This is a genomic window from Bacillus sp. 01N42_2 (assembly GCF_056399565.1).
Window position 1 is genome coordinate 571488 of record NZ_JBFTRO010000001.1, and the last position, 115343, is coordinate 686830.

General features: G+C 46.0%; 102 protein-coding genes, 4 pseudogenes and 3 riboswitches (2 of these 109 cut by a window edge). Of the genes and pseudogenes, 40 read left to right on the forward strand and 66 right to left on the reverse strand.

What is annotated here, in order from left to right:
• From AC1DN5_RS03010 to AC1DN5_RS03020, 3 genes are all read right to left on the reverse strand, one after another.
• On the reverse strand, positions 1-609 hold the 5' portion of the coding sequence (locus AC1DN5_RS03010) for a glycosyltransferase family 8 protein (RefSeq protein ID WP_064779130.1). Its footprint begins 252 nt before the window's first position; the window shows 609 of its 861 coding nt (coding positions 1-609); it begins with the start codon at positions 607-609; the stop codon falls past the left edge of the window.
• Positions 610-887: 278 nt separating this feature from the next.
• Positions 888-1520, reverse strand: coding sequence for a GTP pyrophosphokinase YwaC (gene ywaC / locus AC1DN5_RS03015; protein WP_007407732.1), 633 nt, complete (start codon positions 1518-1520; stop codon positions 888-890).
• Positions 1521-1641: 121 nt separating this feature from the next.
• Positions 1642-2583, reverse strand: coding sequence for a 1,4-dihydroxy-2-naphthoate polyprenyltransferase (locus AC1DN5_RS03020; RefSeq protein WP_016937498.1), 942 nt, complete (start codon positions 2581-2583; stop codon positions 1642-1644).
• Between the two features lie 443 nt (positions 2584-3026).
• Here AC1DN5_RS03020 and AC1DN5_RS03025 point away from each other — a divergent pair, with 443 nt between their 5' ends.
• From AC1DN5_RS03025 to AC1DN5_RS03050, 6 genes are all read left to right on the forward strand, one after another.
• On the forward strand, positions 3027-3176 hold the full coding sequence (locus AC1DN5_RS03025) for a teichoic acid D-Ala incorporation-associated protein DltX (RefSeq protein WP_013354059.1): 150 nt from the start codon (positions 3027-3029) through the stop codon (positions 3174-3176).
• Between the two features lie 15 nt (positions 3177-3191).
• Positions 3192-4703: a D-alanine--poly(phosphoribitol) ligase subunit DltA gene (dltA, locus tag AC1DN5_RS03030; protein WP_269774092.1), complete on the forward strand. Its 1512-nt coding sequence runs from the start codon at positions 3192-3194 to the stop codon at positions 4701-4703.
• Complete coding sequence (gene dltB, locus AC1DN5_RS03035) at positions 4700-5881, forward strand: D-alanyl-lipoteichoic acid biosynthesis protein DltB (protein WP_016937495.1); 1182 nt, start codon at positions 4700-4702, stop codon at positions 5879-5881. The genes dltA and dltB overlap by 4 nt, the downstream gene beginning before the upstream one ends.
• 16 nt (positions 5882-5897) lie before the next feature.
• Positions 5898-6134, forward strand: coding sequence for a D-alanine--poly(phosphoribitol) ligase subunit 2 (dltC, locus tag AC1DN5_RS03040; RefSeq protein WP_003150875.1), 237 nt, complete (start codon positions 5898-5900; stop codon positions 6132-6134).
• Positions 6135-7313: a D-alanyl-lipoteichoic acid biosynthesis protein DltD gene (gene dltD / locus AC1DN5_RS03045; protein ID WP_016937494.1), complete on the forward strand. Its 1179-nt coding sequence runs from the start codon at positions 6135-6137 to the stop codon at positions 7311-7313.
• A 184-nt stretch (positions 7314-7497) separates the two neighbouring features.
• Positions 7498-8589: a branched-chain amino acid aminotransferase gene (locus AC1DN5_RS03050; RefSeq protein ID WP_029575286.1), complete on the forward strand. Its 1092-nt coding sequence runs from the start codon at positions 7498-7500 to the stop codon at positions 8587-8589.
• 40 nt (positions 8590-8629) lie between these two features.
• On the opposite strand, the gene licH is transcribed toward AC1DN5_RS03050, so the two are convergent.
• The 7 genes from licH to AC1DN5_RS03085 form a co-directional block, all read right to left on the reverse strand.
• Positions 8630-9958: a 6-phospho-beta-glucosidase LicH gene (gene licH / locus AC1DN5_RS03055; protein WP_047475960.1), complete on the reverse strand. Its 1329-nt coding sequence runs from the start codon at positions 9956-9958 to the stop codon at positions 8630-8632.
• Complete coding sequence (gene licA / locus AC1DN5_RS03060) at positions 9955-10287, reverse strand: PTS lichenan transporter subunit IIA (RefSeq protein WP_016937491.1); 333 nt, start codon at positions 10285-10287, stop codon at positions 9955-9957. The genes licH and licA overlap by 4 nt, the downstream gene beginning before the upstream one ends.
• Before the next feature lie 18 nt (positions 10288-10305).
• A complete protein-coding gene (gene licC, locus AC1DN5_RS03065; protein ID WP_016937490.1) occupies positions 10306-11664 on the reverse strand; it encodes a PTS lichenan transporter subunit IIC in 1359 nt (452 codons plus the stop codon).
• Between the two features lie 15 nt (positions 11665-11679).
• The gene (licB, locus tag AC1DN5_RS03070) at positions 11680-11988 is read right to left on the reverse strand and encodes a PTS lichenan transporter subunit IIB (RefSeq protein ID WP_366969884.1); all 309 of its coding nucleotides are present in this window, start codon (positions 11986-11988) and stop codon (positions 11680-11682) included.
• A 98-nt stretch (positions 11989-12086) separates the two neighbouring features.
• On the reverse strand, positions 12087-14042 hold the full coding sequence (licR, locus tag AC1DN5_RS03075) for a transcriptional regulator LicR (RefSeq protein WP_064779134.1): 1956 nt from the start codon (positions 14040-14042) through the stop codon (positions 12087-12089).
• Positions 14043-14188: 146 nt separating this feature from the next.
• Positions 14189-14314 (reverse strand): hypothetical protein, encoded by a 126-nt coding sequence (locus tag AC1DN5_RS03080; protein ID WP_255034120.1) that lies wholly within the window; start codon positions 14312-14314, stop codon positions 14189-14191.
• 60 nt (positions 14315-14374) lie between these two features.
• A complete protein-coding gene (locus AC1DN5_RS03085; protein WP_366969885.1) occupies positions 14375-14965 on the reverse strand; it encodes a DNA-3-methyladenine glycosylase in 591 nt (196 codons plus the stop codon).
• Between the two features lie 242 nt (positions 14966-15207).
• Here AC1DN5_RS03085 and AC1DN5_RS03090 point away from each other — a divergent pair, with 242 nt between their 5' ends.
• The 6 genes from AC1DN5_RS03090 to katX all read left to right on the forward strand — a co-directional run bounded on the left by AC1DN5_RS03090 (position 15208) and on the right by katX (position 21628).
• Complete coding sequence (locus tag AC1DN5_RS03090; RefSeq protein WP_045925630.1) at positions 15208-16206, forward strand: FecCD family ABC transporter permease; 999 nt, start codon at positions 15208-15210, stop codon at positions 16204-16206.
• Positions 16207-17220, forward strand: coding sequence for a FecCD family ABC transporter permease (locus tag AC1DN5_RS03095; protein ID WP_060963944.1), 1014 nt, complete (start codon positions 16207-16209; stop codon positions 17218-17220). It begins immediately after the preceding gene.
• A gap of 16 nt (positions 17221-17236) precedes the next feature.
• Positions 17237-18133 (forward strand): ABC transporter substrate-binding protein, encoded by an 897-nt coding sequence (locus AC1DN5_RS03100; protein WP_045925518.1) that lies wholly within the window; start codon positions 17237-17239, stop codon positions 18131-18133.
• A gap of 102 nt (positions 18134-18235) precedes the next feature.
• On the forward strand, positions 18236-18586 hold the full coding sequence (locus AC1DN5_RS03105; RefSeq protein ID WP_064779136.1) for an ArsR/SmtB family transcription factor: 351 nt from the start codon (positions 18236-18238) through the stop codon (positions 18584-18586).
• 13 nt (positions 18587-18599) lie between these two features.
• A complete protein-coding gene (locus tag AC1DN5_RS03110; protein ID WP_366969886.1) occupies positions 18600-19898 on the forward strand; it encodes an arsenic transporter in 1299 nt (432 codons plus the stop codon).
• Positions 19899-20014: 116 nt separating this feature from the next.
• A complete protein-coding gene (gene katX, locus AC1DN5_RS03115; protein ID WP_064779138.1) occupies positions 20015-21628 on the forward strand; it encodes a catalase KatX in 1614 nt (537 codons plus the stop codon).
• 38 nt (positions 21629-21666) lie between these two features.
• On the opposite strand, the gene AC1DN5_RS03120 is transcribed toward katX, so the two are convergent.
• Positions 21667-22653, reverse strand: a complete 987-nt coding sequence (locus AC1DN5_RS03120) for a choloylglycine hydrolase family protein (RefSeq protein ID WP_327814862.1) — start codon at positions 22651-22653, stop codon at positions 21667-21669.
• A gap of 315 nt (positions 22654-22968) precedes the next feature.
• On the opposite strand from AC1DN5_RS03120, the gene AC1DN5_RS03125 reads away from it, so the two are divergent.
• Positions 22969-24327, forward strand: coding sequence for a purine-cytosine permease family protein (locus AC1DN5_RS03125; RefSeq protein WP_366969887.1), 1359 nt, complete (start codon positions 22969-22971; stop codon positions 24325-24327).
• A gap of 13 nt (positions 24328-24340) precedes the next feature.
• On the opposite strand, the gene AC1DN5_RS03130 is transcribed toward AC1DN5_RS03125, so the two are convergent.
• The 5 genes from AC1DN5_RS03130 to AC1DN5_RS03150 all read right to left on the reverse strand — a co-directional run bounded on the left by AC1DN5_RS03130 (position 24341) and on the right by AC1DN5_RS03150 (position 31098).
• Positions 24341-25171 (reverse strand): NAD(P)H-hydrate dehydratase, encoded by an 831-nt coding sequence (locus AC1DN5_RS03130; protein ID WP_366969888.1) that lies wholly within the window; start codon positions 25169-25171, stop codon positions 24341-24343.
• 90 nt (positions 25172-25261) lie between these two features.
• Positions 25262-26992 (reverse strand): thiol reductant ABC exporter subunit CydC, encoded by a 1731-nt coding sequence (gene cydC, locus AC1DN5_RS03135; protein ID WP_366969889.1) that lies wholly within the window; start codon positions 26990-26992, stop codon positions 25262-25264.
• On the reverse strand, positions 26989-28692 hold the full coding sequence (cydD, locus tag AC1DN5_RS03140; RefSeq protein WP_095241139.1) for a thiol reductant ABC exporter subunit CydD: 1704 nt from the start codon (positions 28690-28692) through the stop codon (positions 26989-26991). Before cydD ends, cydC begins: the two co-directional genes overlap by 4 nt.
• Complete coding sequence (cydB, locus tag AC1DN5_RS03145; protein WP_016937475.1) at positions 28692-29708, reverse strand: cytochrome d ubiquinol oxidase subunit II; 1017 nt, start codon at positions 29706-29708, stop codon at positions 28692-28694. Before cydB ends, cydD begins: the two co-directional genes overlap by 1 nt.
• Complete coding sequence (locus tag AC1DN5_RS03150; protein ID WP_016937474.1) at positions 29692-31098, reverse strand: cytochrome ubiquinol oxidase subunit I; 1407 nt, start codon at positions 31096-31098, stop codon at positions 29692-29694. The genes cydB and AC1DN5_RS03150 overlap by 17 nt, the downstream gene beginning before the upstream one ends.
• Before the next feature lie 502 nt (positions 31099-31600).
• Between AC1DN5_RS03150 and cimH the strand changes: the two genes are divergently transcribed.
• Positions 31601-32944 carry a citrate/malate transporter CimH gene (cimH, locus tag AC1DN5_RS03155; RefSeq protein ID WP_366969890.1) on the forward strand — a complete coding sequence of 448 codons (1344 nt, stop codon included), beginning with the start codon at positions 31601-31603 and terminating at the stop codon, positions 32942-32944.
• Between the two features lie 35 nt (positions 32945-32979).
• On the opposite strand, the gene AC1DN5_RS03160 is transcribed toward cimH, so the two are convergent.
• The 4 genes from AC1DN5_RS03160 to AC1DN5_RS03175 form a co-directional block, all read right to left on the reverse strand.
• Positions 32980-33816, reverse strand: coding sequence for a polysaccharide deacetylase family protein (locus AC1DN5_RS03160; protein WP_366969891.1), 837 nt, complete (start codon positions 33814-33816; stop codon positions 32980-32982).
• A gap of 99 nt (positions 33817-33915) precedes the next feature.
• Positions 33916-35016, reverse strand: coding sequence for an ABC transporter ATP-binding protein (locus AC1DN5_RS03165; protein WP_047475985.1), 1101 nt, complete (start codon positions 35014-35016; stop codon positions 33916-33918).
• Between the two features lie 117 nt (positions 35017-35133).
• The gene (locus AC1DN5_RS03170) at positions 35134-36027 is read right to left on the reverse strand and encodes a PucR family transcriptional regulator (RefSeq protein ID WP_366969892.1); all 894 of its coding nucleotides are present in this window, start codon (positions 36025-36027) and stop codon (positions 35134-35136) included.
• A gap of 165 nt (positions 36028-36192) precedes the next feature.
• Entirely contained in the window at positions 36193-37029 is an 837-nt protein-coding gene (locus AC1DN5_RS03175) for a YitT family protein (RefSeq protein ID WP_016937469.1), read from the reverse strand.
• A gap of 65 nt (positions 37030-37094) precedes the next feature.
• A riboswitch (guanidine-I (ykkC/yxkD leader) is annotated at positions 37095-37196 on the reverse strand.
• 346 nt (positions 37197-37542) lie between these two features.
• Here AC1DN5_RS03175 and AC1DN5_RS03180 point away from each other — a divergent pair.
• Positions 37543-38082, forward strand: a complete 540-nt coding sequence (locus tag AC1DN5_RS03180; RefSeq protein WP_141228469.1) for a DUF4352 domain-containing protein — start codon at positions 37543-37545, stop codon at positions 38080-38082.
• 46 nt (positions 38083-38128) lie between these two features.
• Here AC1DN5_RS03180 and galE read toward each other — a convergent pair whose 3' ends face one another.
• Complete coding sequence (gene galE / locus AC1DN5_RS03185; RefSeq protein ID WP_366969893.1) at positions 38129-39145, reverse strand: UDP-glucose 4-epimerase GalE; 1017 nt, start codon at positions 39143-39145, stop codon at positions 38129-38131.
• A 193-nt stretch (positions 39146-39338) separates the two neighbouring features.
• Here galE and pepT point away from each other — a divergent pair, with 193 nt between their 5' ends.
• From pepT to AC1DN5_RS03205, 4 genes are all read left to right on the forward strand, one after another.
• The gene (gene pepT / locus AC1DN5_RS03190) at positions 39339-40571 is read left to right on the forward strand and encodes a peptidase T (RefSeq protein ID WP_045925533.1); all 1233 of its coding nucleotides are present in this window, start codon (positions 39339-39341) and stop codon (positions 40569-40571) included.
• A gap of 578 nt (positions 40572-41149) precedes the next feature.
• Complete coding sequence (locus tag AC1DN5_RS03195; RefSeq protein WP_003150808.1) at positions 41150-41317, forward strand: hypothetical protein; 168 nt, start codon at positions 41150-41152, stop codon at positions 41315-41317.
• 102 nt (positions 41318-41419) lie between these two features.
• Positions 41420-41896, forward strand: coding sequence for an LURP-one-related/scramblase family protein (locus AC1DN5_RS03200; protein WP_047475994.1), 477 nt, complete (start codon positions 41420-41422; stop codon positions 41894-41896).
• Between the two features lie 84 nt (positions 41897-41980).
• A riboswitch (SAM riboswitch) is annotated at positions 41981-42067 on the forward strand.
• Positions 42068-42145: 78 nt separating this feature from the next.
• Complete coding sequence (locus AC1DN5_RS03205) at positions 42146-43282, forward strand: 5-methyltetrahydropteroyltriglutamate--homocysteine S-methyltransferase (RefSeq protein WP_366969894.1); 1137 nt, start codon at positions 42146-42148, stop codon at positions 43280-43282.
• A gap of 34 nt (positions 43283-43316) precedes the next feature.
• On the opposite strand, the gene AC1DN5_RS03210 is transcribed toward AC1DN5_RS03205, so the two are convergent.
• Positions 43317-44198, reverse strand: a complete 882-nt coding sequence (locus AC1DN5_RS03210) for a putative RNA methyltransferase (protein ID WP_366969895.1) — start codon at positions 44196-44198, stop codon at positions 43317-43319.
• A gap of 362 nt (positions 44199-44560) precedes the next feature.
• Positions 44561-44661: riboswitch (purine riboswitch) on the forward strand.
• A 139-nt stretch (positions 44662-44800) separates the two neighbouring features.
• Here AC1DN5_RS03210 and AC1DN5_RS03215 point away from each other — a divergent pair.
• Positions 44801-45994 carry a NupC/NupG family nucleoside CNT transporter gene (locus AC1DN5_RS03215; RefSeq protein ID WP_045925537.1) on the forward strand — a complete coding sequence of 398 codons (1194 nt, stop codon included), beginning with the start codon at positions 44801-44803 and terminating at the stop codon, positions 45992-45994.
• Between the two features lie 48 nt (positions 45995-46042).
• Here AC1DN5_RS03215 and AC1DN5_RS03220 read toward each other — a convergent pair whose 3' ends face one another.
• The 3 genes from AC1DN5_RS03220 to AC1DN5_RS03230 all read right to left on the reverse strand — a co-directional run bounded on the left by AC1DN5_RS03220 (position 46043) and on the right by AC1DN5_RS03230 (position 49424).
• Positions 46043-46717, reverse strand: coding sequence for a DUF3298 and DUF4163 domain-containing protein (locus AC1DN5_RS03220; protein WP_366969896.1), 675 nt, complete (start codon positions 46715-46717; stop codon positions 46043-46045).
• Between the two features lie 141 nt (positions 46718-46858).
• Positions 46859-47167, reverse strand: coding sequence for a hypothetical protein (locus tag AC1DN5_RS03225; RefSeq protein WP_016937459.1), 309 nt, complete (start codon positions 47165-47167; stop codon positions 46859-46861).
• Between the two features lie 205 nt (positions 47168-47372).
• A complete protein-coding gene (locus AC1DN5_RS03230; RefSeq protein ID WP_366969897.1) occupies positions 47373-49424 on the reverse strand; it encodes a catalase in 2052 nt (683 codons plus the stop codon).
• 200 nt (positions 49425-49624) lie between these two features.
• Here AC1DN5_RS03230 and citH point away from each other — a divergent pair, with 200 nt between their 5' ends.
• Complete coding sequence (gene citH / locus AC1DN5_RS03235) at positions 49625-50905, forward strand: citrate transporter CitH (RefSeq protein ID WP_366969898.1); 1281 nt, start codon at positions 49625-49627, stop codon at positions 50903-50905.
• Positions 50906-50946: 41 nt separating this feature from the next.
• Here the strand turns inward: citH and bglS are convergent, their stop codons facing one another.
• Both bglS and licT read right to left on the reverse strand, forming a co-directional pair.
• Complete coding sequence (bglS, locus tag AC1DN5_RS03240; RefSeq protein ID WP_366969899.1) at positions 50947-51678, reverse strand: beta-glucanase; 732 nt, start codon at positions 51676-51678, stop codon at positions 50947-50949.
• Positions 51679-51872: 194 nt separating this feature from the next.
• Positions 51873-52706: a BglG family transcription antiterminator LicT gene (gene licT, locus AC1DN5_RS03245; protein ID WP_049627652.1), complete on the reverse strand. Its 834-nt coding sequence runs from the start codon at positions 52704-52706 to the stop codon at positions 51873-51875.
• Between the two features lie 171 nt (positions 52707-52877).
• On the opposite strand from licT, the gene AC1DN5_RS03250 reads away from it, so the two are divergent.
• Positions 52878-54164 (forward strand): MFS transporter, encoded by a 1287-nt coding sequence (locus AC1DN5_RS03250; RefSeq protein WP_366969900.1) that lies wholly within the window; start codon positions 52878-52880, stop codon positions 54162-54164.
• An 18-nt stretch (positions 54165-54182) separates the two neighbouring features.
• Here the strand turns inward: AC1DN5_RS03250 and AC1DN5_RS03255 are convergent, their stop codons facing one another.
• From AC1DN5_RS03255 to AC1DN5_RS03280, 6 genes are all read right to left on the reverse strand, one after another.
• Positions 54183-55622 carry a DEAD/DEAH box helicase gene (locus AC1DN5_RS03255; RefSeq protein ID WP_366969901.1) on the reverse strand — a complete coding sequence of 480 codons (1440 nt, stop codon included), beginning with the start codon at positions 55620-55622 and terminating at the stop codon, positions 54183-54185.
• 243 nt (positions 55623-55865) lie between these two features.
• Positions 55866-56930: a polysaccharide lyase family 1 protein gene (locus AC1DN5_RS03260; protein WP_366969902.1), complete on the reverse strand. Its 1065-nt coding sequence runs from the start codon at positions 56928-56930 to the stop codon at positions 55866-55868.
• 141 nt (positions 56931-57071) lie between these two features.
• Positions 57072-58001 carry a DMT family transporter gene (locus AC1DN5_RS03265; RefSeq protein WP_366969903.1) on the reverse strand — a complete coding sequence of 310 codons (930 nt, stop codon included), beginning with the start codon at positions 57999-58001 and terminating at the stop codon, positions 57072-57074.
• Between the two features lie 130 nt (positions 58002-58131).
• The gene (locus AC1DN5_RS03270; protein ID WP_016937450.1) at positions 58132-58578 is read right to left on the reverse strand and encodes a universal stress protein; all 447 of its coding nucleotides are present in this window, start codon (positions 58576-58578) and stop codon (positions 58132-58134) included.
• 81 nt (positions 58579-58659) lie between these two features.
• On the reverse strand, positions 58660-60057 hold the full coding sequence (locus tag AC1DN5_RS03275; protein WP_342007234.1) for an aryl-phospho-beta-d-glucosidase: 1398 nt from the start codon (positions 60055-60057) through the stop codon (positions 58660-58662).
• Positions 60058-60075: 18 nt separating this feature from the next.
• Positions 60076-61911, reverse strand: a complete 1836-nt coding sequence (locus tag AC1DN5_RS03280; RefSeq protein WP_366969904.1) for a beta-glucoside-specific PTS transporter subunit IIABC — start codon at positions 61909-61911, stop codon at positions 60076-60078.
• A gap of 442 nt (positions 61912-62353) precedes the next feature.
• Between AC1DN5_RS03280 and AC1DN5_RS03285 the strand changes: the two genes are divergently transcribed.
• On the forward strand, positions 62354-65485 hold the full coding sequence (locus AC1DN5_RS03285) for a DUF3427 domain-containing protein (RefSeq protein ID WP_366969962.1): 3132 nt from the start codon (positions 62354-62356) through the stop codon (positions 65483-65485).
• Here AC1DN5_RS03285 and AC1DN5_RS03290 read toward each other — a convergent pair.
• Both AC1DN5_RS03290 and AC1DN5_RS03295 read right to left on the reverse strand, forming a co-directional pair.
• Positions 65474-65863 (reverse strand): (deoxy)nucleoside triphosphate pyrophosphohydrolase, encoded by a 390-nt coding sequence (locus AC1DN5_RS03290; protein ID WP_264819397.1) that lies wholly within the window; start codon positions 65861-65863, stop codon positions 65474-65476. The two genes, AC1DN5_RS03285 and AC1DN5_RS03290, sit on opposite strands and share 12 nt — an antisense overlap.
• A gap of 182 nt (positions 65864-66045) precedes the next feature.
• Positions 66046-66376, reverse strand: a pseudogene (locus AC1DN5_RS03295) (lipocalin-like domain-containing protein); the annotation flags it as partial.
• On the opposite strand from AC1DN5_RS03295, the pseudogene AC1DN5_RS03300 reads away from it, so the two are divergent.
• Positions 66366-66509: pseudogene (locus tag AC1DN5_RS03300) on the forward strand (amino acid permease); the annotation flags it as partial. The pseudogenes AC1DN5_RS03295 and AC1DN5_RS03300 overlap by 11 nt on opposite strands.
• A gap of 73 nt (positions 66510-66582) precedes the next feature.
• Here AC1DN5_RS03300 and AC1DN5_RS03305 read toward each other — a convergent pair.
• The 7 genes from AC1DN5_RS03305 to AC1DN5_RS03335 form a co-directional block, all read right to left on the reverse strand.
• Positions 66583-67884 (reverse strand): pyrimidine-nucleoside phosphorylase, encoded by a 1302-nt coding sequence (locus AC1DN5_RS03305; RefSeq protein ID WP_016937442.1) that lies wholly within the window; start codon positions 67882-67884, stop codon positions 66583-66585.
• 27 nt (positions 67885-67911) lie between these two features.
• Positions 67912-69093: a NupC/NupG family nucleoside CNT transporter gene (locus AC1DN5_RS03310; RefSeq protein ID WP_045925564.1), complete on the reverse strand. Its 1182-nt coding sequence runs from the start codon at positions 69091-69093 to the stop codon at positions 67912-67914.
• A gap of 92 nt (positions 69094-69185) precedes the next feature.
• The gene (gene deoC / locus AC1DN5_RS03315; RefSeq protein WP_016937441.1) at positions 69186-69854 is read right to left on the reverse strand and encodes a deoxyribose-phosphate aldolase; all 669 of its coding nucleotides are present in this window, start codon (positions 69852-69854) and stop codon (positions 69186-69188) included.
• A gap of 90 nt (positions 69855-69944) precedes the next feature.
• Positions 69945-70886, reverse strand: a complete 942-nt coding sequence (locus AC1DN5_RS03320) for a sugar-binding transcriptional regulator (RefSeq protein ID WP_327814899.1) — start codon at positions 70884-70886, stop codon at positions 69945-69947.
• Positions 70887-70956: 70 nt separating this feature from the next.
• Positions 70957-71769, reverse strand: a complete 813-nt coding sequence (gene yidA, locus AC1DN5_RS03325; protein ID WP_016937439.1) for a sugar-phosphatase — start codon at positions 71767-71769, stop codon at positions 70957-70959.
• Positions 71770-71837: 68 nt separating this feature from the next.
• Positions 71838-72362 (reverse strand): hypothetical protein, encoded by a 525-nt coding sequence (locus AC1DN5_RS03330; protein ID WP_188154256.1) that lies wholly within the window; start codon positions 72360-72362, stop codon positions 71838-71840.
• Positions 72352-72771, reverse strand: a complete 420-nt coding sequence (locus AC1DN5_RS03335; RefSeq protein ID WP_366969905.1) for a lipocalin family protein — start codon at positions 72769-72771, stop codon at positions 72352-72354. The genes AC1DN5_RS03330 and AC1DN5_RS03335 overlap by 11 nt, the downstream gene beginning before the upstream one ends.
• 111 nt (positions 72772-72882) lie before the next feature.
• On the opposite strand from AC1DN5_RS03335, the gene AC1DN5_RS03340 reads away from it, so the two are divergent.
• The gene (locus AC1DN5_RS03340) at positions 72883-73263 is read left to right on the forward strand and encodes a hypothetical protein (protein ID WP_016937436.1); all 381 of its coding nucleotides are present in this window, start codon (positions 72883-72885) and stop codon (positions 73261-73263) included.
• A gap of 161 nt (positions 73264-73424) precedes the next feature.
• Positions 73425-73787 carry a hypothetical protein gene (locus AC1DN5_RS03345; protein ID WP_016937435.1) on the forward strand — a complete coding sequence of 121 codons (363 nt, stop codon included), beginning with the start codon at positions 73425-73427 and terminating at the stop codon, positions 73785-73787.
• A gap of 51 nt (positions 73788-73838) precedes the next feature.
• Here AC1DN5_RS03345 and AC1DN5_RS03350 read toward each other — a convergent pair whose 3' ends face one another.
• On the reverse strand, positions 73839-74231 hold the full coding sequence (locus AC1DN5_RS03350; RefSeq protein WP_366969906.1) for a hypothetical protein: 393 nt from the start codon (positions 74229-74231) through the stop codon (positions 73839-73841).
• Positions 74232-74359: 128 nt separating this feature from the next.
• On the opposite strand from AC1DN5_RS03350, the gene AC1DN5_RS03355 reads away from it, so the two are divergent.
• Positions 74360-75322 carry an iron-hydroxamate ABC transporter substrate-binding protein gene (locus tag AC1DN5_RS03355; RefSeq protein ID WP_366969907.1) on the forward strand — a complete coding sequence of 321 codons (963 nt, stop codon included), beginning with the start codon at positions 74360-74362 and terminating at the stop codon, positions 75320-75322.
• Positions 75323-75361: 39 nt separating this feature from the next.
• Here the strand turns inward: AC1DN5_RS03355 and AC1DN5_RS03360 are convergent, their stop codons facing one another.
• The 7 genes from AC1DN5_RS03360 to AC1DN5_RS03390 all read right to left on the reverse strand — a co-directional run bounded on the left by AC1DN5_RS03360 (position 75362) and on the right by AC1DN5_RS03390 (position 82454).
• Entirely contained in the window at positions 75362-75709 is a 348-nt protein-coding gene (locus AC1DN5_RS03360) for a YxeA family protein (RefSeq protein WP_016937432.1), read from the reverse strand.
• Positions 75710-75722: 13 nt separating this feature from the next.
• Positions 75723-77591, reverse strand: a complete 1869-nt coding sequence (gene yxdM / locus AC1DN5_RS03365; protein ID WP_366969908.1) for an ABC transporter permease YxdM — start codon at positions 77589-77591, stop codon at positions 75723-75725.
• Positions 77566-78339, reverse strand: a complete 774-nt coding sequence (gene yxdL, locus AC1DN5_RS03370; RefSeq protein ID WP_366969909.1) for an ABC transporter ATP-binding protein YxdL — start codon at positions 78337-78339, stop codon at positions 77566-77568. Before yxdL ends, yxdM begins: the two co-directional genes overlap by 26 nt.
• A 144-nt stretch (positions 78340-78483) precedes the next feature.
• A complete protein-coding gene (gene yxdK / locus AC1DN5_RS03375) occupies positions 78484-79461 on the reverse strand; it encodes a two-component system sensor histidine kinase YxdK (RefSeq protein WP_366969910.1) in 978 nt (325 codons plus the stop codon).
• Positions 79458-80147 carry a two-component system response regulator YxdJ gene (gene yxdJ, locus AC1DN5_RS03380; RefSeq protein WP_047477471.1) on the reverse strand — a complete coding sequence of 230 codons (690 nt, stop codon included), beginning with the start codon at positions 80145-80147 and terminating at the stop codon, positions 79458-79460. Before yxdJ ends, yxdK begins: the two co-directional genes overlap by 4 nt.
• 148 nt (positions 80148-80295) lie before the next feature.
• A complete protein-coding gene (locus tag AC1DN5_RS03385; RefSeq protein ID WP_327814902.1) occupies positions 80296-81735 on the reverse strand; it encodes a sensor histidine kinase in 1440 nt (479 codons plus the stop codon).
• Entirely contained in the window at positions 81732-82454 is a 723-nt protein-coding gene (locus AC1DN5_RS03390; protein ID WP_047477465.1) for a response regulator transcription factor, read from the reverse strand. The genes AC1DN5_RS03385 and AC1DN5_RS03390 overlap by 4 nt, the downstream gene beginning before the upstream one ends.
• A 240-nt stretch (positions 82455-82694) precedes the next feature.
• On the opposite strand from AC1DN5_RS03390, the gene AC1DN5_RS03395 reads away from it, so the two are divergent.
• From AC1DN5_RS03395 to AC1DN5_RS03415, 5 genes are all read left to right on the forward strand, one after another.
• Positions 82695-83606 carry an ABC transporter ATP-binding protein gene (locus tag AC1DN5_RS03395; protein ID WP_042635632.1) on the forward strand — a complete coding sequence of 304 codons (912 nt, stop codon included), beginning with the start codon at positions 82695-82697 and terminating at the stop codon, positions 83604-83606.
• A complete protein-coding gene (locus AC1DN5_RS03400) occupies positions 83603-84361 on the forward strand; it encodes an ABC transporter permease (protein WP_007614844.1) in 759 nt (252 codons plus the stop codon). The genes AC1DN5_RS03395 and AC1DN5_RS03400 overlap by 4 nt, the downstream gene beginning before the upstream one ends.
• A 16-nt stretch (positions 84362-84377) precedes the next feature.
• On the forward strand, positions 84378-85112 hold the full coding sequence (locus AC1DN5_RS03405) for an ABC transporter permease (protein ID WP_232904829.1): 735 nt from the start codon (positions 84378-84380) through the stop codon (positions 85110-85112).
• Positions 85113-85409: 297 nt separating this feature from the next.
• Entirely contained in the window at positions 85410-85616 is a 207-nt protein-coding gene (locus AC1DN5_RS03410) for a plantaricin C family lantibiotic (protein ID WP_029325769.1), read from the forward strand.
• A gap of 94 nt (positions 85617-85710) precedes the next feature.
• Positions 85711-86352 (forward strand): response regulator transcription factor, encoded by a 642-nt coding sequence (locus AC1DN5_RS03415; protein ID WP_366969911.1) that lies wholly within the window; start codon positions 85711-85713, stop codon positions 86350-86352.
• A gap of 47 nt (positions 86353-86399) precedes the next feature.
• Here AC1DN5_RS03415 and AC1DN5_RS03420 read toward each other — a convergent pair whose 3' ends face one another.
• On the reverse strand, positions 86400-86984 hold the full coding sequence (locus AC1DN5_RS03420; protein ID WP_327814906.1) for a flavoprotein: 585 nt from the start codon (positions 86982-86984) through the stop codon (positions 86400-86402).
• A gap of 210 nt (positions 86985-87194) precedes the next feature.
• Here AC1DN5_RS03420 and AC1DN5_RS03425 point away from each other — a divergent pair, with 210 nt between their 5' ends.
• The 3 genes and pseudogenes from AC1DN5_RS03425 to AC1DN5_RS03435 form a co-directional block, all read left to right on the forward strand.
• Entirely contained in the window at positions 87195-90386 is a 3192-nt protein-coding gene (locus AC1DN5_RS03425; RefSeq protein ID WP_366969912.1) for a type 2 lanthipeptide synthetase LanM family protein, read from the forward strand.
• Between the two features lie 51 nt (positions 90387-90437).
• A complete protein-coding gene (locus tag AC1DN5_RS03430) occupies positions 90438-92630 on the forward strand; it encodes a peptidase domain-containing ABC transporter (protein WP_327814908.1) in 2193 nt (730 codons plus the stop codon).
• Between the two features lie 113 nt (positions 92631-92743).
• Positions 92744-93076: pseudogene (locus AC1DN5_RS03435) on the forward strand (hypothetical protein); the annotation flags it as partial.
• On the opposite strand, the gene iolJ reads toward AC1DN5_RS03435, so the two are convergent.
• The 10 genes and pseudogenes from iolJ to iolA all read right to left on the reverse strand — a co-directional run bounded on the left by iolJ (position 93057) and on the right by iolA (position 103205).
• Positions 93057-93929 (reverse strand): 6-phospho-5-dehydro-2-deoxy-D-gluconate aldolase, encoded by an 873-nt coding sequence (gene iolJ, locus AC1DN5_RS03440; RefSeq protein ID WP_049627678.1) that lies wholly within the window; start codon positions 93927-93929, stop codon positions 93057-93059. The pseudogene AC1DN5_RS03435 and the gene iolJ overlap by 20 nt on opposite strands.
• Positions 93930-93931: 2 nt before the next feature.
• Entirely contained in the window at positions 93932-94774 is an 843-nt protein-coding gene (iolI, locus tag AC1DN5_RS03445) for a 2-keto-myo-inositol isomerase (protein WP_327814909.1), read from the reverse strand.
• A gap of 65 nt (positions 94775-94839) precedes the next feature.
• Complete coding sequence (locus tag AC1DN5_RS03450) at positions 94840-95709, reverse strand: sugar phosphate isomerase/epimerase family protein (protein WP_016937425.1); 870 nt, start codon at positions 95707-95709, stop codon at positions 94840-94842.
• 19 nt (positions 95710-95728) lie between these two features.
• Positions 95729-96763, reverse strand: a complete 1035-nt coding sequence (iolG, locus tag AC1DN5_RS03455) for a bifunctional inositol 2-dehydrogenase/D-chiro-inositol 1-dehydrogenase (RefSeq protein ID WP_366969913.1) — start codon at positions 96761-96763, stop codon at positions 95729-95731.
• A gap of 22 nt (positions 96764-96785) precedes the next feature.
• A pseudogene (locus AC1DN5_RS03460) lies at positions 96786-96938 on the reverse strand (MFS transporter); the annotation flags it as partial.
• Between the two features lie 53 nt (positions 96939-96991).
• Positions 96992-97888 carry a myo-inosose-2 dehydratase gene (gene iolE, locus AC1DN5_RS03465; protein ID WP_366969914.1) on the reverse strand — a complete coding sequence of 299 codons (897 nt, stop codon included), beginning with the start codon at positions 97886-97888 and terminating at the stop codon, positions 96992-96994.
• Positions 97889-97903: 15 nt separating this feature from the next.
• Positions 97904-99817 (reverse strand): 3D-(3,5/4)-trihydroxycyclohexane-1,2-dione acylhydrolase (decyclizing), encoded by a 1914-nt coding sequence (gene iolD, locus AC1DN5_RS03470; protein WP_366969915.1) that lies wholly within the window; start codon positions 99815-99817, stop codon positions 97904-97906.
• 24 nt (positions 99818-99841) lie between these two features.
• Complete coding sequence (gene iolC, locus AC1DN5_RS03475; protein ID WP_327814913.1) at positions 99842-100834, reverse strand: 5-dehydro-2-deoxygluconokinase; 993 nt, start codon at positions 100832-100834, stop codon at positions 99842-99844.
• A gap of 23 nt (positions 100835-100857) precedes the next feature.
• Complete coding sequence (iolB, locus tag AC1DN5_RS03480) at positions 100858-101673, reverse strand: 5-deoxy-glucuronate isomerase (protein ID WP_366969916.1); 816 nt, start codon at positions 101671-101673, stop codon at positions 100858-100860.
• A gap of 68 nt (positions 101674-101741) precedes the next feature.
• A complete protein-coding gene (gene iolA / locus AC1DN5_RS03485) occupies positions 101742-103205 on the reverse strand; it encodes a methylmalonate-semialdehyde dehydrogenase (RefSeq protein WP_366969917.1) in 1464 nt (487 codons plus the stop codon).
• A 443-nt stretch (positions 103206-103648) separates the two neighbouring features.
• Here iolA and AC1DN5_RS03490 point away from each other — a divergent pair, with 443 nt between their 5' ends.
• The 3 genes from AC1DN5_RS03490 to AC1DN5_RS03500 all read left to right on the forward strand — a co-directional run bounded on the left by AC1DN5_RS03490 (position 103649) and on the right by AC1DN5_RS03500 (position 106935).
• A complete protein-coding gene (locus tag AC1DN5_RS03490) occupies positions 103649-104404 on the forward strand; it encodes a DeoR/GlpR family DNA-binding transcription regulator (RefSeq protein ID WP_188154246.1) in 756 nt (251 codons plus the stop codon).
• 84 nt (positions 104405-104488) lie between these two features.
• Positions 104489-105421: an aldo/keto reductase gene (locus tag AC1DN5_RS03495; RefSeq protein ID WP_188154245.1), complete on the forward strand. Its 933-nt coding sequence runs from the start codon at positions 104489-104491 to the stop codon at positions 105419-105421.
• 125 nt (positions 105422-105546) lie between these two features.
• Positions 105547-106935 carry a sugar porter family MFS transporter gene (locus AC1DN5_RS03500; protein WP_366969918.1) on the forward strand — a complete coding sequence of 463 codons (1389 nt, stop codon included), beginning with the start codon at positions 105547-105549 and terminating at the stop codon, positions 106933-106935.
• Between the two features lie 43 nt (positions 106936-106978).
• On the opposite strand, the gene htpG is transcribed toward AC1DN5_RS03500, so the two are convergent.
• Positions 106979-108859, reverse strand: a complete 1881-nt coding sequence (gene htpG, locus AC1DN5_RS03505) for a molecular chaperone HtpG (RefSeq protein WP_016937414.1) — start codon at positions 108857-108859, stop codon at positions 106979-106981.
• A 547-nt stretch (positions 108860-109406) separates the two neighbouring features.
• Between htpG and AC1DN5_RS03510 the strand changes: the two genes are divergently transcribed.
• Positions 109407-110228 carry an SDR family oxidoreductase gene (locus tag AC1DN5_RS03510; RefSeq protein WP_045925586.1) on the forward strand — a complete coding sequence of 274 codons (822 nt, stop codon included), beginning with the start codon at positions 109407-109409 and terminating at the stop codon, positions 110226-110228.
• Between the two features lie 52 nt (positions 110229-110280).
• Here AC1DN5_RS03510 and AC1DN5_RS03515 read toward each other — a convergent pair whose 3' ends face one another.
• The 4 genes from AC1DN5_RS03515 to AC1DN5_RS03530 all read right to left on the reverse strand — a co-directional run bounded on the left by AC1DN5_RS03515 (position 110281) and on the right by AC1DN5_RS03530 (position 114559).
• A complete protein-coding gene (locus AC1DN5_RS03515) occupies positions 110281-110880 on the reverse strand; it encodes a response regulator transcription factor (RefSeq protein ID WP_016937411.1) in 600 nt (199 codons plus the stop codon).
• The gene (locus AC1DN5_RS03520; RefSeq protein ID WP_064779183.1) at positions 110877-112013 is read right to left on the reverse strand and encodes a sensor histidine kinase; all 1137 of its coding nucleotides are present in this window, start codon (positions 112011-112013) and stop codon (positions 110877-110879) included. Before AC1DN5_RS03520 ends, AC1DN5_RS03515 begins: the two co-directional genes overlap by 4 nt.
• Positions 112014-112131: 118 nt before the next feature.
• Positions 112132-113181, reverse strand: coding sequence for a Delta(5) desaturase DesA (desA, locus tag AC1DN5_RS03525; protein WP_016937409.1), 1050 nt, complete (start codon positions 113179-113181; stop codon positions 112132-112134).
• A gap of 220 nt (positions 113182-113401) precedes the next feature.
• The gene (locus tag AC1DN5_RS03530; RefSeq protein WP_366969919.1) at positions 113402-114559 is read right to left on the reverse strand and encodes a TetR/AcrR family transcriptional regulator; all 1158 of its coding nucleotides are present in this window, start codon (positions 114557-114559) and stop codon (positions 113402-113404) included.
• A gap of 141 nt (positions 114560-114700) precedes the next feature.
• On the opposite strand from AC1DN5_RS03530, the gene AC1DN5_RS03535 reads away from it, so the two are divergent.
• Positions 114701-115343 carry the start of an aldehyde dehydrogenase family protein gene (locus tag AC1DN5_RS03535; protein WP_366969920.1) on the forward strand. The gene runs 695 nt beyond the window's last position, so 643 of the gene's 1338 nt are visible here — the first part of the coding sequence; it begins with the start codon at positions 114701-114703; the stop codon falls past the right edge of the window.

The window sequence follows — 115343 nt, forward strand, 5'->3', positions numbered from 1 at the left end:
TAAGACCGCGTTAAGCGCGTCCTGATCATGAAACACGAGAAAATCCTCCGAACTGTTTTCATTGATAAAATCAATCACTTTTTTGGAAATATTCTGTTTTCTCCAAGGTTCAAAATCTATAATCATAATGCCGGAATTGAAATACTTGGCCGTGTCGCTGATATTCATTTTTTTCAGTCTTTCATGCTGTCCGGCATCTTCTACTGCCGCAACTATTGCCGGGGAAATATCCAAATCCCATAAAACCGAAATATCTTCCATCACAATTGCATCGCAATCAATATAAATCATCCGCTTTACCGACTCATCCTTAATTAAATCAGGAATGGAAATGCGGTAATAAGCCGCTTTTGTAATGTGGCTGCTTTCGACCGCATGTTTGTATTGATCAGCATCCACTTCTAAAAATTTAAGCGGCGTTCCGAATGACATCGCAGTCTGTTCAAGCTTGTCCTTGTTTTCGGCAGTAATTCCGCCGTCTATCACATATAATTTGGCATTCCTTGTTTTATCCATATTCATCAATAAAGAAGCGAACATCCCACCCAAATGACGAGCATAATTATCATCGGCACATGATACGATATGCATTGTTTCATTCTTTCCCACTGATATTCATCTCCCTTTTTGTTGTATCATTTTCTTTCCCTTTTTTTCAAAAGTAAACCTCGATCTCACACATTTTTTCTGCGGGAATGTGCTGTTGACGAGTTGATATCTTTCTTCTTTGTTTGGAGTGAGGAAAGAAAATGATCTTAGCGGCGAGGTCTATGTGAACGGCGGCAAGCCCATCAAGGCCGACAGCGAAAAACGGTGAGCGTCATTGGATAAACAAACAGCCGGACCGCTTTTATTTGCAGTCCGGCTGTTTATGATGCGCCAATCGGTTAATCGACTTCTTTCTTAATCCCAAGCATCTTTTCGTCTAAATAATGGGCGATGTCCGCCGCTTCCTTCAGCTCGTCAGTCAGATGCTTCGGGACTTCGTTATTTAATTTGTAATAAATTTTATGTTCAAGACTCGCCCAAAAATCCATGGCGATGGTGCGGATTTGGATCTCCGCCTTCACATATTCCACCCGATTCGTCAAATAGACGGGAATCTCAATAATCAAATGCAGGCTGCGGTAGCCGTTCGGCTTCGGATGTTTGATATAATCCTTCACCTTCACGATCTTCAGGTCCTTATGCTGTTTCAAAACCTCAGCGACATTATAAATATCTGATATAAAAGAACAGATGATCCTGACACCTGCGATATCATGAATATGCTCTTTCATTTCTTGCGTCGTCACATCGCAGCCTTTGCGCATCAGTTTATTGACGATACTCTCGAAACTTTTAACGCGTGATTTTGTATGCTCGATCGGGTTATGCCCGTGAATCAGATTATATTCCTGACTGATGATAGAAAACTTCGTATCCAGCTCATCTAAAGCGAATTTATAAACTAATAATTCATTTTTCCAATCTTCCATGACCGTTTTTAAATCATCCATATGGGCTGTTGACAAGTCCATTTTTTTCATCTCCTTGCTTTGCTGTCCACATATCAGACGGTTCGGTCGGCAGTCAGGTTCTTTACAAAATCGTGAAGATTATGTCATAAAAAAAGCAAATGCCGTTATGGCATTTGCCTTGTCATTTGATCAGGAAATAATTGATCAGGAGTCCGATGGAAAGCAGGAATCCGAAGAATGTATTGGTTTGCGCCGTTGATTTCATCGCAATAATCATGTTCATCGGCATTTCGTTTTTCACGAAGCCTTTCACGGCCTGAACGGGTTTCGGCACGCTCAAAAAGACCAGGAACAGCCACGGGCTTGTATATCCCATGATAACAAGACCGACGATCCAGATGTAAGCGATGGCAAAGGACGCGGCCAGTATCATGACGGCTCCCCTATGCCCCATTAAAATCGCCAGCGTTTTACGTCCGCCCTTTTTATCTTCTTCAATATCACGGATATTATTGGACAGGTTAATCGCGCCGACCAAGATGGCGATCGGGATGGAAATCAAAATGCTCTGTTCATTAATTCCGCCAGTCTGAATGAAGAAAGAAATAAGGACAAACACAGAGCCCATGCAAATGCCGGAGAACAGTTCACCGAACGGTGTATACGCAATCGGCAGCGGGCCGCCCGTATACAGGTAGCCGATCAGCATGCCGGCAAGGCCGATTGCCGCAAGCCACCAGCTGCTGCTCATGCAGATATAAACACCGAGCACGAGGGCAATCGCATAAGAGCCGAGCGCCAGCTGCAGAATCGTTTTCGGCTTCATGCCGTGGCGCACGATCGCTCCGCCGATACCGACAGAATCCTCCGTATCTAAACCGCGTTTAAAATCGTAATATTCATTGAATAAGTTCGTGGCGATCTGGATCCAAAGGCAGGAAAACAGCATGGCCAAAAACAGCAGGAAATCAACCTTTACGTAAAACATCGCCAATACGGTGCCGAGAAGTACGGGCACAAACGATGCCGTCAATGTATGAGGGCGGGTTAACTGCCATAAAATGCGGCCCATGCTTTCTTTTTCAGGCGTCTTTTGGCTGCCTCCCATATTGTTTTGATTCATTTTCCTCTTCCTTTCTATTAAAAGGCTTTCACAGTCAGCCGATAACAGTAGTGTTGAATTGGGGTTTTTATGTTTTCTGCTACCTTATCTATCATAATAATTTCTTCCCCATTTCACAAGATGCGGCGCTCCGTCAGCTTTGCTGCCGAAAACGGCTTTCCGCCCTTCCCCATTGGGGTTCGGCACAAGCCTGCGTAAGAAAAAGCCGCCGAAATTTTTTTACCTCATTTATATTTACGATAAGTTAAAAATCCCGCCTGAACATGCGCTTTTTTAGTATGATCATTTGCCAATTTATACATGCGTATTTTCCATCCTTTTGTTTCTCATTCATTTTTAAGGAAATTTTAAGCTTAGGATATTAGACATATTTTGAAACTTTTTGTTAATCTAATCGTCATATACTGGTGTAATTATTGAATACGCGGGGAAGGAATTTTAACATGATGCAAAAATTAAAACGTGCTTATGAAAATACATTGGTTAAATGGACGTTTCATACGGGCTTTTATTTTCTGATATTAGTATTGCTCTTTTGGATGTATGGATTTCATACAGCCAATACCGGCACTTATATTTACAACGATTTCTAATCGGGGAGGATAACTATGAAACTACTTGATGCTATAAAAACATATGCAGACGCCAAGCCTCAGGCCGAAGCGTTTCGTTCCTTAGATCATTCCCTCACTTACGGGGAATTATGGGATTTGTCGGAGCGGGTTGCGTCCGGCATTCAAAAACATACGGCTGACGGTTCGAAAACACCTGTCCTGGTTTACGGACATATGGAGCCGAATATGATCGTTTCTTTCTTAGGAAGCGTCAAAGCGGGCCGCCCTTACATCCCTGTCGATGTGTCCATTCCGGCAGAGCGGATCGTCAAAATCATTGAAAGCTCAGGCGCAGAGCTGCTCATCAGCGTATCGGGCGATGCAGTCGATACGGGGAGCAATCTGATTAAAACCGTTACACCCGAAGAGCTTGCAGCTGACGGAGATGCAGACCTCAGCCGTGAGAACTGGGTAAAAGATCAGGACACGTTTTACATTATTTACACGTCCGGCAGCACGGGAAATCCGAAGGGCGTGCAGATATCAGCTGATAACCTGCAAAGCTTCACAGACTGGATCTGCAGGGATTTTCCTGTGGGCGAAGGCAAGACATTCTTAAATCAAGCTCCGTTTTCTTTTGATTTATCTGTCATGGACATTTTCCCGTCGCTTCAAACGGGAGGTACGCTGCACTGTGTAACAAAAGACAAAATCAATAAACCGAAAGTACTATTTGAAGAGCTAGAGAAATCCAAATTGAACGTCTGGACATCGACGCCGTCTTTCGTTCAAATGTGTCTGATGGACCCCGGCTTTACGCAGGAGCTCCTGCCTGACGCAGAAGTATTTATGTTTTGCGGAGAAGCGCTTCCGGCTGCCGTGGCACAGGAACTGTTAAACCGTTTTCCGAAGGCCCGCGTATTCAATACATACGGCCCGACCGAAACAACGGTTGCCGTCACCTCCGTGGAAATTACGCAGCAGGTCATCGATGAAAATGAATCTCTGCCCGTCGGATTTGCAAAACCCGATATGAATATCTTCATCATGGATGAAAACGGGAATAGGCTTCCGGACGGAGAAAAAGGGGAAATCATCATTGCCGGCCCGAGCGTAAGCAAAGGGTATCTCGGCGAGCCGTCTCTGACGGAAAAAGCGTTTTTCTCTGTTGACGGACAGTGGGCATATCATACGGGTGATGCCGGTTATGCTCAAGAAGGTCAGATTTTCTGCCAAGGACGCCTGGATTTCCAGATAAAGCTTCACGGCTACCGAATGGAGCTTGAGGAAATCGAAGTGCATGTAAGGCAGTCTCAATATGTACGCTCAGCGGTTGTCATCCCGTATCAGCCTAACGGACCTGTCGAATATCTAATTGCCGCCATCGTGCCTGAAAAACATGATTTCGAAAAAGAATTCCAGCTGACAAGCGCTATTAAGAAAGAGCTGGCCGCTTCGCTTCCGGCTTACATGATTCCGAGAAAATTCATTTATCAGGATCACATTCAAATGACTGCGAACGGAAAAATCGACCGTAAACGCATTGGCGAAGAGGTTCTTGTATGACGCCTTACAGCTCGTTTTTCTTCTTTATCTTACTTGGAATCCTTCTCTTGCCGACGATTATTTTAGGGCTGAACGGCAAGAGATTCCAAGGATACAACATGTTTATATCCATCATCGTATTGGCTTTGATTTTCTCGCATGATCTGCACGGCGTCATTGCATTATGTATCTTTACGCTGTGGCAGGTGCTGTTAATCAGGGGGTATCTCGCTTACAGACTGAAAGCCAACAGCGGCTTTGTCTTCAGCATGGCCGTGATCGCGTCCATTTTACCCCTGTTTTTATCTAAATTATGGCCGTTTTTCTTTCCGCCGGTGCCTCATCATCCGGTTCATAACCTGATCAGTTTCTTAGGAATTTCTTATTTGACATTTAAAGGCGTCCAGCTGATCATGGAAACGAGAGACGGGCTGATTAAAGAAAAAATGCCGCTTCACCGCCTTTTGTACTTTATTATGTTTTTCCCGACCATTTCTTCCGGTCCGATCGACAGATACCGCAGATTTGCCAAGGACGAACAGAAAGTATGGACAAAGGGAGAATATGCTGATTTACTGTATACCGGCATTCATAAAATTTTTATCGGTTTCTTGTACAAATTCATTATCGGATATGCGATTAACACGTATTTCATTATGAATCTGTCTCATATCACCCACAGCAAACTGTGGAGCAATGTGCTGTACATGTACGGATACAGCTTGTACCTGTTTTTCGACTTTGCGGGCTACACGATGTTTGCCGTCGGTGTCAGCTACATTATGGGTATCAAATCTCCGGAAAACTTTAATAAGCCGTTTATCAGCAGAAACATTAAAGACTTCTGGAACCGCTGGCACATGTCCTTATCCTTTTGGTTCAGAGACTACGTATTTATGCGCTTTGTTTTCTGGATGACAAAGAAAAAATGGATAAAGAACCGGATGGCCGTCTCGAACATCGGGTATTTCCTGCTGTTCATGCTGATGGGCGTCTGGCACGGACTCGCCCTGCAATATATTGTATACGGCCTGTACCACGCCGTATTAATGACCGGGTATAACTTTTTTGAGAAATGGAATAAGAAATACAAGTGGCTGCCCGCCAATCGTTTTACGGCGTTTTTAGCCATCGTCATCACATTCCATTTCGTATGTTTCGGATTTTATATTTTCTCAGGAAAACCATTTCATCACTAAAGGAGATTGAAAACACATGGAATTTAAACAGGAAGTATTAGACGTATTAGCTGAAGTTTGTCAGGAGGACGCTGTGAAAGAAAATCCTGATATTGAAATCTTTGAAGAAGGACTGCTTGATTCTTTCGGAACTGTAGAGCTGCTTGTTGCCATTGAAAACCGCTTCGGCATTACAGTGCCGATCACTGAGTTTGACCGTGACGAGTGGAATACGCCAAACAACATTGTAAACAAACTGACTGAGTTGAAGTAAATGAAAAAGCGTTTCTTTGGACCAATTATTTTAGCGTTTGTCCTGTTTGTCGGAGCTATCGCAGTTCCGGCTTCATGGCTTACGCGCTTCATTCCTGAAAAACGTGTCGAAGAGTCGGCAGCGGCCTTAAACCCGAATATGTTCCAAGGGCTCTATCTGCAAAACAAAATGTTCGAAGACTCGAAGTATCTGCCGATTTTCGGTTCTTCCGAGCTTTCAAGATTAGATGAGTTTCACCCGTCCAACTATTTTCAAGTGAACAACCAAGGCTTTACGCCTTATCTTGTCGGAAAAGGCGGGGATCAATCCCTGATACACGCCGTAAACTTTGCGGCGCATTACCAGCAGCTGAAAGGCAAAAAACTGGTATTTATTGTTTCTCCTCAATGGTTTATTAAAAAAGGTTCTGATGAACAGCACTTTGCACCGAATTTTTCATCACTTCAGGCATTGGATTTAGCATTTAATGACCAGATTGATCCCGCGGTCAAAAAGAACATGATGAAACGCATGCTTCGTTTTAAAGTCGTTCAGCATGATGCCGTCCTTTCTGAATTGTACAAAGGAATGGTCAACGGCCAATCATGGAAAGTGAAAACGGTCATGCCGGCCGCCAAGGCTTACTATTCTCTGCTTGAGAAAAAAGATCTTTATTATTCAATGGGAGAAACCAAGGGTCCTGAGCGGACGATCTCTGAAAACCTAAAAGGAAAATCGTGGTCAGAGTTAAAAACAGCCGCCGCGCAATTAGGAAAACGGAGTTCCAAGTCCAATCCTTTCTATATCGATGACACTTCTTATAAAAAAATTAAGCCGAAGTTAAAGAGAGTGAAAGGAATCAACAAAGGAAGAACATACGCCAAATCAGTCGAATATCACGACTTTGAGGATATGCTGGACATTCTGAAAGATGCCGGCGCTGAACCGATGTTCGTGGTTATTCCGGTCAACGGAAAATGGTATGACTACACCGGCTTCCCGAAAAAAGGCCGGACTGATTACTACAAAAAAGTCACAAAGCAAATTAAAGCGAAGGGCTTTCAGGTTGCCGACTTATCCGGGCACGAATATGATCCGTACTTTATGAAAGACACCATCCATATCGCCTGGAAGGGCTGGGTGTACGTCGATAAAGCGATGGAGCAGTTTTACAAAACCGGCAAAGTGACGGTTCACTGAGCACGGTGATGACCGAATACAGAAAAAACGAACACGCAGGGGGCATTCTTTCCCCTGCTTTTTGTGTGATTTGATTTTTTCACAAATTTGAGGAAAACTATTGCGAATATTTGTTGAAGGTATACAATAGAATATAAATTATTTTCAAATAAGTTTGACAATAACACCAATAGGGAGACAGAACATTATGAAACAAGACATTCGTGTTGAATTGACTTCAGCCAAAAAACCTAAACCGGACCCCCATAACCTTGCGTTCGGCCGAATTTTCACCGACCATATGTTTGTTATGGATTACGATGCGGATCAAGGCTGGTACGATCCGAGAATTATCCCTTATCAGCCCTTCTCAATGGATCCTGCGGCTATGGTCTATCATTACGGCCAAACCGTCTTTGAAGGGCTTAAAGCGTATGTAACGAAGGATCAGGAGGTGCTTCTGTTCAGACCGGAGAAAAATATGGAGCGCCTGAATCAGTCAAATGACCGTCTTTGCATCCCGCTCATTGATGAAGAGCTTGTTCTTGAAGGCCTGAAACAGCTCGTAGCCATCGACAAAGACTGGATTCCGAAAGCGGAAGGCACTTCCCTTTATATCCGTCCGTTTATCATTGCGACCGAGCCTTTCCTCGGTGTAGCGGCATCCCATACGTACAAGCTTTTTATCATTCTGTCACCGGTCGGCTCTTATTACAAAGAGGGCATTAAACCGGTGAAAATCGCCGTGGAAAACGAGTTCGTGCGCGCCGTCAAAGGCGGTACGGGAAACGCGAAAACGGCCGGCAACTACGCTTCAAGCCTGAAGGCGCAGCAGGTTGCAGAGGAGAAGGGCTTTTCCCAAGTGCTATGGCTTGACGGCATTGAGAAAAAATACATCGAAGAAGTCGGCAGCATGAACATCTTTTTCAAAATCAGCGGCGAGATTGTGACGCCCGAGCTGAACGGAAGCATTCTTGAAGGAATTACGAGAAATTCCGTCATCACCCTGCTCAAACATTGGGGATTGACTGTGTCTGAGCGGAAAATTTCGATCGATGAAGTCATTCAGGCGCATCGTGACGGCCGATTGGAAGAAACGTTCGGAACCGGTACGGCGGCGGTCATTTCTCCGGTCGGCGAACTGATCTGGAATGATGAAAGTCTTGTCATCGGCAGCGGTGAAACCGGAGAGATCTCGAAGAAACTGTATGATACCATTACAGGCATTCAAAAAGGCGCAGAAGCCGACGTGTTCGGCTGGACGACGGAAGTCGCCTCATTAAGCGAATCAAAATAAACAAAAAACCCGGAATCGCTTCCGGGTTTTTTTGGTGCTTTTATGCTTCAATTGACTTAAAGAAATGAGGCAGATGTTCCTTGTGCGCTTCAAGCATTTCATCCAGAATAGCCTTTGCCACGGAGTCTGACGGGACGAGAGGATTGATCGTCATCGCAAGGAGCGCCGTTTGATAATCTCCCGTGACGGCTGCTTCAGCGGCCACGCGTTCAAATGATTTGATTTGCTGGACGAGCCCGCGGACGGATACCGGCAGATCACCGACGGCGATCGGTTTCGGTCCGTCTTTCGTTATGACACAGTTCACTTCGACTGCTGAGTCATTCGGGATGCTGGCGATCGCGCTGTTGTTTATCGTATTGACGGGCTGGATATCATGTTTGTCGTTATAGATGGAGCTGATCAGGTTGCAGGCCGCGTCACTGTAGTACGCTCCGCCCCGTTTCTCAAGCTGCGGCGGTTTGATAGCGAGATTCGGGTCTTTATACAGTTCGAACAGTTCTTTCTCAACCTTCTGCACGACTTCGGCGCGTGTGCCCTCCGTCTGTGACGCTTCTATTTCATGCTCGAGCATTTCTTTCGTTTTGAAATAATAGCGGTGGTAGCCGCAAGGAATCAGATCGAGCGCCTTCAGGAATTCAGGCTCCCATTCCGCTCCGGAAATGTTCTTCATCGTCATGGCGTTTTCCGGGTCTCCCATGGCTTCGATGACTTTATCCTTCACGCTGACGCCGTCTAAGAAAACATCTAATCCGAAGACCATGTGATTCAGCCCGGCAAATTGCACCTCGATCCGGCTGACATCGACATCCAATGCTTTTGCGACGCCCATTTTAATGCCGATCGGCACATTGCAGAGGCCGACGACTTTTGTAAGATTCGAGTAGCGGAGCAAGGCCTCGGTAACCATGCCGGCAGGGTTTGTAAAATTCACGAGCCATGCATTCGGACAAAGCTCTTCGATGTCTTTCGCGATTTCCAGAATAACCGGAATGGTGCGCAGCCCTTTGAATAAACCGCCCGGACCGTTTGTCTCCTGTCCGATCACGCCGTATTTTAACGGAATCCGTTCATCTTTGGCGCGGGCCTCAAGAAGACCGACGCGGAATTGAGTTGTTACGAAATCTGCATCCTTCAAGGCTTCTCTCCGGTCAAGCGTCAGGTGAACCTCTATCGGAACCCCCGCTTTTTCGACCATGCGTTTTGCAAGCGTGCCGACGATATTGAGCTTTTTCTCGCCTTCAGGAATGTCGACGAGCCATAATTCTCTGACAGGCAGTTCATCATAGCGCTTAATGATGCCTTCCACAAGCTCCGGTGTATAGCTTGAACCTCCGCCGATCGTTACAATTTTAATTCCTTTTGTCATATTTTTGCTCCCCCTTGCAGACTCACTTTTTCATAAATCTCGACTAACTCTGCGGCCAAGTCTTTCACGGTCATGGCATTCATTAAATGGTCTTGCGCATGTACCATCAAAAGCGTCATGTCTGTTTTTTCTCCGCCGGCTTCATTTTGGATCAGTTCGGTCTGATAATGATGGGCTTCAGTCAGTTCCCTTGCGGCTTCCTGAAGCTTTTCTTCCGCCAGGGCTCTGTCTCCCCGCTTTGCGGCGGCAATGGCCTCCATTGATGCGCTTCTGCCATTGCCGCCATGCAGGATGATCTGAAAAATGGTCTGTTCCATTTTCTCATTCATATCTTTCACTCCCTTTCTCTAAAGCACGGCTTTTTCGTCTCCCTGTACGGCTGGCGCCTGCGATTGTTCAAGTTCGTTTTCTTCTTTCAGCTTTTGCGAATCCCACATTCTGAAGAATGGATAGTACACGATAAAGGCTGCGATGATATTAATCGCCTGCATGACAGCCCCTGATATTTTTCCGCCTGTGGCCAGATAGCCGGAGAAAATCGGCGGCATCGTCCACGGGACGGCAATGCCGGCAGGTTTGGCGACGAGGCCTGTGCTCATGCCGATATAGGTAAGAGTCAGTGTGACAAGCGGTGTGATGATAAACGGGATGAGAAGCATCGGGTTCATGACGATCGGCATTCCGAAAATAATCGGCTCATTAATATTAAAGACGGCCGGCCCGATGGCGAGTTTCCCAAGCTGCTTCATCTGCTTGCTTCGCGCACGGAGAAACATGGTAACCACGAGCGCCAGTGTCGCGCCGCTTCCGCCGATGTTGATCCAGATTTCAAAGAACTGCTGGGTGAAAATATTCGGCAGCGCATCGCCCGCCTGAAATGCAATCCGGTTGGCATCCATCGCTCCGAACCAGATCGGCGCCATGACGCCGCCGACAATGTTCGCCCCGTGTAATCCGCACGCCCACAAGAGCATTTGAACCGCTTCGGCTACCAGGCTTCCGCCGAGACTTCCGCCAAGAATCGAAAGCGGTGTCCCCAGTACAACGCTTACAATATTATGAAGGCTTTCAAACGGCGTCGCTTCGACGATTAAACGCGCACCCCAGATGAGAAAGACGACGGCAAAACCGGGAATTAAAGCGACAAACGATTTGCTGACCGCCGGAGGCACGCCGTCCGGCATTTTGAAGACGAAATTCCGCTGGATGATCAAGCGGTAGATTTCCGTCGACAGCATGGCGATGATCATCGCGACAAACAGCCCTTTGCTTCCCATGAGAGAAAGCGGAATGCCGCCGCCGACCATGATTTCCTCTTTTGCGCCGGACGGCAGAAACGGAACTTTGTACGGCGTTGCCAAAAGAAACGCCGCCAAAGATATCGCACCGGCCGATAAAGCGTCCACCCCGTATTTTTCGGCCAGACGGTAGGCGATTCCAAAAGCGGCGACAAGGCCCATGATTTCAAAGGTCGCATCAACCGGATATTGCAGTTTTTGAGACCACGCGCTTCCGAACGTCTTTGCCATGAAATCCGCGTATCCCGGAATCGGCAGGTTGCCGATGATCAGAAAAAACGAACCGATGATGATAAGCGGCATGGTGAGGATGATCCCGTCACGCAATGCTTGCAGATGCCGCTGGGAAGCAATTTTCCCGGCAATGGGCATGACTTTCTCTTCTAAAAACTGATTCACCTTATTCACACGGCCCGCCCCTTTCTACGATGCGTTTCCGAGCAGTTCTGCTGATTTCAGAACCTCCGCTCCGTTGCATGTGCCGTAATGGACGGTATTAATGACTTCAACCGGCACTCCTTTTGATTCACCCAATTTTTTCAGCTGCGGAAGCAAATAACGGACTTGAGGCCCAAGCAGCAATACGTCCGCTTTATCTATATGCTGGTTGACTGAATCGCCTGACACAGCCCAGATTTTATATTCTTTTCCTTGTTCCTGCGCGCTTTTTTCCATCTTGGTGACGAGTAAGCTTGTTGACATCCCTGCTGCACAAACGAGTAATATATTCATGTAAAAGACCTCCTGAAAGTTTGATATTTTGTATGTCTCGGTGTTAGTACCATCATATTATGAAATCGCTTTCATAACTACTCAGGCTTTTTCCGCTGCTAACGGAAAAAAGGTGTATCCCGGTCTTTCTCTGATCGTTTGTCTCTGAATACTTGTAAAACCTCGTGATAGGCTGTGCATTTTAAGAGACGGCTTACCGCAGCCGGATCATCTAGCATGCCCCCTAGCCATTTGTACATATGCTGGAGGTCGGCTTTGCTTTCTTTCTCGACGCAGAGCAGGCAGACAAATTGGACACGCTTATCCGCCCAGTCAATCGGTTTCTTCAGCGTGCACACCGCCCAAAACGTCGTGTCTGTCTGCGGAACGAGCGGATGCGGAATCGCCGTGAGATTGCCGAAACTCGTGGGAGAAATCGCTTCCCTTTCAAAAATAGAATCGGTCAGAGTATCAGAAGCGAGGCCGGCTTTTGCAACCTGATGTCCGAGAAAACGGATGACGTCCTCCTTCGTCTCCAGATCCTGCTGCAAAAATACCAGCTCCGGTTTCAGAAAGTTCAATTGTTCCCGCTTTTCTTCCAGCATAGCGTCAATTTTTGTAAAATCCCCGCCGCCCAACAGTGTATGAACCTTTAATACGGGAACGGGCAGGTCTTTTTTGATCGGCACTGTGCTGACCACAAAATCAATCGACTCAAAAGAAAGCTGGTCAAGGCTGCAGTAATCAGCTGTTCCGACGATTTCAAGGCGCTTTGCGAACCGTGAACGGAGCTTTTCTCTTAAAAGCTGCGCGCTGCCGGCGCCGGACGCACAGACAATCAAGCAGCGCTTAGGCGGCCGTTCTGTCTTTCTCCTTTCGATGGCCGCTCCGAAATGAAGCGCCAAATACCCGATCTCATTTTCATGAATATCAATGCCGGTTTGCTCCTTAATCACGATTCCCGCAATCACTCCCGCTTCAAATGCTAGCGGGTAATTTTCCTTTATGGCGGAAAGCATCGGGTTTCTCAGGTTCATTCCGTACCGGTTTCGGTTAATCGCCGGCTTGATATGGAGCGCAAGACCTGCTTTCAGCTCATTGTCGTCCGTGATTCCGAGCTTCAGCTCCCGCTCAATGGCTTCAATCATCGCCTCTGTCAAACGGCTGGTCTCCCCGTCTATCAGCCTTGTAAGCTCTTTTCCTTCCATTTGTGACTGGGTCATGCGTTTTGTCCCGAGCAGGTGAATGGCGATATAGGCGGTTTCCTGTTCGGGAAAGGTGACGGATAGCGCCGATTCAAGCTCTTTGACGATGGCTTCCGCTGACTGATATTCTGTTTCAAGCTTAATATCATGAAGATCCTCCGGAATGAGAGATACATAGTTTTCTGTCCGGATTCGTTTGCAGGCAATGGCGATATGGATGATGAGATTGTTCAGGCCGAAGAAAGAAAGCGGGATCTTATGGTTTCGAACCTGCTTCATAATGGCTGATCGGATCACTTGAATGTCGTCTTTCGGCAGAATACCGGCCTTCTCACTCAGGAGATCAGGCTCAGGCTCGCGGTCGTCCACTAAGTATTCCGCCATACAATAACGGAGACGGAGCTCTTCGCCGCGCAGCTTAAAGCCGTAGTTCGGCCTTGTTTCCAAAATGATGTCATAGGGGCGGAGCCGTTTTTTTACTTCTTTCAGATCGGATTGAAGCGTGGATTTACTGATGAATAATTCTTCTGCCAAGTCATCCAGCTTGAGGTAGCCGTCGGTCAGAAGCAGTCTTTTCATCAGATAATTTATCCGTTCTTCGGGAAAAATCGGCACGGCGCTGTTCTGCTGGAAATTGTCCTGAAGCCAGTTTTTAAACGGCTGCTCATCCCGGATCAGCAGCTTATAGCCGCTCCCTCTGACAGATTGAATGGAAGCGCCGTGTTTTTCGACAATGGTTTGCAGTTCCTTTATGTCATTGCGGACCGTCCGCGTCGTTACCTTTACTTTTGCAGCGATGACTGAGCTTGTAACCGGTGTTTCAGCAGCTAAAAGCAAGCGCAGAAGTTCACGAAGCCGCCCATGAAGCATGAGAAAAACCTCCTATCAGATCAGATGCAGACGTAAAAAATAGGCAAAAAGGATGAAAAAGGGGTAAATGTATGTAAATTCTATAATGAGGAGGTTTTCAAGTCAATGCAGCAGCCTGAGGAAAAGCCCGTAAAAAAACAGCCGGATCAGCCGGCTGTTCGGGAAGCGGACATGCGGTTTCGCTTAGATGACTTCCGTTCTTTTACGATTTTTCTGATGATCGGATAGATGACGGGCGCCCATTTGATAATTGTTTTGAAAAGTTTTTTCAATGTTTGAATCCCCTTTCTTTTACCTTGTCTTTCCCCTGTTATCAGCGGCTGTAAACATGGTCAGCGTGAGACATACCGGTTCCCCGTCACCCAATAGCGCCACGGATAATCCCGGGCTTCTCCGCTGTTGTCAATCCCGATTCTCGGGCCTGTTGATATATGCTCCGGTGTAAAGCCTTCCGTAATATACAGCGGCTGTTCCGTGATCATGCCGCCGTAGTCGTTCATTGAAATGCCCATCGCCTTCGTCAGCTTCCCCGGGCCGTTTGTCCACTCTCTCGGGGGTCTGCCCGGTCTCCTGCGCTCCATCAGGAACTGACCTTCATGGGGCTCTGCCGCCCTGATTAACACGGCCTGCGGAATGCCGATGTCAGCGGCGACGACGTTCATTAATGTATGGGTGTGCATGACGTATGTATAAATGCGGCCCGCCTCGTGGAACATAATTTCCGTCCGTTTCGTGCGCCGGTTGCCGAAGCTGTGCGCCGCCCGGTCATCCGCTCCCATATAAGCTTCCGTTTCCACGATAAAGGCTGAAGCCGTTCCCTCATCCGTCTCTTTTACTAAGAGACAGCCGAGCAATAAAGGAGCAAGCTCTACTGATGGCCTTTGGTAAAATTCAATCGGCAAAGGCTTTCGTTCTCCCGCCATTTGTCTCCCCCCTTTCTGATTATATTCAATTCCCTCTTTCACGTTTTTCACTTCTTTTTTACAATATAAACATGAAAGAAAAAAGGGCATCATTGTTGAACACTCTATTGCGTTTTGAAAATCGGCTGGTTATAATATGATGGTTCAAATGAAAATGATTCTCATGTTCAATAAATACCGGACAATGATCATAAAAGTAGGTGAATTGATTTTTGAGCGATTCTGTCACGTCCGCAAGCCGTCTGATCAGCATCTTAAAAAACGGGGTTTTCTTCCTGATCGCGGTAATCGGACTGCTTGTGTCTATTTTTTTCGCCGTCTCATTCGGCGCGAAAGACATTACTTTACATACGGTGTGGTCGGCGATTGCTGATTACAATCCAAACATGACGGGCCAGCAGATCATTCATGAATTGCGTCTTCCGAGAGTGCTCGGCGCGGCCGTTACAGGAGCCGCCTTTGCAGCAGCCGGCGCCCTCATGCAAGGTGTCACGAGAAACCCGCTTGCCGATTCGGGTGTCTTAGGCGTAAATGCAGGAGCCATGTTTGTTGTTGCGCTCAGCTTTGCTTTTTTCCCTCATTTATCATACGCCCTGCTGATGGTGATGTCGTTTTTGGGCGCACTGGCAAGCACAGGCTTGATTTTCTTTATCAGCGCGGCGGGAAAAAGCAGCATGACACCTTTAAAAGTGACGCTTGCCGGGGCGGTTGTAGCCGCTCTATTACATTCACTCAGCACAGGTGTGGCGATTTATTACGATTTAAGCCAGGATTTGGCCTTCTGGTACGCCGGCGGGGTCTCAGGAATCAAGTGGGCTCATTTACAAGTCCTTGCTCCCGTGATTGCGGTCTTCATCATTCTCGCGACATTCATGGGCCGGTCCGTCACCCTTCTCTCAATGGGAAATGACGTTGCGGCGAATTTAGGGGTGAACACCGCTCTGACGCGAGCCGCGGGATTAATGATCGCCGTCGTTCTTGCCGGTGTGTCTGTTTCCGCTGCCGGTGCAATCGGCTTCGTCGGGCTGGTCATCCCCCATATCGCCCGCAAGATCGTCGGCGTTACGTACAGGCTGATTATTCCGATGTCCGCGTTGCTTGGGGCGATTCTTTTGATTTTGGCCGACTTGGCCTCGCGCACGGTCAGTCCCCCGAGAGAATTGGCAATAGGCATCATGGTCGCACTTGTCGGTGTCCCTTTCTTTCTTTATATTGCCCGCAAGGAAGGGAGAGAATTATAAATGAAGGTGCAGAAGGAAACCAAAAAAGCGGCGGCGGCAGGCCTCATTCTGCTGATCATCGCCGTTTGCATTATTCTGATCGGGCTGCATACGGGCTCATTCCGGCTTTCTCCCTTTACAGTGGGAAAAACGCTGTTCGGATACGGCACGTTTCAAAGTACAACCGTTTTATTCGATTACCGGCTCCCCCGGATACTGGTGACGATGCTGGCCGGTATCGGCTTAGGCGTGTCGGGCGCTATTTTGCAGGGCGTGTCCCGGAATCCGCTTGCCGATCCGGGTATCCTTGGGCTTCATGCCGGGGCTTCGTTCGGTCTGATGATGTATATCACGTTCTTTCATTCACTCGAGGCGCAGGCGTCAATGTTCATCCCGTTATTTACGTTTGCGGGCGGAACCCTCGCCGCTCTGCTGATCGTAGTGCTCACGTACGACAGGCTGAACGGCTTTTTAACGATCCGCATGCTGTTAGTCGGGATCGCCGTTTCCGCAGGCTTCAGCGCCGTTACATTGTTTATGTCGCTGCGTCTGAATGAAGAAACCTATACCTTCGCTTCCCGCTGGCTGGTGGGGAACGTTTGGGGCAGGGACTGGATTCACGTGTGGTCTCTATTGCCCTGGATCGGCATTCTCGCACCGCTTGCATGGCTTAACGCCCGGTCTTTGAACATTTTAATGCTCGGTGACCAGGCCGCCGCGGGACTTGGCGCACACGTGCAGAGAAAAAGGATCATGCTGATCGCCATAGCAGTCGGCCTGTCCTGCGCGAGTGTGGCGATGGCCGGCGGAATCGGCTTTATCGGCTTTGCCGCCCCTCACTTGGCGAGACGGCTCGTCGGCACCATGCATCAGCACATCATCCCGATTGCGGGGTTAATCGGCCTCGTCATTCTTGTCGCGGCAGATACCATCGGCCGCTCTTTGTTTCAGCCGAACGCCATTCCGGCCGGGGTGGTTGCGGCAGCCATCGGCGCGCCGTATTTTCTCTATCTGGTTATGAAAATCAAAACATAAAACAAGGAGTCTTCTCATGAAAAAAATAATTGCCCTCGTCAGTTTCATGTGTATTTTCTTATTGGCTGCCTGCCAATCCGATTCAACACAGCCGGAGACAAAAAAGGCAACCGGTGATCATAAAATCGCTTCGATGTCCATTCACCTGACAAATGACCTGCTGGCTCTCGGCATTACACCGGCCGGTTCCGTCGTGGGCGGAGAATTAAAAGATTTTCTCCCTCATGTAAAAAATCAGCTGAAAGACACGAAAAAACTCGGCCCTGCCTCAGATCCGGATATGGAAGCGTTACTCGAACTGAACCCTGACAACATTTATCTTGATAAAGAATTTGCAGGAAAAGATGTGTCAAAATACAAGAAAATCGGAAACACACACGTTTTCGACCTTGATAAAGGCACTTGGCGCGATCATTTAAAAGACATCGGAAAAATCGTCAACCGTGAAAAAGAAGCGAAAACCTTTATTCAAGATTACGAAGATGAAACAAAACAAGTCAAATCTATGATCGATAAGGAATTAGGGAAAAACGCCAAAGTCATGGCGATCCGCGTGAATGCAAAAGAACTTCGCGTCTTCAGCACACGCCGCCCGATGGGTCCGATTCTGTTTGATGACCTGAAACTGAAGCCTGCTGACGGCATTAAAGACATGAACACCTCCCGCCCTTATGAGGTCATTTCTCAAGAAGTGCTGCCGGATTACAACGCAGATGCGATTTTCGTGGTCGTTAACAGAGACGACAAGTCACAGCAAGCTTTTAAAGAATTGCAAAAAAGCGCTGTATGGAAAGGGCTGAAGGCCGTGAAAGCAAACCACGTCTATAAGATTGCCGATCAGCCTTGGCTTGATTATTCGGCACTGGGAAATAAATTAGCAATGGATGAAGCGAAAAAGCTGTTCCAAAAATAAACATGAGCCGGTTTTGCAAAACGTGCAAAGCCGGCTTTTTTATATTGTTATTTACTTATATAAACAGATGCTTATATAATGATGTAAAAAAGGAGTGAGAGCATGCAACGACAGCATAACGCCTTAAGTTCCGAAGGGGTCAGCCAATGCCTCAAGCTTCTCAGCGACACGACAAGGCTTTTGATGCTGAAGTTTCTGAAGGAGAAGGAATACTGTGTCTGTGAGCTGACGGCCATTTTTGGTATGAGTCAGCCCGGCATCAGCCAGCACTTGCGGAAATTAAAGAACGCCGGGCTTGTGCGGGAAAGGCGGGAAGGCCAGTGGCGGTACTATGCCATTCATCCGTCCGGTCCGGAATACGCGCTGGTCCGCTCCATTCTGCAGCAGATAGACGAAAAGGACGGCGTTTTACAGACATTGCGGCAAAAAGAAGTCGCTGTTTCATGCCGATAAGGAGGATATATTCTTGGGAATTGCGGTTTTATCAGCGCTGATTTTTGTGCTGACACTTGTATTTGTCATTTGGCAGCCGAAAAACATATCAATCGGCTGGTCTGCCTGCGGCGGAGCGGTCCTCGCTTTGATTGCGGGGGCAGTCAGCCTGCATGATATTGCGGAAGTGACGGGAATCGTCTGGAATGCGACACTTGCCTTTATCGCCATTATTATCATTTCATTGATTCTTGACAGCATCGGGTTTTTTGAATGGGCCGCGCTGCATATGGCCACGGCGGCCAAAGGCAGCGGGCTGCGGATGTTTCTGTATGTTTCCGTCTTAGGGGCTGTGGTCTCCGCCCTGTTTGCCAATGACGGAGCGGCGCTCATTTTGACGCCGATCGTACTGGCGATGGTGCGGGCTTTGGATTTACCTGAAAAGCTGATTTTACCGTTTATTATCGCCGGAGGGTTCATCGCCGACACCACCTCGCTCCCGCTCGTGGTCAGCAATTTGGTCAATATCGTATCCGCGGATTACTTTCATATCGGATACATTCAATATGCATCACGCATGCTGGTGCCCAACCTCTTTTCTTTGGCGGCAAGCATTTTGGTGCTGTATCTCTATTTCAGAAAAAACATTCCGAAACGGTTTGACACCGGCCTTGTGAAACATCCTGCATCCGCCATTAAGGATGAGCGCCTTTTCCGGTTATCATGGGGTGTCCTGGCCGTTTTATTGATCGGGTATTTCGTCAGCGCGCTGCTGTCGATCCCTGTGTCCTTCGTTGCCGGCTCCATCGCGGTTGTTTTTCTCATTCTGGCGCAGCGAAGCCCCGCCGTCCCTGCAAAACAAGTCATCAGGGACGCCCCGTGGGCCATCGTGTTTTTTTCTGTCGGCATGTATGTTGTCGTGTACGGCTTGCGGAATGCCGGACTGACGGATCTTCTTTCTCAGCTTATTCAGAAAGCGGCGGATCACGGACTGTTTGCGGGGACACTCGGAATGGGTTTTATCGCTGCGGTTCTGTCCTCCGTTATGAATAACCTGCCGACGGTGATGATTGACGCCATAGCCATCAGCGGAACGGACGCTCACGGGCTGATGAGAGAAGCATTGATTTACGCGAATGTTATCGGTTCGGACCTCGGGCCGAAAATCACGCCGATCGGGTCGCTGGCGACATTGTTATGGCTCCATGTGCTGAGCCGGAAAAACGTGAAAATTTCCTGGGGAATGTATTTCAAAACAGGTCTGATATTAACCGTTCCGACGTTATTCATCACCCTGATCGGGCTTTATTTATGGCTGTTATGGCTGGCCTGATTATAGAACGGCGGATCTTTAACGCCGATTGCGGAATAACCTCTTCTTTTGAAAACCGGTTTTAAAAAATGGCTCTGCTGGGCATATTGATACCGTTCAAAAAGGAGGGTTCAGCAATGGAAAATAACAAAGACAGCGAAGAAGCGCTTTCCAGTAAGACGACCGGTAAAGGCGAGTCAGAAGACACGCTGACAAACCGGCAGGGCCATCCGGTCACTGACAACCAGAATGTCAGGACAGTCGGCAATAGAGGGCCGACGACATTGGAGAATTATGATTTTTTGGAGAAAATCAGCCACTTTGACCGTGAACGGATTCCGGAGCGCGTCGTTCACGCGCGCGGCGCCGGTGCACACGGATACTTTGAGGCGTACGGAAGTTTTGGAGACGAGGAGATTTCAAAATACACAAGGGCGAAGGTGTTCCAAAAGAAAGGAACGAAAACACCGGCGTTTGTTCGCTTCTCAACCGTCAATCACGGAAAGCACTCGCCGGAAACACTGCGTGATCCCCGGGGTTTTGCCGTTAAGCTTTATACGGAAGACGGCAACTGGGATCTGGTCGGCAATAACTTGAAAATCTTTTTTATCCGTGATCCGTTGAAGTTTCCGGATCTTGTTCACGCATTTCAGCCTGATCCGGTTACGAACATACAGGACGGTGAGCGTATTTTCGACTTCATCTCCCAATCACCGGAAGCGACTCATATGATCACTTTCTTGTTTTCGCCGTGGGGCATCCCGGCCAACTACCGGCAGATGCAGGGCTCAGGCGTCCATGCGTACAAATGGGTCAATGAAGAAGGAAAAGCCGTGCTCGTCAAATATCACTTTGAACCGAAACAGGGCATCCGCAACCTGACACAGAAGGAAGCGGAAGAGATTCAGGGGAAAAACTTTAACCATGCGACACAGGATTTGTATGACGCGATTGAAAAAGGCGATTATCCGGAGTGGGAAGTGTATGCCCAAATCATGACTGATGACGAGCATCCCGAACTGGATTTTGATCCGCTTGACCCGACAAAGCTGTGGTATAAAGACGATTTTCCTTGGAAGCCGATCGGCAAATTGGTGCTCAATAAAAATCCGGAAAACTACCATGCCGAGGTGGAACAAGCCTCATTCGGAACGGGCGTGCTGGTGGACGGGCTTGATTTTTCAGATGATAAATTGCTTCAAGGGCGGACATTCGCCTATTCAGATACCCAGCGGTACCGCGTCGGCGCAAATTACCTGCAGCTTCCGATCAACTCGCCGAAAAAGCATGTCGCCACCAACCAGGAAGGCGGGCAAATGCAGTATCGGGTCGATCGGGCAGAAGGGCAAAACCCGCACGTCAACTATGAGCCGTCTATTATGGGCGGACTGAAAGAAGCGAAGCAGGATGGGAAAGACCATACGCCTCATGTCGAAGGCGATGTGAAGCGGGAAGCGATCGACCGGTCGAATAACTTCGGCCAAGCCGGAGAAACGTACCGCCGCTTTTCGGAATTTGAACGGAACGAATTGATCACAAACTTGGTCAATACGCTCTCTTCCTGCCGGAAAGACATTCAGGACCAAATGATTGAGAATTTCACAAAAGCAGATCCGGACTACGGAAAACGCGTGGCTGAAGGGCTGAAAAAAGCCTCCGAAAGCAACAGCGGCGGACCGATCGGCACTACGGATGCGGCAAAGGCGGCAAAGCAGGCTGAACGGGAAAGCCATCCGTCAGATCCGTATTAAACAAAAAAACAGGACAATCGCGTCCTGTTTTTTTTGAGCTAATTAAGCTCCTGTATATTCTGCTCCGCCACAGCCGCAAATACTTTCGGCTCCGGACGGTCAAGATCTTCATGGAATAAACTTACTTTATGGATCTGCCGGTTGTCGTACAGATGAAAGTAATAGCTCCCCGTGTCACAGCACATGACGGACGTATACTGTGTATAATCAATTTCATTCTCCTCGGTGATCACGGCGCCTTTTGGAATATTCATATTGGACAGCACGTGAAAAGCGGCCGTAACGCCATCTGTTTCTTGAGCGGCAGGCTCTAAATGCTCTTTCAGATAAGCGGCCCTGATGAATCGGGATGGCGGCGTGTAGTCACCGGGAAGCCCGATCGTTCCAGATCCTTGGCCGAATGCGGTTAATGCCATTCCGCCCAATGTTTTGCTTTCTGACTGCTGCGGCCTGATTCCGATATAATGGCGCAGATTGGTCACATGCCAAGGAAATTCAGGACTGTTGGTCATCACTCCGGGTTTGTTGTCATAGACTTTCATACCTTCCGGCGTCGGCTCGATCACAATACAGCTCCCCGTGCGGTCTGATAAAATCCAATGAAGGGGCAGCACCGTATCCAATAACATTAACTTCTTCTCTACAATTGTCAGTGAAGCGAGCTTTTCCTTTACGTCTTCAAGAGATTCACAGTTTGATAAGGTCCATGTGACGAACTCATGAGGAGCGATGTGGCACGTGCCCTCCCGTTCCGCTTTCTCGTATCCCGCAAAGCCCGGAAAATACAGCGTCGCACAAGACAGCCCTTTTTCATTCACGCCGTCGGCAAACAGAATATTGCCGAGATTTCTCCCCATGCCGATAAATGCGTATTTCGTCTTATGCAGCCTGCCGTCAGCTTCGCTTTTCCAGCTGTACTGACGAGGGTACAGCATGACGTCGGTGTCGAGCTGAAAAGCAAAATCCATCGTTCGCGCCAATAGGTGATTACCATCTGCCGTTTTCAATGTAAGACTTGTACACATATCATCAATCCCCTTTTCATTTATGAAATTTACACAAAGTAAACTATTCTTAAAGCTTAGCGAATAATGATTCCATTCGTCAAAAGATTGACACATTTCTCCTTCATACATATTAGTCCGTAAGCATATCCATGCCTCTTAAACCCCGGTAAATCGTTTTGGCGGCAGTGTCTGTTCAGTTTCACAAAAAATCTCAGAACGGCTGTCAGCGAGGCTTTACAATGTTTTTCCTGTGTACTGGAATTTGTAAACGGTAAGTCAATCTGTTAAGCTATGACTTTATGTTAAAAGAAGACATACGGAGGAGATTATCTATTGAAAGTAGAAAGGCGAACGATTGAACATATTCCGCATCACGAAAGACACGGAAAGGCCAAAGATTTATTCCCCGTTTGGTTCGGGGCGAATATGCATATAACGACGTTAGTCACAGGCACACTGCCCGTTACAATGGGACTCGATCTCTTTTGGAGTATCGCCGCCATTATGATCGGAACCTTTATCGGCGCAATCTTTATGGCGTCTCATTCCGCACAAGGACCTCAGCTCGGAATTCCGCAAATGATTCAAAGCCGCGCGCAATTCGGCGTGATCGGAGCGATTCTGCCCCTCTTTTTGGTCATGTTTATCTACCTGGGCTTCTTTGCGAGCAGTACGATTCTCGCAGCCGGTACACTGAGCAGCTTTGTACCGATTCCGGCTTCATGGTGTATTATCGGCTTAAGCGCCATCTGTTTTTTACTCACGATCTACGGTCATGATCTGATTCACAAAATGCAGAAAATCCTCTCTTGGACCTCCTTTGCCGTTTTTTTTGCTGCAACGATTCTTATTTTTCAACTGCCGATTCCCTCAGGAAGCTGGGCGCCCGGCTCATTAGATCTGCCTGTTTTCTTAGTGGCGGTCAGCGCGGTGGCCACATGGCAGCTGGCATACGCGCCATATGTCGCAGATTATTCCCGTTATCTTCCGGTCAAAACACCGGCATCGCATACCTTTTGGTACAGCTACGCAGGTACGTCAGTCAGTTCTATCTGGATGATGCTTCTCGGCGCTATTTTGACGACGGCGCTCCCGGGATTCACTGCTAATGCCGGAAATGAAATTGTCCGATTGTTCGGCCCGTTTTCCTTTATTATGCTGATCATCGTCCTGTTCGGACAAATGGCGATCAACGTCTTTAATTTATACGGAGCCTTTATGTCAACCACGACCACCTTGGAGCCGTTTTTAAAACTGAAGGTGACGCCGAAAACGAGAGTGGTAATGATCCTTTATGTGACGGCAGCGGGTACTGTGTTAAGTCTTCTAGGCCAAAACAATTTCATGGAACTGTTTTTAAATTTCATCTTTTTTATCAGTTATTTCTTAATTCCATGGACAGCGATCAACCTCGTGGATTACTATTTTGTCCGCCGCGGAAAATACCACGTCAAATCAATGTTTGACGTCAACGGACAATACGGCAGGGTCAACTGGATTACAGCGGCCGCCTTCGTTTTGTCGATCATATTAGAAATCCCATTCATCAATACATCCTTTTACATCGGACCGCTCGCAGAAATATTCGGCGGAGGCGACATTGCCTGGGTCGTCGGGCTGGCCGTTCCGTCGCTGTTGTATTATGTTCTGATGAAATCAAGGTTAAAACAAAAAGAGGCGCCTTCCCTATGAAGACGCCTTTTCTTTATTCATATTTCTTCCATACACGCGGCAGCAGTCCGGAAAGTTCGTGCGCCAATAAGGTATGTGCGGAGCGCTCTTCCGTCCATAACTCCGCACATTCGCCGTGAAGGCGGACGGCGTTCAATACGGCATGTTTCGGGTCTTGATGACAGCACAGCATACCGAGAATCATTCCCGTCAGCGTGTCGCCCGTCCCGCCTTTTGCAAGCGCGCCGTTTCCGGTTGTATTCCGACGGCACTCCCCGTCAGGAAAAGCGATAATGGTTTCGTTTCCTTTCAGGACAATCGTGACATGAAGCCGCTCCGCCCATTCCGCGGCATATGCCGCTCTATTCTGTTGAATCTCTTGAATCGGAAGGCCGGTCATTCTTGAAAATTCGCCGGGGTGAGGCGTCAAGATCACCGGGGCTTTCCTTTCCGGATAGGTTCTTTTCGTTATGGCGCCTGCATCCAGTATGACGGGATAATCGGCAGAAAGCAGCTGGTCAGCCGCCTGCTGCACTTCGTCCGTTTGGGGAAGCCCCGGCCCGATGGCCGCGGCCCGGATGGTTTCTTCCGGCTGACCTGCCGCGGCTTTTTGCCACCCGTCCCGCCAGTACGTCGCTTCCGGCAGCACCGGGACAATGAGCGGGATGACGCCTGCCGATGTACCGATGACGAGCTTGCCGACACCGCTTCTCATCGCGCCCAAACCTGCAAGAAGGGCGGCTCCCGGCATGTCATCGCTTCCGGCCAGCAATAACGCCGTCCCGAACGTCCCCTTATGGCTGTCTGCCTCACGCTTTGGCAATGTATCTTTCACATCCCGTTCCGTCCAGTCCAGTATGTTCATCTCTGTACCTCCTCTTCTGTCTCTTATTTATATTCCAAACAAGAAGAGATTTTAAACCGCACAAAAAAACAGCCGCACATTTGCGGCTGTTTATGTTCTGATCGGAACATCAAGACGGTAAAGCTTCCGGTACCGTTCGTTTTCTGCAAGCAGCTCTTGATGGGTTCCTTCCATTTCTGCTTTTCCATTTTCTAAAAAGACAATCTTATCAGCTGTTTCCACACCTGCTAGATGGTGTGTAATCCAGAGAATCGTTTTCTCTTTAAAGACGTCAAAAATCGTATCAAGCAATTCGCGTTCAGTAATTGCATCAAGGCCGACCGTCGGTTCATCAAGAATAATGACCGGCGTGTCTTGGAGCAGAATGCGGGCAAGCGCGATCCGCTGCCGCTCCCCGCCTGAGAAACGAATCCCCGTCTCCTCCACGGACGTTTCATACCCGTCAGGCAATGATTCAATATAGTCGTGCAGCTTCACTTGCCGCGCCGCACGCTTAACATCTTCATCACTCGCCTTGCCGTTTCCGAGCCGGATATTGTTCATAATGCTCGTATTAAAGAGATGAGGCTTCTGATTCAAAACGGCTACCGCTGAGGAAATCTGATCCTGCACGGCCGCAGTTTCCAGCCCGTTCAGTGTCACTTTGCCTGAATCGGGAACTAAGGCGCCTTCAATTAAAGCGAGAGAGGTCGACTTACCGGACCCGCTCCTGCCGAGCAGCGCCATTTTTTCACCCTGGCGGAGAGTGAAGGAAAAGCGGTCAAGCACATGACTGTGCTGATCATAAGAAAATGACACGTTATCAAACATCAGTGTCACATCAGTGACATCCAGTTTCTCATCTGACTGCTTCACCTCACGCCCCCGCAGCTCCGGAGCAGCCTTACTCATTCTTCTGATCGAATCCTGATAAGAAGGCACTTCCGTCAGCGCATCCGAAAGGGGCAAAAACGCCTCCGTCAATGGAAATACAACAAGCACAAAGGCCGCGATCATCGTGTTGGCGATGCTGCCGTCCGCATACTGACCCGCCGTCCAGAACAGCATGATCAATATGAAGCCGCCGACAAGGCATTGTGCGGCGAGATCGCGCAGCCTCGTAAATCGCTGGCGTTTGCTCTCAAGGTCAAACCATGCCTTTTCTTTCTCTTCATAAGAGGAAATAAAGGCGGCCTGACGTCCCGAGAACATCCAGTCGCTCACGCCGAGTACGGCATCGGTCAGCCGGCTGTAGAGCGTATTCCGTCCGCTTTTCAGCTTCATGTTTTTCGCTCTCGTCACAAGAAGCGACACAACCGGAAATAAGACAACCAATACAAACAGGTAAATCGCCGCAAGAGCGGCAAACGGCCAGGAAAAAAAGCCGAGCCCGATAACGGATGCCGCATAGAGCAGCAAAGCGGAAACCCCGGGGAAAATCGTTTTTAAAAACGCATCCTGCAAATGCTCAATATCCTCAGCCAAAATGCCGAGCATGTCGCCCGTTCGGAAACGGGAAGAGAGCATGAGAGAGGCCGGCTCCAGCAGATTGTAAAGCCGCACCCGCATGTCGGACACGATTTTCAAAATGATGTGATGCCCCGTCAGACGCTCGGCATACCGGGAGACTGAACGGGCGATCCCGAAGGTGCGCACGGCCACAATCGGAACGTACACCAGCAGGATATTCTCAGGCCTTGTCGCCGACTTTGAGATCAAAAAACCGGAAGTAAACATGAGAAAGGCCGCCGAAAAAATCGTCACCGCGCCTAAAAAAATCACAAGAACAAACAAACGGGCATTTTGCTTAATATACGGCAGAATCCATTCTTCTTTCCTCATGTTCTTTCCCCCAGTTGCGCCTCTACAAGTTTGGCGTATACGCCTTGTTTCGCCATCAATTCGTCGTGGGTGCCGATTTCCGCCACCGCGCCGTCATCAAGCACGATAATTTCGTCCATTTCAAGCATCCAGTGAAGACGATGAGTGGCCAGAAAAACAAGCTTATTTTCAAACAGGTCTTTCATCGTTTCTTTTATTTCATACTCTGTTTCAATATCAAGGTGAGCGGTCGGCTCATCCAAAAGGAGAATCGGACGGTTTCCTAAAAAGGCTCTGGCCAGCGCGACACGCTGAGCCTGCCCTCCGCTGAGCGCCCGTCCGCCCTCGCCGATCCGGCCGTCAAGACCGCCGGGCAGATCACGAATCAGTTCGGAAAGACCCGCCGAAGCAGCGGCCTGCGCCGTTTCCTCACGGGAAGCATCAGGATGATAAAACCGGATATTATTCAAAAGCGTGTCATCAAAAATGTACGGATGCTGCGGAATATAGAGCAGCTGCTTCTGCCAGCCGTCCGACTGCAGATGCGAGCGGGATTCACCGTTTACCTTGATCTCACCGGACGCAGGCTCTAAAAAGCCGCCCAGCACATCAATGAGAGTCGATTTTCCCGCGCCGCTTTCCCCGATAATCCCGATTTTTCTCTTCCCTTTAAAGGACAGATTAAATTCAGACATCGATTCACGGACGGACAAACGCGTAAGCTGTAATTCATCTCCGTCAGTCCACGTATCAAGCTCGAGCGGCTTTTCTTCTTTAAAACCGGGCTGCGTCAAAATCGCCTGAATGGTTTTTCCCGCTTCCTGCCCGTTTAATGTCGCGTGGTAATCATTTCCCACCTCGCGGACCGGGAGAAAGTATTCAGGCGCGAGAATCAGCGCGGTCAATGCCGGAGCGAGAAGAATCTGTCCGTCTATCAGCCGCAAGCCGAGGAACACCGCCACTGTCGCCACCGACAGCATCGTGAAGAAATCAAGGGCGAATGATGATAAAAACGCGACCCGGAGTGTGCTCATCGTCGCCTTGCGGTATCTCTCACTGACATGAAAAATATTTTTGCTGTGTGATTTGCTTAATCCTAAAAACCGCAATGTCTCCAGTCCGCGGAGCGAATCCACGAAATGATTGGAAAGCGTCTGATAGGACTTCCATTGGCGATCAGCTTTTTTCTGTGCGACAAGTCCGAGCAGGATCATAAATACAATCAAAATCGGAAGCGCAAGAATCAGAATCAAAGCCGATGTTTTATCCTGAAAAAACACATAAATGACAACGGCAGCCGGCACGATCGCCATGCTGACCATTTTCGGCAGAAACAGCTCTAAGTAGCGGCGGAACTGGCTGATGCCTTCCATCGCCAGCGTCACCATCCGGCCTGTCCCCTCTTTTTTCGCAAAGCGGGGGCCGAGACGGAACAATTGCTCAAGAAATCTTTTTCTTAAGTCTGCGCCGGTTTGCGCGGCATATTGGTACACGATTTTCTGCCGGACCGTTGTCACCGCATGCCGGACGAAAAACGCAAGCAAGAAAAAGCCGATAACCGGATAAAGAGAAGCAATCCGCTTCCCGTTAAATAATCCGGTTACCGCCTGGCTCAGCCATTCCGCCTGCAAGATAATGGCGGCCGTTTGTATGATCGTTAATCCCGTAATGATCGCAAGAATCCGCTTCATTCCTTTATAAAGAAACAGGTCTTTTCCCATTAATAAGTCATAGGCTCCTTATGGCTGACGCGTTTCCGGAAGACATAATAGCTCCAGATCTGACTGCCGATGACAAACGGCAGCAAAGTCAGTGCAACAATTGTCATGACTTTAAGTGAATAATCACCGGAAGACGCGTTAGCTACTGTTAAGTCATACGCGCTTTTCAGCGAGCTGACCATGACGCGCGGGAACAGGGAGATAAAAATCATCGCGACTGTCAAAGCGAGACCCGCGCCGGTCATACCGAATGCCCAGCCGTCTTTTTTCTTGCTCATGAACACAATGGCAAGAACGTTGCAGATGACAATCAGCACGAATATTGGAATCGTGATGTTTGCCCGGCGTGTAAACATATCCGTATCGTATGCAGACATCGCAAAGAAAGCAAGTACAACAAGAAAGATAACACCGATTACGCGTTTTGCCATTTTTCTCGCACGCTCTTGTAAATCACCGATCGTGCGCAAGGTGATAAACATTAAACCGTGCAGGAATGAAAGAAGGGTGACGGCTGCTCCGCCAAGAACGGAATACACGTTCACAATATCTGAAAAACCTGCGTGAATGTTCATGTGTCCGTCAATCGGCACACCGCGGAACAAGCTTGTAAAGATAAGGCCGAATAAAAACGGCGGGATAAGGCTTCCGAAGAAAATCACCCAGTCCCATGTTTTGACCCATTTCAGATTGTTCACTTGTCCGCGGAATTCAAATGCCACGCCGCGGCCCATCAAGGCAAGAAGAATGATGATAAACGGAATGTAATATCCGCTGAGCATCGTTGCATACCAGTTCGGGAATGCCGCGAAAATCGCTCCCGTACCTGTGATCAGCCACACCTCATTCGCATCCCAGAACGGGCCGATGGTGTTAACCAGCACTCTGCGTTCTAATTCATTATGGCCAAGAAATCGGGTCGAAATGCCGACACCGAAATCAAAACCTTCTAAAAAGAAAAATCCGACAAACAAAATCGAAACGAGTATAAACCAAAGATCATGAAGTGACCCCATGGTAGACCTCCTGACTGAACGGATCTGTTGATACAGGAACATCCTTGTGATCATCATGGTCCGCACCTTTTTTAATTTCACGAACGAATAGGAAAACAAGCAGCGCGCCTAAAATCAAGTACATGACGCCGAAGCTGATAATTGAAAACAGCAGAGATCCCGTCGTTACGTTAGGCGAAACGGATTGTGCGGTCGTCAATTGCCCCATGACCGTCCACGGCTGGCGTCCGATTTCAGTCATAATCCATCCGGCAGAGTTCGCAATGAACGGGAATGCGATCAGTGCGATCATGCCCCGTAAATACCACTTGCTCGTATGAAGCTTTTTGCGGCGGTTCAGAATAAAGCCGGCAATCGCGGCAAAAATCATAAGCGCGCCTGCACCCGCCATAATGCGGAAGCTCCAGAACGTCGTTTTAACAGGCGGGATATAATCGCCTTTTCCGTACGTTTTTTCGTATTCTTTTTGAAGAGTTTTCATCCCTTTAACACTGCCGCTGAACTTCTGATAAGCCAAGTAGCTGAGTGCGTAAGGAATTGAAATTTCTGATGTGTTTTTTTCTTTATTCGTATCAATGTTCGCAAAAGCCGTCCACGCGGCAGGATCACCGCTGTCATCCCAAAGCGCTTCACTGGCGGCCATTTTCATCGGCTGCGATTCCATTAAATGCTCAGCCTGCATATGTCCGCTGAACGCAACGCCGATACCGGCGATCAGACCGACAATCATAGAAAGCTTGAAAGATTTATGGAAGAAAGGCACTTCTTTTTTCTTCAATAATTTATATGCGCTGACACCGGCGATAAAGAAAGCACCAGTTGCAAGCGCCCCGAAAATGACGTGAGGGAATTCAACCCAAAGCTGAGGGTTTGTCAAAAGCGCCCCGAAATCATTCATTTCCGCGCGGCCGTTTTTAATCGCAAAGCCGACCGGCTCCTGCATGAATGAGTTTGCCGTCAAAATCCAGAAAGATGACATAATCGTCCCGAAGGATACAAGCCAAATGCAAAGCAAATGCACTTTTTTAGATAGTCGGTCCCAGCCGAAAATCCATAATCCGATAAAAATAGATTCCATAAAAAACGCCAAAAGCGCTTCAACCGCAAGCGGAGCTCCAAATACGTCTCCGACAAAACGGGAATAATCAGACCAGTTCAATCCAAACTGGAATTCCTGAAGAATCCCTGTGACGACGCCGACAGCAAAGTTAATTAAAAAGAGATGTCCCCAAAATTTAGCCATTTTGAGATAGGTCTCTTGTTTTTTGACAACATAAAGCGTCTCCATCAAAGCAACCATAAACACAAGCCCGATAGACATAGGCACAAACAGGAAGTGAAACAATGTTGTAGATGCAAATTGTATGCGGGCTAAAACCAACTCACTCATGATGTTTTTCCTCCAATCTGGTAAATTGCTCAACATTTCACAAACACGACAAAACCATTGCTCGGTATTTCACAAGAAATGATATATTTGCTCAATGTTTCACAAATTTGTCAAAACTAATGAATTATCAGCCTGCACTCCCTGGGGGGCAGCCGGCTGTCATAGAAATGATTCAATATCATTACTTTACAACGATTCCGCCTAAAAAAAAAGATCGATATACCTAAAAATAGGCTGAAATTGTGACCGATTAATGTCGAATTTGTAGAGATTTTATGTCGGCATCTAGGATTTTTGTCCCTTCCATATCGTACCTCTTTTTTATTCGTGTGGCGAACAAAATGCTTTATTCAGCGGGAAAGGCCGCCAAATCGCCTTTTTAAGAAAGAAAATGAGGTGAAAGTATGTTTTCTAGTAAATTCATAATATATGAACAATTTAAATTTTTTAGTATACTTTAAATGGGGATATTTTTCACTACATAAAGACTGGGGGAACAAGCATGGGAGAACTTCAACCAAATTTGCAAACGGATTCAATTCCAAAACAGCAACGGACTGATAATTGGTTTGCCAGAGCAATGAATATTAGAATCGGCATTATTCCTCTTCCTATCTATATCCTGCTCTTCTTGCTTATTACGGTGTTTGTCATGAAACACGATGTAAAAAGCGACATCCTGACATCGATTGCCGTCATGAGTTTTTTCGGATTTACCTTCGGCCAGATCGGAAAATCCATTCCGATCGTGCGTTCCATCGGCGGCCCCGCGATCCTCGCAACCTTTATTCCGTCCGCTGTCGTCTACTACCACCTGCTTCCGAAAGACATTATTACATCAACAACAGAATTCACGGAAAACTCTAACTTTCTCTATCTATTTATTGCCGGTATCGTCGTCGGCAGTATTCTCGGGATGAAAAGAGAGACTCTCGTCAAAGCTTTCGTCAAGATTTTCATTCCGCTGATTGCCGGTTCGATCGCGGCCGCCATCGTCGGCTTATGCGTCGGGACGCTGCTCGGGCTCGGTTTTCAGCACACACTGCTTTATATTATCGTCCCGATTATGGCGGGAGGTGTCGGCGAGGGCGCGATTCCTTTATCCATCGGCTACTCCGATATTATGCCGATGTCCCAGGGAGACGCCTTTGCGCTTGTGCTGCCGTCCATCATGCTCGGCAGCCTGTGCGCCATTATGTTATCGGGTTTGCTGAACGTCATCGGGAAACGCAAGCCGGAATGGACGGGCAATGGGAAGGTTGATAAGTCTGATCAATCCGCTCCTGCATTGGAACAGCCGGCCAATGACAATGCGTTTAATCTGTCTTTTTTCGCTTCGGGGGGGATTTTAGCGGTTTCCCTGTATTTAGTCGGCATGCTGGCGCATGATTTCTTTCAGCTTCCGGCTCCTGTCGTGATGCTCGTCCTTGCCGTGCTTATTAAGCTGTTCAGGCTGGCGCCGGCCTCGATTGAAAACGGAGCTTTCGGCGTTTCGCGTTTTTTCTCGACAGCCGTGACCTATCCGCTCTTATTTGCGATCGGCGTTTCAATGACACCGTGGGACAAACTGATTGCAGCGTTTAATATCAGCAATATCATTACCATTTTATCCATCGTCATTACGATGATAGCCGTCGGTTTTCTGACCGGTAAATGGCTGAACCTGTACCCGATTGAGACGGCGGTCATCAATGCCTGCCATTCCGGTCAGGGCGGCACAGGCGACGTCGCGATCTTAAGCGCCGCTGAACGGCTTGAGCTTATGCCGTTTGCCCAAGTGTCGACCAGAATCGGCGGGGCGATTACCGTGAGCGTCACCCTCCTGTTGCTTCATCAATTCTATTAAACGGAAAAAAGCCTCCGCCATATGCGGAGGCTCTGTTATTTCATCACATTTTGGATATAAGAGCCGAATGCCGTACCGGACATGCCCGGCGACACACGGACACGGTGAAGCGCATAAAGCCCCTGATCTCTCGATGCCGCTCCCGGCTCCGTCGTGACCGCCATACGGTAGCCTGCAGCAGATGCGGCTTTTAATGTTTCCTTATTATATCGTCCGACAGGGTAACTGATTACAGACGTCCGCTGCCCGAACATTTGATCAAATAAACGCTTAGAGTCCGCCATTTCGCGTTGCTGCTGCTGAGGCGCGAGCCCGTTCAATTCGAGATGGTTCATCGTATGGCTTTGAATGGAAATGCCGTGTGCGGCCATCTCCTTCATCTGCTTCTTAGTCAGGTGATTTTTATGTCCGATAAAGTTACCGATCATGAAGATGGTCGCTTTCATCTTATATTTCTTTAAAATAGGATACGCCGCTTTCACATTGTCGGTATAGCCGTCATCAAATGTGATCAGAACGCATTTTTCACGCGGCTCTCTATCCTCCGTCAGCATCAGATAGGCTTCTTCCGGAGTCATCGTATAATAGCCGTGATCATGCAGCCACTTCATATGCTGCTGGAATTCTTCCTTCGGCACACGCAGGCTGTTTCCCTCAGAAATGCTGTGGTACATCAGAATCGGCAGCCTCGCCGTTCCCTTCGTTTTAACCCAGGCGGACGTATCCGGCTCCTTTTTGATTTGGCGCTTTACAGACTTTTGGTGCGCTTCTGCCTTCGGAATGCTCTCTTCGGCACTTGCCTCATGGTCCGAACAGGCGGCAAGCGTTAACAGAGCAGCCAAAAGGCACATGCACGTGATTATGCGTTTCATGGTTTTCCTGCTTTCTGTCTGCTATTTACTTTTTATATCGGTCGACGGGCAAAAATTGTTACATCAAAAAAGCCGGACATCCAGCTGTCCGGCTTTTCGTTATGAGCGGATTCTGATTTCTGTTTCACTGTCGAAAAAATGAGCTTTATTCATGTCGAAAGCGACAGTCAATTCCTCACCGGCATGAATGTCGTGGCGGGCATCAATCCGGGCGATAAAATCCTGATCCCCGATCCGGGAATAAACCATAATTTCTGACCCGAGCAATTCCGCGACATTGATTTTAGCTGTGATGGATGAATTCTTATAGGATTCTACCACAATCAGCTCATCATGTATGTCTTCCGGGCGGATGCCGAAGATCACATCTTTGCCGGCATACCCTTTTTCCCGGAGCATTTTCATTTTCCCTTCCGGCACGCTGAGAGCGGCTGAACCGATCTGAATGGCGCCGTCTGTCAGCTTTCCTTTAAAAAAGTTCATCGCGGGGGAGCCGATGAACCCGCCGACAAAAACGTTTTCCGGATGTTCATAGACTTCTTTCGGTGTGCCGATTTGCTGAATCTTCCCATCCTTCATGACTACAATGCGTGTCGCCATCGTCAACGCCTCTGTTTGATCGTGCGTCACATAGATCGTAGTTGTTTGCAGCCTTTGATGGAGCTTAATAATTTCAGCCCGCATCTGCACCCGAAGCTTTGCGTCCAGATTTGACAGCGGCTCATCCATTAAAAACACTTTGGCGTCCCTGACGATCGCCCGTCCTAATGCAACACGCTGCCGCTGCCCGCCGGAGAGCGCCTTCGGTTTGCGGTGCAGATACTCTGTGAGCCCCAGCATTTTCGCTGCTTCTTCGACCCGTTTTTTAATCTCCGGTTTCGGCATCTTCCTCAGCTTCAGACCGAAAGCGATATTATCATAGACCGTCATATGCGGATACAGCGCATAGTTTTGGAACACCATGGCGATATCCCTGTCTTTAGGAGCGATATCATTCACTCTCGTGTCTCCGATATAAAAATCGCCCTTCGAGATGTCTTCCAGCCCGGCAACCATCCGCAATGTTGTCGACTTCCCGCATCCCGACGGACCGACAAACACGATAAACTCTTTATCTTTAATATGAAGGTTAAAATCATCGACAGCCGCTTCTTTCTGATCGTAATACTTATAAATATGCTCGAGCCGAAGTTCTGCCATGTATATCCCCCTTTATTTGTAAACGCTTTCTTAAATAGGATTGTAACAGCGTCCGGCGGCGGCGTGTATAGGCAATGTTCATAAAAAAAGCCAGCAGCCTTCGTGCACATTTCCCATTTACTGTGATTTTTCATACTGCAGGCAAATGAAATAAGCCAGCAGGGCGCCCCGATATGTCTTAATATCAATACCTGAGCGTTCCGCAAATTTATCAATCCGATATTGAAGACTGTTGCGGTGCAAATGCAGTTTTTTCGATGTGAGCGACATGTTTGAGTTATGTTCAATAAAAGTCTGAATCGTATGCTTCAGCTCCGGTTCTTTCTGAAACAGCAACACCGCCTCTTCGTGAAGCAATGCAGAGAGCTTTTCTCTGCTTTCTTCCGAGAGCATGGCCGGAAATACTGTTTCCGCGGTCAGCGTGCTCAGCTGAGGGAGATGACGCCTTCCAATCTGAAAATATTGCTGTTCTCTCCGGTAATGAAGGCGCAGACGTTCCCCGGCACCGTAATACCTACCGATGAAGAAACGGACACTGAAATAAAAATCACATTCAGAAACCTTCACAAAAGATGCGATATCACCCGGATCAGGGGCTTCAAGCTTTTCTTCCTCTACAATCACACCCTGATCCCTTCCCGTCCGGACAACCGTATACGGCATCGGCCAGAAATGACGCAACGCTTCCGTAAACGCCCCCCAGTTCCGTTCCACCATTAAGTCATAATGAATAAAACGGACACGAGACTCTTTGACGTCAGGAACCAGTCCCTCTTCCAGCAGAAAACGCCGCCACCTCTTTGCTTCCGCCGTCTCCGCAAAAAAAACGCCTTTCTCTTCAGCAGGTGTCAAAAACGATTCCAGAAGCAGTTTCTCCTTCGGGGTGATATCCTCCTTCGGAATGGCGACATAGACCCGCCTCGTCTCATCATAAAAACAAAAGACATCCTCTGCCGTACAGCACGTATCAGACAGCACAGCCCTCGGGTAAATTGCCAATAACGGGTTCATATGCGCTCCTCTCTATCGCTCTATTATATTTTCAGTATAAAACGTCCGGCGGGTTGTATCTACTTCATTTTAGAAACAGCTTTCCGGCTATTTCCCGGGAAACGGATCATTACCGTTTCTCCCCGGCATATAAAAAAACCCTCCGCACCGGCAGAGGGATTTATTTTATTTAGAGATATCGACGAAGCCTTCACCAAAGACGTCACGCACATCGTGAACAATGACAAATGCCTTTGTATCACAGCTTTTAATAATTTTCTTGAGCATGGAGAGCTCTTGTTTCTGGATGACGATGTATAAAATTTCTTTCGACTGCCCCGTGTAATTCCCTTTACCCGACAGCAGCGTCACCCCTCTGTCCATAAGCGTGTTGACCTGCTCAGCGATTTCGTGCTTATGCTCAGATATGATCGTCACCGCTTTTTTCGTATTCAGCCCTTCAATGATAAAGTCCATCACCTTCGTTCCAATGTACAGCATCACAATGGTAAACATCATTTTTTCCGCACCGATGATGAAATAAGAACTGAAGACGACAATCAGATCAAAGAACAAAAGCGCATAGCTGATATTCCAATCGAGATATTTGTTCGCAATCCTCGCCAAAATGGCAGATCCCGCAGTCGTGCCTCCGACTCGGATAATGATTCCGATTCCGACACCGGCAAACACACCCGCAAAAATAGTATTAATAATGAGTTCATGTGACGGCGAGTGCCAGTCATGCGTCAGATGCAGAAACAGCGAGTTGGCGACAACGGTAATGATCGTATAAAGCGTTGTTTTACCGTCTAAAAACTTATATCCGATGATCAATAAGATCCCGTTCAAAATGATATTCGTCACCCCGGGCGACCATTCAAACACATAATACAAGATCAAGGTAATCCCCGTTACCCCGCCCTCTCCAAGATCATTCGGAATGGCGAATAAATTAACGGCCAATGCGAAGATAAAAGCCCCAATCATCAGCATCAGCACATCCAGCAACCTCTTTTTCATCCCAGACACTCCCTTTTTATAAAATCAAAAAAGCCCGGGAGAGCACTCTTCATCAAAAGAGCAGAAACTCCCGGGCTTTTATCCCACCGTGTCACAGCAAAAAACCTGCTGTGTGTTTTCTCTCGGTCCAGACCAATTCACATTGCGGAACCCTAGAAAACCACTGTTTTTTATGTTCAGTTTTTATATTTCTTTCAAGATTATACGGGAAATCACGAACATGTTCAACCACTCTTTTTTCCATAAACCTATGAAAAATTCGAACGGCCTGCCGATACTAATAAAGGCCCTTAAAATATATGACTAAAAAATCATTAAAATACTATTTTTCTCAAAATTGTATTGACTATAGGTTATTTTACAGGCATTATAGTATGTAGTTTTTAAGAAATAGTTTACATAGGAGGAAATATTATGGCAGGCAACTTAGTGTCTTGTAAGGCATGCGGCAAAGAAATCGCTAAAGGCGTTAAAAAATGCCCAAACTGCGGTAAAGATCAGAGAAACTTTTTTATGAGACATAAAATCATCACATTGCTTCTGGCAGTAGTGGTTATTATCATTCTCGTAAATATCGGCGGCGGAGGCGGATCTTCATCATCTAAAACTGCGTCCTCAAAAGCTGCGGAGTCCAAGGAAAAACTGTATAACATCGGTGATACTGTTAAGACAGAAAAAACAGAAGTGACTGTGACGAAAGTGGAAAAAAGAGATTCAGTAGGCTCTCAATTTGTCGAGAAAAAAGCGTCTGACGGCGGCGTTATCGTAGCTGTTCAATACACAGTTAAAAATGTGTCAGACAAGCCGTTAAGCTCTTTCTCCATTCCAAGAGCGAAATTAGTAGATTCTAAAGGAACATCTTATGATTCAGATATTGATGCTTCTTCAAGCTATGCAACAGAAACAAAAGTAGACAACAGTAAAATTTTAAGTGACTTGAACCCGAACATTAAAGTTACTGACGTAAAAGCTTTTGAAGTTGATAAAAACGCATACTCTAAAGGCACTTGGAAATTAAAATTCAGCAACGATGTTGAAGTAAAAGTTAAATAATGATCATAGCAAAAGAGACCTTCATCATTTGAAGGTCTCTTTTCTTTTATACCTTTTGGTACCCGTTCACATTGGAGGACTGCCACTTCCAAGAGTCGGCGCACATTTCTTCAAGGCCGCGCTTTGCTTCCCAGCCTAGTTCTGCCTTCGCTTTTGCCGGGTCTGCGAAGCATGCGGCAATGTCTCCCGGGCGCCGGTCGGCAAAACGGTACGGCACTTCTTTTCCTGATACTTTTTCAAACGCCTTGACCATTTCAAGAACGCTGTACCCTCTTCCCGTGCCGAGATTATAGGCGTCGGCGCCCGTTGTGTCCAGCACCTTTTCAAGCGCTCTGACGTGGCCCTCGGCAAGATCAACGACATGGATGTAATCCCGCACGCCGGTGCCGTCCTTTGTCGGATAATCATTACCGAACACCTGCAATTGCTCAAGCTTGCCGACAGCCACTTGGGCGACGTATGGCATTAAATTATTCGGGATGCCGTTCGGGTCTTCTCCGATCCGGCCGCTCGGATGCGCGCCGAACGGATTAAAGTAGCGGAGCAGCGCAATGCTCCATTCAGGGTCCGCCTTATGCAGATCGCGCAAAATCTGTTCCAGCATCAGCTTGGTCTGCCCGTAAGGATTGGTCGCGCTTAACGGAAAATCTTCGGTGATCGGCGTTGTTTCCGGAACGCCGTAAACCGTCGCTGATGAGCTGAAGACGATTTTTTTCACACCGTGTGCCTGCATGGCTTCACATAAAATAAACGTCCCCGTCAGATTATTATGATAATAACGGAGCGGAACAGCCACAGACTCACCGACTGCTTTTAAACCCGCAAAATGAATGACGGCTTCAATCTCATTTGCAGCAAACACCCGGTGAACGGCATCACGGTCAAGGAGATCCGCTTCGTAAAACACAAGCCCTTTTCCGGTAATGTCTTTCACACGCTCCAATGCTTCCGGTGAACTATTTGACAGATTATCCAGAACCACGATGTCATAGCCGCCGTTTAACAGCTCGACACATGTGTGGCTTCCGATATAACCCGCTCCGCCTGTCACTAAAATCGCCATGAAGAAAGCCTCCCTATTGAATGAATTGACCATATTATATAGGTTTTTTCTTCCTCAATCATCCATTTTCAGAAAGTTTAATCGTTTAGTCATCGTTTCTTCATATTTTGTTTTCATTCGCGTAATTCAAACGGGTTGTGAAATAGAAATCCCTCCCCCGCACATGGTAAGATAAGACAAAGGAGATGACGGTATGAAAAACGAAATCATTGAACGCTTTACTTCTTATGTAAAAGTCGATACACAGTCTGACGAAAACAATGAAAACTGTCCATCCACCCCCGGACAGCTGACATTGGCCAACATGCTGGCAGATGAATTAAAGTCGATCGGCATGAAAGAAATCACAGTCGATGACAATGGATACGTCATGGCGACTCTTCCGGCAAATACGGATAAAGACGTGCCGACGATCGGTTTTCTGGCCCACGTAGATACAGCGACTGATTTCACCGGAAAAAATGTGAATCCTCAGATTATTGAAAGCTATGACGGACATGATATCGTTCTGAATGACAAACTCAACGTCGTCCTGTCGCCTGAGCAATTCCCGGAGCTTTCCCGCTATAAAGGCCAGACGCTGATTACAACCGACGGCACGACGCTGCTCGGAGCCGACAACAAAGCGGGCATTGCCGAAATCATGACGGCAATGGCGTACTTGATCAAACATCCGGACATCAAACACGGGACGATCCGGGTCGCATTCACGCCGGATGAAGAAATCGGCAGAGGGCCTCACAAATTTGATGTCGGCCGCTTCAACGCCGCATTCGCCTACACGGTAGACGGAGGCCCCCTCGGCGAACTGCAATATGAAAGCTTTAACGCAGCCTCCGCAAAGCTTACTTGTTACGGAAAAAGCGTTCACCCCGGAACGGCGAAAAACAAAATGGTCAACGCTTCAAAAATCGCGATGGAATTTCATCACGCGCTGCCGAAAGAAGAAGCGCCGGAATATACGGAAGGGTATGAAGGCTTCTATCACTTAAATTCAATGAACGGAGACGTTTCTGAAGCCGCCCTGTCGTACATCATCAGAGACTTTGACAGAGACCGCTTTACAGAACGAAAAGAATTTATGCAGAAAACCGCCGACGCGCTTGCGGCTAAATACGGCAAGGAAAGCATCAAGCTTGAACTGCATGATCAATATTACAACATGAGAGAAAAAATCGAACCGGTCAAAGAAATTGTCGACATCGCCTATCAAGCCATGAAAAACCTCGGCATCGAACCGATTATCGAACCGATCCGGGGCGGAACTGACGGATCACAGCTCTCTTACATGGGACTGCCGACACCGAACATCTTCACGGGCGGCGAAAACTTCCACGGAAAATATGAATACATTTCCGTCGACCATATGGAAAAGGCGGTAAACGTCATTATTGAGATCGCCAGACTGTTTGAAGAACGCGCGTGAAACCAAAGCTCCCTGCTTTGGTTTTTTTCTTTCACATGAAACCTTTCCTTCTTTCTTTCCGTATATAAGGTATGAATTGGAAGGAAGGAGTGAAGACTATGGCAAGAGGCACTGTAGCAAGAGAATTGAAAAAAACCTTAAAAGACCCCCGCGTTCTGGAGACGAAATCGAACCCTTTTAAAAAGCTGCGAAAAATGTTCAGACGATTTTTTGTAAGATAACATCTCGTTTTCTTACAAAAAATAAGGAAAGCGCTATCAAATCATAATCTTCCGTTAGAAGCAGTTATTTTGCATATCGCAAGGTTTTTTAGGGTACTGAATAACACAAGGCAAACGAAAACAATGTATTAGTTAATTCGACACTGTCAAAAAATAGTGAAAAAGTTATATAAACGATAATCACTCAGCAGCCGATACAATCTATAGAACCACAACAAGAGCAAAATCAATCGCAGATCATAGTCATTTTTACGGAAAATGTCTTTATTTTTTAAAAAAGTGACAATTGTTTGAATACTTTTCGTTTGTTTTTTCGTACAATAATAATACCAAAACTTTTTTTGGGAGGTATGTAAAATGATGCTACTTATTTTTGCTGCTTTGACAGGATACCTGGTTTTCTCTTTCAGTAAGGACAACCGCCGGAAAACGCCAAAGACAAGCCCGCTGGTGACAGCTGCCGACACGAATAACATCATTGATTTAAATGCGATCCGTCAGAAACGCCGGATGCCGCTATCATAAAAACGACAGCTGCCGCAAAATCGGCAGCCTTTTTTTGTGCACCCCTCGAATATGAAACCATCCGTCTCCTTTTTACGTACAACATAAAAAAGGAGTTTTTTTATGTATCATTTTTATATCAAAGAGCGGATGTTTACGTTTAAGAATCGGTTTCAAGTGTTTCTTGAAAGCGGTAAAGAAGTCTTCAATGTGGAGGGAAAGCTGTTTTCTTTCGGTGACGAACTGAAGCTGTCTGATTTGGACGGCCGCACGCTCGCCAGTGTCAGTCAGAAACTGATGTCGCTCGTTCCCCGTTACGAAATTTCCGTCGGCGGCAAGCCTGTATGCCAAGTCATCAAGAAAATGACGTTTTTCAAACCGAAATTTGAAATTTCCGGAGTCGGCTGGGATATTACCGGCGATGTGTGGGGACGGAATTTTCAAGTGACAGACGGGAAATCAAACCGGATGACCGTCACCAAATCATGGATGAGCTGGGGCGATTCTTATCATTTGGAGATTGAAAATGAAGAAGATATTGTTCTTTGTCTTGCGATCGCAATCGTAATAGATATGATTCTATTTGAGGGTGATAAATAAAAATATTTATCGAAATATATTGACAATATAAGATAATATACTAAGATTAAGAGTATTACAGTTTATTCTGAAAAATAGCATATTTCCTTATCAAGAGAGGTGGAGGGACTGGCCCTATGATACCCGGCAACCGCTGTTCAGCAGAATGGTGCTAAATCCTGAAGATAAGGTTGAGATTTGCGGACGCAAGCTCTTCCCTATCCAAGGGAAGAGCTTTTTATATTTCATTGAGGAAAGAAGGAATCGTTCATGTCACAGCAAAACACAGAACAATCATTGCATACTCTTCTTAGAAAAAACCCGCCGTTTCGCGCGGATCAGGTCGGAAGCCTGCTCCGGCCGGCGGCTGTGAAGCAAGCCCGCCTGCAAAGAGCGGCGGGTGAGATTTCGGCAGAACAGCTGCGCGAAATCGAAAACAAAGAAATCATCCGCAGCGTGAAAAAGCAGAAAGAAACCGGCCTCAATGTCGTGACTGACGGCGAATTCCGCCGGGCCTGGTGGCATTTTGATTTTCTCGAAAACTTAGACGGCGTCGAAGCGTTTACGCCAGATAGCGGCATTCAGTTTCACAATGTACAGACGAAAGCGCGCGGCATTAAAGTAACGGGAGATATTGATTTTTCTCAGCATCCGATGCTCGAAGATTATAAATTTCTTCACAGCATTGCTGGCGATGCTGTTCCAAAAATGACGATTCCAAGCCCGAATATGCTGTTTTTCCGCGGAAAATTGGAAAAAGCGGCATATCAGAATGATTACAAACAATTTCAGCATGATGTATCAAAGGCGTATAAAAAAGCGATTCAAGCTTTCTATGACGCCGGGTGCCGCTATCTTCAGCTCGATGACACCGCATGGGCCGTTTTCTTATCTGAAGCGGGGCTTCGTCAGATTGAAGCATTCGGAACGACGCCGGATGAGCTGCGCGGGCTGTTCGCAGCTTCTATTAATGACGCCATCAAAGACCGTCCTGCCGACTTGAAGGTTACGATGCATATCTGCCGCGGCAACTTCCAGTCCACATGGACGGCTGAAGGCGGATATGATGCGGCGGCGGAAACGATTTTTGACGGGCTTGACCTTGACGGATTGTTCCTGGAATATGATGATTCCCGCTCCGGCGGCTTTGAACCGCTCCGTTATGTCAAACGCTCCGATCTTCAGCTTGTGCTCGGTTTGATTACGTCGAAACACGGCGATCTCGAAGACAAGGACGCGGTTAAACGCCGGATTGAAGAAGCTTCTCAATATGTTAGCCTGGATCAGCTTTGCCTCAGCCCGCAATGTGGATTCGCTTCCACTGAGGAAGGAAATCTGATCACAGAAGAACAGCAATGGGCAAAACTGCGCCATGTCGTCGATATTGCCGGTGAAGTCTGGAAATAAAAAAAAGACACGCTAATCGCGTGTCTTTTCCGTTTTACAGCGGATCGGTCCCGATTAAAATTTCAATATCTATCGTGATATCAGCCGCTTTCCGGCCGATAAACCGCTGAATGCTTTCTTCAGTGCATTTCCATGTTAGGGGCGTCATTTTCACAAGCCGTTCAAGATCAGGCTGCGATAACGTCTTCGTGTAACGCAGCCGTTTACGATCAAAGGTTTGAAAGCCCGCTTGGAAACGGCAGGCCGCTGAATCGGCGGTGTCATTCCGCCGGGGACTGTCTCCGAAAAAGAATTCCCTTACTTCCTTCAAATAATCACGCCGCGGCACCGCTTTAATGACTGTGCCGCCCTTTCGTAAAAGCCTGCTGCATTCCTTGTAATTCCAAGGCGATAAAACAGACATCACGACATCAAAACAGCTGTCGGCAAACGGCGCACCCGCCACATCAGCGACGGCAAAAACCATTTGTTCCCCGAAGGCCTTTGCCGCATGCAGCACACCTTCTTTCGAGATATCAATGCCGATTCCCGTCACAGAAAAAGCGGGCTGCAGCAATCGGCATACTGCGGCTAAATGGGAGCCCTCTCCGCATCCCGCATCCAATACCGCCGCCTGTTTTTGCGGAGATTGAGTGCGGCTGATGATGGCGGCGATCTCTTTTTGAACCGGCGCAAAAAACTCCCGGCTGTCAAAAAGCTCGCGTCTCGCTTTGAACAGATGCCTGTCATAGCGTGTGTTGACCGCTTTATTGAGGAAATTCACATATCCTTGTTTTGATATATCAAATGTATGCCCGTTTCCGCATATCAAGCTTTGATTTTGTGAGACCGCCATGGCCGTGCGGCATAGCGGACACCTGAATACGGACTGGCACGATTGCAGTAATTCCGCGCGTTTTCTTTTTATAGACGCCAAAAAAACACCTCATTCATTCGTTATTCCGATGAAATGAAAAAGGCATAGACAAATAAACCTCGCAAAATTGGAAGTTTAACCTATTTATCTATACCTCTCATTATCTGTAACGAATGAACTGAATGATCACGAAAATGACCCCTTTTCTGCCGCCTTTTGAAGGCTGTGCCCTCAGATCCATTTTACCAGCTGCATCCAGTCTTTACAATGAACCGGACCGATTTTTTAGGGACATGTTATACCTTTATTATCCAATTACTTTTACATATCCTTTATTTTCTTTATTTATAATATAAATTTATTATTTTGAAAATATCTAAAAAGGTTGATTTTCAAAAATTGAAACGATAAAATACTGCTATCTCATGTAATATCGTTATTCTTGTATATGATCAGTAATATGGTCTGATTGTTTCTACCTAGTGCCGTAAAAGACTAGACTACAAGAAAGTTTGCATAAATTTGAACGAGTGAAAAGCATATGATGCTGTCAGTCTATTCTTTTCTTTTGGCTCTTATTTATCACACTTTCTGGCTTTCAGGAATTTGTGACGAATAAGAGCTTTTTTTATTTCCATAATACCCTTATAGGAGTTGCTCACATGTACTTTTTATTGAACATTGTCGGTCTCATTGTTGTCATGGCTGTTGTTTTCTTATGCTCTCCCAACAAGAAGAAGATTAAATGGCGTCCGATTGTCATGCTCCTCGTCTTTGAGTTTCTGATTACTTGGTTTATGTTAGGGACAAAAGTCGGCGGCTTTGTCATCGGGAAGATCGGCGCGTTCTTTACATGGCTGATTTCCTGCGCCAGTCAAGGGATTGCGTTCGCTTTTCCGTCTGTCATGGCCAATCCGACGGTTGATTTTTTCTTCAGCGCATTGCTGCCGATTATCTTCGTCGTGACCTTCTTTGATATGCTGTCGTATTTCGGTATTCTGCCGTGGCTCATTGATAAAATCGGCTGGCTGATTTCTAAAATATCCCGTCTGCCGAAGCTGGAGAGCTTTTTCTCCATTCAGATGATGTTTTTAGGAAATACGGAAGCCCTAGCCGTCATCCGCCAGCAGCTTGCCGCCGTCAACAACAATCGGCTTCTGACATTCGGGCTGATGAGTATGAGCAGCATCAGCGGCTCGATCATCGGATCGTACTTGACGATGGTTCCGTCCACTTACGTGTTTACAGCCATCCCGCTGAATTGCTTAAACGCGCTTTTAATCGCAAATATGCTGAATCCCGTTGACGTTTCTAAAGAGGACGATATCATTTACGTACCTTCAAAAGCGGAGAAAAAGGACTTCTTCTCCACGATTTCTAACAGTATGCTTGTCGGCATGAACATGGTCATTGTCATCTTAGCAATGGTGATCGGATATGTGGCGTTAACCGCCGCATTAAACGGCGTGCTCGGACTGTTCGTGCACGGTTTGACCATTCAAAAGATTTTCTCATACATCTTCAGTCCGTTTGCCTTCCTTCTCGGATTAGGCGTACATGACGCGATGTATGTCGCACAGCTGATGGGCATCAAGCTCGCGACGAACGAGTTTGTGGCAATGGCCGATCTGAAAGGGCAGCTGAAATCACTTCCGCCGCACACGATTGCCGTGGCGACGACATTCCTGACATCATTCGCAAACTTCAGCACCATCGGTATGATCTACGGATCTTATCAATCTCTGCTTGATGGTGAAAAATCAGCCATCATCGGGAAAAATGTCTGGAAGCTGCTTGTCAGCGGAATTGCCGTTTCCTTATTGAGCGCGGCTATTGTCGGATTGTTTGTCTGGTAAAAGAAAAAAAAGCGATACCGCTCCGTTTTGGAGTGATATCGCTTTTTTTTATTGATAGACGGATGCAGGCACGAAAACATCCCGGATTCCTGCCGCATACGGCCCAAGAACGTATTGTCCGAACACAACGGCAATGCCGTTTTTCGTAAAGAAGAAAGGTCTTTCGTTGTTCAGGGTGATCTCCTGTTTTTTGACGTCCTGATCGAACAGATCGTCATGTTTCTTGATGTAGCCGTAAAGATAGTCTCTCGTTTTGTTACCTTTCGTTTTCGTATTCAGCACATCATGGAGTGTGACCCGTTTTTTTGCGGCCAAGTCGTAATTAAAGGTCTGAACGGATGTCAGCCCGTGTGCGCCGCCTGTGTAAATGTAGTTTTCCGTCAGAATGCTGAGCTTTCCGCCTTGATTATACTTCACCTTGAAGTCTGCTTGGTATTCCGCTTTATAGCCTTGTTTCTCACCGTCTTGTTTGTTTTTCACATATTCTTTGTACGAGTTTTCAATATGGCGTTTGAAGTCCTGATTGATTTTCTTTTCAAAAGATGTGTCTCCCGTATTTGTGACCTCGGGGTATGTCAGCTGCTTTACATGCTTATACGTATGGCTTTTGACAACGGGCTTTGCGGTTTGTGCAGCTTCGGCTGAAGGGGCGAAACCTCCGAACGGCGCGGCTGTCAGCACTGCCAAAAGCACAGCCGCCATCATTTTGAATGTCTTTTTCATCACAACTCCTCCTTTTCATTTACCCGTTCCCTTTTTGAAAACGGGTTACACACTATAGACAGCGCAGATCAGGAAATTGTTTCTGGGCCTTCCCTCACATTTTCTCCATAAAAAAAGAGACATGGATCATCCATGCCTCTTTTACCGTGAAGGTCTTTGCGCAATGGCTTCATAAACAGCTTCCGCCAGATCGGAGTTGCCGAACATCTCCAAAACGCCGATGACGGTTTGATCAGGAATCGGTTCTGATTCCTCCTTCGGCACGACAAGCTCTTCAGCCGTTTTTCGCAGCTCTTCGTTTAAAGGCTGTCCGGGATAGGCCCTGCTGTAAATCGCCATCGGATCAAGATCATGATTGACGCACCATTGGGCAAACACCAAAATCATCATGTTTTCGTCACGCCGGTAATATTCTTCGAGTTGTTTTTCGGTAAACGGCTTCACTATCATTCGCTCCTCCAGAAAATCTATCCCTAAGATACACAAACACAGAGCGGAAGTAAACCAAAGAGGGTGAAACATATTATTTCACAGCGGAAGGTGCGGATGTGCACGGAAGCGATTTTCGTTTTCTTCCAATATTAATGCTTCGTTCCGATCGTTCACTTTCACAAGAAAAAAAGCGCCCCTCTCATAAAAAGGCGCTTTTTCATTCTTATATTTTTCTGTCCCAATGCCGATGCGCTGCCACGGCTTTCAGAAATTGTTCGCAGTTTCCGTCCGGAACAAGGCCGGGGCCGTTTTCAGTTCCGGCGGCGAGGGCGAGAAGTTCTTTTCCTTCACCGGAGGCGCCGATCGCTTTGTAATGGCTGAAGGCTTCACTGACGAAATCTTTAGCCGTTTTTTGGGCTTTGAGGCTGTCAGTGCTTTGTTGTCCGCCCGGAATGAAAACAGCGTCATACAGGACGGAATCCGCTGTCAGGAAAGTGGCTGACGCTTCGAGCTCCGTGCCGTTTTCTCCCTTGATGGTTCCAAGCACAGGGCTGATGATATCGGCTCTGACTCCCGCCTGTTTGCATGCGGCCAGCACTTGTTTGACTTCCTCATCGGCAAACCCGTGATCGGCTAAAACCGCGACCTGCCTTGTGGCTGCCGTCTTTACCGTATTTTCCTGGCTTAAGGCCGGAGAAGTGAAAGTTTCATCAGATTCACGGTCCTTTGGCGGCGGGTTCACGCCGATTCCTTTCGCAACGCGCTCGGCAAGATCAGCGTCGACGTGACTGAAGACATCAATCACCTGCTGCTGCACATCCTTGCTTTTCACTTTTCCTACCTCAAAACTGAACGCGGAGATGATATGTTCTTTCTCGGCGGGAGACATGCTGTTCCAGAACATCTTCGCCTGAGAAAAATAGTCATTGAAGCTCTCGCTGCGCTGGCGGATTTTTCTGCCTTCTACTTTTTCCTGATAATGAACGTATCCTCCTTCTTCTTCTGAGGCCGGCGACGGATCATTGTTCTGCAGAGAGTTTTTATGATAGGCGACAGGGCCCTTATTAATCGTCATCCGGTGGTAGCCGTCGTATTGGTTGTTATGGAACGGGCAGACCGGCCGGTTGATCGGAATCTCGTGAAAATTCGGTCCGCCAAGACGGATGAGCTGTGTATCCGTATAAGAGAAAAGCCGTCCCTGCAGGAGCGGGTCATTGGTGAAATCAATGCCCGGTACGACATTCCCCGGATGGAATGCGACCTGCTCCGTTTCCGCAAAGACATTGTCCTGATTGCGGTTGAGGGTCATTTTTCCGATCAGCTTGACGGGAACCAGTTCCTCCGGCCACAGCTTCGTCGGATCAAGGATATCGAAGTCAAATTTAAATTCATCTTCTTCATCAATCATCTGAACACCGAGCTCATATTCGACTTTGCCTCCGTTTTCAATGGTCTCCCACAGGTCGCGGCGATGGAAATCGGGATCTTTCCCGGCAATTTTCTGCGCCTCATCCCATACGAGAGAATGCACGCCGAGAACCGGCTTCCAGTGGAATTTCACGAAACGCGCTTTTCCTTTCTCGTTGACGAAACGGAATGTATGCACGCCGAAGCCTTCCATCATCCGGTAGCTTCGCGGGATGCCGCGGTCAGACATGGTCCACATGACCATGTGCGCGGATTCAGGATTGTTGGCGACAAAATCCCAGAACGTATCATGAGCCGTCGCTGCCTGCGGCATTTCATTGTGCGGTTCCGGTTTAAAGGCATGGACGAGATCCGGGAACTTGATCGCGTCCTGAATGAAGAATACCGGAATATTGTTTCCGACGAGATCGTAATTCCCTTCTTCGGTATAAAACTTAGTCGCGAATCCTCTGGCGTCACGGACTGTGTCGCCTGACCCTTTGGAGCCCGCGACTGTTGAGAAACGGACGAAGACAGGTGTTTTGACAGACGGATCCTGTAAAAATTTCGCCCGTGTATATTCCGTCATCGGTTCGTACACCTGAAAATGCCCATGAACGCCGTATCCGCGGGCATGAACGACCCGCTCCGGAATCCGCTCGTGGTCAAAATGCGTCATTTTTTCACGAAAATGAAAATCCTCCATCAGCGTAGGGCCGCGGACACCCGCTTTTAAAGAATGCTCATCCTCAGACACACGAAGTCCCTGATTGGTCGTCATTTTCTTCCCGCTGTTATCAGACCTGTACTGCTCAAGCTGCTCGTCTTTTGAGTGCTCATTTACTCGTTTGTTTTGATCATCACTCATGTCAGTTCCCCCTTTTTAAAACGAAACAATCTACAGCACATTTACCCGCGGTGTTCCCTATATAAACTGCTGATCGGCTCAATAGGATTTTAGGTCTATATATAAATATGCGGTCATACACATTTGAAATAAGCCTTCGTGACAGAAAGAAATCATGGAAGCGCTTACCAAAACATCCGTTGAAAAAGGGAGGTCCTATCGTGCTTGCCATACTCGGTTTTGTGATGATCATTGTCTTTATGTACCTTATTATGTCTAACCGGCTTTCCGCTCTTATTGCCTTGATTGTCGTTCCTGTTGTGTTTGCCCTGATCAGCGGATTCGGCAAAGATCTCGGCGGGATGATGATTCAGGGCGTGACAGACCTCGCCCCTACCGGTATCATGCTGTTATTCGCCATCCTATATTTCGGCATTATGATTGACTCAGGTCTGTTTGACCCTCTCATAGCCAAAATCTTATCATTTGTCAAAGGAGATCCGTTAAAGATCGCCGTCGGCACAGCGGTCCTGACGATGACCATTTCGCTCGATGGAGATGGGACAACGACCTATATGATTACGATTGCGGCGATGCTGCCTCTTTATAAACGGCTCGGCATGAACCGTTTGGTATTAGCGGGGATTGCGATGCTCGGTTCAGGGGTCATGAATATTATTCCGTGGGGCGGACCGACGGCGAGGGTTTTGGCTTCCTTGAAATTGGACACGTCAGAGGTCTTCACTCCGCTGATTCCCGCCATGATTGCCGGCATTCTTTGGGTGATCGCCGTTGCTTATCTCCTCGGAAAGAAAGAACGGAAGCGGCTCGGCGTCATTTCGCTTGATCACGCGCCGTCCTCCGATCCGGATGCAGCGCCGCTCAAGCGTCCCGCTCTCCAATGGTTTAACCTGCTGCTCACTGTCGCTCTGATGGCCGCGCTGATCACCAGCCTGCTCCCGCTCCCTGTTCTTTTCATGACCGCGTTCGCCATCGCCTTGATGGTTAACTATCCAAATGTCAAAGAGCAGCAGAAGCGGATCTCGGCGCATGCGGGGAACGCGTTAAACGTTGTGTCCATGGTATTTGCGGCAGGCATATTCACAGGTATTCTCTCCGGTACAAAAATGGTGGATGCGATGGCGCATTCTCTCGTTTCACTCATTCCTGATGCCATGGGCCCGCACCTGCCGCTGATCACTGCGATTGCCAGCATGCCGTTCACCTTTTTCATGTCAAATGACGCCTTTTATTTCGGTGTCCTTCCCATCATCGCAGAAGCCGCTTCCGCTTACGGAATAGACGCCGCTGAAATCGGAAGGGCCTCCTTGCTGGGCCAGCCGGTGCACCTGCTCAGCCCGCTTGTGCCTTCCACCTATCTATTGGTCGGAATGGCGGGCGTCAGCTTTGGCGACCATCAAAAATTCACCATTAAATGGGCCGTGGGGACAACGATTGTCATGACCATTGCGGCGCTTTTGATTGGGATTATTTCATTCTAATGAGAAAAGGATTTCCGCTGGCGGAAATCCTTTTCTATACATTATTTTTTTGTATAACGCACCCAGTCGTAATGTGCGTATAGCGGATTTACGCCATTATAGGAACCGAGCCAGTCATCGACACCCGTACCATTCCACAAATTCATCATGATTTTCCCCGGCGCTGACGGAATTTGGGTTGTCGCAGTATGTTTTAATTGCCCATCAACATACCATTTAATAGAGTTTGGCTGCCAATCGAACGCATACGTATGATAGGCATTGGCTGCATCAAATCCGAGGTCCGCCAGCTTCTCATGGTTTCCCGCGCCATTTGTATAATAGTTAAATTGAACCTTTGTTGTGTCTTTTCCTAAAAATTCGATATCAATCTCATCCCAAGGAGTCCCATCCGTTGGACCTGTATAAGTAAAGAACGATGAAACAATCCCTGTGTTTTTAGCCGGTTTCATTCTGACTTCATAAAGTCCATAGCCATATGTTTGAACCGAGCGGTTTTCCCCGCAGTCAAACTTGTTATAAGACGGACTTGTCAGCGCCAAACGCATTTCACCTGATGACGTCACGGATACGTTATTTGCACGCCAAGTGCAGTTAAACATATCTCCATTCGAGTAACCATTTGCTTTTTGCCATAATCCGGAGTTATAGCTGTTAAAAGGTTCAAAAAACGATCCGCCTGTTTGAGCCGAAGCACTAGAAGTGACCGCACACAAACTCAAAAACAATCCAGTGACAAGAAGCAGCAGCACCCGTTTCATACGATAAGGCATGTCGGCATTCCCCTCCCTTTATTCGAAAGCGTTTTCTCTTCTGATCATACATCATTCTTTTAAAGGGAACATCGGTCAGAATAATGATAATAATCAATCTTAAAAAACCTAAATTACATTAGCACAGTAAGAGATAATCCGCACTCATTGTAATTTAGGCTCATATGTAAAATGAATAAATGATAACGCTCTCATTATGCTTGTTTGACTACCCTCTCTATATGAATCGTTAAATACAGCAGCTCGTCACTGGTGAGCTTGTGCTCATACTCTCTCTCAATCCAGGTTTGGATTTTCTTCGTGCATTCATACGCCCGATGGTATTTTTCTTTCACTGTCTCCAGCAAAAAATCGTCCCGGCTTTCCATGTGCGTGCCGTTAAAAAGGCGCTGTGCGAAAAACTTTAAGTGGGTGACAAACCGATAATAGTGAAGCGATTCTTCATTGAATTCAATCTTAAAATGGTATTTTACGATACTCAAAATCTCTTGCATGACTTTTGTAATGCTGATGATATTGGGCATCTCCTCATTCAGTTCGGCATTTACAATATGCAGCGCAATAAAGCCTGCCTCATCCTCCGGCAGAGACACGCCAGTCTTGTTTTTTACCATGATCAGCGCTTCTTTTCCGATTGCAAATTCGTCTTTGTAGAGCCTTTTTGTTTCCCACAGCAAGGCATTTTTGATATCCAGCCCTTTCTTATTGCGCTGGATGGCAAAGTTAATATGGTCGGTCAGCGACACATAAATGCTGTCGTTGAGCTTTTTGCCGAGCCGTAATTTCGCATAGCTGATAATCTCTTCGGATACTTCCATACACTCGATCGGGATATCATACAAAAGGGTTTTGAACTTTTCGGATACATCTCTGTTATCGAGGGTGAATACTTTCTCAATGCGGGCTTCATCTACAGGGTCTCCCGTTTTCTTTTGAAAAGCAATGCCCCGGCCCATGATAACCAATTCCTGATTGCCTTCTTTGAGCACACTGACGACATTATTATTAATGACTTTCGCAATCTTCAATTCCGTCTCCCTCCCGCCTGACCATTTACCTGCCACACCTTGATTGTACATCCTTTTTGTACTAGGTCAATATCTCCAGGTCAATCAGAAAACAGGATGCAGAAAACATTGTCCAACGATGCAGATGAGGCGCATATAATGCAGAGAACCGGTTTTTGAGAAGGAGCGTGTGTGATGAAACGGTTTTCGAAAGAAGAAAGCAGCTGGATGCTGTATGATTGGGCCAATTCAGCTTATTCGGTCATTATTATGACGGCGGTATTTCCCCTGTTTTTTAAAGCGGCCGCGGCGGAAAACGGCGTCAGCGCGGCGGATTCCACCGCTTATTTAGGGTATACGATTGCCGCCGCGACTTTTATTTTGGCGATGCTCAGCCCCGTCTTAGGAACGATTGCCGACTACAAAGGATGCAAGAAACGGTTTTTTGCCTTCTTTTTTCTGATTGGTGTGGCGGGCACCGCCGCGCTGGCTTTTATTCCCGGTGAATCTTGGGTGCTGTTGTTAATTTGTTATACGATTTCCACGATCGGCTTTGCCGGGTCTAATGTGTTTTATGATGCGTTTCTCGTTGATGTGGCCGCAAAGGAGCGGATGAATATGGTGTCGGCCAGAGGGTTTGGGCTGGGCTATATCGGCAGCACGATCCCTTTTCTCCTCAGCATTGCCGTCATTCTGTCAGCACAAGCGGGGGTGATTCCGCTGTCAGCCCAGACTGCGGGCCGCATTGCCTTTTTGATTACGGCTGCTTGGTGGGGACTGTTCACGATTCCGCTCCTTCGCCGCGTCCGCCAGCGCTATTATATCGAGAGAGAGCCGCGGCTTGTCGTCAGCAGTTTTAAACGGCTGGCCGGCACGCTGAAGCAGATCAGGAAATACCGGGCGCTGTTTTTGTTTCTGCTCGCCTATTTCTTCTACATCGACGGGGTCGGCACCATCATTACGATGTCGACGTCATACGGGGCAGACCTCGGAATCAGCGCGGCAAATCTGCTGATTATTTTATTTGTCACACAGGTTATCGCCGCGCCTTTTTCGATTTTGTACGGGCGGCTGGCCGAACGGTTTAAGGGAAAAACGATGCTTTATGCCGGGATCGGCGTGTATATGATTGTCTGCACGTATGCTTATTTTATGGATTCCGCTTTTGATTTCTGGGTTTTGGCTATGCTTGTCGCCACTTCCCAAGGCGGTATTCAGGCGCTGAGCCGCTCTTACTTTGCCAAGCTTGTCCCCAAACAGCACGCCAATGAGTTTTTCGGCTTTTATAATATCTTCGGCAAGTTCGCTTCGATTATCGGCCCGCTTTTGATTGCCGTGACCGCCCAGCTGACCGGGAATTCGTCAGCCGCCGTGTTCAGCCTGATTTTATTATTTGTGATCGGCATCGCCATCCTTGCATTTGTGCCTGAGGAGAACAGTGCCGATATCAGCCAGCAGCAAAATGACCTGCCCCTTTAACTGGGAGCAGGTCATTCATCATTTATTCGCTTTATTCACCTTCAGCTTTTTCCCTTTGACGGTTGTGTTCTTCATCACTTTAAGAACTTGAGGGCCTTTTCCGTTTAAAATCTCCACGTAAGAGGCGTTGTCCATGATTGTGATAATGCCGATGTCATCAGCTGTCACACCGTCGATTTTGGCGATCGTTCCTACAAAATCAACCGCTCTGATTTTCTTTTTCTTCCCGCCGTTAAAATACAGCTTCATGATGTCTTTGTTTAACTGTTCGCTTCTGTCTGTTTTGACGTCTGGGCGGGCGTTCAATTTTTCCGCAAAAGCCGCTTTCCGTTCCGCTGTTTCTTTTTCTGACGGTGCTTCCCGCTTTTGGATGCGGAAACCGATATATGTCTCAATGTCATTCAGAAACCGCCCCTCAAACGGCGTCACAAACGTGATGGCCCGGCCGCGGTGTCCGGCGCGCCCCGTTCGGCCGGTGCGGTGCACATAGCTTTCTTTTTCAAGCGGAATATCATAATTGATGACGAGGCTGATGTTTTCGATATCAATTCCTCTGGCGGCAACATCGGTCGCAACGAGATAGCGGAACTCGCCGCGCTTGAACTCATTCATGACTTCAAAACGGTCTTCCTGCACCATGCCGCCGTGAATTTTATCGCAAGGATAGCCCAGCCTGTCCAGCTCATCGGTTAACTGGATGACTCTTTCTTTAGTCCGGCAGAATATGATGCAGCTGTCCGGATTTTCGGTGATCAGGACATCACGCAGCAATGATGATTTGTCCTCTTCTGCTGTTCCGGTGACAAAATGCTCAATATCTTTTGTCGTCAGACCTTCCGCTTTTACTTCAATCAATTCAGGGTCTTTCATATATGTGCGGCTCAGCTTCTCGACGTCGTCCGGCAGCGTCGCTGAAAAGAGCATGGTGACTCTGTTTTTCGGCAGATGCTGAATGATGGCTTCCACCTGTTCAATAAATCCCATATTCAGCATTTCGTCCGCTTCGTCAATCACTAAATACGCCAGCCGTTCAAGCGGCAGCGTCCCTTTTTCTATATGATCAAGCACTCGTCCCGGCGTTCCGGCAACAACGTGGCTTTTTTGCTTCAGTTCGGTTTTCTGTTTATCAAAAGAAGCTTTTCCGAAAACCGCCGTGGCTTTTATCCGTTTAAAACGGCCGATATTTGTGATATCTTCTTTAATCTGCGCCGCAAGCTCGCGGGTCGGCGTTAAAATCAGGGCCTGCGGTTTGTTTTCCTCCCACTCCGCAAGCTCGCAGATCGGAATGCCGAAGGCCGCTGTTTTGCCGCTCCCCGTCTGCGATTTGACGACGAGATCTTTTTTTTGCAGCGCGGCGGGGATGACGCGCCGCTGAACTTCAGTCGGCTCGGTGTATTGCAATCCTTTCAGCGCCCGTTGGATATCGGGGCTGATCGCGTATTCATTAAACTCATTCATAACTAAACTCCTTCTCTGTCAGGCTCCCCTCATTATACGCGAAACGCCGCCGCTTTACCCTGACGTTTTGCCGGAACATTCGGAGACTGCTTTTTCACTTGTTCTTTTTTTAAATTTTACAGATACCCCACTTGTAATACAAATCCATAATACAAGTAGACATTAAAGGTTATTTTAGGGAGTACAGGAACTTCTAACCTTTGACTCATATAAAAAAACCGCCTGCTAGGGCGGTTTTTCGTATTATGGATAGCGGAGATTTGTATTTTGCGCTCCCGCGTAGGATTGGGCGAAGTTTTTGGCGTCCTGCGCTGAAAGCGTGCCGTAGCTGTAATTTGATCTCGGATTCCAGCCGGTGCGCGGTGATTTCGGGGCTATGAGCGACGGGAATGAACCGATGTCGGTGAATTGGGCCGTCCCGTAGTCGTCTATCATTCCGCCTTTTTCATTTCCGTTGCCGAAGTAGTTGGCTTCTGAGAAGACAGTCGCGTTTGTATGAATGGTGAACCCTAAATTGAAATTGGTCACATAGTTGTTTTTCGCATGAAAATAGCCGTATCTCATCAAGCCCGGTGAACGGACATAGACGTTATTAAAATAGTTGTTGGTGATCGTCATATGCGGATAGCCGATATAATTGCGTCCTTCGTTATCATCATTCGGATAACCGAGAATCAGGCCGTACAGATGATCGGAGAATTTAGAATTAGACAGCGTCACAAAATCCGCTTTGGCGCCGACATACAGAAGCTTTCCCAAATCGCTGTGGCTGCTCGGATTGTAGCTGTGCCCTTCAAACCACACGTGGTCAATCCAGTAATTCTGTCCGTTCGCTATGTACATCGGAATGTCGTTGTTGCCCGTAATGGCTGCACTATGGCCGATAATGAGGTTTTTGAAAATCACATTGTTTGAGCCGGAGCCTGTTGTCAGATAGATGTTGGTCAGCCTGTGGCTGGTATAAGAGCCGACGATGGTTTTATTGGCGCCGACTGTCACAACGGCTTTACCCGGGGAGTAAATATCACTTGTGATGACAATGGTTTTGCGGTCCGTCCCGCCCGCATTGTTTTTCAAATCATTGAGATTGCTGACGTAGACGACGGGGCCGCCCTGGCCTCCCGATACGGCGTATTTTGCTTTTCCGTTATGATCCTTCGCATTTCCCGCAAACCCGGTAAGTCCCTGCATCACATCCGGATAAGCCGCTGCCGCTTCTGCCTGCTTGGATGCGGAACATATAATGGCCAGACAAAGCGCAAATCCGAGTGCAGCCAAGAAAGCGAGATGACGCGTCTTCTTTTTCATGCCCTTCACTCCTTTAATCTCTTAAATTGTAAACACATGAAGTATTATACAATTACTATCCTCTTTTTCCATGATCTGTTTGTCTGCTTTTTCGTTATGGCTGAAAAGCCCCAAAATAAAAAAAGCAGCCGGTACGGCCGCCTATATTCGGGTGCTGTCTGCCTGAGCCTCCGCAGGCACGGCTTTATGCTTTCGAATCAAGGACAGCGCCATCCCCGCAAAAATCATCACGATCCCCAAAGATTGATAAAGGTCGGGGCGAAATCCCGTAAATACGGTGTCAAGCACAATCGCCACTGCCGGATCAAGAAATACGATGATTGAAATAAACCGGGTGGATAAAAACCGCAAGCTGTCAAAAAAGAGCAAATACACAATCCCCGTATGGATGATACCGGTCGACACAATCATGATCCAGTTCACATGCGACAAATCAGAAAAAGCGCCGAAACGGACGAACGGGAGAAGAATGATAACGCCCAACCCGGTCTGCAAACAGGTGACCGCATATGGGCTGAGGCTGTTGATACCTTTCCCGGCCAGTGTCGTAAAGGCGTAAAAAAGGGCGGCCAGCACGGCCCAAATAATACCCGATCCCATCAGCTGAGAAAATGATGTATTTCCGTTGATGCCAGAAATCAGAGCGGTGCCCAGAAAACAAATCACGATGGAAGTGACGGACACAAGATGCAGTTTCTCCCGGTATATAAGGCTCCCTAGAAGAAGGACGAGAACCGGAGCCAGATGATAAACGGAAATCGCTATCGTCACTGATGTTTCCTCAAATGATTTAAATAAAAACACCCAGTTCAGCACGAGAAAAAAACCGCAGGCCAGTGTCTGCAGCACCTCACGCCGGTTCCATTGTTCGGTGCGGTACCGTCCGGAACCAAACCAGCAAACGCCCAGAAACAATGAGGCGCACAGACATCTCACAAAGACCAGTTCAATTGAAGGCACATTCGTATGTTCTGAGAAAAAGCCGATTGATCCGAAAATGACCATGGAAATGACCATTTTGATAACGGCATTTGATGTTTGTTTAGCTTGCATTGATTCGCGTCCCCCCATATCATTGACTGTTTATTCAGACAAATACTAACAGCCATTTTACTTGATTCAGAGGAAGATTTCACCCTATTTTTCGAGAGACGGAGGTCTTTTCTCATAAAAAAAGCCCCGCATCAGCAGGGCCGTCTGTTTAATGAACGATCAGTACAGGGCAAGGAGACAATTGTGAGACTTTGTGGCTCACGCTTCCGAGCATCATTTCTTTAAATCCGCTGATTCCGCGGCTTCCAACGACAATCAGATTGAAATGCTGTTCTTTCGCTATGTTTAAAATTTGATGTGCAGGTTCGCCTTGAACGTACAGGCTTTCCGCGTTTACTCCGCTTTCCGCCGCTTTCTGCTTAGCGTCTTCCAGAATAGCTGCTCCTTTTTGCTCGACTTCATGTTTGATGTCTTCAATGAAGTTTTCCGGAACATAGACAATGCCGGTTAAGGCTGTTGTGGAGACAACGGCTTCACGTCCCGCATAGAGAATGGTGAGTTCCGCCTGTTGTTCTTTCGCCAGATGGATCGCTGCATCCAGAGCTTTGCTGCTCATGTCTGAACCGTCTACTGCTGCAAGAATTTTTTTAAACATATGAATCCCGCCTTTCTGCTTTTATTGTCCTCCTCTCATTGCTGAATGTCAATTTTGCCGGCTTTCTCCTGAACATTATGTTTACAGACTTTCTCCGTTTGTGGCGATGACGTCTTTATACCAATAAAAGCTTTTCTTTTTCTTTCTTTCAAATGTGCCTTTTCCGTCATTGCCGCGGTCGACATAAATATAGCCGTAGCGCTTTTTCATTTCAGCGGTTGAGGCGCTGACGAGGTCAATCGGCCCCCACGACGTGTAGCCGATCAGGTCGACGCCGTCTTCAATCGCCTCTCTTGCTTCTATTAAATGATCACGCAGATAATCGATGCGGTATTCATCCTGAATGCTTCCGTCTTCCTCCGGCTCATCAACCGCGCCGAGCCCGTTTTCGACGATAAAGAGCGGTTTCTGATAACGGTCGTACAGCGTGTTTAAAGTGATGCGCAAGCCCTTCGGATCAATCTGCCAGCCCCATTCGGAAGATTTCAGGTACGGGTTTTTCACGCCGCCGAGGAGATTTCCCTTAGCTTGCGCCAGATCCTCAGGCGCCGTGCTGGCCGTCATCGACATGTAGTAGCTGAAGCCGATGTAATCCACCGTATGTTCTTTCAGGAGCGCCTCGTCTCCTTCCTTCATCTCGATCGTAATTCCGTTTTCTTTAAAGAAGCGCTTCATGTAGCCCGGATAGCTGCCCCTCGCCTGCACATCAGAAAAGAACAGCGTGCTCCGCTCTTTTTGCATTGCCGCATATACATCCTCCGGCTTCGGCGTCATCGGATACGTCGTCGTCGCGGCGATCATGCAGCCGATCTGTGAATCCGGGATGATCTCATGGCCGGCTTTTACCGCCAGCGCGCTCGCCACAAATTGGTGGTGGGCTGCTTGGTACATCGTGTTTTGCTTATTTTCGCCTTCCCGGAATATAAGACCGCCGCCTGTGAACGGAGCGTGAAGAACGACGTTGATTTCATTGAAGGTCATCCAATATTTCACTTTGTCTTTATAACGGGTGAAAACCGTACGGGCGTACCGTTCATAGAAATCGACCGTTTGGCGGTTTCGCCAGCCGCCGTAGTTTTTCACCAAACCGAGCGGCATCTCATAGTGAGAAATCGTGACGACCGGTTCGATCTGATGTTTCCTCAATTCGTCAAAAAGACGATCGTAAAATTGCAGCCCTTCTTCGTTCGGTTCTGTTTCATCGCCGTTCGGAAAAATTCTCGTCCACGCAATGGAGGTGCGGAACGCTTTAAAGCCCATCTCTGCAAACAGGGCGATATCCTCTTGATAGCGGTGATAAAAATCAATCGCGTCGTGATACAGATTCAGCGCATCGTCCGTCTCATGAAACGGAGACATAATGCCGTCCGGGGAGACATCCGCCGTAGAAAGTCCTTTGCCGCCTTCTTTATAAGCGCCTTCAATCTGATTGGCAGCCGTTGCGCCGCCCCATAAAAAACCTTCCGGAAATCTCTTCATGTTTTCTCCACCTCTTTTTCAGGATAACGCCAGAAGCGCTTCGTTCGGTTTGACCATTCCGCGTTTTTTCACGTCTGTAAATAAATATTGATCCGTATTCGTAATGATGACCGGCGTCATCACGTCAAAGCCGGCAGCCTTTATCTCTTCGATATCAAAAGTAATCAGCAGATCTCCCGGCGCGACGGTATCGCCTTCTTTAACGTGCATTTCAAAATGCCTGCCATCCAGCCGTACCGTATCAAGCCCGATATGAATGAGAATTTCGGCTCCCCGGGAACTCGTAATGCCGATGGCGTGCTTTGTTTTAAATACGGCTGTCACCCTGCCTTCTACGGGAGAAACCGCCGCGCCCTCTTCAGGCAGAATCGCAAAACCTTTTCCCATCATTCCACCGGAAAACACGCTGTCGTTCACTTCGCTTAATGCCTTCACTTCGCCTTTAATCGGGCTGTGAATGATTTCTCCGCCAGCCGTCACACCCGGCGTTTCAGATGCTTTGTCCCGTTCAGACTGTACATCTTCAAACCCGATCAGCAGTGCCGCCGCCATACCCGCCGCAAACGAGATAAAAAGCCCGATCAACGCGTAAAGAAACGTCGGCCCGATGAAGACCGGAATGCTCGGCAGACCCGCGTTTCCGCCGACAATGTAGGAAGCGACGCCCGTTACACCGTAAAAAGCTCCGCCTGCCGCGCCGCCGATTAAAGCAGCCGCGAACGGTTTTTTCAATCTCATGTTAACGCCGTACATGGCAGGTTCGGTTATGCCCATCAAAGCCGTAATGCTCGTCGTAAACGCAAGTGATTTAAAGGTTTTGTTTTTTGATTTCAAGAAAACCGCAAATGACGCGCCGGCCTGCCCCATGTTCGCCAAAAACATCGCAGGCAGAATGTAATCACGTCCGTTTTGAGCGATGTTATTGATCATGATCGGCACAAGCGCATAATGCATCCCCGTCATAATGATGAGCGAAAATGTGCCGGCCAGCAGAATCATTGCGGCAATCCCCGCATGACTGAACAAATAATTGACGCCGACAGACAGATCATTTCCGAGAATCGCGCCGAGCGGGCCGACTGTGATCAGTGTGACAGGCACGACGATCACAAGCGTAAGCATCGGAACAGCAATCAATTTCAAAGAAGAAGGAGTGATTCGATCGATTCCCTTCTCCACATAGGACATCAGCCAGATCGCCAGCAAAATCGGAATGACTGTCGATGAATACGTGGCAGCGGTTACAGGAAGACCGATAAAGGAGATGCTTTTCCCAGACCCAAGCAAGGCCGTCAAATCCGGATGCAAAATCGCACCCGCCACAGCAGCCGCCACGTACGGATTACATCTGAATTTCCTCGCCGCGCTTACCGCAAGCAAAATCGGCAGAAAATAAAACGCACCATCACCGACAGCCGTAAGAATGCTGTGAGTCTGGCTCTTCTCCGACATCCAGCCGAATGTCACCGCTAACGCGACAAGTCCTTTTATCATGCCCGCCCCGGCAATGGCCGGCAGAATCGGTGTAAACACGCCGGAAATCACATCAAACACGGCGCTCAGCACATTTTTCTTCTGCTTTGAAGTTTTGTTTGCGCTTTCACTGCTGAGCCCGCTGATCTCCATTAAAGCCTGATACACCTTCGGCACATGATTGCCGATAATGATCTGAAATTGCTCGCCGCTGATATTTGTCCCCATCACGCCTTCCGTCTGTTCCAGCCCGTCCCGATCTGCTTTCGTATTATCATACAGATTAAAACGAAGCCGCGTCATGCAATGGATGACACTCTGAACATTCTCCTCCCCGCCGACAAGTTGTAATATCTCTTTTGATATTTTATGATAGTCCATGAGTCTACCTCCTTAAAAATGGGGGAACTGCCGGACGAAAGGTGGCCGCCTTTCTCCGGCTTTTTTTGTTATGAAATCAGCATCACCTCCAAAAAAGGGTATAAAAAAAACCTAAACTGCACAGCACACGGAGGTCTTCCCCTGTCTGACGCAATTTAGGTTTTGCCTGCGGTTTGCAGTAACAATCCTAGGTGAATGATATTGGGTTGATATGTATACTTTAGCACTGGATTTATTGGGTGTCAACGCTTACATTTTAACGGATGTACCAATTAAATATAAAGTATTGATCCTCCTTTGCTATATAAGAATACTCCACCAAACTTACCTCAGCATTATTTTTATAAACGCTTAATAGGACTTTATTCTCTCCTTTTTCAGTATTACCTATTGGTAAAAGTAGTGATAAAATGGAATTATTGATATAAAAAAGGAGATTATGATGAGAAATCATAGAGGCTTCCATGAGGAAATTCAGCAACAGCAAAAACATTATCCAACACCACATCACATTCAACCAGTTAACCCAAAAGAATATACAGAGGTTTTGACTTTACATACAGCAAAACAACTCAGCGAGACATTTCAAGCACTTGTGGATCAAAATCAGTATGAACAAGCGATTCAACTGAGCGAGAAGATTTCATCCCAGCTGGGACAACATACGAATTTCTCATTACCGCTTTCCACAGTGCTCTACAGCTTAAATGAAATGGAACTTCCTGTTTCAGATGACTTTTCTCTGCATCGTCTGAAACTGCTAGGAAATCATCAAACTCATGATAACTTTTTCAAAGCATTAAAACACGAGATGTTAACGGCAGACCGTGTAGACTTTATGGTTAGTTTTACAAGGTGGTCTGGTGTTCAGCTCCTGATTCCTCCTCTTCAGGAGCTTGCTAAAAGACACGTCCCTGTACGCATCATTACATCAACCTATATGGGTATTACAGAGCCAAAGGCATTAAGACATCTTCTTCAATTTGAGAATGTTCAGTTGAGAATTGTAAATGAATATAAAAAATCCTTCCATACGAAGGCATACTTATTTGAACGCTGTTCTGGACAGCATAGTGTCATTGTAGGGTCTTCAAACCTATCGCAAGCTGCCCTTACGACAGGGTATGAGTTAAATGTTAGACTACCCGAAACCAGATATCTCCCTGTTTATCAACAAACAAAAGATTTGTTTGACACGGTTTGGAATGAAAAGACACAGCCTGTTGACGAACAATTTTTACAAGCCTATGAGGAATTCCAAGCAGGAAGCCAAAAAGTAAGTGCTTCCTTTGTTGCTCAAAACTCTCTTTACAAAACGAAAATGTCCCCGAATGCTATGCAAAAAGAAGCATTACGAAACCTTAAAAAAACAAGAAACGAAGGGGAAACAAAAGCCGTCATCATCGCCGCCACTGGCACTGGAAAAACATTTTTAGCAGCATTTGATTTTGAGCAATTTAAACCAAATAAATATCTTTTTCTTGCCCACCGGGAAGAGTTACTTACAAAAGCAATCGAAACATTCCAGAAAGTCACAAATAATCATAAAGACTTTGGTTTATTGACTGGAACAAAAAAAGAAAGAGATAAGCGCTTTTTATTTAGCACTGTACAAACATTACACAAAAAAGAAACTTTGGAATCCTTTTCAACAGATGAATTTGACTACATTGTGATTGATGAATTCCATCATGCTGAAGCATCTACCTATCAAGCTGTATTAAACTACTTTACACCAAAGTTTTTATTAGGTTTAACTGCAACACCAGAGCGTCTTGACGGTAAAGATGTGCTTCAGATTTGTGATCATAATGTAGTTTATGAAATCAGGCTTCGCGACGCTCTAAAGGCAGAGCTACTTGCGCCATTTCACTATTTCGGAATTTCAGATCATACTGTAGATTACGAAAAAGTAAAAGTGAAAAATGGGATGTACGAAGAGAAATCTCTAGTCAATCATTTAAAAACTCATAAACGAGTAGAATATATCATTAAGATGATCAACATGTATGGATTTCACGGCGAGAAAATGGTTGGCTTAGGATTCTGTACAAACGTCGAACACGCAATATACATGAGTGATGAATTTAACAAATTGGGGTTTTATACAACTTACTTAACAGGAAATGATCCTCCTTCAAAAAGACAAGAGATCATTCGACAATTGGAGGACCCGCACCACAGTTTAGAACTTATATTTACAGTAGATATTTTCAACGAAGGAATAGATATTCCAAAACTCAATCTACTATTGTTCCTTAGACCAACAGAATCACCAACGATTTTTATTCAACAATTAGGACGGGGACTAAGAAAAACTGATGACAAAGAGTTTGTAACGATACTGGACTTTATCGGAAACTATCAAAAGTCATTCGTTATTCCACTCGCACTATCTGGACAAACAAGCCAAAAATCGTTTGATAAAGATTCCCTCCGAGTGGCCGTGACACATGAGTTTGCAGATTTACCTGGAGGATCATATGTTGACCTTTCAGCTGTAACGAAGAAAGAAATTTTGAATAAGATCGATCATATTAAACTAAATTCAGATGCCATGCTGAAAACGTTATACAAGCAATTTAAACAAGAGCTAGGACGCTCTCCAGAGTTAATTGATTTTCTATACTCCGAACAGGCACCTGGGCTTACCTTTTTTATAAAGAAATACAAGTCATGGGTACAGACAAAAAAGAAAATGGACGATTTGAACGAATCAGATCAGCTCATTCTCAATCATCCAATGGTTGTAGAAATGGTAGCCAGATTAGAGCAGCAATTACCTATTAAATGGCCCTATGAATGGTTGATTTTGCAATGTGCCTTTCAAGCTAATATCATTACGGTCGAAAAAGTAAAAGAGACATTAGAGCAACAATTTCATATCAAAATCACAACAAATACTCATGATAATCTTATTGAACGGGCAATGGAGCGTTTAGAAAAGCCCGTTCAGAAACAGAATTGGTCATTCGGCTCTTTTAAAGATCATACATTTGAGGTAGCCCCTGAAGTGAACCAAATCTTAGAAGATCCTATTTTTGGGGACTATCTCATGGAGCGTGTGCAATTCGGCCTTATGGAGTATCGTAGAATGAATAATATTGAAACCCTGACTTCAAAAGAGATAAAGCTTACAATGTATCAAACCTATACAAGAAATGAACTCATTTATCTTTTTCAGTCAACTGATCAGAAAGGGACTTGGCGAGAGGGCGTACGTAGAGTTAAAAATCACTATTTAATCTTTATCAATTTGAATAAGTCAGAAAAAGTAGAAGATCATTTGCTATATAAAGATTATTTTATTGATCCTAGCCATTTTCACTGGCAAAGTCAAAACCAAACCTCACATGCTTCAAGCGTAGGGCAAAACTTTATTCATCATAAGGAAAAAGGATACCATATTCATTTATTTGTGAGGAAATTCACTGAAATGCACAACATTACTTTACCATTTATTTATTTAGGAGAAGCGGATTACGTATCAAGCCACGGAGACAAGCCAATGAATGTCAAATGGAAGCTTCATCGGCCTGTCCCAGAAAACTTGTATGTGGATTTAACGAATTAAAGCAGAAACTGTCGGAAGATCAGCGGGTGCCCATTCTAGTGATTCAAGTTCATGGATAGGCACCCATCTGAATTCTGCGTGCTCTTTCGCTACCGGCTTCCCTGATACAATCTCCGCTTTTATTGATATTAAATTTACGATGACCTTCTCATATTCATGGTGAATATCAGCAATCACATCGCCTGCAACAATTTTACAGTCCAGTTCCTCTTCAATTTCTCGCACAAGTGCTTCCTGTGCATTCTCCCCTTCTTCAAGCTTTCCACCAGGAAACTCCCATAGATTAGGGAGAGACATTTTTGGCGAACGTAGAGCACATAGAATTTCATTGTTTTCATTTTGTATAACTGCGGCGGCTACTTTTATTGTTTTTTTCAAAATTAAACTTCCTTTCGTTTATTCTTAGATATGTAGTCATATTTTTAGTTTTTTATTTATACTGTTCGGCAAACGATAGAGATTGAATCCATCATAATTCAAATAGTTTATTAAAAGCAATAGAAGGTCATTTTCCTAATTAGCAAGCAAAAAAGCACCCTCCAAATAGAACTGGTGCTGGTTCACTCCACTCCCCAAACAGCCTCGCCGTCACTGCTCAGCACACTGAACGTTACGACTTCCTTCTCACTTGCCTGAGTCCCATTCTTTCAGGAGACGCCGTCATAATTTGTGCCGTTCAGGTTGATTCGGGCTTTGCTGCTGCCGGTTATTGTTCAGGTCCTGGTCATTTCCCCGGAAATGGTGCCGTTGGAGTTAAGCCGGATGGTTTTGGGGGTTTTGATGGCGGCTGTGATGGCTTTTCCATGCTGGATGAGTTTGCAGGTTCCGGCCGCGGCGGCTGCCGATATGTGTATCCGGTTCTCCTGCGCAGCAGTACGACGCTGCAGCCGGATTTGCCGGCGTCGTGGTGTGGATGAGCATTGCCCTGTCTCAGCTCTTATTTCGAAAGCATGATGTAAAAAACAGCGGCCGCCTCACAGATCTGACCTTCCGCACGCCGTTATATCCTCTCGTTCCGATCGCTTTCGTGACATTCATTTGGATAAAACCATGCCATAAAAAAAGGCACATACTTAAGGGGTATGTGCCTTTTTTTCTTATTCCGTAATCAGCGTATGAATCAGCTTCGGTGCTTCCGCTTTTTCTGAGATGCGGATGTTGTCATAGACTTTGGCGGTCACGTCGTCAACGTTTTCGCGGTTGGCGTAAAGGGTGACGAGCGGCTCTCCTTTTTCGACTTTGTCACCGACTTTTTTACGGAGCATGATGCCGACGGCAAGGTCGATTTCGTCCTCTTTTGTCGCACGTCCCGCGCCTAACAGCATCGCTGCGACGCCGATTTCGTCAGCGATGATTTCTGAAACGACACCCGCTTCTTTTGCCGGGACGTCAATTTTGTACGCCGCCTGCGGAAGTTTGGACGGTTCGTCAACGACGGAAGCGTCTCCGCCCTGATTGCTCAGGAACTCTTTGAACTTTTCAAGCGCTTTGCCGTTTTTCATGACTTCCTGCAGCTTCGTTCTCGCTTCTTCCAATGTCTCGGCTTTTTTCGCCAATACGACCATTTGGCTGCCGAGCGTGAGGACGAGTTCGTTTAAGTCTTCAGGGCCTTCCCCTCTTAACGTATCAATGGCTTCTTGAACCTCCAGGGCATTCCCGATCGCAAAACCGAGCGGCTGTGACATGTCAGAAATCACGGCCATCGTCTGGCGGCCGACGTTGTTTCCGATGCGGACCATTGCTTTGGCGAGGTTCACGGCGTCTTCATCCGTTTTCATAAACGCGCCGGCGCCCGTTTTGACGTCAAGCACGATCGCATCTGCTCCGGCGGCGATTTTTTTACTCATAATGGAGCTTGCGATCAGCGGGATGGAGTTTACCGTACCCGTTACATCACGCAGCGCATACAGCTTTTTATCGGCAGGCGTCAAGTTGCCGCTTTGTCCGATGACGGCTACTTTGTCGCGATTCACAAGCTTGATGAATTCATCTTTTGACAATTCCACGTGGAAGCCTTCGATCGCTTCCAGTTTATCAATGGTTCCCCCCGTATGGCCGAGGCCGCGTCCGGACATTTTAGCAACGGGAACGCCGAGCGCCGCGACGAGCGGTGCGAGTACGAGGGTCGTCGTGTCGCCGACCCCGCCCGTAGAGTGCTTGTCGACCTTGATGCCTTCGATGGCGGAGAGATCAATCGTTTCCCCTGAATTGACCATCGCCATTGTCAGATCGGCGCGCTCCCGATCTGTCATATCCTGAAAGTAAATCGCCATGGCAAGGGCGCTTGCCTGGTAATCAGGGATGCTTCCGTCCGTATATCCTTTTACGAAAAATTGAATTTCTTCTGTTGTCAGTTCTTTTCCGTTTTGTTTTTTTACAATAAGATCTACCATTCTCATGATCTATCACCTGTCCTTCAATTATGTTCAGTGAATCAATCCCACGATCGCCGCTGTCAGGAAGCTGACGAGCGTTGCGCCGTACAGCAGCTTCAGCCCGAACCGCGCGACGACGTTTCCTTGCTTTTCATGCAGTCCTTTCACCGCACCCGTAATGATACCGATAGAGGAGAAATTCGCGAATGAGACAAGGAATACAGATACCACTGCCTGTGTATGCGCACTGAAATGGAAATCGCCGGATGAGAGCGTCTGCATCGCCACAAATTCATTCGATACCATTTTCGTCGCCATAATGCTTCCGGCGCTCACCGCTTCATTCCACGGAATACCGGTTAAAAACGCAAACGGCGCGAAGACATAGCCGAGCAGCGCCTGGAATGTAATGCCGAAGACCGCGTTAAAAACGCCGTTGACCAGGGCAATGAGTGCGACAAATCCGATCAGCATCGCCGCTACGACAACGGCGACTCTGAATCCATCCATTATATACTCACCGAGCACTTCAAAAAAGGATTGCTTTTCTTCTTCAGGAACGACAATCAAATCCTCTTCTTTGCTGACGGTGTACGGGTTGATGATAGAAGCGATGATAAATCCGCCGAATAAGTTCAGCACAAGCGCCGTCACGACGTATTCCGGCTTCAGCATCATCATGTAAGAACCGACGATCGACATTGAGACCGTCGACATAGCAGATGCGCAAAGCGTGTATAAGCGCTGTTCAGTAAGATAGCCGAGCTGTTTTTTCAAGCTGATAAACACTTCTGATTGCCCTAAAATTGCGGAGGCGACAGCGTTGTAAGATTCGATTTTCCCCATTCCGTTCACCTTGCTTAACGCAAGACCGATATACTTCGTGATGAAGGGGAGGACCTTCCAATGCTGCAGAATTCCGATTAAAGCGGATATAAAGACGATCGGCAGAAGCACGCTCATGAAGAACGTCGTCTGTTTCGCATTCACAAGTCCGCCGAATACAAAGTTAATCCCTTCTGATGCATATTCCAGCAAATAGTTAAATCCTTTTGCAAAACCGCCGACAAGAAAATTCCCGATACCGGTGTTGAGGAGAATGTAACCGAGAACCAGCTGCAGTACGAGCATGACGGCGATCGGCCGTATTCTGATTCTTTTTTTGCCATTGCTGGCGAGCCAGGCAAGACCTAAAAACACAATGATACCGATAATTCCGATGAGATACTTCATATGTGTTCTCCTTTTATTTGTATTCGCTTACAATTTTTTATGCATCAACAAAGAAAGAGGATGGCGGAAGCTTTCAGCTTCCGCACTGCTGATTAATAGTCGCTGCTGCCGCTGTCTCCGCCGCTCACGATAGAGACGCCCGCACTTGCGCCGATCCGACTCGCGCCCGCAGCGATCATGCTGTCAACATCAGCTTTTGTTCTGATGCCGCCTGATGCTTTGACACCGATGTCCGGTCCGACTGTTTTTCTCATGAGAGCAATGTCTTCAGCCGTTGCCCCGCCTGTCGAAAAACCGGTAGACGTTTTGACGAAATTGGCGCCTGCGGATACCGCCAAACGGCACGCGCGCTCTTTTTCTTCATCTGTCAAAAGACATGTTTCGATGATCACTTTGACGAGCGCTTTTTTATCAGCTGCTTCAACTACCGCGCGGATATCAGCCTCAACAGCCTCATCATCACCGTCTTTTAATGCGCCGATATTGATGACCATGTCAACCTCAGTGGCTCCTTTTGAGATGGCATCCTTCGTTTCAAATGCTTTTGTTTCCGATGTCGTTGCGCCGAGAGGGAATCCGATAACGGTGCAAACGTCAACTCCCGTGCCCTTCAGCTCCTCCGCTGCGAGTTTGACCCAAGTCGGGTTCACACAAACGGATGCGAATTTATACTCTTTTGCTTCTTTTATCAGTTGTAAAATATCTGCTTTTTGTGTATGCGGTTTCAAAGCAGTATGGTCTATTTGACTTGCAATTGACATTGTATGCACTTCCTTTTTCCTAGGATAGGTTTAGAATAACCGAATTTTGAACATATGTAAATTGGTTATTGAAATTATGTTCATGAATTGTCACAATTCTTGAATGAGTTTTTTGGCCGTGTGCTGATCGGTAATCAAAACGTTGGCGTACTTTCCTTTCAGGGCCCCGTGAATGGCCTTGCATTTTCTGCTGCCGCCCGCCACCAGAATCGAACGTTCTTTCATTTTCAAGTCGCTGAGCTCGACTCCGATCGTCCGGCCGTTAATGCTGCTGCTGCAGATCCTGCCTTCCTCGTCAAAAAAACGCGAACAAATATCGCCGACTCCGCGCGCTTTCAGCAATTGTTTCTCTTCTTCCCGGAAATAGCCGAGTCTGAAAAGCAGGGCCTCATCCCGGACGGTTCCGACCGTAAACAGCGCGATATTGGCTTGTCTGCCCATTTCAATGATCCGCTTAATATGTCTGTCCCGCTCGACCATCTGTTTCACATCGGCGCTGTCAAATATAACCGGCAGCGGCAAATACCTCGGCATGGTCTGAAATGCTTCGGCGAACAGCTGAATCGTTTCTGACGAATGCGTATTGACATTGGAATGACTGATGCCGCCTTTCAGCTGTACGACTTCAACGCTCTTTACCTGCTTCGGCTCCATGCGGCTTGCGATCTGGTACATCGTCGTCCCCCAGCTTACGCCGAGTATATCGCCGTCCTTTACGGTTTTATGCATATAGTCTGCGCCATAACGGCTTAAGTAATGTGTAATGGCCTGGTAATCGTCACTTGGAGAAAAGACGACGTGCGCCTCAAGCAGCCCGTATTTTTCTTCCAGCTTCGCGCCGAGCTCGTCCAGATCCTCAAACGGGTCCATGACGCGAATTTGGACATATCCTTTTTCCTTTGCGTACTGAAGCAGCCTCGAAACGGTGGGGCGTGACAGATTAAGCCGTTCGGCGATCTGCTGCTGGCTGTAATCTGATTGATAATATAGTTTTGCCGCTTCTATGCTGAGCTGCTGTTTTTCACGATCCATATCGCGCCTCCCCTCTCCGCTTATCATATCACCAAAACACGCGGTAAAAAAGCACCCTCTGATGGGGTGCCTATTTTTTCAGCACAAGCTCCTGAATCGCATGCGCTACGCCGTGTTCGTTGTTTGATTTTGTTTCAAAATTTGCAATTTCCCTTACTTCCGGGATGGCATTGGCCATAGCGACACCGCAGCCGGCCCACTGAATCATAGACATGTCATTGCCGTTATCGCCGATTGCCATGACGTCTTTTTGTTCAATTCCGAGTTTTTCAGCCAGCAGCTTGACCGCGTTTCCTTTACTGACTTTCGGGTGAAGAATCTCATGAAAGAACGGCGCGCTTTTGACCATTGTGTATGTTTCCGTGAATGATTCCGGAATGGAAGCGATCGTTTTCTCCAGCTTGTCGGGATCGTCGATGAACATGACTTTCGGAATCAGAATATCCTTCGGCACCTCATCAATCGTGCGGAAATGAAGCGGCACTTTCGTGATATATGATTCGTAAACCGTGTATTCACTGATATCCCGGTTCGGCGTGTACAGATTAGCTGTGTCAAAGTAATGCATCGGAGTGTCCAGCTGTAAGCTCAGCTCGTAAAGGGACTTCAAATCCTCATAACCTAATGACTGCTCGGCCACGACACCGTTTGTATACGTATTTTGGACGAGGGCGCCGTTATAAGCAATCACAAAGTCGCCTTCCTCCTGTAAGTTCAGCTCTTCCAAATACCGCCGCACGCCGCCGATCGGCCGTCCCGTGCACAGAACGATATTGACCCCTTCCGCTTTAGCGGCATCAAGCGCCCCGCGGACTTCAGCCGTCACTTCATGATGATCGTTTAATAGTGTTCCGTCCATATCTATTGCGATTAACTTGTACATCCTGCATCTCCTTTGTATCCTTTTCGTCTTATGCTTTCATCATATCGTTTTTTCGTTTCAAAGAAAAATTAAACGGACGGATTTCTCCGCCTTCTCTGCTTATACCGGATCTGTCTCCGGATACGGGGCCGTCTTGTCCTCTTATCGGTTTGTTCTGCGCCGTTATCTGTTTTCTGCTTCAAGAGAATCAGTCCGGCCGCAAAGAAAGGGACGGCCGCTATGTCCAGAAGGGCAAGCTTTATTCCCATCGCTGCGGGAAAGTATGCCCATAATGAACGGCTGTTCCGCCTGATCATGATGTAAGAAACGATTTCCAGCAGAATAAACAGGGCGTTCACCCATAGGTAAATGAGCAGCGCCGCAAACAGAAACAGCAGGAGTGTATTCCGCAGCGTGCCGGAAAACAGAAGAGCGCGCATCATATCAAAGAATGAAAAAGACTGCATGCTGCCGTTGACGACATTGGGATTATAAATGGTAAAACGCCCGAACTGATCTACAAGCATAAAAAATAACCATACCAGTGAAAACCATTGAATGATATGTACGATGACACCCGTCAAAACGAGTCTGTCGGCAGCCTTATTTCTCATGTGCATCCTCCCCGCCTGTTTTTATTCTTGTCATTGTTTTTGTTTCTCCGTATATCTTCCAAATGAGCGTATCGTTTTTTCCTCTTTTCAACGTGCTTTTGACGGGATGCGGACGCCCGAGGTATTCAATCTCGATCGTTCCGTCCGTGTTTTGTGAGATCACCTTGTAAGCATCCGAGGGCATAGGAACCTCGCCGCGGCCTTTAATGACCTGCTTTGTCAGCACGCTGTCTTTCGTAAACGTGACGGTTTCAGATCTGACTCCGTCCATCGGACCTGGTTTCAGCCCCGCATCCCATGTCCCGTAATAAAAAGGGGTCTCGTCCGCTTTCTTTTGCGAGCAGCCTGTTATCATGACGCATCCGAAAACAAGAACCATCATGATGAAAATCCGTATGTTCCGCAACATGATCACCTTCCTTTGCAGCTTTTTTTACGCCTGTAAGTTAGGCGGATGCCGTGGCACTGTGCGATTGACTACATAGTGTATAAAGACTTCACTAGATAAGGAGAATGATGAATGAACCCATATCAGTACTACACCCCGCCTGCCTATTTCCCTCAGCAGCAGGAATACGAAGTGAACCGCGTTGAGTATGAGCCGTATCAGCAGGAAAGCTATTATGCGCCCTACCAGTCCGAAGAGCGGCAGCCGACAGGTTTAGAACGGAGAGTTGCCCAGCTTGAAAGACAAAATGCCGAGCAAACGAGAGAGCTTACCCGCCTCTCACAAGAAGACCAGCGCCAAAACCGGGAAATCACGCGGATGAATGAGCAGATCAGACGGCTGAGCCAGTCCATTGAAATCCATACCCGCCGCTTAAACCGTTTGAATCAGCGCCTGCGTGCAGTCGAAAACAGACTCAATATCCCTTTTCACGCTACAGAAGGCGGCTTCTGAGAAAAAGGGCCGGAATACAAAGCTCGACAGGCCATTCCCGAGCCTTGTATTCCGCTCTGTACATAACAGGTAAATATTTGAATGCCATTCTCGCATGAATGCCTCACATTTTCTTTCACATGATAAATATGTAAAATCAATCACTCCAGGAGGTTTTCATGATGTACCAAAACCAATACAGCGGAAATCAGCTGCAGCAATGCCGCCAAACCGCACAGCAGCTTATTCAGCAGACACAGCAAAGCAGCCAGCAGTACAAGCAAATGCTCCAGCAGGAACAGCAAAACATTCAAATGCTTCAGCAGATGCTGAACCATGAGCAGCATGCCGTTCATACCATTCAGCAAGCGTTGCAGGGTCATGAAATGGCCATCCAAAAATGTCAGCAAATCGTGAATGTGTGCAATCAGCTGCAGCAGGAAGTAAGCGGACATCTGACTTCACCGATGACAAACGCTAACGTTTCATCATTCCCGCAAACCCAGCATCACACACCGTTCCAGCAGCATTCATACCAGCAATAGCCCGATCACGCAAATGACAAAGCACAAGGTTACCGGCTTTGTCATTTGTTTTTATCTCTGTTTTGTCAGGTCAATGCGCTGAGCGGGTTTTCCGCCGAATTTTTCTTCCGCCGCATGCCTAACCGCTTCATACGCTCTGGCTTCGACGTTTTGTTTAAACACATCAAGCTGTATCAAATAAGCCGCCCGCACCTTCAGCCCGTGGATGATGGCGATGGCCCATAGAGGCAGCACGATATACACGCCGGGTGTGCCCGGCAGCACAAAAGCAATTGCTAAAATAATAAAATAGATAAGTCCGTATTTCAGCCATTTTTTGTTCTTGGCCCGGTAGCCGATATAGAAAAAGGCCAAGAAAGCGGTGAGCGCAAACGGCGCAAAAGTCAGCAGCAGCCACCAGCTGTGCAGCACTTCCCACCAAGTTCCTCTCTTCGTAATCAACATTCATTCCTCCTCCTTTACTACTATAACATGGATAATCAAGAAAGGATTTCTATAAAAACATAGACGGAATAAGGTCTTCCTGCTATATTAATAATGATAATCATTATCACTAAAATAGGGGGATCATGATGAAGAAAAGATCATGGCTGATCGGCCTGGCACTTCTGCTTGTTTTCGCCTTAAGCGCTTGCAGCGGCGCGAAGGAAAACAGCGGCTCCGCATCAGGCAAAGGAAAAACAGACATGCGTACATATCAATCAACAAAAGGAAAAATTGACATACCCGCACATCCGAAGCGGATCGTCACTGACTTTTATGCGGGTGAGCTGCTGTCCGTTGACGCAAATGTCGTCGGAGCGGGCTCATGGGCTTTCAAAAATCCATTTATCCAAAAACAGCTGAAAAACACCACGGACATCGGCAATCCCGTCAATGTGGAGAAAGTAATGCAGCTGAAGCCTGATTTAATCGTGCTGATGAAGGATGATCAATACGAAAAACTTTCGAAAATCGCGCCGACGATTGTCATTCCTTTTAACACCGCAAAAAATACGAAAGATACGGTCAGCCTGTTCGGCGATATTGCCGGGGCGAAGGATAAAGCCAAAAGCTTTATGGCAGACTTTAACAAAAAAGCCGAAGCCGATCAAAAGCGCCTCAAACGTGTGATCGGCAAAGACGAGACAGTCGGCCTTTATGAAACGACGGATAAAGGCGAGATCTGGATTTTCAATGACAATTCCGGCCGCGGCGGCCAAGCCGTTTATAACGCACTCGGATTGAAAGCGCCGGCCAATATTGACAAAGACATCATGAAAACGGGCGCCATGAAACAGGTTTCCCAAGAGGTCATCCCTCAATATGCGGCTGATTATATGTTCATCACTGATTACAATCCGAATGGAGAAAGCAAAACATTTGAGCGTCTGAAAGATTCATCCGTTTGGAAAAATCTCGACGCCGTAAAGAACAATCGTGTCTTTATCAACGACTTCAACACCTTCTATCCGTATGACCCGATTGCCGTCAGCAAACAGATGGATATCATCACCGACATGCTGATCAAACGGGCTGAAGAAAATAAAAAATAAGAAAACGGCACAGTCTGACGCTGTGCCGTTTTGTATGATTTACTTTAATTTCGACTGTACGGAGTCCGGCATATCTTTAAACCTGACTTCTTCCCAAGTCTCGACATACTTTCCTTTCGCCTTCACCTTCAAATAGGCATTCTTCCGAAGGTCTTTCCCGGCGAAAAAGGTCACTTCTTCTTTTTTTCCGGATGCGTTGTATCCGTCTAATGTATATTCAGTACCGCCCGGGCTAAGATGTTTGCCATCTCGGTCAATCTGTACATAAACATCTTGCTGGTGAATAAACGGATTAAATCTGTCTGTAACATCGTTATGAAAAAAGAGAAGCCCGCATATGACGGCAGCGGCCGCCAAGACGGCCAGGATTGCCAATGCCTTTTTCATCTTTACACTCCCCTTACTTGTTCAGTTTTTTCAAATAGCTTGACCGCACCGCAAGGAAGAACAGAAGCTGAAAAATGAAAAATCCTCCGATGGTCAGACTGAGCGGCCCCGCTACATCGGAATAACCTTCCACAGCCAATGTTCTCAAGGCAAACAGCGTATGCATGACGGCAATGACAAATGGAAAGAAGAAGAGAATCGCCAATTGTATCGTCACGCTTTGTGACATTTCACGCTCACTCAGGCCGATTTTGGCCAGTGAACGGTAGCGCTCCCGGTCGTCATCTAAATCGGTGAACAGCCTGAAATATAAGAAACTTGCTGCCGCGACAAAGAAGACGATCGCGATAAACAGACCGATGAATAAACTCAAGCTCGGCAGCTGCACCGTATCATAGTAGGTGCCCGCTTTTGCCATAAAATCAGAATGCACGTCAATATAGTTGCCGTAAATCTCATTTTTCAAGGATTGGCTGATCCCAAGACTGTCTTTCCAATGATCGTAGCTGTAGCCGTATAATGACGCTTTATCACCAAGTGATTTCAGCCGATCAAAGGTTTGATCGTTCACCGCGATGATGGCATTCAATGAAATCAGCGGTTTTTCGACTTCTTTTACCGACAGTTTTTGGCCGGACGGCTTGCCTTTTTGGTCCAGCAGCTTCAGCTGATCCGGCGCTTCGTTTTTGAAATTGCGGTCATACGTGCCCGGGAAATAGACGGCCTCACCATGTTTCAGGCCGTTCAGCTTAACATGGAAGTACTTCGCCGCCTCCGATTCGCTGATCATGTAAACAGGCGGAACAGTATCCCCTTCCTGATAGCGGACATAGGAAACATCTATTTTGTCTTTCTTATACGTAAAGCCGTGTGTTTTCAATTCATGGTCAATATCTTTCAAATGAGTCTTTTCCTTTGGATTGCTGCTGAAAGATACATACTCCATCTCATAAGCGGACTCTTCCGCCCCGACGGTCGCTTTGTACATCGCGAGCACGCCCGTCGCCGTAAAGGCTACCGCGGAAATAATGCTGACGATAAAGAACAGGCGGGCGTTGTCTTTTAAACGATAGACAAGATCAGAAACCCAAATGACATTTTTCCCGCGCAGATAAAAGGTTTTCCACTTCTTCAGCGCGCGCAGAATCCAGATGCTGCTTTGGCTGAAAAAGAAATACGTGCCGATGACGGTGAGCAGTAAAATGATGAACGGTTCAGTCCCGTGGACATTGCCTTTCAGAACCATGCCGTACCCGCCGCACAGGCAGGCGATGCCGAATAAGGACAGAAGCACGGACGGCTTCGGCTCCGGCTTGATCTTGTCAGTGCCCTTTATTAATTTGATCACCGTATTTGATCTGACAAAAAGGATCGTGAACTGCGATAAAAGGAAAAATAAGAGCAGAAATCCGCCGGCCGTCATGCCGAGCGCTTTCCAAGGCATATACAGAGGCAGCGCGTCCATTTCTAAAATATAAGCGCCGACCGTAAAGAACGTTTTCGAAAAAATGAAGCCTCCGATAATCCCGGCTGCGATCGACATGACGCCGATGATCATGTTTTCCGCCGTAATGAGCTTTCTCAGCTGCCCCGGCGTGATGCCCTGCATCAGCAGGATGCCGAATTCTTTATTTCTCGATTTCAAAAAGGCATTAACCGAATACAGAACAAATAAGAAAGAAAAAACAAAGATCATCCATTCCGCTGCGGTTAACCCTTTTCTGGCGATGTTATTCAGGTAGCCTTCCTTTAATGCCGGATGAAACAGGAACATTGCAAAGGTAAAGAAAATCAAAACGGAAAAGGCGCTGCTCAAGAAGAATGCAAGATAGGCCCTTTTGTTTCTCGTGACGTTTTTATAAGCGAACTGAAGAAAGGTCATTTGCGTTTCCCCCCAGCATAGACAGCACATCAAGAATTTGTTCATAAAAGACTTGGCGGTTTTCCCCGCGGTAAATCTCATTAAACAGCTCGCCGTCTTTTATAAAGATGACACGGCGGCAGTAGCTTGCCGCAACCGGATCGTGGGTCACCATCAAAGCCGTGACATGATCATCCTGGTTCAGGCTCTGCATCGTTTCCATGACGTCTTTTGACGCTTTGGAATCAAGATTTCCCGTCGGTTCATCGGCGAGAATGAGTGACGGCTTATGAATGACCGCTCTTGCGATGGCGGCCCGCTGGCGCTGTCCGCCGGATACTTCAAACGTCCGTTTGCTGAGCAGGTCTTCGATTCCGAGCTTTTTCGCGATGCCGAGCAGTTTTTCTTCCATGACAGACGGCGCTTCTTTTTCAAGCGTTAACGGCAGCATGATATTTTCACCGATCGTCAGCGTGTCCAGAAGGTTGAAATCCTGGAACACAAATCCGAGCTGCTTGCGGCGGAAATGGGCGAGCTTTGTCCGCTTCAGCCGGTGCGGGTTTTCTCCGTGAATCAGGATATCGCCTGAATCCGGACGGTCAATCGTAGAAATGATATTCAAAAGCGTTGTCTTTCCGGAGCCGGACGGTCCCATCACCGCCGTGAACCCGCCTTCTTCTATTGAAAATGAAATTTGTTTTAAGGCTTGATAGGATACTTGTCCCTTATAGGTTTTATTTATCTGTTTGACTTCAAGCATATTCGCCATGAGAATCCTCCTTATGGTTTTATTCTTGTTGATCAGGGCTGCTTTCATGTAGTGCCGGGGCGTTCAGCATAAAAAATCCCCTTGACATGAATCCATGTTATCAAGGGGAAACAAAACGAGCTATGTTGTTTTCTTAACGCAGTCTTACATTTTTGTAAGAAATGAAAATCGAACCGATGTCCCTTCACCGGGGGACGAACTGATGTCCGCCGTATGATTGAGCTTGCCCGTAATTTCTTTGACGAGATGGAGGCCGATTCCTGTAGACTCTTGGAAACGCCGCCCATTTTCGCCGGTGAAATAAGGATCAAACACCCGCTTGATGTCCTGCGAGGGAATGCCGACACCGTAATCTTTGACTTCAAGCACCGTCCTGTCTTCATCGCGGAAGACATTCAGCTCCAGTCTGTCACTCTTGCCTGCCGAATACTTGACCGCATTTGTGACCACTTGGCCGATCGCAAATTTGAGCCATTTGGCATCGGTGTAAATCTGATGATCATCGCGAATGTCTATTTTCGGATAGACGCGGTATTGAATAAAAAACCGTTTATAGCTTTGAATGACCGATTGGAGCAGCTCTGATAAGGAAACCGCTTCGACTTTAAAATCCCGCTCAAACAGGTCGAGCCGTGATGAATAAAGGAGCGTCTCCAGCCCGAATTCAATCTGCCGGACCTCTTTTTTGATTTGTTCAAAGACGGGCTCATCCTCTTCCTGAATGATTAAATTAATGACCGACAGCGGCGTCTTTACTTGGTGCACCCATTGATTCATATACGTCACCCGCGCGTCGAGCTTGGCTTCGGTCTCATGGAGCTTCTGGTGCTGCAGCCGGATCAGCTCCATCTGCTTTTCGTACAGCTCTGAACAAAACACTGAAGACCCGAGATACGGGATGTCCGTCCCTTCCTGCTCCGAGCTGAGCCAATGATACACGCCGCGGTCTTTGTACCAGCGATAGGCCAGGTACCCCGCCAAAATAAGAAGCTGCACGCCCAATATGTAAAACAGGTGGGAAAAAGAATGAAGACCCGCAAACCAGTAATAAAAGAAGACAAACAGCCCTTGAAGGAGAAAAAGCAGAATCAGCACGGCATGGGAACGGAGAAACAGCTTCATGACAGCGCCCTCAGCTGGTAGCCTTCACCCCGCACCGATTCAATGGAAACAGGCGCATTCAGCTCCCGCAGTTTTTTTCTGAGCCGCGTGATATACACATTAAGTGTATTGTCATCGACGAAAATGTCGGTGTCCCACGTTTTTTCCATGAGCCGGTCTCTCCCCGTCACCTTTTCTCCCCGCTCCAGCAGCACCTCCAAAAGCTTGCTTTCTTTTTTAGAAAGCTCGCTTTTTTCGTCTTGAAAGCGCAGTTCAAACCGTTCGACAAAGAGCTGCACACCGGCATATTCAACCACTTTCTCTCCCTGCTTGGCGGCGTACTCTCCGTATGCTCTGCGGATCTGGCTTTTGATTTTCGCGAGCACAATATCGTAGGAAAACGGCTTTTCGATATAATCGTCTCCGCCGTTTTCAATCGCCATCACCTGATCCATTTCCCCGCTTCTGGCTGAGATGAAAATGATCGGGCTTGTGGAATGCTGGCGGATCTGCCGGCACCAATAATACCCGTCATAGGACGGCAGGTTGATATCAAGCAGCACCACATCAGGTTTTTCCCGCAAAAAAACATCAAGAACAGCTGTAAAATCATCGGCGGCCACGGTTTGATAGCCGTATTTTTCAAGGTAATTCCGCAATAGTCCGCGAATGTCTTCACTGTCTTCTACTATCATGATTTTATTCATGCAACCATCCTCCAAAAGGATACGGCTTTTCGGAGCCATCATTATTTGATGCCCCCATCATAATGCTTTCAGCGATTCCCTGCAACAAGAGAAAGCGGGCCTTTATAAAGACCCGCTTCACCCTTTCTAAACGTAAGATAGATTATTTCTAATTGACATTGTTATACTTAGATGCCAAGCCCGGAAAGGTAATTTTAAATCTTGTGCCAATTCCCGGCTGACTATATATATCAATATTTCCCCCATGCGCCTTAATAATTTGTTTAGCAATAGCCATTCCTAATCCAGTCCCGGAGTTATTAGACGAAGCGCTTATACCTCTGAAATACCGATCAAATAAACATTCAACCGTCTCTTCATCCATTCCTATCCCATCGTCCTCTATTATAATTTGTATTTCATTGTCATGTAACACGTCCTGGTATAAGATGACCTTTATTTTAGTGCCCGGAGGATTATGTTTAATACAATTAGCAATCAAGTTTTCAACTGCACGCTTTAGGTACCTTTCATCCATATTAAAAAGTATCTTATTGTGACTGGATTCTAAAGCGAATCTCTTATTCTCTGACTCCGGTAACAACTTCATTTTTTCTAAAGTGTTATTCATTACTTTCACTACGTTTTTTTCTTCAAGATGGATTGGAAGCGACTCATTTTTCAATTGAAAAGTTAAGTTGAAATCTTCAATCAGCTTTTCCATATATTCGACACGTTCTTCCATTATTAAGGAAAAATCTCGCACTTGCTGATTTTCCCACTCATATTCATTTGAAGATAAAAGGACAGTATACCCCTTAATAACCGAAAGAGGAGTTTTTAAATCATGTGAGACACCAGCCATCCACTCTTCTCGTGTCTTTTCTAATAATTCTCTCTCAGTCTTATTCTTTTGAAGCGTTGAGGTAAGTTCAGACAAAGCCTGCATTAATTCTTGATAGGTCTTATATCCAGATCTATTATGTCTATGTTTGCTTGAATGAAACTTCCAGTCATAAGGTTCTTCATATTTTTCTTTAGACAAATTCTCAATCCAAGATACAATAAACAGCAGGGGCGCACCTAGTTTTTTTCCATAAAATATGGCAATTACAATCCCTGCAATCATAATAGCAACAATCCACAAGTTATTCACCCAATAGAAAAAAGGGTTATTTTTTTCCATCGGCTTTCCCAATACCCATGTTAAATCCTGATTGTTTTTCGTTTCGTACCACGTAGATAATTGATAACCTTTTTTGGCAGGATACATGTAATCTGATATTAACTCTCCAAGAATATAATGCTTAGGTATATTTTTAGGTTTATTAAAAGAAAAAACCTCATCTCCTTGTTCATCTAAAATTTGAATCCACATCCGGTTCTCTAATAAATCTTCTTTTGCTTTCGTATTAATTGAAAAGTGTTTATCTGCAACAATTGTTTGGCCAACAATTTTTTTTAAGGATAAGTGTGGAGTTTCCGTTTTATTCTGACCCAAGACGAGACTGAAAAAAATGATACTCCCCACAATGAGCAGACCCCAAATAAACATGAGTAAAAAAAGTCGCGATACGAAGTAAAATGCTATCCTATTTCTCAGCTTCAAAATAAATCCTCATTTATAGGCTCTACTTCAAATATATAACCCTGCCCCCGAACTGTTTTAATCCATCTTGGTCTGCTCGGATCTTCCTCTAATTTTTCACGTAATCGTCTTACATGCACCATTACAGTACTATCTCCGCCATAAAACTCTCCCCACACATCTTTATAAATTTGGTGTTTACTTAAAATTTGATTGGGATGTTCACAAAAATAAATCAGAAGTTTCATTTCCTGAGCAGGGCAATCAACTCTTGTCCCGTTAACAACAAGTCTTCCCGTATTGGGATCTATTTTAAAATATTCATAATCGTATACCTGTTTTAGAGGATAAGAAGAAGAGAGTTGAGTCGTTCTCTTTAATTGGGCTTTTACACGAGCTACAATTTCCAGTGGATTAAATGGTTTAGTAATATAGTCATCTCCCCCAAAACTAAACCCCTGCAATTTATCTAAATCTGTTGTTTTTGCCGTTAAGAAGAGTATCGGCACATTTGTATGGGAGCGTATTTTGCTGCATAAGGTGAAGCCATCAGTGTCCGGAAGCATGACATCTAATAAAATAATATTCGGAAGTTCCTGATCGATTTTCAGAAGGGTTTCGCTCCCTGTCATAGCTGTGGAAATATTGCTGAAACCTTCCTTTTCAAAGCAAGTTATTAATAAGTTTAAGATATGTTCGTCATCATCCACCATGAGGATTTTGTTCTCTTCTAACGTCATAAATTACCCTCCTTTTTTTCTTATTTTAAATGAAATCAAATACATAAGAGTTGGAAAAGGAAAGAATTTAGCTCTTGTTTAAGTTTCAGAATATTCCATTAAACGATTAATCTTGATATTCAGTTTTCCATTTTACTATATGCAGTCAATAAACCATGGATGTTGTTAAGTGAATGTTTAGGAAGAGTTTCGTTTGTGTTTAAAGAACATCGCTTATGATAAAAGTGAGGTGAGAGACAAATGAATGATCAAATAGTGGTAACACACGATCTAACTAAAAAGTATAAAAAGCATACTTCAGTTGATGGATTAAACTTAAGGATTAGACGCGGCGAAATTTATGGTTTTCTTGGACCGAATGGTGCTGGTAAAACAACAACCATCCGAATGTTATTAGGTTTAATTAAACCAACAAAAGGAAACATCGAAATTTTTGGCCAAAACCTAAACAAGAATCGTTTGCAGATATTACAAAGAATCGGGTCACTGGTAGAATCTCCAACTTATTATGGTAATTTAACCGGTTACGAAAACTTAGAAGCTGTTAGGAGGTTACGAGGACTTCCGGAACAACGGGTCAATGAAGTATTGGAAACTGTAAGGTTATCTAAAGTAGCAAATCGACTGACTAAGGAGTATTCCCTTGGAATGAAACAACGTTTGGGAATTGCAGTTGCCCTGTTAAGCAGTCCTGATTTATTAATTCTGGATGAACCGACAAATGGTTTAGATCCATCTGGTATCCAAGAAATAAGAGAGTTAATCAAAGAATTGCCTAAATCAGGAATGAGTGTCATTGTATCCAGCCACTTGTTGAGTGAAATAGATCAAATGGCTACTCAAGTGGGGATTATAAACAATGGAAGGATGATTTTTCAGGACTCAATTGCAAGTTTACATCAAAAACGAAAACCACTATTAAAAGTCGGTGTTAGTGACGTAATCGAAGCAAAAACAATATTAAACAGGAAAGGATTAAAGGTTGATTTACAAAAAAATTATTTGTGGCTGTCTCAAACAGAACCGGAGTTTGTTTCAGAAATCAATTCCATACTTCTTCATTCAGGGCTGTCTGTATTTCGACTTGAAGAAAAGACACGATCGCTTGAGGATATTTTTTTAGAATTAACTGGTACAGAGGGAAGTCTATGAAAAAGTTATTATGGGCAGATCAATTAAAACTGAAACGTTCGTCGTTATTGATTGTCGTCTTATTGGTTCCCTTACTCATTATAGCATATGAGTTGGTAAATCTTACTTATCGATCTGAATACGTGGAAAAACAAGCTGAAATGTTCCATGCTGGATCAATGTGGATGTATTTACTGTATGATAATAGTTTGTTATTTGGTCTGGGTTTTCCATTAGCCGCCACACTTTCTGCGTCAATAATAGCAAATATAGAGCATCAAGCAAACGGATGGAAGCAAACCCTTTCTTTTCCCGTATCTAGAATGCGAATTTATGTAAGTAAATTTATTTGTTTAGTAGTCAGTTTATTTATTTCGTCAACAATCTTTTTGCTCGGCATGGTACTGCTGGGCAAACTGGTGGGATTTGAAGGTAGTGTACCTTGGGGACTTTTGTTTGGAGATAGTTACAGCATGTTAGTTACAGTACTGCCTATAATGGCATTCCAGATATGGTTATCTATGGTGTTTAGCAACCAAGCATTCTCAATTCTTGTAGGATCAGTATCATCTATAATGGGTTTGTTTTTGGCTGCTGCTCAATCAACGAGATGGTTTCCGCTGGCTTATCCTAGTCAATCTTCGACAGTCATTCTGCAGTATGAAGGTATAGGATATAACCCAGATCTTTCATCTTACCTTTGCATTAGTCTTTTCTTAGGGATAATTATATTATTTCTGGGCTCTATTCATTTTGCTAAACGGGATGCTTTGTAAAAAGGAGGCGAAATACTTGAAAAACATTTTATTTGTAGAACGTTTAAAGCTTAAGCGATCAAAGTTATGGATCATCTATTTATTAGGGCCTTTGTTAGGTGTATCCCTGGCATACACTAACTTTATTAAAAACTATAACCTTTTTATGAATCCTGGAGACAATGCTTGGTTAGAGGCTTGGACACAAGTTGCTTTATTTATGGGCCCTTTTGTATTACCTATCATAGTGGGAATTTTCGCCGCTCTTGTTTGCAGGGGGGAACATGTAGGTGGCGGTTGGAAACAGCTTCTCGCCTTACCAGTCAAACACTCAGATATCTTTCTGGGAAAGTTTCTAACAGTGGTCCGCATGATACTCATTAGCATGTTCATTTTAATCCTCTTATTTATCGGATTAGGTTATATGTTAGGCATAAGCGGAAGCCTTCCTTTATTCACAATATTAGGATATGGAATTAGAGGGATCCTAGCTTGTTTACCATTGATTTTACTGCAGCTTATTGTTTCAATCAGGTCTAAAACATTCGGCATACCACTCGCTGTTAGCATTGTTTTTACATTACCAGCCATCATTATTGCCAGTACACCATTAGGTCAAGTATATCCATGGACACAGCCTATGTTAGCAATGTCACCCGAAGATGAATCACCGATCCAATCAAATTTCTTATTTTATACGATTATGGTAAGTACCTGTATCGTTCTCCTGGTATATGGAATAAGAAATTTTACTAAACGAGACCTTACGTAGGGTATATGCTATGTAAACTTATGAGAATTCGAGACAAGGCAAACTAATCTCACTAGCACCATGTGAAAACAAAAAAATTTAAATTTATATGAAGGCAAGACTAAACCTTTTTGATTGTATTCTTTGAAACTAAACGACTAATGGAAAAGGGGAATAATGTTTCAGAACATATGACATAAGAAATGTAAAGATATCTTAAGACTCTTTATTTAAACATTATTTACATTTAATAATTTTACTTCCATTTTTTTGATTATGAGTTAATATAATACTATACTTAATAAGGGGGTGAATACAATGAGTCAAGAAGCTATCATTCGTTCATGGAAAGATCCTTTTTCCCGTGAAAATTCTACTCAAAATCCAGCTGGCAACCCATTCAGTGAGCTAAAAGAAGCACAAATGGATAAGTTAGTAGGTGCGGGAGACATGGAAGCAGCGTGTACTTTTACATTGCCTGGTGGCGGCGGTGTTTGTACCCTTACTTCTGAATGTATTTGCTAATTTGTTTTATATAGGCTGTTTCCCTTCAGAAGGAACAGCCTATATTTATTATGTAAACTATTAGAAAATTCTTAAAAATAGGAGGGTAAATTCATTGGGGAAAACTCTCGTTTGTTCAGAAAATAGCTATTTCCAAGCATATATGAATCATTTATTAACACCAAATGGTAATGAAATAACAAATGTTAAAACATTAGATGAATTAAAACAAATAATATCTAAAGAAAATTTTTCCTCTGTTATCATCGATACTTGCCACCCTAATGATTTAGTGTTGCAAATGATAAAATCGATATCTTGCCCAATCATAATACTTAACTCCTTAGAAACTAACGTTTCAGATTATAACCCTGGTCCAATATTAAATCAAATAAATAATATCTCGACCCTAAAACATAATGTTTTTCAATTGTCTTTTACAACTTTTTTCGATGTTGGGAAACATTGCATTTGGAAAAATAACGAATATATCCCTCTAGCAATACAAGAATTTAAAATTCTATATTTACTTTACTTGAATTCAAATAAAATAGTCTGCTCTGAAGAACTTATTGAATATGCTGATCTTACTGGTAGGTCAAGTCTGTATGTACACATTAGTTCTCTTAGAGAAAAAGTAGAGGATAACCCCGGAGATCCAAAGATTCTTCAAACAAAGTTTGGAAAAGGGTACCTCTTATCTGACAATACATATATTTGTCTTGAAAAAAAAGCAGACTCAAAAAATGTGGTGTAAAAAGGATGACCCAAAAATCATTTTAAATGACTTTTGAGTCATCCCATTTATGTTACTGAGGGGTGTTTTGTTCTTTCTTTAAACCCTTTTTCTATTTCTAATAAAGCTTTGTCGGGTGTAATTAGACCTCGATTAGGTTTTCTTGTGCCTGTCGCAATCTCAAACGCCATAATTTCAACTGGGTCAATAACAATATGCCCATCTTTTCTTAATTGTTCAATATTCCTGGAAACAACAGTTTTATTCCACATCAAATCGTTCATATTTGGAAAGAAAATAGTGTTATGTGGATGAGCTAATACAGTAGTTGCAACTAAATTCATTGCTACACCATTAGCTGTTTGTCCTAAGATGTTCGCTGTAGCTGGAATAATGCAATATATATCCGCCCAGCGGGCAAGTTCTACGTGGCTATGTCTTTTTCCGTTCTCCCCATGTTCTGAGTATACATGGTCACAAAAATAAGAAATTGTATGGGCCGGAATAAGGTCTTCCGCTGTTTTTGTCATAACAACTCTTATTTCTTTAAAAAAGCTTTTAAAATACAAGAGATACGAGGATATGCCAACAGATGAAATTGACCCGCACATCCCGATCAGTAACTTTTTATCTTTTAATATTGAAATATTCATTTTTTCCCTCCTGTAAATTTTAAACGATTATACTACAAAATTACTCTTTTTAAGGTGTTTGTCCTAAATATTAAGTATTCTTTATAAACACATATAAAATAAATTTAAACTTCAGTTGACATTCTTTTAACTTTTAAGTGCTCCTGCTATAGTAATGGGTAATTAAGGAACTTGGCGATATTCAAATTTATTAAAAATGAGGTGTTCAATATGCATACAAAATTCAAACGGAATTCGGTATGGAATAGATCTTCTGCAATAAGTGAAAGAAAAGTAAGGCGTTCACTTAATACTAATTGGGATGAGCTAACAAATAGACGCTTTGAAAGATGGAAAAGCCTCGTTGAAAGTGATGAAGGGATTAGAATTGAGGATGTATTAGCTGCCCAAAATATTGATCAAGAGACTCTAAAGTACACTATCATCAATGAAAGGGAAGTGGAATTTATTAATGAAGATGATCATCAAGGATGGCTGGAAATTATTCAGCTAGTTGATGAACAATCCTATAAAGATGTAAATATAGAAGTTAGAAAAGATATTCTCTTCTTTAGTTTTATAAAACCATTTTTGAAAATAGCAAGAGGCAAATTAGAGGAAGTATTATATTCTCACTCTAATAAATCTCTGATAAAGAAAGAACTTAGTCCGTCGGTAATTGATGATTTACTTCATAATCTTGGTGAAACTTTATCAGCTATAAGTAGTCGGATATTAATATTGGAGTTAAATGTAGCAAGGGTATCAGGAAAGCTCCGGGGTGAAACTTCCGAAGAACGAGCCTCTTATTTCAATCAAGCCCTTTTAAATGACCCAGCATATGTTCGATCAATTCGAGAAGAATACATAGTTTTAACAAGGCTGTTAGCAACAAAAACTATGTATTGGATTCAAAATACTTCTGATCTCCTTGTAAGATTTCATCAGGATAAAGGGATATTAGAATCTGAGTTTAGTAATGGTCAAAAATTAGGGAAAATTATTTCCATCGATACAGGAAGCAACGTATCAGATACTCATAACAAAGGAAAAACAGTCGCCATTTTAAACTTTGAAACTGGAATTAAAATTGTGTACAAGCCTCGTTCATTAGAAATAGACGAAAGATTCAATAAACTAATAAATTACTTAAACGGTAAAAATTTAAGTTATGACTTAAAAACTGTACACACAATTAACAAACAATCTTACGGATGGACACAGTTTATCTCTTATAAAGAATGTCAGGAAGAACTGCAAATTGGGAAGTTTTATTGGCGTATTGGCAGTTACTTGGCTATCTTATATGCAATGAACGCGGTAGATTTTCATATGCAGAATTTAATTGCTAATGGGGAATATCCTATTTTAGTTGATTTAGAATCTTTATTTCATAATAATTCTACGTATACAGATACCAGTGCTTTTAGTCGCGCACAAGAACATATTGAACGTTCAGTTTTACGGATTGGGTTATTACCGAGAAAAATAAATAGTAAAGCTGGATTTGAAGGAATTGACCTTAGTGCATTAGGTGCACAAGAAGGACAAGTATCTCCGCATAAAACCAGTACAATAGTGGATCGAGATAAAGATACAGTCAGAATAGAAGAAAAAAACTTTCCAATTCCAGTTAGTCAACATAGACCTATGCTGCATGGACAAATCATTAATACTGTTGCTTACGAAGAAGATATTATAAAAGGATTTGAAGAAACCTACTTTCTTTTCATGAAATATAAACAAGACATGATCGATCAAATCGATTCTTTTAAAGGGGTTACTGTAAGACAAATATTACGTGGAACATCTCGCTATGCAAACCTTCTGAAAATAAGTTTACATCCAGATTTCATGAGAGACGGCTTAGATCGTGAAATGATTTTAGATAAATTGTGGCTAGATACAAAATTGAATCCCCGATTGAATCAAGTAGTAAACAGTGAAAAAGAAGACTTATTCCTTGGGGATATACCATATTTCACAAGCAAGCCCGAGTCTAAAAATATGTGGGATTCCAAAAGTCGAAGAATCAATAATTTTTTTAAAACAAGTGCCTTAAATGAGACAAAGGATAAAATAAATGAAATGAATGAAAGTGACTGTCAAGAACAAGTAAGCTTTATAAGAACAGCTATTTTAGTAATTAAGGATTCTTATCGTAAACATAAAGTATTTGACATAAATCCTCGATCACACGTTTTTAACCCAAAAGATTTTTTACAAGAAGCTATTAAAGTTGGAGACTTTCTTGTTAGCAGGGCAATCGTAGGCGAACAGCAAGATGGACAAAAGGATGTATCTTGGATTGGATCGTTTGTTGACAATCAACGAGAGGATCAATTCAAGATTTCAGCGGCAAATAATTCATTATACGAAGGTGTAGGAGGTATTTCTCTCTTCCTTGCTTATTTAGGCCACATCTCTAACGATGAAAAGTACACTAAACTGTCTAAAAAAGCTTTAGTGCCAGTACACAAAAACATGTCTGCATCTAGTGATTTAGGTGCCTTTGGGGGAATTGCTTCTTACCTTTATTTATTGGACCATTTATCAAAATTATGGAATGATGAACAACTGTTGAAAAACGAACTTCAGTCAGCCCTCAACAAATTAGATTATTTGATCGAAAGGGATGAAAACAACGATATTTTAACAGGGGTGGCTGGAACAGCAGTTATTTTAATAAATTTGTTTAAACGGTATAAAGAAGACAAAATCTTAAACTTGATTACAAAATGCGGAAATCGTCTTATTCAAAATATAAACGTTATGGAAAAGGGAGTTGGATGGAAAGTCCCGGCAAACCCAATGCCAGCCTCCGGATTTGCTCATGGTGCCTCAGGAATTATATGGGCACTTTATGAGATTTACGCAATCACTGAGCAAACTGTATTTAAAGAGGTAGCTGACAAAGCGTTAGAATTTGAAAGAACTTTGTTTATTCCAGAAAAAAATAATTGGGCAGATATTAAACTTGAAAACGGACAGTTCCGAAATGATAACTTTGTTGCTTGGTGTAATGGCGCAGCAGGTATAGGGTTAAGTAGGATATTGATTCTTCCACACAATCAAAATGAAATGATAAAGAATGAAGCACATATCGCAATTAATACAACTCTAAAATATGGTTTCGAACATGATCATTCTTTATGTCACGGTGATTTAGGTAATCTGGACATCCTTATGTACGCAACAGAAAACTTTAATAAAAAGTTAAGCGTAAATGTAACAGAACTAAGCCATAAAATTTTAAATGATATAAAGCTCAGAGGATGGTTAACTGGATTTGAAAAAAATAACGAATCCCCATCCTTAATGATGGGGTATGCAGGTATAGGACTTGGATTGCTTAAAATTTTTGCACCAACCGAAGTACCGTCAGTTTTGAGACTTCAATCACCTTTAGAACTAAAATTGTAAAATTAACATGAGCCTTACTTTGTTAAGGCTCTATTTCTTAGGAGTGATCCAATGAGAAGAAGAGTTTCTCTGGTAAGGCAAATGGGACAATATGAGTGTGGTCCCGCCTGTCTTACCATGATTTTAAGTTATTATGGGATTACAATATCTTTAAATAAAATAAGTGAACAATGTGATGCCCAAAGAAATGGAGTATCTGTCTCCGTCTTAAAATCAGTATCAGAATACTATGGGCTTAACTGCAAAGTATACCAAGTTTCATTTGAAGATTTGAAAAAATACATCAACTCATATCTTCCCTGCATCATATTTTGGGATGAACGGCACTTTGTGGTTTTAGAACAGATTAAAAACAGCCTTTTTCATATAATTGACCCTAACAAAGGGAAATTGAAATTATCCGAAGAAGAATTTAAACGTCATTATAGCAAGGTAATATTGACTTTTAAGAAGACGGATAAATTTAAAAAGATGAAGCCATCATCCGCAGTAAAGTATTATTCGCATTATATAGTTAAATGCCGTACTATTGCTCCACTTATCCTTCTCTTTTCATTAACCATACAAGTAGTCTCCTTAGCCGTTCCTTTTTTAATTAAATATTTAGTGGATCATTCTTTGATAAGTAAATCACCAACTCATTTACCACTTTTAGGATTTTTAATTATAATAGCAGTTTTTATATTGGGACTTGTTATGTTTATCCGCAATCATTTCTCAATTAAACTTCAAGCTATTATAAGTAAAAACATCTCAAAAGATTTTGTGGAACATTTATTAAAATTACCTCTCAATTTTTATGAAAATCGAACAACTGGTGATATTGCAATGAGAGTAAGTAACATTGCCATGGTTAGGGAGATTATAGCTAAGAGTGGATCAACAGTAGTACTAGATATAATTACTTTGGTTTCATTTTTTATTGCTATGTTAACTCAATCATTTAAACTTGCATTTTTTGCTATTGGATTGGCCATTATTCAATTCTTATTAATGATGGTTTTGATTCCAAGAATAAAAGATTTAATCCGCGGTGACTTATCAACTCAAACAACTACACAAAGTTTTTTGGTGGAAGCTTTAAGAGCTATCACTTTTATTAAATCAAATGGTTTAGATCATTCTATTCTAACAAAGTGGTCAAATTACTATGACAAACAAATTGAAGCATTTTCACATCGATACCACTTAGACGCTTTAATGGAAAGCATAAGTGTAAGCATTCGATATTGTGCCCCTCTTCTCTTATTATGGTTTGGATCAATAGAAGTTATCACCGGAAACTTAACACTAGGGGGATTGTTAGGGTTCAGCAGCGTAGGAACATCTTTCTTGTTGCCGATTGCTTCTCTAATAACAAGCACGCAACAATTTCAGTTGGTTGGTGATACTTTTGAACGAATACAAGATGTTATGGAAACTGAACCCGAACAATTCAACCAAGCTTCAATAATTGAACCTGAATTATCAAAGCAAGATATAAAACTTGAAAATGTAACATTTACACATCATAACTTATATATTCTTAAAGAAATTTCATTAAACATTAAATCAGGTACTAAATTAGCTCTGGTAGGCCGTACAGGTAGTGGAAAGACAACTTTATCAAGAATCATTCTGGGATTATACAAACCAACCAAGGGAAAAGTACTATATGGTGAACAGGACTTGAATACCTTAAACCTTTACGAAATTCGAAAACAAATGGGGGTCGTATTACAAGAAAGCTTTCTTTTCAATGATACTATTGCAAACAATATAGCTGGATTTAAAAACTTATCTCAGGATAAAATTGAACAAGCAGCAAAGAAAGTGCAGTTACATGAAGACATAATAAGAATGCCCATGGGATATAACACAATTATCGGGGAAAATGGAAATATGTTGTCAGGAGGGCAGCGCCAGCGTATAGCAATAGCGAGAGCCATCGTCGATAACCCTTCTGTAGTCATTTTGGATGAAATAACAAGTAACTTGGATACATTAACAGAGCATAAAATTGACGAATATTTTGCAAAATCAAATATTACCCGTATTGTAATAACTCATCGTCTTTTAAGTAGCCAAGACTCTGATTTAATAGTGGTATTAGATCAAGGAAAAATAGTTGAAAATGGGAAGCATCAAGAATTATTAGAGAAGAAAGGATACTATTACGATTTATGGATAAAACAAGTAGGAGATAGACAGAAAGCTGCGTTGCAAACAGCCCCTTTCCCTAATGAGCCAATTGGCAAAACTTAAAACTGCTGATTTTACCTTATTTCAATAACGGATGCCTATTCCCTTTATCTCTATCTCTCCTATGTAAACTAACAATGGCAAACAAGGCGGCCCAATGTAAACAATCGTTTTGATTGAAAGCGCCCGAGACGATTGAACAGGATGTCACAAAAAAAGAAAGGTGGAACAGCTCTCTCAAGATTTCATTCCTAGTATACCGCAGCTTATATTTTCATTACAGAATACCGTTTGAAAGGCTGAAACAAAACAAGCCAGAGCAATCCCCCATTTAAAAAAATCTTGCCGCTGTCGACCATAACCGTGTGTTCATCAATGACTTTGATACCTTCTCCCTGTACAATCCGCTTTCAGTCAGGAAACAGGTTGATTTGTTGGAAATAAACAGAAGTATTGAAAGCACTCACGAGGTTGTGAGTGCTTTTTCATTCAGCCGACCTGCTGCTTAGCGGCTTTTCCGGCTGATCCGAACGCTCTCATTTTGCTTCGCACCGTCTCTTCTACAGCTTCAATGCCGGGTATCATGTAGCCGCGCGGCTCATACAGATCGCTGGTTTTCTGAAACATGCGGCGTGTTTCGTCTGTCCAGGCGACCATACATTCCGTGTTGATATTGATCTTCGCGTGGCCGAGCGTGATGGCTTTTTGGATCTGATCCTGCGGAATTCCGGATGCCCCGTGAAGAACGAGAGGAATATCAGTCATGCGGGAGATCGCTTCCATCTCCTTAAATCCGAGATTCGGCTCACCCTGATATTTGCCGTGTACGGAGCCGAGGGCGGCGGCCAGCGCGTCGATGCTGGTTTCTTTGACGATTCGCTCACATTCCGTGATATCGGCATAGCGGACACCGCCGACCAGACCGTCTTCCATGCCGCCGACCGTGCCGACTTCAGCTTCTACTGACACGCCGTGCTTTGCTGCATAATCGGTGACTTCTTTTGTCATCGCAATGTTCTCGTCAATCGGCTGATGGGAGCCGTCAATCATCACTGAGCTGAATCCGGCGTCAATGGCCTGTCTGCAGCGTTCCGCACTGCTTCCGTGATCAAGATGAAGCACGACGGGAACGGTAATCGCCATTTCCTCCATTAACGCGCTGACCATGGCGGCAATCGTTTTAAAGCCGCCTAAATAATCGACCAGACGATCGGAAGCCGCGGCGATGACCGGCGATTGCTCCTTTTGCGCCGCTTGCAGAATCGCCTTCGTCCATTGCAGACCGTTTATATTAAACTGGCCGACTGCATACTGCTCCCGTTTCGCTTCTGCAAGAAGATGTTTCATGGTGACAAAAGCCATGTTCACGCCTCCTTCATGAAGTATTTTGATACGGCGGCTTCCGTTGTTTCCTTTGCCGTTTTGATCGTTTCCTCCGCGGTCAGCTTATAATATTCAGGCCTGAACAGTTCTACGGAGACAACATCATTGAATCCGATATCCCTTAACACTGACAGGTGGGCGTCTAAGTCAATCGCTCCCTTCCCCGGCCAGACACGGTCTTCATCCGTTAAAAAGCCGATCGGGAAATCTTCTGTATCGTCAATATGATAGATGAAAATTTTCTTTCCGTCCGCCTGCCTCAGGCTTTCAATATTGGAGCCCATCGCATGGAAATGGAAGCTGTCAAACACAAGTCCGACATTATCGCGGCCCACAGCGTTCACGATGTCATACGCCTGTTCAAATGTATTGACCGTGCATTGCGGGTGGCCGACAAATTCAAGAGCGATGTTTACGCCGTACGGCTCAGCGATATCCGAAAGCTCAGTCAGAACCTCTATACTGCTCTTTTTGATCTCTTCTTTCAAGATTTTCCGCTCTGTCACAAGCGGCACAGCCACCACATATTTCACGCCGAGCGTTTCGCACGTTTCCATCATGCTCTTGAATTCCGAAATGATCTCCCTATAGCCCTTCTCATCACGGTTGTTGAAGAAAACCAGTGCGTTCAGGGCAAGCGGTTTAATGTGATGGGTTCGAAAATATTCCGCCAGATCGGCCAGTGAATGGTCTTTTAAGTATTCCGGCAGCTTATCCATTGTGCGGATTTCAATATAATCATAGCCGTGCTTTTCGCACAACTCTAAATCCTGTTTCAAGTTTGAATTCTCCAGCGTAGTCGCTTCATTAAAGCAAAGTTTCATGTCAGCCTCTCCCATCTGCGTTTAGCTGAGGAGCCTTTCCGCCCCGCCGAACTCCGTACTAAAGCTTATGCCATACCTAATTCTTCTTTTAATTTCTTAAGCATGAACCTGCTTGATTCATCCGCTCTTTCGCCGACCCAAGCGAAAACGGCATTCGTCGCAATTCCGTCGAATTTCATCTCTCTCATTTTTTTGAAAATCGTATCAAAATCAACCTCGCCTTGCCCGATGTCCAAATGCTGATGAACCGTTACTTTCGCGTCAGGCGGATTGACGATGTAACGCAGGCCGTGAGCCGCTTTATGATTAAAGGTATCTGCAAATAAAACATGTGTGAGGCGGCCGCCGGCTTCATCAAACATAGTCGCAATATCGCCTTTGCCGTCATCGTAAAAGAACGTATGCGCCGTCGAGTAGACAAGATTGATCCAATCCTTATCAAGCGCGCGGATCATATTCATCGCACCTTTGTGCGTTTCGATAAAATCGTATGGATGGGCCTGCAGATTGAGTTTAACGCCTTCTTTTTCAAAGACGGGCAGCAGCTCATCCATGGACTTGATGAATTTTTCTTCACTTGTCAACGGATCATATTTTGAACCGCTGAATTCACTGTTCATCAAATCCACTTCAAGCTCAACCGCAATTTCGATCGCCCGTTTCCAGTTGCGCACAGCGGCCTGGCGGCGGTCTTCATCAGGCCCCGCCCAGTGGTAAAGCGGCAGAAGAGAGGACAGCTTCACGCCTGTATCCTTTAAAAGACGCTTCAATTGTTTGATTTTTGCTGAATCGACTTTCGGATATTTGTAGAAAGGACAGAAATCCTCGCGCGGGGACAGTTCGATATACTCGTATCCGAGCTCCGCCGTTTTATAGACCATTTCCTCTAACGTTAAATCATCACGGTACATGGATGGATCTAAGGCCAGTTTCATTGTTTTCACTCCAAATCTATTATTTGCTCACAGTCGTAAAGGATTGATAGAATGCCGGTTTTTCTTGCAGCGCCACTGGCTCTTTCTGTCCGGATTCCTGAGCTTTTACGCACGTGTCAGTTGTCACCGCGGCAATATAACCGTCCCATGCCGTCGGACCGCTGACTTCGCCTTTTTTCCGGATCGAATCAATGAAGTCCTGAATTTCCGCATCATACGCAGCCGCAAATCGGCGCTGCCAATCCATCAGGATATCGGTGCTGAGTTTTCCTTCTTTTCTCAAGCTGATGCTTGACGGTTCCGGGAGCTTGATGACACCGTCTTCCCCGACGATTTCACATTGAATGTCATAGCCGTATTTGCAGTTCACATAGATTTCGGCATTGATGACGATACCGCCTTTTGTTTCGATGATGACCATCTGCGGATCTTTGAGATGCGGCAGCGCATTTTTTGATTTCTTCGGATAGATGACTTGTACGGATTCATAATCGTCATTGACGAGCCAGTGGAGGACATCAATTTCATGAACGAGCGTATCGACGACGGCCATGTCGGTTGAATAATTCGATGCGACTGTCGGGTTGCGGTGCGCACAGTGAATCATCAGCGGCTCACCGACCGCACGATTGTCGATCGCTTCTTTCAGCTGAACGTAACCGCTGTCATATCTGCGCATGAAGCCTACCTGAACTAAACGTTTACCCGTCTTCATTTCTTCTTTGACGATGCGCATACAGCCTTCTGCCGTTGTGGCGAGCGGCTTTTCACAAAACACGTACTTTCCGTGCTGAATCGCTTTCAAAACGCTGGACTCGTGAGCCGGGCCCCAGCTTGTCACTAAGACGGCGTCCACATTTTCAGCAGCGAGGAGGCTGTCGTCATCAGGATAAACGGAGGCGTTTAATTCGAAATCCTGAACGGTCTGCTGCGCGGCCTCCTGATTCACATCTGTTACAGCGGTAATTTCCGCTCCGGACAGCTTATTTGTGATGCGGTTGATGTGCTCCTTTCCGATAGCACCGGTTCCGATAACACCTATACGTAAGTTCATTGATCGCCACTCCTTATGATAATCAAATAATGGTTCTCGTCTTTCTTTTGTCGCTGCCGCCCTGAGGAGCACCGTACAGTTCCTGCTGAATCTGTTCAAGCGGATTGCCGGACGTATTCGGTGTGAAGACAAGCCCGATGGCCGTCACACATATGAGCAGAATACCGGCCATAGATGGTCCTTTTGCTGAAAGCTGATTCCGCCTTGGCACGATTCCTATAGGCCCCCCTAATTTGCAGGATCAAGCAGTTCACTGTCGATATACTTTCTCGCTATCAGCGCGTACTCAAGCGGATTGGCGATTGCCGGGTCTTGTTCGGCTTCAATGACGATCCAGCCTGAATAATCATGACGGATGAGCGTCCGGTACACTTCGGTAAAGTCGATGCATCCGTCTCCGGGAACCGTGAAAATGCCCTGTAAAAACGACTGCCTGAATGATTTGCCTTCTTGTCTGCACCGCTCCATAATGTCAATCCGCGCATCTTTGAAATGAACGTGTCTGATCCGATCCATATGCTTGTTGAGAATCGTCATGCAGTCTCCGTCGGAGATATAGGCATGGCCGGTATCATAAAGTAAATGGACATACCGGGGGTCTGTTCCTTCCATCAGCCGGTCAACTTCTTCCGCCGTCTGGACGCCTGTGCCGAGATGATGATGAAAAGCGAGGTTCAGCCCGTATTCCTCCGCGATTTTCCCGAGACGGTTCAAGCCATTGCACAGCGTAACCCATTCTTCATCTGTGAAGTGCGGTTTTTTCTTAAAAACATCAATGTCCAAGCCCTGGACACTGTACGTCTGTTCAGAAACGATGGCGACATCCGCTCCGACTTTCTGCAAATAATCGCAGTGTTCCGTAAATGATTCAGCCGTTTTTTCAATACCGTCTTGAATGCTAAAACTGCTGAACCATTTCCCCGCAATCCGCAAGTTTCGGAGAGCCAGCTCCTTATTCAGGACGGAAGGTTCAGGGAAAAATCCTCCCGCTTCCGTTCCTTGAAAGCCGGCGACGACAATATCGCTCAACAGATGCTGCAGCGTATTCCCGGCTCCGATTTCCGGCATATCGTCATTGCGCCATCCAATGGGAGCGATACCCCACAGAATATCTTGTTTGCCCATCGTGATGCCTCCCCTCTAGTACTGCTTCGCAGACTTCAGCTTCATCTCTTTCGCTTCGAATGCCCGCTGAACGCTTTCCTGCTCAGACACTTCCGCCACGCCGACGTGCCACCAGCTGTCATAGCCGTCCGTCATCGTTTTCGGCAGAACCTTCATTTCAATTAAAGTGGATACGTCTTGGGTTTTCGCATCTTCAAGCGCCGCCTTCAGCTCTTCAACCGTATTGGCTCTGTATGTTTTAGCGCCGTAGCCCTCTGCCACCTTCGCGTAATCAACGTTTAAAATCTGATTGTCCTCTGTGCGGAACTCGCAGAAATAACTGCCGCCGCCGTGATCCATCTGCAGGTTGCTGATACAGCCGAAGCCGGAGTTATCAAAGAGCAGGACATTGATTTTTTTGTTATATTGAAGCGCGGTAATCAGCTCTGAGTGCAGCATCAGAAAGCTTCCGTCACCGACGAGTGAATAGACTTCTTTGTCAGGGTGGGCCAGCTTGAGGCCGAGCGTGCCTGATACTTCATATCCCATACAGGAATAGCCGTACTCCAGATGGTACGTATTCGGGACATTGGAATGCCACAGCCGCTGCAGATCTCCCGGAAGAGAGCCCGCCGAACTGATGACGACGCTGTCTTCAGGAATCGTATGGTTGATGGTCAACAGCGCCGTTGTTTGCGGCAGCTCAGTCTCGAGCGCGTCGGCATACTCGTTTAACACGTCCTGTGAGAAATGGTTCTTAATTTCCGGTTCGAATGCGTCACGTGTAAAAGTGACTTTGCCGAGCCGGTCCCGTTCAGCGAGCCATTCATCTTTCCAGTCTTTAATCGCCGTGCCGAATGCACTTTTATATCCGTCTAATAAGCCGTGCAGTCTGCCGAGCGTCACCTTCGCATCGGCTACGACCTGAAATGCGTCAAGCTTGTAAGCCTGCATGCGGCTGACATTGATATTCAGGAATTTTGCTTTGTCAAAATCAAACGCCGTTTTCGAGGATGTCGCAAAGTCCGTATACCGTGTGCCGACACCGATGATAAGATCAGCCTGGCGGGCGGCTTTGTTCGCGGCGAGAGTGCCTGTGATGCCCATGCCGCCCAGATTGTTGGCGAAATCAGCTTCAACCGTTGACTTGCCGGCCTGCGTTTCGACAAGCGGAATCCCGTATGTTTCAGAAAGCGCAATCAATTCCTCGCGTGCCCCGGAATACTTCGCGCCGCCGCCCACTAAAATGACGGGACGGCTGCTCTCCTTGATTCTCTCCGCGGCGCCTTTCAGTTCACGCTCGCTCGGCTGCATCCGGTCAATGTAATGAACGCGTTTTTCAAAGAAGCGTTCATCAAAATCATATGCTTCTCCCTCGACATCCTGAGAAATGCAGATTGTCGCCGGTCCCGCTTTTGCCGGATCCGTCATCACTTCAAAGGCCCGGATTAAGCTGCTCATCAGCTGCTCGGGGCGGGTAATGCGGTCCCAATAGCGGGACACGGGCTTTAACGCATCGTTTGTCGTGACGGCGGCACTGTATTCCTGCTCCACCTGCTGAAGCACCGGGTCAGGCTGCCTCGTCGCAAATGTATCGGCCGGAAGCAGCAGCACCGGAATGTTATTGGCCAGCGCCGTACCCGCGGCAGCTGTCAAATTTGCGGCACCCGGACCGACCGATGTCGATACCGCGTAAATTTTTCTTCTCAGCATCTGCTTGCTGTATGCCATTGCGGCATGCGCCATGCCTTGTTCATTTTTGCCTTGATACACTTTCAGGTGCCCGGCGTCCTGCTCAAGCGCCTGCCCGATCCCTAACACATTTCCATGGCCGAAAATCGTGAAAATGCCCTCAACGAACGGCTCTTCATTCCCATCAACATGAATATACTGCCGGTTCAAGAATTTAATCAGCGCTTGTGCTGTCGTTAAGCGAATTGTCTTGCCCACAAACGATCCCACCTTTTATACGTTCTATTTACCATTCAGGCTGTGCTGCGCTTCAATCAGTTCGAGGATTTCACCGGCAGCCGGCATGGCTTCTGACGAGCTGTGTTTGCTGACGACGATGGAAGCGGAAGCGCTCCCGTATTTTAAGGCCGTTTCAATATCCCGGCCGCTGACAAGTCCGTAGATGAAGGCAGACGCATAGGAATCACCCGCTCCAAACGTCTTGAGCACCTTTGTTTTATAGGCGCGCGCCCGGAAAACTTCTCCCGATCTGCTGTATGCGTATGATCCGTCAACGCCGTGCTTAATGACGACAAGATCGGCGGAATGCGCAAACAAACGGCGGACGGTTTCATCGTTATTTCCGCCGCTGCGGTTTTCCATTACGTCAAATTCGTCACGCGTTCCGATGACGATATCGGATTGTTCCGCCGCCAGCGTGTAATACACGGCGGTTTCTTCTGCCGATTGCCATGTATACGGACGGTAGTCGAGCTCAAAAACGACTTTTACGTCATGTTTTTTTGCGATATGCACCGCTTTTAGGACAGCTTCGCGCGACGGGCTTTTCGCAAGCGCCGTGCCTGATACGAGCAGCATTTTCGCGTTTGCGATGTAGCCTTCATTGACTTCCGACGGCTCAAGATACAGATCCGCCACGTCATCTCTGTACATCAGAATGCTGCACTCTTCGGGACTGAGAATTTCCGTAAAAGCGAGTCCGGCTTTGCGCCCTTCTTTGTCAACCGCCATTTGTGACGTATCAACGCCCTTTCCCTGCATATAGGAAACGATGAATCTGCCGTGCTGGTCGTCCGGGATTTTGCCGATAAAACCGGCTTTTAATCCGAGCTTGGCGCTGCCGATCGCAATATTTGCCGGGGAACCGCCGACATATTTAGAAAACGTCATCGTTTCTTCCATCGGCCGATTGTATTCCGCCGCGTTCAAATCAATACACGCGCGTCCGATCGCGACAATATCAAACTCTTTTTCTTCATTAAATGTATATTTCATTGTTATCTGCCACTCCTCACTTGTCAGCGTCCCAGAATCCATTCATGGGCCGGATCATTATGAAACTTCCATTTTCGTGTCGGTCCCGCCATTACATTCAGGTAGTAAGAGGTATACCCGTCCGGAACACCAACCGGGTGATAGCCCGCCGGCACGATGACAACGTTTTCATTTTCTGCGGTCATCGTCTCGTCAATCGAGCGGTCGTCCGTGTACACACGCTGGAAGACAAACCCCTGCGGCGGGTCCGTTTCATGGTAATAGGTTTCTTCTAAAAAGGATTCAGCCGGCAGATTGTCTTGGTCATGTTTATGCGGCGGATAGCTCGACCAGTTGCCGCTGTCCGTGTAAACTTCAACAACGAGAAGGCTGTTTGCCGATGGATCTGAATCGGGGAGAATGTTATGAACGGTTCGTTTGTTTGCCAGCTTGCCGCGTTGTTCCACACTGTTGTCTTCCGCTTTAATCAGCTTTGTCGGAAGCTGGTGTTCGGACGGAGAGTAGCACAGCGCGACCCTCGCCCCGCTGACGGCTGTAATGTCAAAGGAGCGGTCATTGGACACATAAACACTGTCCGTCGGCTTTCTTTCAAATACGCTTTCACGGGTGCCGATGCTTTCAAATGTCTGATCATGATCCGTGACGGTGATTTTTCCCGTGAGCGCCACGATGCAGCACTCCGTCTTTTTCAAATCTTCTGTATATGTTGAGCCGGGAGCGAGATCAACGACTTTAAATCCGACGTATTTGAGGTCTGAATTGGCTGAAGTGACGTCATGTATGATGTTCACGCCTTGAGAAATCTCATCGGCCTGCGGTTTGCGCAGCAAATGACTCATGTGTATTCCTCCTTAATTGATGGTAAAAGAAAACCCGGACGGAATCACAAAGCCGTCCGGGCCGGCTGTCAATTGAAATCAGGAGATGGATATCGTGCCGTCACGACTTTTTTACGTGTATAAAAGTCAACGCTGTCTTTTCCGTTTGCGTGCAGTGTGCCGAAGAAAGAAGACTTCCAGCCCGAGAATGGGAAGAATGCCATCGGCGCCGGAACGCCAAGGTTGATCCCGAGCATTCCCGCGTCAATATTTTCACGGAAGTAGCGGATCGCGTTCGCATTTGAAGTGAACAGGCAGGCGCCGTTCGCAAATTCAGACTGGTTGGCGATGTCAACCGCTTCTTTTAAGTTTTTCACACGCATGACCGACAGAACGGGCGCAAAGATTTCATCTTTCCAGATCGTCATATCCGTCGTCACGTTGTCAAAAATCGTCGGTCCGACGAAATAGCCGTCTTCCGTTACATTTTCACGGCCGTCACAAAGCAGTCTCGCTCCCTCTTCGATGCCTTTTTCAATATAGCTGTGCGTACGCTTCTTGTTGTCCTCGCGGATAACCGGGCCTAAGAACACGCCGTCATCCAGTCCGTTTCCGAGCTTGATGTCCGCGGCCTTTTCCTGTAATTTCGCCATAAACTCATCGGCGATTCCCTCTTCAACGGTCACAACCGCGCATGCCATACAGCGCTCTCCTGCCGAACCGAATGCCGCTCCGATAATGTTTGTGACCGTATCTTCAAGGTGGGCATCATTCAGCACGATCGTGTGGTTTTTCGCCCCCGTTAACGCCTGCACTCGTTTCAAATGTTCGCTGCCTTTTTTGAAAACATACTCGCCGACAGGCTTTGAACCGACGAATGAGATGGCTTTAATCTCCGGATGTTCAAGAATGCCGTTTACGACGTCATGCGCGCCGTGCACGACATTGAAGACGCCCTTCGGCAGACCGGCCTGTTCAAACAGCTCTGCCAGTTTTTCCGTTAACAGCGGCGTGCGCTCAGACGGCTTCAGAATGAACGTGTTTCCTAACGAAATCGCCATCGGGAACATCCAGCACGGGACCATCATCGGGAAATTGAACGGTGCGATGCCGCCGACCACCCCGATCGGATAGCGGTAGTTCGCCGCTTCTACATCTGTGGCGATAGAGGCAAGTGAATCGCCCATCATGAGTGACGGCGCGCCTGCTGCGAATTCGACATTTTCAATTCCGCGTCCCACTTCACCGAGTGCTTCTGTCGTGTTTTTACCGTTTTCCAAAGTAATCAGACGGGCAAGGTCTTCTTTGTTTTGCTGGAGAAGCTGCTGATAGTTAAATAGAATTCTCGCACGGCGCGGCACTGCCGTCTTTGACCATGTTTTAAACGCTTCTGACGCTGAGCGGACGGCATATTCCACATCCTCCCGCGTAGAAATCGGAACCTGGCACATCACTTCTTTTGTAGCCGGATTGACAACGTCTTCATATTGATCTGTCTTACTTTCAACCCATTCACCATTGATGTAGTTTTTCAGTTTTCTGATCTCTGCCATGCTCATTGCCTCCTTAAATAGTAAACATCCTGTTCAGCTGGGTAATAACGGATGGATATATTCATCTTTTACATACAAAAGACATGAATTAAACGCTTACAAATGCTAAAATGATGGTGTCTCCCATTCTTTCCATGTAAAAGTTGGTCATGTACCGACCCAAGCAAACGGTTACATCTATCATTTTTAATTTTACGGGTTACATTTTGGTCATTTCTTGGTTACATTTTAATCCCCACGCCACTCCAAGTCAATCTAAAAAATCAAAATTTTTTCATTATTTTCATCATACCTTTTTAGAGCAGGAAAACAGGAACTTGAAGAACGGTGTCGAATCGTACGGGAGATCCATCTTTTTTATCATTTGTTAAGTAACTATTGATTAACTCTTGGTGTTTATTATATATTTTAATTACTTTAAGAATTCTAGAAGGAGTTTTTTTATGAAACTGATGCGGATTCAGGAGATGGAAGAATACATTCTCAAACACGGAGCCACTTCGCTGGATGAGCTGTGCGAGGTTTTCAACGTCTCTAAAAACACGGTCAGACGTGATATTAATAAGCTTGCGGAAAAAGGGGTGATCAAAAAGGTGTACGGCGGCGTGACGTCAGCAGAAAAATCCATGCTCGTCCCTTTTGAGAACCGCACCATTCAACATCAGGATGAAAAAATCAAAATCGCCCGTTATGCGTCACGGTTTATCGAGGATCACGATCTTGTGTTTATTGATTCCGGCACGACGACCAAATCGTTGCTGGAGACGCTTGATCCGGATAAGAATGTGACGGTGCTGACGAACAGTCTTGATATTATTAACGCCGCTTCATCCATGAAAAATGTCGACCTGATCATCATCGGCAGCAACTACAAGCGGAAGACAAGGTCATTTGTCGGCATTGATGATCCGAGCACCCTCAATAAATACAATATTAACAAGGCGTTCATGTCCGCTACCGGGACAACGATCACCCACGGCCTGACGAATTCCGACTTGCTGGAATACGAGGTGAAAAAGAAAATTTCCGAAAAGGCGAACGAAGTGTATCTGCTCGCGGACCATTCCAAATTCGGCAAATCCACGCTTCTGACATACGCGCCTTTCGACCGGCTTCACAGCATCGTCACTTCTCAGCAGCTTGATGAGGAATATACAAAGTATTGTCAAGAGCACCAAATCGACATTCACTTGGCATAGCGTTACAATTAATAGAGAATGCGCTGCCGTATTTTTCCGGCAGGCGCTGTGATATCCTAATCTACTTTTTCAGGGGGCGAAAACATGAGCAAAGTAACAATCGGCAAAACTGACCTACAAGTATTTCCGATCGGTTTGGGAACAAATGCGGTCGGCGGACACAATCTCTATCCGAATCTGAATGAAGAGACGGGAAAAGAATTGATCCGGGAAGCGATTAAAAGCGGCGTTACCATGTTAGATACCGCCTATATTTACGGGGTGGGCCGTTCTGAAGAATTAATCGGCGAGGTGCTGAAAGAGTTTAACCGCGAGGATGTCTTCATCGCCACAAAAGCCGCGCACAGAAAAGAAGGCGATGACTTTGTTTTCGACAACTCACCGGCCTTTTTGAAACAATCAGTTGAAGACAGCCTGAAACGTCTGCAGACTGATTACATTGATTTATTCTACATCCATTTCCCGGATGAGCACACACCGAAGGACGAAGCCGTCCAAGCATTGAATGAGATGAAAAAAGAAGGAAAAATCCGTTCCATCGGCGTCTCCAATTTCTCTCTGGAGCAGCTGAAAGAAGCCAACAAGAATGGCTTAGTCGATGTGATTCAAGGGGAATACAACCTGCTGAACCGTGAGGCGGAAAAGACTTTCTTCCCTTATACGACAGAACACAGCATCTCATTCATCCCGTACTTCCCGCTCGTATCCGGACTGTTAGCCGGCAAATACGACGAGAACACCACCTTCCCTGAAGGCGATCTGCGCAATGATCAGGCGCATTTCCAAGGGGAGCAGTTTAAAGAAAACATCAAAAAAGTCAACCAGCTCAAACCGATTGCCGAGAAGCACAATGCCGACACGGCGCATATCGTGCTTGCCTGGTATTTGGCGAGACCTGAAATCGACATCCTGATTCCGGGCGCCAAACGCGCGGATCAATTAAAAGACAATATGAAAGCAGCCTCCATTACGCTTTCTGCAGAAGAAATCGCGTTTATCGACAAGCTGTTTTCCTAAGAAAAAAGAAACACGCCTTTAAAAGGGCGTGTTTTTTTTTGAAGGTTTATATTTTTTTCACAGGGGAATGAAATAGTTATCTAAATAAACTATTATGCGTTCCAAAAAGATGAGGAGGATCATCTGTGAAGAAAAACACCAAAAAATACCTGATTTACTTTTTCGGAGCATTAGGCGGGCTGCTTTACGGTTATGACACCGGTGTGATTTCAGGGGCTTTGCTTTTTATCAACAATGATATTCCTTTAAACACGCTGACTGAGGGATTGGTCGTCAGCATGCTGCTGCTCGGTGCGATTTTCGGGTCCGCCTTAAGCGGGACATGCTCTGACCGATGGGGCCGGAGAAAAGTCGTTTTCGTCCTTTCACTCATTTTTATTCTTGGCGCGCTTGCCTGCGCAGCTTCGCAAACCGTCATCATGCTGATCATCTCACGTGTCATTCTCGGATTAGCCGTCGGCGGTTCAACGGCGCTTGTTCCCGTTTATCTTTCTGAGATGGCTCCGACAAAAATACGCGGAACGCTTGGCACATTGAATAACTTAATGATTGTAACCGGAATTTTACTTGCATATATTGTGAATTACATATTCACCCCATTTGAAGCTTGGCGCTGGATGGTCGGTCTCGCCGCAGTACCGGCGGCGCTGTTATTAATCGGAATCGCGTTTATGCCGGAATCACCGAGATGGCTCGTCAAACGCGGCCGTGAACAGGAAGCCAGACAAGTCATGGAAATGACGCACGACAAAGAGGATATCGCCGTTGAATTGGCGGAAATGAAACAAGGTGAAGCTGAGAAAAAAGAATCTACGCTCGGCTTGCTGAAAGCAAAATGGATCCGCCCTATGCTGCTGATCGGGATCGGCCTCGCCATCTTCCAGCAGGCGGTCGGTATCAACACGGTGATTTACTATGCGCCGACCATCTTTACAAAGGCCGGACTCGGCACCTCGGCGTCCGTTCTCGGCACAATGGGAATCGGTGTCTTAAACGTCATCATGTGTATCACCGCCATGATCTTAATTGACCGGATCGGCCGGAAAAAACTGCTGATGTGGGGAAGCATCGGCATCACCTTGAGTCTGGCGTCATTATCAGCCATTCTCCTTCTGGCCGGCCTGTCAGCTTCAACGGCTTGGCTGACCGTGCTGTTTCTCGGAATCTATATCGTCTTTTACCAGGCGACATGGGGTCCCGTCGTATGGGTCCTGATGCCGGAGCTGTTCCCATCAAACGCACGCGGAGCCGCAACCGGATTTACGACATTGATTCTGTCGGCAACAAACCTGGTCGTTTCACTGGTATTCCCGCTTATGCTGAGCGCCATGGGCATCGGCTGGGTATTCGGAATATTCTCAGTCATCTGCCTCACATCCTTCTTCTTCGCCGCTTACATCGTTCCTGAAACGAAGGGCAGAAGTTTAGAAGAAATCGAAACGCACTTTAAAAAACGATTCTCCTTAAAGAAGCGCAGCAAACAAAATCAAATTCTTAAACAGCGCACGCTGTAATAAAAAAAGGAATCGCCCCCGATGGGCGATTCCTTTTTTGGCGTCATACCATGACTTTGCAAATATCATTCGTAAATTCGACCGGATCATGGATCGGCAGCCCTTCAATCAGAAGCGCCTGATTGTACAGAAGATTTGTGTATAAAGCAAGCTTTTCCCGATCTTGTCCGTGCGCGTTCTTTAACGTCTCAAACACTTCGTGATTCGGGTTGATTTCCAGCACTTTTTCCGCTTTGACCTGCTGGCTGTCAGGCATCGCGTTTAACACTTTCTCCATTTCGATCGTCACTTCGCCGTCTGTCGCAAAGCAGACCGGATGAGATTTTAAGCGTTTTGATGCTCTGACATTCTTGACTTTATCCGCAAGAATGTCTTTCATGCTTTCAAACAGGTCTTTATATTCGTTTTCTTCGGCTTCAGTCTGCTTTTCATCTTCGTCACTGTCGATGCCTAAGTCGGCGCTAGATACGGATTTGAACTCTTTTTCCTCATAGCTTGTCAGCATTTTGATCGCGAACTCATCAATATCTTCCGTGAAATATAGAATCTCGTAGCCTTTGTCCGCCACCATTTCAGTTTGCGGCAGCTTTTCAATCCGCTCATATGAATCGCCGGACGCGTAATAGATATATTTTTGATCCTCAGGCATTCTGGACACATATTCATCCAGTGTGACGAGCTTTTTCTCTTTAGAAGAATAGAAAAGAAGCAGGTCTTTTAATACGTCTTTATTCGCGCCGAAATCATTGTAGACGCCGAATTTCAGCTGTCTGCCGAAAGATTCATAGAAAGATTCGTATTTTTCCCTTTTGTTCTTCAGCAGGCTCTTCAGCTCGGCTTTGATTTTTTTATTGATGTTCTTCGCAATCAGCTTCAGCTGGCGGTCATGCTGCAGCATTTCTCTGGAAATGTTCAGCGACAGATCTTCAGAATCCACCATGCCTTTTACAAAGCTGAAATGATCCGGAAGCAGGTCGGCGCATTTGTTCATGATCAGCACGCCGTTGGAATACAGCTCCAATCCTTTTTCGAATTCCTTCGTATAATAGTCAAACGGCATGTTTTCCGGAATAAACAAAATCGAATTGTAGCGCACCGCTCCATCTACGCTGATGTGCACGTGGGTCAGCGGTTTATCGAAGCCGTAATGCTTCTCGGCGTAAAAAGCCTCGTAATCCTCATCTGTCAGCTCGCTTTTGTTTTTTCTCCAGATCGGCACCATGCTGTTGACCGTCTGTTCTTCCTGAACTTCTTCAAACTCGTTCTCGCTGCCCTCTTTCGGCTTGTTGACCGTCTCTTCCATTTTGATCGGGTAGCGGATAAAGTCTGAGTACTTTTTCACGATCGCTTTGATGCGGTAGTTTTCTAAAAACTCATCATAGCTTTCATCTTCTGTGTTTTCTTTTATTTTCAGGGTGATTTCCGTACCGACGGTTTCCTTGTCACACGGCTCGATCGTGTAGCCGGCAGCCCCCTCCGACTCCCATACATACGCCTCGTCACTGCCGAGCGCTTTACTTTTCACCGTGACTTTATCAGCCACCATAAACGCCGCATAAAACCCGACGCCGAACTGGCCGATAATGTCATGGCCGTCTTTCGTGTCATTTTCTTGCTTGAAAGCGAGTGAACCGCTTTTCGCAATCGTTCCGAGATGCTGTTCAAGCTCGTCTTTTGTCATTCCGATACCGGTATCTGTGACAGTGAGCGTTCTTGCATCTTTGTCCGCCGTCACTTTTATGTAGTAATTGTCTTGATCAAACGTTAAAGAATCATCGGTTAGCGCCTTGTAATAGATTTTGTCAATCGCATCGCTCGCATTGGAAATTAACTCTCTGAGAAAAATTTCCTTCTGCGTATAAATGGAGTTAATCATCATATCCAGCAAACGCTTGGATTCTGCTTTAAACTTTTTTTTCCGCACTTCAGATCTCTCCTTTAATTATGCTTTGATGGTATGTAAAATCTTTTCAGCATCTATTTATCATATGCGGTGACAATTGTCAACTGGATCAGCAGATGCATATATTGTAAATTTAACATGTTAATGGATTCATTTCACCCATTTTATCAATAAAAAAGAGAGAATGCTGATCATCCTCTCCTTTCTTCTTCTTTCCAGCGGCCGAATTCCTTCTTCATCCATATGTATGACGGGTAGAAAAACAAACTAAATAAGAGAAGAGATCCCATGTTTCGCAAAAACTCATGCAGAACATTTCTTACGGTGAGAGGAAATGTGATGTCATGAGAAAAAATAGCGATGACGATGGAGATAGCAAACCATATAGGGACAACGGTATAACAATAAAGCGCTATCTCCTTCTTATGCTGTATCTTCAAAATATGTAAGCCTCCCAATGATGTATATACATAATATTAACATATTTAATAGGTATTTAGAAATGAAGTTCTATATGTTTATCCCCCTAATCAGCGGGAACAGATATAGAAAAAGGAGGAATCGCAATATGGGAAGATTAACAGACAAAACCGCAATCATCACAGGGGCTGCGACAGGCATCGGACAAGCGACGGCACGGGTTTTCGCCGATGAAGGCGCCCGCGTGATTTGCGGTGACATCAATGAAAGCGAACTGAATGAAACCGTCAGCGCCATCAGAAAAAACGGCGGAGAAGCAGAGGCCTTTCATCTTGATGTATCAGACGAAGAAAACGTAAAGTCTTTTGCAGACGGCATTCAGCAAAAGTACGGAACAATTGATATTCTTTTTAACAATGCCGGTGTTGACCAAGAGGGCGGCAAAGTCCATGAATACCCGGTCGAGCTTTTTGACCGGATCATCGCCGTCGATCTGCGCGGCACATTTCTGTGCAGCAAATATCTCATTCCGCTTATGCTCGAAAAGGGAGGCTCTATCATTAACACCTCCTCCATGTCAGGCCGGGCCGCAGACCTTGACCGCTCCGGCTATAACGCCGCAAAAGGCGGAATCACGAACCTGACTAAAGCAATGGCCATTGATTACGCCAGAAGCGGAATCCGTGTCAATTCCTTATCGCCGGGCACGATTGAAACGCCGCTCATTGATAAATTGGCAGGCACGAAAGAAGACGAAATGGGCGAGGCGTTCCGTGAAGCCAACAAATGGATCACGCCGCTCGGCCGGCTCGGAAAACCGGAAGAAATGGCGGCTGTCGCGCTCTTCCTCGCTTCAGACGACAGTTCTTACGTCACAGGAGAAGACATCACCGCAGACGGCGGCATCATGGCATACACATGGCCGGGGAAAATGCTGATTGATAAGAAGTGGAAGGAAGAGACAGAGTGACGGCTAAAAAAATAAGCCAGTGCAAAAACACTGGCTGAACAAGGAGGGCTGGTTACTTAAACCAGCCCTTTTCCTTTGATCGGGTAATGGCCTCAATTCGATTTTTCACTTCTAATTTATCCAGAATCATCGAAACGTAATTGCGGACTGTTCCGCTTTTGATGCTGAGGGCGTTTGCGATTTCTTTCGTATTTTTTCCGTCTGCGACGAGTTCGAGCACCGCTTTTTCCCGTTCAGTCAGCGGGTTTTCTTCACCATAGATGTCCTCCATTAATTCAGGGGCGTAGACGCGTCTTCCTTTCATAACGCTGCGGATGGCGCTGACGAGCTCCTCACTCGGACTGTCCTTGAGCATGTAACCGCTGACGCCCGCTTTTAGCGCCCGCTGAAAATAGCCGGAGCGGGCAAAGGTCGTCAAAATGATGATTTTCACATCACTGTCCTTGAGTTTTTCCGCCGCTTCAAGTCCTGATACCCCGGGCATTTCAATATCCATCAGACAGATGTCAGGAGCGTGTTTTTCCACGAAATCGATGGCATCCTGGCCGCTTGTGCCTTGGCCGACAACCGTCATATCCTCTTCTAAATTCAACAGCGAACCGAGTGCGCCAAGCAGCATTTGCTGATCCTCGGCAATGAAGATGTTGATCATCTGCTACCATCCTTTTCTTTTGATTTTGAATCATTTGGGATTCTCATGGTCAGCTTTGTTCCGGCAGCTGTATCGATGGCTAAACTGCCATTCGCGAATTCAAGCCGTTCTCTCATTCCAAGCAGGCCGTTTCCCTGTGAAAAAAAACGGTCTTCTCTGCATTGAAAGCTGCCGTCGTCTTCTACCGTAATGACAACCTCTTTCCAAAGCTGCTGAATGGTGATGCGGCATACTTTGGCGCCGCTGTGTTTCACGACATTGGTGACGGCTTCTTTAATGCACATGCTGACGATGTTTTCGTTCAGCAGAGAGATATGTTTTGGCGCTTCTTTTTCTTCATACACAAATTCAATTCCTGCCGCTTCAAGAATTTGCCGAACATTGCCGAGCTCATCCTTCAATCGGATGCCTTTCATCGACGAGACAATTTGTCTGACCTCATTTAAGGAGGTGCGGGCCGTCTGTTGAACACTTTTCAGCTCGGTGCGGGCCTGTTCAGGGTCCTTGTAAATCAACTTCCGGGCAAGGTCGCTTTTCAGTCCGATTAAGGAGAGCTTTTGTCCAAGTGTATCGTGAAGGTCCCGGGCGATGCGCTGCCTTTCTTCCAGCTTCACAAGATCCGCGATTCGTTCATTTGCATATTCTAATTTCTCCTCGAGGCGCTCTCGTGCCTTTCTGCTTCGAATGCTGAGCGGGAGCAGGATGGCACTGATCAGAGTAATGACGATAAACGGGATTTGCGTCAAAAACCAGTCTTTTTTCAGAACAAGGCTGAAGTTGACGGCAATCGCCGCACTGATGATATGAATGTAATATAAGATGTAAAATGGAACTTTGTCCCGGATATGGCCGATGAAGTAGGCGATAAAGAAAGCGAAATAAATATAGCTGAACAGCATGACTGATCCGGTCGAAATGCCGATCAGAAGAAACGCCCATAAGTAAAGCGGCCAGCCTTTTGCAACAAATGCAAAGCGGTATGCGCCAAAGAAAACAAGCGTGAAAATGATGCCGGCCACGATGACAAAGGTAGAAGAGCTTTTAAAAATAAAATAAAAAGGCAAGATGAAAAAAATCGTCCATATATAAGGAGAAATCCCATTCAGTTTTTGAAATTTAAAATATTTCTTCATCCTTATTCCACCTTCTGCCGCTTGTGTCTACCATCACTTTACCAAAACGCCGCCTTTATTGCATCCTCACACATAAAGAGCAGGCCCTTTCTGATAACAGAAAGAGCCGCGCGCCATATCAGGCATTTTTCTTTAAAGGTTCTTTCGGCACCTGCTGGGGCGGCGGTGTTTTCCGCGCCTCCCGAAAGGTGACAAATTGCTTTTCATCCTCATCCCACAGACGGAATTTCATGGATTCAAGACTTGTTTTAAGCGTAATGGTCGGTACATTTTTTAAAGGCTCGTGCCCCTCGTGAGCCGCTTCCAGCTTGTAATTCGGCACTTTCGGGCTTAAGTGGTGGACATGATGGTAGCCGATATTGCCCGTCAGCCATTGCAAAAGCTTCGGAAGCTTGTAAAAGGAGCTTCCTTCTACCGCGGCCTGCACATAGTCCCAATGCTCATCGGCTTCAAAATAAGAATCCTCGAACGTATGCTGGACATAAAAGAGCCAGACGCCGATTGACCCCGAAATAAGGAAAATCGGACCCTGAACAAGCAAAAAGTTTTCCCAGCCGACAAGCAGGCACGTCGCAGCAGCCAATAAGACAATCGCCGCGTTCGTGAAATAGGTGTTCCAGCGTTCCTTGCGGCGGGCGCCTTTTACATTGAAACGGTTTTTAATCAGAAATACGTAAATCGGGCCGAGAATAAACATAATAAACGGATTGCGATAAAGTCTGTAGCGTACTTTTGTCCAGGCTGAAGCTTCGTTGTATTCCTTGACGGTCATCATCCAAATATCGCCTGTTCCCCGTTTATCTAAGTTGCTGCTTGTCGCATGATGAATGGAGTGGCTGCGCTGCCATTGAGAGAACGGAAACAGTGTCAGCACACCTGAAATAAACCCAAACAGCCGGTTCAGCTTCTTTTGTTTGAAAAAGGATTGATGGCAGCAGTCGTGGAAAATAATAAAGATTCTTGTCAAAAATCCCGCTGCTATTACAGTAAAGGCGAGGGTCAGAAAATAGGAGACATCGAGGCTGAAGTAAGCAAGAAACCAAAGGGCAAAGAACGGTACAAACGTGTTGAGAAGCTGAATGACACTATGCTTTGTATCGGCGCCGGAAAATGCGGCAACCTGCTTTTTTAAAGACGCTTGTTTTTGAGTTGCGGCGTGATTGATCATGGATGTCACGTCCCTTCTTTTTCATTATGATCCCAAGTATAACGGGGCGCCAGACGCTTTTGTAGTAGCAGCCATCATGCCCCGGATATGACATTTGTCATGTTTGGCAGCAGAATTTCTTTTTTTATAAGGGATAACGCCGGACACTTCATATCGGCACTTCTCAAAGAAAACAGAAAAAAAGAACTCCGCCTGTTTTGGGAGTTCTTTTTCATCATCTTCACAGCAAAATCACCCGATACTTCTTCACATCCAAAAACTGCAGAAACTCCCGGGCCAGCATGTCCGGTGCGTGATCTTTTCCTTCATGAAGGCGATATTGAATCAGACCGACGAGCATGGATGCGACATAGTATGCATAGAGCTTTTTGCCCGCCTGAATGTGCAGAGGCTGATGAAGATAAAACGATTGCAGCGCTCTGAACATTTCCGGGATGACGTCAGGCACTCCGGAACCCTCTCTCAAAAAATGGACGAGCGGCATGCCTTCCGACAGTGCGGAAAAAAGCCTGACGAGCGCAGCTTCCGCTTCTTCCATGGAGCAGTCAGCAGGATCTCCCTTTACCGTCAATAATCCGATCAGCTCCCGGCATGATTGATGGATGATCGTTTTCAGCAACGCTTCTTTGTTGGCGTAATGGTCATAAAAAGTGGCACGGCGGAGGTTGCTTTGACGGGCAATATCGGAAATCGTAATCGCCGCGTAATCCTTTTTTTCCGCTGCTAAGCCGATCATAGCCTCTTGCAAGGCCTGCCTCGTCCGTGTCACCCGCCGGTCGGCGGGCTTTTTTTCTTCTTGTTCCGGCACTCGGCGGCCGAACAGCCAGTAAAACCGTTTTTGAGAAATCAAATCCCACACCTGCCCGCTGATCGCTTCCGGTGATGCCCCGGGCTCCTCATTCAGCCAGTACAACACAATGGCATACGTGTATAAAGAGCGGTAATGAATGTACATATCCTGTTCGGTCGGTGAGAAATTTGCATTCACCGGTGACAAAAGCACATCATGCCGAAATACATCTTTAAAAAACGCATGAAAGTGAAAATACGGCATTTTTTGACGATCCATCATCGTTTGGAAAAACACCCGGTGCCGGTCAACAAAAGACAGGGTCGGATGCACTTTTTGCCAGCCGCCATTTAAATGAAGCACATCTTTATGCTTCAGCGAATCATACAGCGCTTCACTCAGCCCGTCCTTCATTTCTTCCGCTATATCTTCTAAAATTGCATATTTATCCTCGTAATAAAGGTACAGTGTCCCCCGGCTCACGTGCGCCCGTTCGGCGATATCCTTCATGGTCACACGGCGGATATCCCGCTCCCCAAGCATAACCAAGAGCGCTTGTTTGATGTCAGTTGTCACAGAATCCGGCATAAGAGACACTCCTTTCATTAGACAGATCACCGCAATTTGTACGGTAACGTATAGATGCATTTACGCTGTCTTTGCCGCAAAATCACATCACACTATAATAGGCCCTGAAGAAACAAAAAAGCAACCAGAGGAGGAAGACCGATGGATCAGCATATAAAAGCAGACATCAAACGCGTCTTTGAGCTTCAGAAAAAAAATCAAAAAACACTGCGTGCTTCAACAGCCGAGCAGCGCAGAGAAAAGCTTCAGCGCTTTTTAGATGCCGTCACCGCTCATGAAGAAGAAATCATCGAGGCGATCAGACGGGACGTCCGCAAGCCTTATCATGAGGTGAAAAGAGCGGAAACGCAGGGAACGATCAAGGCGATTAAAGATAATATGAACAATCTCGACACCTGGATGGCGCCGAAACGCGTCGGCTCATCCGTCAGCCCGGACGCTGACGGCGTATTAATGTACGAGCCAAAAGGCGTCACCTTAATTCTCGGCCCATGGAATTATCCGTTTATGCTGACGATGGCTCCGCTTGCCGCCGCCATTGCGGCCGGCAACAGCGCGATTGTGAAGCTGTCTGATTTTACGATGGAGACGAGCCATATTGCCGCGACAGTCATTCGTGAAGCATTTCATGAAGAAGAAGTCGCCATTTTTGAAGGTGAGGTTGATGTCGCGACAGAACTGCTCGATCAGCCGTTTGACCACATTTTCTTCACCGGCAGCACGAATGTCGGCAAAATCGTCATGACGGCAGCGGCGAAGCACTTGTCGTCCGTCACGCTTGAGC

What these genes read in the sequence shown, in the direction of transcription:
- ywaC (WP_007407732.1), bottom strand. Translation starts at nt 1,520, where the DNA reads ATGGACTTGTCAACAGCCCATATGGATGATTTAAAAACGGTCATGGAA.
- AC1DN5_RS03020 (WP_016937498.1), bottom strand. Translation starts at nt 2,583, where the DNA reads ATGAATCAAAACAATATGGGAGGCAGCCAAAAGACGCCTGAAAAAGAA.
- AC1DN5_RS03025 (WP_013354059.1), top strand. Translation starts at nt 3,027, where the DNA reads ATGATGCAAAAATTAAAACGTGCTTATGAAAATACATTGGTTAAATGG.
- dltA (WP_269774092.1), top strand. Translation starts at nt 3,192, where the DNA reads ATGAAACTACTTGATGCTATAAAAACATATGCAGACGCCAAGCCTCAG.
- dltB (WP_016937495.1), top strand. Translation starts at nt 4,700, where the DNA reads ATGACGCCTTACAGCTCGTTTTTCTTCTTTATCTTACTTGGAATCCTT.
- dltC (WP_003150875.1), top strand. Translation starts at nt 5,898, where the DNA reads ATGGAATTTAAACAGGAAGTATTAGACGTATTAGCTGAAGTTTGTCAG.
- dltD (WP_016937494.1), top strand. Translation starts at nt 6,135, where the DNA reads ATGAAAAAGCGTTTCTTTGGACCAATTATTTTAGCGTTTGTCCTGTTT.
- licH (WP_047475960.1), bottom strand. Translation starts at nt 9,958, where the DNA reads ATGACAAAAGGAATTAAAATTGTAACGATCGGCGGAGGTTCAAGCTAT.
- licA (WP_016937491.1), bottom strand. Translation starts at nt 10,287, where the DNA reads ATGAATGAGAAAATGGAACAGACCATTTTTCAGATCATCCTGCATGGC.
- licB (WP_366969884.1), bottom strand. Translation starts at nt 11,988, where the DNA reads ATGAATATATTACTCGTTTGTGCAGCAGGGATGTCAACAAGCTTACTC.
- licR (WP_064779134.1), bottom strand. Translation starts at nt 14,042, where the DNA reads ATGCTTCATGGGCGGCTTCGTGAACTTCTGCGCTTGCTTTTAGCTGCT.
- AC1DN5_RS03085 (WP_366969885.1), bottom strand. Translation starts at nt 14,965, where the DNA reads ATGGCGGGAGAACGAAAGCCTTTGCCGATTGAATTTTACCAAAGGCCA.
- AC1DN5_RS03095 (WP_060963944.1), top strand. Translation starts at nt 16,207, where the DNA reads ATGAAGGTGCAGAAGGAAACCAAAAAAGCGGCGGCGGCAGGCCTCATT.
- AC1DN5_RS03100 (WP_045925518.1), top strand. Translation starts at nt 17,237, where the DNA reads ATGAAAAAAATAATTGCCCTCGTCAGTTTCATGTGTATTTTCTTATTG.
- AC1DN5_RS03105 (WP_064779136.1), top strand. Translation starts at nt 18,236, where the DNA reads ATGCAACGACAGCATAACGCCTTAAGTTCCGAAGGGGTCAGCCAATGC.
- katX (WP_064779138.1), top strand. Translation starts at nt 20,015, where the DNA reads ATGGAAAATAACAAAGACAGCGAAGAAGCGCTTTCCAGTAAGACGACC.
- AC1DN5_RS03120 (WP_327814862.1), bottom strand. Translation starts at nt 22,653, where the DNA reads ATGTGTACAAGTCTTACATTGAAAACGGCAGATGGTAATCACCTATTG.
- AC1DN5_RS03130 (WP_366969888.1), bottom strand. Translation starts at nt 25,171, where the DNA reads ATGAACATACTGGACTGGACGGAACGGGATGTGAAAGATACATTGCCA.
- cydC (WP_366969889.1), bottom strand. Translation starts at nt 26,992, where the DNA reads ATGAGGAAAGAAGAATGGATTCTGCCGTATATTAAGCAAAATGCCCGT.
- cydD (WP_095241139.1), bottom strand. Translation starts at nt 28,692, where the DNA reads ATGGGAAAAGACCTGTTTCTTTATAAAGGAATGAAGCGGATTCTTGCG.
- cydB (WP_016937475.1), bottom strand. Translation starts at nt 29,708, where the DNA reads ATGGGGTCACTTCATGATCTTTGGTTTATACTCGTTTCGATTTTGTTT.
- AC1DN5_RS03150 (WP_016937474.1), bottom strand. Translation starts at nt 31,098, where the DNA reads ATGAGTGAGTTGGTTTTAGCCCGCATACAATTTGCATCTACAACATTG.
- cimH (WP_366969890.1), top strand. Translation starts at nt 31,601, where the DNA reads ATGGGAGAACTTCAACCAAATTTGCAAACGGATTCAATTCCAAAACAG.
- AC1DN5_RS03160 (WP_366969891.1), bottom strand. Translation starts at nt 33,816, where the DNA reads ATGAAACGCATAATCACGTGCATGTGCCTTTTGGCTGCTCTGTTAACG.
- AC1DN5_RS03165 (WP_047475985.1), bottom strand. Translation starts at nt 35,016, where the DNA reads ATGGCAGAACTTCGGCTCGAGCATATTTATAAGTATTACGATCAGAAA.
- AC1DN5_RS03170 (WP_366969892.1), bottom strand. Translation starts at nt 36,027, where the DNA reads ATGAACCCGTTATTGGCAATTTACCCGAGGGCTGTGCTGTCTGATACG.
- AC1DN5_RS03175 (WP_016937469.1), bottom strand. Translation starts at nt 37,029, where the DNA reads ATGAAAAAGAGGTTGCTGGATGTGCTGATGCTGATGATTGGGGCTTTT.
- AC1DN5_RS03180 (WP_141228469.1), top strand. Translation starts at nt 37,543, where the DNA reads ATGAGACATAAAATCATCACATTGCTTCTGGCAGTAGTGGTTATTATC.
- galE (WP_366969893.1), bottom strand. Translation starts at nt 39,145, where the DNA reads ATGGCGATTTTAGTGACAGGCGGAGCGGGTTATATCGGAAGCCACACA.
- pepT (WP_045925533.1), top strand. Translation starts at nt 39,339, where the DNA reads ATGAAAAACGAAATCATTGAACGCTTTACTTCTTATGTAAAAGTCGAT.
- AC1DN5_RS03195 (WP_003150808.1), top strand. Translation starts at nt 41,150, where the DNA reads ATGATGCTACTTATTTTTGCTGCTTTGACAGGATACCTGGTTTTCTCT.
- AC1DN5_RS03200 (WP_047475994.1), top strand. Translation starts at nt 41,420, where the DNA reads ATGTATCATTTTTATATCAAAGAGCGGATGTTTACGTTTAAGAATCGG.
- AC1DN5_RS03205 (WP_366969894.1), top strand. Translation starts at nt 42,146, where the DNA reads ATGTCACAGCAAAACACAGAACAATCATTGCATACTCTTCTTAGAAAA.
- AC1DN5_RS03215 (WP_045925537.1), top strand. Translation starts at nt 44,801, where the DNA reads ATGTACTTTTTATTGAACATTGTCGGTCTCATTGTTGTCATGGCTGTT.
- AC1DN5_RS03220 (WP_366969896.1), bottom strand. Translation starts at nt 46,717, where the DNA reads ATGAAAAAGACATTCAAAATGATGGCGGCTGTGCTTTTGGCAGTGCTG.
- AC1DN5_RS03225 (WP_016937459.1), bottom strand. Translation starts at nt 47,167, where the DNA reads ATGATAGTGAAGCCGTTTACCGAAAAACAACTCGAAGAATATTACCGG.
- AC1DN5_RS03230 (WP_366969897.1), bottom strand. Translation starts at nt 49,424, where the DNA reads ATGAGTGATGATCAAAACAAACGAGTAAATGAGCACTCAAAAGACGAG.
- bglS (WP_366969899.1), bottom strand. Translation starts at nt 51,678, where the DNA reads ATGCCTTATCGTATGAAACGGGTGCTGCTGCTTCTTGTCACTGGATTG.
- AC1DN5_RS03255 (WP_366969901.1), bottom strand. Translation starts at nt 55,622, where the DNA reads ATGAATGAGTTTAATGAATACGCGATCAGCCCCGATATCCAACGGGCG.
- AC1DN5_RS03260 (WP_366969902.1), bottom strand. Translation starts at nt 56,930, where the DNA reads ATGAAAAAGAAGACGCGTCATCTCGCTTTCTTGGCTGCACTCGGATTT.
- AC1DN5_RS03265 (WP_366969903.1), bottom strand. Translation starts at nt 58,001, where the DNA reads ATGGGGGGACGCGAATCAATGCAAGCTAAACAAACATCAAATGCCGTT.
- AC1DN5_RS03270 (WP_016937450.1), bottom strand. Translation starts at nt 58,578, where the DNA reads ATGTTTAAAAAAATTCTTGCAGCAGTAGACGGTTCAGACATGAGCAGC.
- AC1DN5_RS03275 (WP_342007234.1), bottom strand. Translation starts at nt 60,057, where the DNA reads ATGAAGAGATTTCCGGAAGGTTTTTTATGGGGCGGCGCAACGGCTGCC.
- AC1DN5_RS03280 (WP_366969904.1), bottom strand. Translation starts at nt 61,911, where the DNA reads ATGGACTATCATAAAATATCAAAAGAGATATTACAACTTGTCGGCGGG.
- AC1DN5_RS03285 (WP_366969962.1), top strand. Translation starts at nt 62,354, where the DNA reads ATGAGAAATCATAGAGGCTTCCATGAGGAAATTCAGCAACAGCAAAAA.
- AC1DN5_RS03305 (WP_016937442.1), bottom strand. Translation starts at nt 67,884, where the DNA reads ATGAGAATGGTAGATCTTATTGTAAAAAAACAAAACGGAAAAGAACTG.
- AC1DN5_RS03310 (WP_045925564.1), bottom strand. Translation starts at nt 69,093, where the DNA reads ATGAAGTATCTCATCGGAATTATCGGTATCATTGTGTTTTTAGGTCTT.
- deoC (WP_016937441.1), bottom strand. Translation starts at nt 69,854, where the DNA reads ATGTCAATTGCAAGTCAAATAGACCATACTGCTTTGAAACCGCATACA.
- AC1DN5_RS03320 (WP_327814899.1), bottom strand. Translation starts at nt 70,886, where the DNA reads ATGGATCGTGAAAAACAGCAGCTCAGCATAGAAGCGGCAAAACTATAT.
- yidA (WP_016937439.1), bottom strand. Translation starts at nt 71,769, where the DNA reads ATGTACAAGTTAATCGCAATAGATATGGACGGAACACTATTAAACGAT.
- AC1DN5_RS03330 (WP_188154256.1), bottom strand. Translation starts at nt 72,362, where the DNA reads ATGAGAAATAAGGCTGCCGACAGACTCGTTTTGACGGGTGTCATCGTA.
- AC1DN5_RS03335 (WP_366969905.1), bottom strand. Translation starts at nt 72,771, where the DNA reads ATGTTGCGGAACATACGGATTTTCATCATGATGGTTCTTGTTTTCGGA.
- AC1DN5_RS03340 (WP_016937436.1), top strand. Translation starts at nt 72,883, where the DNA reads ATGAACCCATATCAGTACTACACCCCGCCTGCCTATTTCCCTCAGCAG.
- AC1DN5_RS03345 (WP_016937435.1), top strand. Translation starts at nt 73,425, where the DNA reads ATGTACCAAAACCAATACAGCGGAAATCAGCTGCAGCAATGCCGCCAA.
- AC1DN5_RS03350 (WP_366969906.1), bottom strand. Translation starts at nt 74,231, where the DNA reads ATGTTGATTACGAAGAGAGGAACTTGGTGGGAAGTGCTGCACAGCTGG.
- AC1DN5_RS03355 (WP_366969907.1), top strand. Translation starts at nt 74,360, where the DNA reads ATGAAGAAAAGATCATGGCTGATCGGCCTGGCACTTCTGCTTGTTTTC.
- AC1DN5_RS03360 (WP_016937432.1), bottom strand. Translation starts at nt 75,709, where the DNA reads ATGAAAAAGGCATTGGCAATCCTGGCCGTCTTGGCGGCCGCTGCCGTC.
- yxdM (WP_366969908.1), bottom strand. Translation starts at nt 77,591, where the DNA reads ATGACCTTTCTTCAGTTCGCTTATAAAAACGTCACGAGAAACAAAAGG.
- yxdL (WP_366969909.1), bottom strand. Translation starts at nt 78,339, where the DNA reads ATGGCGAATATGCTTGAAGTCAAACAGATAAATAAAACCTATAAGGGA.
- yxdK (WP_366969910.1), bottom strand. Translation starts at nt 79,461, where the DNA reads ATGAAGCTGTTTCTCCGTTCCCATGCCGTGCTGATTCTGCTTTTTCTC.
- yxdJ (WP_047477471.1), bottom strand. Translation starts at nt 80,147, where the DNA reads ATGAATAAAATCATGATAGTAGAAGACAGTGAAGACATTCGCGGACTA.
- AC1DN5_RS03390 (WP_047477465.1), bottom strand. Translation starts at nt 82,454, where the DNA reads ATGACGTTAGAAGAGAACAAAATCCTCATGGTGGATGATGACGAACAT.
- AC1DN5_RS03395 (WP_042635632.1), top strand. Translation starts at nt 82,695, where the DNA reads ATGAATGATCAAATAGTGGTAACACACGATCTAACTAAAAAGTATAAA.
- AC1DN5_RS03400 (WP_007614844.1), top strand. Translation starts at nt 83,603, where the DNA reads ATGAAAAAGTTATTATGGGCAGATCAATTAAAACTGAAACGTTCGTCG.
- AC1DN5_RS03410 (WP_029325769.1), top strand. Translation starts at nt 85,410, where the DNA reads ATGAGTCAAGAAGCTATCATTCGTTCATGGAAAGATCCTTTTTCCCGT.
- AC1DN5_RS03420 (WP_327814906.1), bottom strand. Translation starts at nt 86,984, where the DNA reads ATGAATATTTCAATATTAAAAGATAAAAAGTTACTGATCGGGATGTGC.
- AC1DN5_RS03425 (WP_366969912.1), top strand. Translation starts at nt 87,195, where the DNA reads ATGCATACAAAATTCAAACGGAATTCGGTATGGAATAGATCTTCTGCA.
- AC1DN5_RS03430 (WP_327814908.1), top strand. Translation starts at nt 90,438, where the DNA reads ATGAGAAGAAGAGTTTCTCTGGTAAGGCAAATGGGACAATATGAGTGT.
- iolJ (WP_049627678.1), bottom strand. Translation starts at nt 93,929, where the DNA reads ATGGCTTTTGTCACCATGAAACATCTTCTTGCAGAAGCGAAACGGGAG.
- iolI (WP_327814909.1), bottom strand. Translation starts at nt 94,774, where the DNA reads ATGAAACTTTGCTTTAATGAAGCGACTACGCTGGAGAATTCAAACTTG.
- AC1DN5_RS03450 (WP_016937425.1), bottom strand. Translation starts at nt 95,709, where the DNA reads ATGAAACTGGCCTTAGATCCATCCATGTACCGTGATGATTTAACGTTA.
- iolG (WP_366969913.1), bottom strand. Translation starts at nt 96,763, where the DNA reads ATGAACTTACGTATAGGTGTTATCGGAACCGGTGCTATCGGAAAGGAG.
- iolE (WP_366969914.1), bottom strand. Translation starts at nt 97,888, where the DNA reads ATGGGCAAACAAGATATTCTGTGGGGTATCGCTCCCATTGGATGGCGC.
- iolC (WP_327814913.1), bottom strand. Translation starts at nt 100,834, where the DNA reads ATGAAATATACATTTAATGAAGAAAAAGAGTTTGATATTGTCGCGATC.
- iolB (WP_366969916.1), bottom strand. Translation starts at nt 101,673, where the DNA reads ATGAGTCATTTGCTGCGCAAACCGCAGGCCGATGAGATTTCTCAAGGC.
- iolA (WP_366969917.1), bottom strand. Translation starts at nt 103,205, where the DNA reads ATGGCAGAGATCAGAAAACTGAAAAACTACATCAATGGTGAATGGGTT.
- AC1DN5_RS03490 (WP_188154246.1), top strand. Translation starts at nt 103,649, where the DNA reads ATGAAACTGATGCGGATTCAGGAGATGGAAGAATACATTCTCAAACAC.
- AC1DN5_RS03495 (WP_188154245.1), top strand. Translation starts at nt 104,489, where the DNA reads ATGAGCAAAGTAACAATCGGCAAAACTGACCTACAAGTATTTCCGATC.
- AC1DN5_RS03510 (WP_045925586.1), top strand. Translation starts at nt 109,407, where the DNA reads ATGGGAAGATTAACAGACAAAACCGCAATCATCACAGGGGCTGCGACA.
- AC1DN5_RS03515 (WP_016937411.1), bottom strand. Translation starts at nt 110,880, where the DNA reads ATGATCAACATCTTCATTGCCGAGGATCAGCAAATGCTGCTTGGCGCA.
- AC1DN5_RS03520 (WP_064779183.1), bottom strand. Translation starts at nt 112,013, where the DNA reads ATGAAGAAATATTTTAAATTTCAAAAACTGAATGGGATTTCTCCTTAT.
- desA (WP_016937409.1), bottom strand. Translation starts at nt 113,181, where the DNA reads ATGATCAATCACGCCGCAACTCAAAAACAAGCGTCTTTAAAAAAGCAG.
- AC1DN5_RS03530 (WP_366969919.1), bottom strand. Translation starts at nt 114,559, where the DNA reads ATGCCGGATTCTGTGACAACTGACATCAAACAAGCGCTCTTGGTTATG.